The sequence below is a fragment of the Gelidibacter mesophilus DSM 14095 genome, assembly GCF_000423005.1.
Lineage (GTDB): Bacteria > Bacteroidota > Bacteroidia > Flavobacteriales > Flavobacteriaceae > Gelidibacter > Gelidibacter mesophilus.
Map to the genome: position 1 here is coordinate 1 of NZ_AUHD01000011.1, position 115343 is coordinate 115343.

The window sequence follows — 115343 nt, forward strand, 5'->3', positions numbered from 1 at the left end:
GAGGAATACAATATTGTAGCAATCAATACACACAAATACTCAAAAGAAAAAAGATAGATATTAGTATGACAGAAGAAAATCATTGTTACGAAAATGCAATGGCAGAACGTGTAAACGGTATCTTAAAAGATGAATTTTATCTAGACCAAACCTTTGATAACGTAGCGCACGCAAAGCGAGCTGCAAAAAATGCAATTAATTTATACAACGAAATAAGATTACACTTATCTTTAGACTATAAAACACCTAATATGGTATATAAATTATCAGCGTAAATTCAATTTTAACCTGTAGCCATATTTTAGGACGAGACATTCGCATAATATTAGTGCAATTAATAATAGGATGAATAGTAAAGAAAAATCATTTAATTGGAGAAAAAAGCAGGGAGAAGCTATTTTAAGAAATCAATCCAAACGTGCACCAATTATATGCTCAAATGGAATTAAGGTTAAAAGCTCTCAAGAAAAACGTATCGCTGATTATTTAATATTAAATAATATAGATTTTGAATACGAAAGAAAACTATCAATCGGTTATAAGACATATTATCCAGATTTTTATTTGATTAATCAAGATACATATATTGAGTTTTTTGGTTGGACACACATTCCTTCATATCAGAAGAAAACTGAAGAAAAAATTCAGATGTATGAAAACTATAATATCAGTTGTATCTATTTGTATTTAAAAGGAAGTAGGTACTTAGAAGATAAACTCGCGGAAGAAATACAGAATTTATAAAATTAAAAAACTGCTTACAACACAGTGTCCTATGAAAAGCTTTTATCCAGTTCTTCAAATATAATATTTAGTTTTTAATTGTCTCATATAGATGATAGTGTTGTAGGCTTGCATAATTGGGTCTGCGCGTAAGGCCTGCCATGATGCTACTGTCTAACAAAACTTAAAAAAGAATGGTTAATTCAAATATTAATCGTAATATTGCAATTAAACAATGAATATTTATAAAATATGTACACAGAACAACAAAAAGAAATCGCTTTATTCGCAAAAGTTTTCGGCCATCCTGCCCGAGTTGCTATTTTACAACAATTGTTTAAAATTGATGCTTGCTATTGCGGGGATCTATCCGAAGAAATTGGTCTGGCCCAGCCTACCATATCACAACATTTAAAAGAATTAAAAACCTTAGGACTTATTAAAGGAACAGTTGAAGGTGTCAAAGTCTGCTATTGTATAGACCGTGAAAACTGGACTAAAATGAAAACGGTAATGCATCAATTTTTAGATCAGGACATTCCTAAAGCAGATTGTTGCTAAATTTTTTTCATTCAATCCATCGTTAAATCGCAATAAACAAATGTAAGAAAATGAAGTTATCAGAAATTAAACACCAATTGAATACACTGGACAATATCGCGTTTCAATTACCCAATGACGAATTGGTTCCTAACCACTTTCACGTCACAGAAGTTGGAAAGATCACCAAACATTTTATCGATTGTGGCGGAACCGTGAGAAACGAGGAGATCGTTAATTTTCAACTTTGGAACGCCCAAGACTATGACCACAGATTGCATCCGGAAAAATTATTAAGCATCATTGAACTATCCCAACGCATTTTAGGGATTGACGATTTAGATATCGAGGTGGAATATCAAGGTAATACGATTGGGAAATTCGGACTTGACTTTGATGGTAAAAACTTTTTGTTGACCAATAAACAAACCGATTGTTTGGCAAAAGATCAATGTGGAATTCCTGAAGAAAAACCCAAAGTAAACCTATCTGATCTAAAAAACGAATCCTGCAGGGCTAGCAGTGGCTGTTGTTAAAATAAACATTGAATATTAAGAAAATGGCAATAACAAAACCAACTTTGTTTTCAGAAATTGAACACGTAATTCAGGGGTTAAGCTCTCAAACAATTTCAGTTGAACGTAAAGCAATTTTACAGCCGCTGGCGGAATTTATTCAGGCTAAAGTTTCAAGCCATCAAGAAATTAGAATCAACTTTATCTGTACCCACAATTCGAGAAGAAGTCATTTATCACAGGTATGGGCACAAACTCAATCTTACCATTTCAATATCAAAAATGTATGCTGTTATTCAGGTGGTACAGAAAGTACCGCACTTTTTCCAATGGTTGCCGAAACTTTGCAAAATTCTGGTTTTCAGATTAAAACGATTTCAAAAAACGAGAACCCAATTTATAACATTAAATATGCGTACAACGAACATCCAATAATCGGATTTTCAAAAAGATTGGATGACGATTTTAACCCCAAATCTGAATTTGCTGCAATTATGACTTGTGATTCAGCAAATGAAGCCTGTCCATTTGTTCCAGGTGCTGAAAAACGCATTCCGATAACTTTTGAAGACCCAAAAGTTTTTGACAATACACCACAACAAGCAGAAAAATATAATGAAAGAAGTGTGCAAATTGCAACCGAACTATTTTACGTTTTCTCTCAGATAAACCTTTATACATGGCAACAAAAAAATTAAGTTTTCTCAATAATTATTTAACGCTATGGATATTCATTGCTATGCTCTTGGGCGTGGGAATCGGCTATTTCTTCCCATTCTTTCCAAGCATTATTGATTCTATGAGTCGTGGCACCACTAACATTCCCATAGCCATAGGGTTAATCTTAATGATGTATCCGCCTTTGGCTAAAGTGAATTATGCGCTTTTGCCCAAAGTTTTTAGAAATACCAAAATTCTTTCCATTTCACTTTTTCTAAATTGGATAATTGCTCCCGTTTTAATGTTTGTTTTGGCAATTACTTTTTTACGTGATTATCCAGAATATATGGTAGGTGTTATTTTAATCGGATTGGCTCGCTGTATCGCCATGGTTTTGGTTTGGAACGACCTTGCTGAAGGAGATAGCGAGTATGGAGCAGGTTTGGTCGCTTTAAATAGTATTTTCCAAGTTTTTGCCTATAGTTTCTATGCTTGGATTTTTATAACGGTTCTTCCACCGTATTTTGGATTTGAAGGGGCTATTGTCGATATCTCAATTGGTACGGTGGCAGAAAGTGTAGCTATCTATTTGGGACTCCCCTTTTTAATGGGAATTTTAAGTAGAGTGATTTTGGTAAGGTTAAAAGGAGAAAAGTGGTACTCAGAAAAGTTTATTCCTGCCATTTCACCAATAACGCTAATTGCGTTATTATTTACCATTGTCATTATGTTCTCGCTCAAAGGAGAGTTAATTGTTGAAATTCCAATGGACGTTTTAATTATTGCAGTGCCTTTAATTATATATTTTAGTTTCATGTTCATCATCAGTTTTTTCTTTACTAAAGCAATGGGAGCTTCATATAAGGAAAATGCAGCCGTCTCATTTACAGCAGCAGGAAATAACTTTGAATTGGCGATTGCAGTTGCAATAGCCGTATTTGGACTAAATTCTGGACAAGCTTTTGCAGGAGTGGTGGGCCCTTTGGTTGAAGTTCCCGTTCTTATCTTTTTAGTTCGAGTTTCATTTTGGTTAAAGAAAAAATATTATCCCAATCAAAGTATATGAGGTTATCATACACAGAAAGAAAGACAGTGGGTAACATGGTGGGTAGGTTTAGCTTCTGAGACTTGAGGGAAAATACGTTGGTGCCGAAAATCAGGGGAACGGAATTTGGAGAGTATTTTATAGGGACGTATTTTTAGGTTACTTTAGCGAAAATAAAATAATGGATCAACAAGTATCAATTGGACGAAGTCAAAACCTTGTATAAAGCTTGTAATTTTCACTTTGTAAACTATGTGCCTTAACAAACAGGTAAGCCAACATTTTCAAAAAGCGAAGCAAACGTCTTGATTAAAAGCAGACTCACTACAACTCAACTGACCTATGAAAAGAAAAGAAATTTATTGGCTCATTGGAACAATAGCCTTCGTGCTGATTATGAATTTTGTTCTTTTCGGAACTGACGGATTTCAATCGGACACTACGCTTGATTTAAATATTCACGATACCTATTTTGTGATTGCCAATGTTCATTTTGTGTTTTTGTTTGCCGTTTTAATCTTTTTTGGCGTTTACCTATTCCGCACATTCAAACGGAGTTTTGAAAATTTAACGGCAAATCTAATCTTAATGATTTCTACCCTTCTGCTAATTTTAGTTTTAATAGGAATTCACTCACTAGTGGACGCTTTAATCCTACAAACTTCAACCTGGACAATTGATCCACCTCTGAGTGCTGGAGCCCCTCATCCTGAAATTGAACCGAAGGAAAGTGATTTTGAAATATTGGCAAATGCGCTGTTTTTAATTCAAATAGTATTACTGATTTTCCTAACTTTTTGTGGCTTTAAAACTGGACGTACTTATAAACAAAACGGATAGAAAACACTATGCACAACTCATATACATAAACGTGACCCATAACTCAAAAATGAAACATTTATATTTAAAAAAATTATTTTTACTAATTTCACTAGTCACTATAGTAAGTTGTCAGAAAAAAGATGATATCACAGAAGATTCAATAGTCTGGGAATACAATAAAGAAGGAGTATTTACTGATTCTCGTGATAATCAAGCTTATAAAGTAGTAAAGATTGGGAATCAAATTTTATTTGCTGAAAATTTAAAATATCAGATTCCAGGAAAAGAAATAACTGATAAAACAGAATGGAAAAGCAACTTTGATTATGATGGTTGGTCATTTTATTGGAATGATTTGAATACCGGAAATTCTTACGGTATATTATATCAGTGGGAAGCAGCAAAATCAGCTTGTCCAAATGGTTGGCATCTGATCACTAATAATGAATGGGATGAGTTAATAAACTATTTGGGAGATGAAAATAACACTATTACTGGAAATGAATATATAGCCTTAGGAAAGTTGAAAGAAACAGGTAAAGAACATTGGTATGGTACCAATGAAAAGGTAACTAATGAAAGTGGTTTTACAGCTTTAGGGGGAGGTTATCGTGATTCAGATGGTGATTTTAGAAGTGTCCTAATTGCTGGGCATTTTTGGACTTCGACGCCCTACACAACATCTAATGAGAATACAGAAGCATATTTAAGATCAATGGGATATACCGATGGCAATATTTTAAGTAATTATAGTGGTAAAATCAATGGATTATCTGTTCGTTGTATAAAAGATTAAATAGTGAACATACGTATATTTAATGTCAAAATTTATCGATACTTTTTCAAAAAAACCTCTTTGAGGAATTAAAATCTTATCTTTTGTGAATAATATCTTAAAAACCTAAAAAAATGATTGACAGCATACTTCATCCGAAACACATCAATTACGCTTCAAACTTGAACGATGCAAATTTAAAGCAAAAGATTGAAACCGTTTTTAATCAAGGTGCTTTAAACTTTGTTGGGAAGTTCACAAGTCAAAATGAGTTTTCAGCCTATGATAAATGGTCGGTGGTAACGTGGTATGTGCCTAATTTTAAAAGGAAGGCGGCGTACTTAACAGGTACAATTTTAAAATCAGAACACGGGTCCTTGCTAAAATTAAACATCAAACCAAACACCCTGCTGTCCGTAGTATCCTTGCTTTCTTTAGTAGTTGGCATCTTTATCATCATAGCTGCAGGATCAAATACGCGCTTCCTAATTATTGGATCCTTTATTGCTTTGGTTGGGATTCTCTATTATGCGATTGGCATCTTTTCCATAAAAAGACTGCGCAGCAGTTTTGAAACGGCTTTGGATTTACAAAAAGTTTAAAGATGCATCAAATCTTTAATGAGAAGTGTTATAACACACGCTACTGACCAACTTAAAAAACAAAACCCTCATAACGAGGGTTTTAAATTTAAAAAGCTAACGTTTATATTCTAATGCCTTAGAATGGTAATGGACGTTCTCCCAATTGCACGGTTACCCATTTTAATTGGGTCATGTCTTCAATGGAGTATTGTCCATTCTCCTTACCGTGGCCACTGCCTTTAAACCCACCAAAAGGGGCGTTAGGATCGTCATCAAAGGAGTTGTCATTAATATGAACGGACCCTGCTTCAATTCTGAGAGAGAAATCAAAGGCTTTCTGTAAATCGTTGGTAATGATGCCAGAGGACAGTCCATAAAAGGTGTCATTGGCCTTGGCTAGAGCATCTTCATAATCCTTAGCGCGATAAACAGACACAAGAGGGGCGAAGGTTTCATCGTCTGATACGAGCATGTTTGAAGTGACTTCAGAAAGCACGGATGGATTCCACATTTGATCGTTCAAATGGCCGCCAGTGTGTAATATGGCGCCTTTCTCTACGGCATCGTCAATATGCTTTTGAATGGTTTTCAGAGCATCTTTAGAAATAAGCGGTCCTACGGCGGTATCTTCAGCGTTGGGATCTCCAACCTTGATGGTCTTGACATGTTTTACAAAGGCTTCAATGAAGTCGTCATAAATAGGATCTTCAACAATAATTCTTGAATTGGCCATACAGACCTGGCTTTGGTTGAAAAATATTCCAAAGGCAGCTGAACGCACAGCATAGTCTAGATTGGCGTCCTTTAGGATGACCAATGGGCTTTTCCCACCAAGCTCCGGAACAAATCGTTTTTGGAATTTCCCGGCAAGCGCCTGAAGCTTGTTACCAACTTTAGCCGATCCGGTAAATGTGATCAACTTAGTGCGCGGATCTGAAAATAACGTATCCCCCAGATCTTCATCGGCCGTTGGAATCACACTTAAGACACCCTTAGGCAATCCGGCTTCATGGAAGATTTCAGCAAATAGGAGGGCAATTATTGGCGTGTAAGGCGAAGGCTTAAGAATAAAGCTGTTCCCCGCAGCAATAGCGGGCGCTAGTTTTTTACTATTTAAGAGAAGTGGAGCGTTAAAAGGCCCTATTCCCACAACCACACCCAAAGGCATGCGATAGGTAAATGAAATCCGATTTGGGTCTTCAGCAGGCATAGTTTCTCCACGGATCTGTCGTGTTTGGCCAGCGGCAATCCTAAAGGTGCTGACAATATAGTCCACTTCATACATGGCTTTCCCAAACACATTTCCACCTTCGTCAATCAATGCTTTGGCCAATTCAGATCGGCGACTTTCAGCAATGTCAGCTGCTTTGAGGAGGATGGCTTCCCGTTCCTTGGCCGTCGTTTTGGCCCAACTTTTTTGAGCTTTCTCTGCACTCTCCAACGCCGTCTGAATATTTTGTTTACTTGCTAAACGAACCTTAGCTAACACCTCATTTGTGTACGGATTAATGGAATCGATAGTTTTTTGATCGTCTGTCTCTAAATACTCACCATTGATATAAGGGGCATAGACTTTCTTATAGTTGAATTTTAATTTCATGTGATTTCTGTTTATTTAATTTGATGTTCTAATAACTCTCAACTTAATAGTTTTTATAGTCATACTAGAATTCTAGGTTCTAATATTCTGTTAATTAACAAATCGAGCGCTCAAAACCAAAAACCTTGTTAAAGCTGACTTATAAAAGTGCTGGCTAAGATCTAACGATTACAAACCTTTTGGAATGTCATGATCACGATTACAGTTTAAACTAAAATCTTGACCAAATGGATTGCCATCTACTTCTCGCGATTAGAATGCTCAGACACAAATATGCAAGTAGGTTAAGATGGGTTTCAAGAACTTTAGAGAGTTTATTTTTAATTGTTGGGTAAGCGTATATTAGGGTTGTTTATGGTTTTTATGCATCAATAGACTTTGCAAATCTTAAAATTATTCAACCTTTTAAAATGCGAAGCTTACAAGAAGTGTCGTACTTTTATTCTATTTTTAAGGGGATCAATCAATTTAAATCACTTTTATGAGAGCGATTTTAAACTCATTGCCATCGGTATTTTAGGAGGAGTCGTATTAATTCTTGTATTAAAACTGGTTTTACTAACCACCGGAAATACGGCCTATTACTTACTGTTTAATTTTGACTATATTCCAGTAATTCAAGATTTAAAGCCCGTGTGGCTGTTTGGCTATCTCTTTCATTTTGTAACCTGCATTGCCAGCGTGATTGGGCTTTTTTATATGGCAAACACGTATCAAAAAAACATCTTGCTTTACGTGCTTGTTTATGCCATTGGTGGGGGCGGGCTGTTTTTTCTGACAGCGCTCTCTGAACAACCTCCGGCAGCTAACGATTGGCAGGCCTGGATTTTCTGGACCATTGCCCACGCTATATTTGGGTATGTTGTAGGAGCCTTAGTCAAGAAATGGTTTTGAAGACTTCCTTTCCTGATTGATTTGTCATAATGATGTCATAACAAGTGGATCTTCTTGAGGTTGATGATCATCTTTGAAAGCTATTGAAAATTACATTTTTAAGGAGACGTGTTTATAAAAAAGCGCTTCAAATTTTAAGAAATATTGATCGTTGTTATTGTAGCGCCAGAAAGAATGCCATCCTCCCGATCTTTCTGGAGTGCCAGCGGGATTTAAAGGAAATTAAATAAATGAAAGCCATTACAGAAAACCTATATCAACACGTCGCGTTCTTGACCTCCATATATCCTTATCGGAATTATAAAAACAGCGAGAGCCTTCAAAAAGCAGCAGCCTATATTGAAGCAGAAATTAAGGAAATTGGTTTACTGACATCGCGACAGCAGTGGCAAGCCAAAGGGAATGACTACGAAAATATTATCGCTGCCTATCAACCCAAAAAAACCAAACGCTTTATCATCGGCGCACATTATGACGTGTATAAGGAAATCGCTGGAGCGGACGATAATGCCAGTAGCGTGGCCGGCTTATTGGAAATCATGCGAATGCTAACTGAAAACAACTTACAGTTGGATTACGGAATTGATTTTGTGTTTTTCTGTTTGGAGGAACCTCCGTTTTTTAAGACAGACAAAATGGGAAGCTATATTCACGCCAATTCCCTTGCCCATGACCTCAATAAGTATATAGGGATGATTGCCCTTGAAATGATTGGTTACTATCGCGAAGAAAAGAAGGCTGACAACGAGGTTTCCATCTACAAAAATCAATTAATCGTTTCGGGAATTAAAAGCTTTGATGCCTTCAATAGGACCATCTCCCTCCTTTTGAAAGCGAATGGCAGCATGGACTCTCGCTGGATCTCCTTTGCCGATAAGTATCCAAATAACGGACCTTCAGACCATCGTAATTATTGGCAATTCGCTATTCCTGCAGTTATGGTTATTGGCACTGGAGGCCATGGAAATCCAAATTATCATACCGCTACAGATACCATTGAAACCCTGGATTTTGAAATCATGACCAATGCGGTCAGTAGTATTGCCTATGCGTTATTTAACTTTACGGAATAAAATAAGAACAACAGAATAGGTTTTGGCTTTTCTTGTGCTTAAGACTAAGTTTATGGTTTGGTTTCAGATATTGACTACTGGCGCAAATGCGCCACTAATGCCAGGACAAAATGTTCTATTTGTTTTAAATTGTAGCAACCGCTCTTCCTCCAATGGTAATGTCTGTTTTATCTGAATAAAGCTATTAAACCCTTGTGTGCTGAAATTAGCTATCATAGTGATGCTGTCGCTTTGGTTTATAAAAATTCACTAATGAGAGAACTATTTTTATTTAAAAACCTCTTTAGGAATCGACATTGGTTAATAAGTACAAATTTTAATAAGAAAATAGGATGACGGATAAATTAAAAAACATCCAACGTTATATCATCAACAATCCATTGTAATAAAAACTGACAAATTTCATGATTAATCAAGAAAAAAAATGATTGAATGTTTCATCTTAACGAAAATAGGGAAAACTCTCAACGTCCCGCTAGTGCTTTCCACTGATTTCCTACATCTTTAATATTCCAGCAGACATTCTAATATCAATACTATCCCTATCTTGGTGTAATGCTCTTTTTTGATGCTATTTTGAAATATATTACCTTAGTGACACTCCATTCGCATTCCTACTTTTATAAAAAAGCGCAAAACGGCTTGTATCCACTGCTCATAATTGGATAGTTGCTTGTTTTGGGCTGGTATAAATGCCTTATACCTGATAAATACAAAACATTATGAGAACACTATTTTGTAAAATTAAATCGTTGTTATTTTCATTTTTTCTAATAGTTGCGGTTATAGGATGTAATACAAACACTAAGGATAAGGTACCTCCAAAAAAACAGACCTATTAGTTTCTCAAAACGTAATTTCCGCTGAAATTGATTCTATTAATTCGGATATAAATAACGGAGATTATGGATTCATTGACCGTTTTATGGTCATTCAAAATGACACGTTATTGGCAGATTTTAAATATGACCAAGACTATGAAACCGTAGTTAAACAATATGACACCACCAATCATCAATACAATTTCAATAGTACGGACTGGCATCCTTTCTACAAGGAAAGTGAATTGCATACACTTCAGTCTGTCACTAAAAGTATGACCTCAATCCTGTTTGGTATGGCGTTGGATTTGAATAAGGACTATAATGTGAATACCAAGGTAATGCCATTGTTAAGAGATTATCATATTGAATTTCAGGATAAACGAAGAGATAGTATCACCATTGGCGACTTGTTAACCATGCGAAGTGGTATAAAATGGAACGAGGAGACGGACCATAATGATACTACAAATGACTGTTTTAGGCTAGAATCAAGCGACAACTGGATAGCATATGTTTTGAGCAAGCCTATGGATACTTTACCAGGAACAAGTTTCGTTTATAATGGTGGTGGGACCGTATTATTAGGTAAAATCTTGAGAATTATTACAGGTAAACGCATTGACAAATGGGCTGAAGAAAAATTGTTTGAGCCCCTTGGAATCACAGATTACTATTGGAAAGAAACACCTGATGGAGAAATTGACACCGAAGGCGGATTATATCTTAAAGCAGAAGACTTGGCCAAAATTGGTGCTTTATTTCTAAATAACGGAAAGTGGAATGACCATCAAATTGTATCTGAAAGTTGGGTCAAGGAATCGACAAGTCCCATAATTGAGGATGTCAATCCCGACGGCAACGTCAGAAGAGGCTATGGTTATCAATGGTGGATCCCTCAACAATCTCATGGTAGAAGTGAGATATTTGCAGGAAATGCCTATGGCGGACAATATTTAATGATGGCACCAAAATATAATTTAATCATCGTATTTAATGGCTGGAATATTAATGAAAAGCCAAAAAAGTCAACTTGGAGGGTTTTGCAAGACAGAATAATTCCAGCGCTTAAGTATAAATAGATGAAAACGAAGAACGATTATAAAATATAGCTAATAGGGTGCATAATCAAAAAATTTGGGCACCTGTAATTTGTGGATTTAAAACTGGGTTACCATAGATGGACGTAAAATCGAGAACCTCGGGACTCGTGCGACAGGCACGGGCGGGTAAGCCTAAGAGCTAATTAGAAATTGACTTTTCGATCGAGGCAAACCTCGGGATATTAAAACCCACTGATGGGAATAAATCTTTAAAACAGAAAAAAGTTTGAAATTCATAGGTCAAAATAAGGAGTATATAGAGCTAGTTGAGATTAACAAATCGAACGCAAACCTACTTAACGATACCAAAGAAAGTGAGTTATCACTGATTTGGTTTAAAGCAGATCACAATAAAGTGACTATTGATGCGGTTGATTATGTTTTTAAGACGAATGATATCATCAGTTTGACTGAATTTCATACCATCAATGCAGAAAGTCTACAAGAGGCTACTTTCATTAAATGGAATAGGTCCTTTTACTGTGTGGTAGATCACGATAGTGAAGTAGGATGCAAAGGCATATTATATTATGGCGCTTCTACGGTTCCAATTATAAGTCTTGATGAAAAGCACGTTGATATTTTAACCACCTTATTTAAGATGCTATATATTGAAATGGAATCGAGAGATAACTTGCAATTGGAAATGCTTCAGATGATGCTCAAACGCCTTCTCATTTTATGTACACGTATTTATAAAGACCAAAACTTGGTGTCTAATCTGAGAACACAATGTATTGACACCATTAGGAAATATAATTACCTGGTAGAACAACATTTTAAGACAAAGCATACGGTAAAGGCCTATGCTGATCTGTTATTTAAATCTCCAAAAACACTGTCCAATCTATTTAAAAAATACGGTGATACAACACCGCAACAATTTATTCAAAATAGGCTGATGCTTGAAGCAAGACGGATGTTAACATATACCGAAAAGCCTATTTCTGAAATAGGTTTTGAACTGGGATTTTCAGACTTACAAAGCTTTAGTCCTTTTTTCAGCACACAAGAAGGCCATTCTCCACAAAAATTCCGAAACAGGGAAGTATTGCCAACAAAGTAGGTAGTATTGATTAGCTCCCAAACGCCCTTCCAAATTACTTTTGTACTGTAACAAATTAATAACTATTAAAACAGTATAAAATGAAAGATGTCACTAAGATTACCGTCCCAAGTAGAACAGATGTTAACGAAAAGAGTCAACAGATCTTTGATCAAATGGAGTTTCAATTAGGAATGGTTCCTAATTTATATGCCACCATTGGCTATTCCAGCAATGCCTTGGAAAACTTCTTATCCTTTTCAGGAACTGCAGGAAAAGGCAGTTTCACAAATAAAGAAATAGAAGCGATTAAGCTTGCTGTTTCTCAAGCTAATGGTGTGTTTATTGTCAATCGGCCCATTCGGCTATTGCTAAATCCCACGGATTTTCAGATGAAGAAACCGTCCAGTTAAGAAACGCCACCATTGCAGACCCTAAGTTAAAAGTGCTTACCACCATGGCAAAACAAGTGGCTGAGAAAGCAGGATATATTGATGCTGATGTGAGAGAAGCTTTTTTCGATCAAGGCTATGATGCAAAGGCACTGATGAACTTCCTTGCTGTGGTAACCGCCATTACTTTTACAAATTATGCCTATGCGCTTACTAAAGTTGATGTTGATTTCCCTTTGGTAGCCAACTAAAACCATAGGCCCTATAATAAATTGCATAAACACAAAACTTGAATTAACCTCCAGGATAAGTAGAATAACGGCTCGTGGTAGAAAAGAGCCGTTATTATTTTAAATGAGAAATAAATGTTAAACGCTTTTTTAGTTTTGCACTTTAATTAGAACCAATGGCAAGAAAAAAGGAATATAATGAAGAGGCGGTCGTCGAAAAAGCACCGGAGCTATTTTGGCGCAATGGTTATGAAAACACCTCCATGCAAATGCTCGAAAAGGAAATGGGCATCAATAAGTTTTCCATTTATTCGAGTTTTGGAAGTAAGAATGGCTTATTTCTGGAAAGTCTTAAATGCTATAAGCAAAGGCTATCAACTTTGATGAGCAAGTTGGAGAACTCCTCCAACGGACTACTAAGCATCAAACTCTACTTTTATGATTTTCTCGAGTTTTCGAAGGACAATGAACTTAGCAAAGGATGTTTGGTTACGAATGCAGCTAACGAATTGGGTGAAACTCCAGATATTGAAATTCAGGAAGCTTTAGTCCAGTTTGCCAATGGCGTTAAACTATTGTTTACCACTATCTTAAAACAAGATTCCGAGAAAAATGAATTCGTAGTCGAAGCACAAGCCAATTATTTACTTATTGCTATGTATGGACTATCATCAGCAAGTAGAGTATTCACTGCAATCCAATTAGAAAACTATATAGAACATACATTTAAGAATCTCTAATATTTTTTTATCCCAAAACTAAACGGGTGTTTAGTTATTTATTAACAAGTAAAAATTCACAATTATGTCAAGTTTAAAAATTCACAACATAGACACTGCTCCAACTGAAAGCAAAACATTATTAGAACACTCTCAAAAAGCAAACGGTATGATCCCAGGATTGCATGGCGTATTGGCTGGATCTCCAAGTATTCTTGAGGCCTACCAAACCTTACATAAATTGTTCACTGATTCTTCTTTCAACAATGAAGAATTGACGGTGGTATGGCAAACCATAAACGTAGAACATGCCTGTCACTATTGCGTACCGGCACATACAGGAATCGCGAAAATGATGAAGGTTGATGATGCTATTACGGATGCCTTACGGAATGGAACACCACTTAAAGATGCGAAATTAGAAGCACTACGAACCTTAACATTAACCATTGTTCGCAATAGGGGACATGTGACCCCAAAAGATTTAGAGGCGTTTTATGCTGTTGGTTATGGCGAAAGACAGGTCTTGGAAATCATATTAGGCTTGTCTTAAAAAATAATCAGTAACTATACCAACCATATTGCAAATACACCTGTAGATGCACCATTCCAAAAATATGCCTGGTCTAAGGACGATGTGGTTTCCAAATAATACTAACACTTGCTTTAAGTCTTCCGCTACGTTGTGGAAGGCTCAGCAATCAAATAATTAAAAAATGAAAGAGAAATTAAAAATAGATATCGTTTCTGATGTGGTTTGCCCTTGGTGCACCATTGGTTACAAACGTTTAGAAAAAGCCATTAACGAACTTGGCATTCAGAATCAAGTTGAGATAGAGTGGCAACCTTTTGAGTTAAATCCGAATATGCCTGCCGAGGGCCAAAATTTAAGGGAACATATTGCAGAAAAATATGGGTCTACTTTAGAGCAACAAAAGGCCTCACAACAAAACATGGCCAAAGCGGGAGCAGCGCTCGGTTTTACATTCGACTATTTTGATGACATGCGCATGGCGAATACTTTTGATGCCCATGTATTATTAGACTATGCCAAAGCTTTTGGTAAGCAAACCGAATTAAAAATGGCCCTCACAAAAGCCTTTTTTAGTGATCGGAAGGATGTGTCAAAAAGAGAGGTTCTTAAGGAAGTATTATTGGAGGTTGGTTTAAATGTTGAAGAAGCTTTCTCAAAAATAGACGATGTCAAGGTGCGGGACGAAGTCAAAAGCCAGGAAGCGTATTGGCAAAGTGTAGGAGTCAACTCTGTACCAACTATTGTGTTTAACAGAAAAAGTGCGATTACCGGTGCTCAACCTGTCGATGTGTTTAAGCAAGTGTTAACTGAGATTCTTGATTCTTCATCACAGGACAGTTAGTCTTTCGATTTTTAAATTGAATGTCAAGACAACAAAATGAAGAACAACAGAAGAAAATTTATTAAAAACTTGGGCATTTTGGGAACAACGGGACTTATGATGCCCAATATTATTCTCGGAAATACTCCAGAAAATCAAAACTATATGTTAGAAAAATCACGACCAAAAGTTTTATTCTTTGATGTGAATGAAACACTTTTAGACCTCACTGAAATGAAAACCGTAGTAGGTGAAGCATTAAACGGAAGGGAAGACTTGTTGTCCTTATGGTTTACGACGATGCTACAATACTCTTTAGTGACCACGGCGAGCGGAGAGTATGAACATTTTGGCAACATAGGCGCCGCGGCATTACAAATGGTTGCAGCAAATAACGGAATCACCCTTTCAGAAAAAGAAGCGCGCCAAACCATATTAAAGTCGCTCAGAGCCTTACCGGCACATCCGGAAGTTAAAGCCGCATTGACGTCGTTAAAAGAAGCAGGTTATAAATTGGTCTCTTTTACGAATTCTTCCAATGAAGGCGTTAAAAACCAGTTTGAGCATGCGGGATTGACTGAATACTTTGACGCCATGTTAAGTGTAGAAGATATTGGGAAATTCAAGCCGTTTTCTGATACCTACGCCTGGGCTGCTCGTAAAATGCAACTAAAGCCTGAAGAATGTATGCTTGTAGCCGCTCACGGATGGGACGTTGCAGGTGCATTATGGGCGGGATGGCGTGCTGCATTTATTGGCAGACCAGGACAGCAAGAATTTTCTCTGGCACCGAAATCAGAAATAGTAGAATCAGACTTAAAAAAGGTTGCAGATATCCTGTTAACTTATAAATAAAACCACTATTCATTAAATAAAAAACATCATGAAAATTTCATTATTAGCTACAATATTAAGTTTATCCTTACTGTCATGTGGTGAAAACAAAAAAACAGTTGAGACTAGCAACACAACGACATCACAAGAAGAAACCGTGCCAACGTTTCAAAATAAAGGCCATGAACTGGTCTATACCATGGCACATAAAGTAGGCGATTACAATGAACTTCTTGCCAAAAAAGATGTGGTTTACACCTATACCTATCAAACGCCAGATGATAAAAAGGATGTGGTTACTGAAAAATATCTATTTAGCGGAGAGTTGTCCTATGGCGCTTATAACATTCATGAAAGAACTTTTCCTCAACTTGAAGGCTTGGTTGAACAAGGCTACGACGGCCATGAGTTTTGGCTAAAGCACAATGGAGATGTCTTAAGCGATGACGCTCTTTTAAAAGGCGTGAAGTTCAATAGACCAACGAATTTCTATTGGTTTACCATGATGCCTAAACTGTTGGATGAGGGCTTGAAGTATGAGTATTTAGGTGAACGCTTAGTCAATAACAATGCCTACGATATTGTCAATGTCACTTTTGATGATTCAGAAAAGGAAGCTACTGATACCTATCAGCTATTCATCAATAAAAACACAGCCATGGTGGATCAATTTTTATTTACCGTAGCCGATTTTAATGTTTTGGAGCAACCTTATTTGATGGTTCTTGAATACGAAAATATTGATGGGATGTTGTTGCCATCAAAAAGAAAATATAAGAAATCCACTTGGGATGCTGAAGTGCTTGACGGTCCGTGGATAGAGGTGAATTGGTCAGATATCAAATTTGGTAATGGCTTGACGAAGGAGGATTTCAAAAAATAAAGTCTTTAAAAAAGCATAGAATGGTAGAAAGTAGATCTAAAAAACGCTCTAATCTAGTTTCGGGAATGTATTTCTAATTATCCATCGCGACATGGCGTTACAGATAGTAATTCCTTTTCAATTGCGGTCCTGATGATCCATCGTTTTTACTATAAGCTGAGCTTCCTTCCTTAAAATTTTAAAATGCTCTCATCATATTCATGGCTTTAGAACTGCTTAGGAAAACAATAGTCAGAAAAAAATCACGTATCTTTAGCATTCCTAATTTAAGCTAATATCCCATTAAATCTATGAAGTATTTCTTTTCCTGCCTTCTTGTTGTTCTACTCTTTGGTTGTAGTGAAATCGATTCTAAGGACGAAAAAGCGGTTCGTAAATTTGTAGAGCGATGGAACGAATCCCACACCCAACTGAAAGCGGCATACTTAGCGCGTGACTATATGGATATGGTCAATTATTACGGGAAACAGCGCAGCAGGGTTCAAGTGCAACAGGATAAAACCTTGTTATTTGAACAATTTCCAGATTATACTCAAAGTGTTTTAAAGGATGAACTTGCCATCACCAAAGAGGCTGGTAAATATTTAGTGACGTTTAATAAACACGTCAGTTATGATGGTATTGAAGCTAATTACGAATCGTTTCTTACAGTGACCATGAAAAATGGCGCTTTTAGAATTCTACGGGAAGGCGTTGCTGAAAACATTAAGGATCTTGATGCGCCTATTTTTCCTAAGGCTCGCGAAAACATCCGTATTCTTGCCAATACCAGACAATTGTTTGGCGATTTTGATGGTGATGGACTCTCAGATTATGCTACGGTAATTTCTCCTGAAATAAGTTCCAACGTTAACGGTGTCGTAGAATGTAATGGTGGATGCGACAGCGTTATTGTCTTTAATAGTAAGGCTATAGAAGACATCATGATTGAAGGAGCCTCCCAATCACAGCTAGAAAACCTTAAAGACCTCAATAGTGATGGCGCAGATGAAATTGGTTTTTGGGATATAAAACCCACATCCAAGAGCCTCTATGTTTTTGATGCCGCTAATTCTATTTTACTTACTGATCCTATTGTAATTAATACCACAGTTCATAAAAACCTCAAACTGATTGACGTTTTTAAAAAATCAGGTGCCAATAAAATTACGGTTACTCGTAGTGCTCAAGTTGACGGAAAATGGGTTTTACAGACTGAAGTGATTACATTGAATTAATTCAAATTCTTACGCAAAAGGTTTTTCAATCACGGATTGGACGAATTATCCAGAATTTATTTTAATCTAAAAAACGGATATCCGAGATGACCTCTAATCCACAGACCTGCCCATCATGCTGTTGGTGAATTAGGCTTTGGGTGCATAGTCAAAACCAAAATTTCGATTATGGACGTCTGCCTGATAAGCAAACGACCATCCCAATAAGAACATTCTTAGCTTTTAGCTTCCTGCTTGAATCCAATAAACACTGTGGTAGATACCAGTAGCAAGCCTAAATACCATGAATTGGCAATCAAATCAAAATAGGAAATCTGGCCCTGCGCAAAACTTAAGATCATCAAAACTTGCGCTCCATAAGGCAATAGTCCTTGGGTGATACAGGCGAAAATATCCAATATCGAAGCCGTTTGTTTATTGTCCAGGCCGTATTGGTCGTTGATATTTTTTGCAATAGATCCTGATATAATGATGGCTACCGTATTATTTGCAATGGCAACATTAATACTTGAGACCAAGGCGCCAATCCCGAATTGGGCGGTTTTCTTACTTCTGATCAAAGCTTTTATCTTTACCAAAATATAGTCAATCCCACCATTAAAAGCCACCAACGCGGCCAAACCTCCCGTCAATAGAGAGAGCAAAAATATCTCGGTCATGTCTGTGAAACCTACATAGACGAGTTGCGTGAACTCAATGAGTGAGAAATCGGCATAAAATAAGCCTAGTACGCCTGCTGTGACAATTCCTAAAACTAGGGTAACAAAAACATCTATTCCAATTACAGACAATATAATGACCATAAGATAAGGGGCTATTTTTATTACGGAATAACTATAATCTACCGTTTCTTCAATATGGGCGTCTAGGCCTATGCCCTCAAAAATAAGAATGGCACTGGTCACAAGTGCTGCTGGTAAGGCAATCTTGATGTTGGCTTTAAATTTGTCGCTCATTTTAACACCCAAAGATTGTGTGGCTGCAATGGTTGTATCTGAGATGATGGACAGGTTATCTCCAAACATGGCGCCACTTAATAGAGCGCCACAAAGAATAGCTAATGAAAAACTACCAGTATCCGCAAATCCAACCACAATAGGAGCTAAAGCAACGATCGATCCCACAGACGTTCCGGTTGAGACCGAAAGAAAAGCAGCAATAACAAAAACGCCTACATAAATGTATTGGTTATTGATGAGGTCCATTCCTAAATGCACGATGGTATCGACACTTCCAGTAGCATTGGTAACGGCCGCAAAGGCACCAGCCAGTAAGTAAATCAAACACATGGTAAGGATCTTTGGATCACCACAACCTTCTAACAGCGTTTTTATCTTAATATTTATGGGCTGTTTAAACAGCAAAAAGGCAACAAAAATGCCTGCAAGAACAGCGAGGGGAGCGGGAAGGGCATAAAAATCATCCTGAATAATGCCCACACTTAAAAAGATGCTGATAAATACCAAAAAGGGCAGTAAGGCTTTAAAGCTTGGCTTTGTAGTGGTCATAAGTCTAGTGTTGCAGAATAGCAATAAGCTTGTGACAGCAAAATAATTAGGAATGGTAACGTTTTTTCCAAAGTATTTGGCTTATCGCTTTAGCACCTTGCTCGTTAATGCAGGTTGCTACCTCTTAATTGAGATTCTTGATAATTAAGTGCAAAAATAGGCGATTAGGAGCGTTAAACCTAAAGTTTTTAGTGACAAATTTCATGGAATATGACGAATGCAATTGTTATTTATTTGAAACCCATTCATTCAAGAATGGGATTGGTTTAGAGGCGTTAGATTTCAACGCGCTCAATGATCAAGAACAGAAATTCTATAAATGATGAACCAAACTAAATTCTCCTCTTTTTTATGAGGAATGGCTTCTATTTCAGAAAAGAAGGAAAAGTTCCGCCCCTCCGTCGGGCAGGTGTGGTGGTTTTAAATGCGATGAAAATAGTGTTCAATCTCACATACAGTCTATCTCTTCAAAACTAATCTGATTCCCAGATACGTTTTTGAGCCGTTCCAAATGCGCCCAATTGATATATGCCAAGGGCGGTGGCCTTAAACTTCATAGCTTTAAAATTACCTTGTGCCAAACCATCCAATAAAGAGACCTTGGCAACCCCTAAGCTGATGTGTGGATTATAATTCTCATAACTATGGGCACTCACGAACTTGGGGACATAGGCCATGGTAAAATCGTCTATGGGAGTGCCATCGGCATTTGGTACATAGGAACCTTGGGAACCCTCAGTAAGGATATAAGGTTTTAAAAAGGTGATGGTCTTTTCATGGAGGGTCATGAGTGGTTGACTTCTTTCAATGCCAATGGAAGCGAAACTCTCGGTCTTTTCATTTTTATACTGAAGTTCGTCAGCCCACAGACTGTCATTTGCTATGGATTTATAGAGTCCGTTTAAGGCTTGCTCAATTTTAGGAAGTTCGCTTTCCTTAACATAACACTGCAATAAAGTGATGTGGGGAATATGCTGGTAGTTTAAAGTAATGTTGTCAGGATTATGGGCCAATATCGCACGATTTAATTCAATAGAATGGTCATAAACATCTTTTGGTAGGGTGAGCAATACCCCAATCGCTATGGTTTTTTCTTGCTTTTGAGCACATGAACTTATTAAAGTAATGACTAAAAAAGCTATCATTATGGAATATTTATTCATTTTTAAGGATATCATTGAGGTTCGAGATTAATAGGTTGGAAATTTAGCAATGAGTTAGTTTGTGTTCTTAATTCCAAAAATGGAAATTTAATGTTTTTCAGGTTAGCATGCGCTGGACGCAACAGCGCTATGATGTTTTTGTAATGAATGACCTTTCAAAAATACGATTTTGACGTTTTTTGAAACATTGCTACGCAACTAAATTTTCCTCCTTTTTTAGGAGGAGTGGTTTCTGCTCATTTAAAAATTATCCCTCCACAACCAAACGCTGTTGTTTTGCTGTTTTATTAACTTTGAAATGCAGCAACACTAACATCGCTGCAAAAGCCACAACGGTAATCAGTGACAACATTCCAATTTCCGATGCTATGGAGGCCAAATCGCCACCATAAAAAGCAATTCTTCTAAAACCACTCAAAAACTGAGTTACAGGAATGAATTGCGCCACACTTGTAATCCAATTAGGTATTGCTTCCGTTGGCCATGTAAATCCGCTTAATATAAAAGCAGGGGTGGAGATGACCATTAATAACTCCGTCGCTTTTAATTGACTAGGTATGGCAATGGAAAACAGCATGCCTATCATCATGGACGCTAAAGTCAATAAAACGGTCAATACCAGCATAGGCAAATTGAAAATATCTGCAGTGATCTTGAAATACGGAAAGTACATGGCCACCACGAACCAAATAAATGGCAACATGATCAAGAATGGCGTGGCTTTCAATAAAATCAAATATAATGCTGATTTCTTTTTTTCTACAAGACTGGCAAAATAACCATCTTCAAAATCCCTCGAAAATGCTAGGGCCATCGCTAAAAAGATGATTTGTTGCATAATGGCAGCCAAAATGCCTGGCAGCATAAAGTTGACGTAGTTTCCTGCGGAATTATAAAGTTTATTAAAGTTGATCTTAAAGGTTTCATAAGAAGCTTTAGCCTGATCGGGATGCATGCCCTGCTTTTTGAGCCCTTCAATTTCCATACCCGCATTTAAGGTCATCAATACCATATTGATATTATTACTTGCCGTGTTGGCGTTGAGGATGTTGGCCATATTGAGATCAACTCTAATTTCAGGGTGTCTTTTTTGCAGGACGTCACTTTCAAATCCAACAGGTAGAGTGATGACGGCAGCATATTGTTCAATGGGCATTTCATCAATGAGATTGCCCGGCGTTAGTCGCACATCTTTCACCAATAAGCCGTCATTGTCCACAAAAGCGTCAATAATCTTGTCTGTCGTTGGACTTTGGTCCTGATCCACAATAACAATTGGTAAATCGACAACTTTTGCCTGTTGATACACATAACCAAACAAAATACCGTAACCAATAGGCGCCCCAAAAAAGATGGCCATTAGGACGCCATTTGAAAAAATCCGCTTGAATTCTACTTTAAGTAAGTTCTTAAAAGTTTTCATGGGTTATTGTTTTATAAGAATGGTGGCGTTGGTATAAAACTTTTGATCGCCTGTGTCTGAAGTAGGCACCACTTTCAGTTCATAAATTGACTCTGAAAGCTCATAAAGAGGTGATGTGCTCGTAATATCTGCATATTGGGCCAACTGTTTGATGGCCACAATTTTGGCGCTTGTTTCTTGTTTGGTATAAGGATTGACCAAAGTCAACGCTTTCCCTACTTCAAAATCATAAATCCTTGATTCAGGGATGGTGAATCGAAAATACATGCCGTCTGTTTTATAACCGTTAAACAAAGCATAACCAGGAGTCAGCAGTTCGCCTTCCTCCAAACTAATGGTTTCAATTGACATGTCCGCAGGTGCAATTACGTATTGCTCATCAGAAGCTGATAACACTTCATTCTTAGCACCCAGTGCTCTATTTAATTGACCTTGGGCTTGTTCCAATTGTTCTGATCTGGCGCCTTTTCTTATTTCGTCACGCTTGGCTTCCAAACCTTCTACTTGAGCCTTTGCCATGCGCAGTTTCATCTTGACTTCATCAAATTGCTGTTGGCTCACCAAAGAGTCTTGATACATGTTTTGCAATCGGTTATAGGATTCTTGGGCAAATTCCATTTGTGCCTTTCCTGAATTTAACTGACCTTCAATTTGATTGAGCTGTTCCGTGGTAGCACCGTTAAATGCCAGATCCAACTGTCCTTGTGCAGCCTTAATGGCCCCTTCTGCTTGCATCAATTTAGCGCTGACTTCAGGAATGTTCACCAAGGCAAGAGTATCGCCTTTTTTGACCTGCTGTCCTTCCTCCACGTATATTTTATCAATTCGGCCTGCAATTTTGCTGCTAATTGAAATGGTTTCAAATTTTACTTTTCCTCTGTTGGGAGTAATCGCATCATTCTTACAGGAATTTAGAGTGAACAGGGCGATTACGCTCAAAACTATGTTTGTAATTGTTTTCATATTCTGATTATATATAGTAGGGTTAGTATGTTAGTACGCCTTTGGCATGAAGCATATTTGCCACGGCACGACGTTCTTTAAAGTAAGATTCCTGTAATTTGAAATTAGCCTTTTCAACATCATTCAGGGCATCCAGCACATCATTGATAGACGCAAGATTGTTACGGTACTGCTTATCGACCATTTCATAGGTGTCATCTGCCAATTCAATTTCTTTATGAACTATTTTAGTGTTTTGCAATGCCGACTCATAGGTCAATTGCGCTTTGGTGACACTTAATGCAATCATTTCTTCGGCATCTTCTATTTGGTCTCTATATTTCTGACTTTCTAAAACTGCTTTTTTACTTTTTAATCGGGATTGATTGCCATCAAACACATTCCATTTAACGCCGGCCCCAATAAACCATCGCGGATCTAATATCGATAAGTCATCCTCTAGAATTTCGTAATGCCCCTTGATGGCCACTTTCGGAATAAAATTGCTTTGGGCCATTTTGGCTTGATAAAGGGTAGCTTTTTCTGCTTCTTCCAAAGCTTTTACTTCGTTGCGTTTCTCTGTAGGAGCGGTATCAGTCATGGTAAATGACCCTAATTGTGGATCGAGCAATTCTAAATTTGCTTTTGATTCGCCTGTAAGCTGATGGAGCACTTCAATCAACAGGATATTATTATGTTCAAACTCCAATTGTTTGGCGGCTAATTGTTGTTGGGCAAGTTCCAGTTTTTTTCTACTGAGGGGCGTTGTCAACCCGTTCTCAATAGCTTTGGTAACATAAAATACTTGTTCATTTAAATATTTTTCTGAGGTAATGAGTACTTTTTTGGAAGCTTTTACAAGTGCTAATTTATCATAGGCTTCTATGATGTTCAATGCAATTTTATCTTTTTCTGCCAAGCCTACGTAATTCAATGAAGTTTCCTTATGCTGACTCGCCTTTAGGGCATTACTAGCTTCGAATCCACTAAATAACACCCAGTCGAGATCAACTGACGATTTTAGAATATTTTTGTTCTGAAGGTTTGGAATGTCCTGAAGTGGAATATTGTCAGGAAAGGGCGTGTTGAACGGTAAACCCACAGCTTCCTTGATCACCAGTTTTTGAGTGGCCATTAGCAAATCCTGAGTATCATCATCCAACGAAAGATCGTCATTCAATCTTACAAAACTCCCATTGACGGTAATTTTTGGTAAGAATACAGATTTGGCCAGCTGTTGGTCTACTTGAGCCTGTTCTGCATCGATCCGATAAGAGTTTAACTGATAGCTTTTGTTCAGGCCTTTTTGAATCAACTCTTGCAACACCGGATCCAATTGCTGCGCTTTAATACCCGATGAAACGGACAGAGCCATGACCATCAGAAATAGCTTTAAGACGACTTTATTTACGTTCATTATAAGTGGTTTTTTATAAATATAAGACAAAGTTGAGGATGTTTTGTTGGATTTCCTTTGACATAGGTCAAATAGTGTTAAGATAGGAGTGATGGATGAGGTTGGTTGAGGCATGAGGAATTTATTTGGTAAAATACGAAATTTGACCAAAGGTTGTGCAACGGGGAAGGGGGATGAGGTATTTAAATTAGGGATTAGTGGGATAGAATTGTTGCAATTAGTTCAGCGGTGAAAATCCGTCTCTATAAATCTAAAATCACCCTTTTCTGATTCTGCTCAAAGTTTCTTGACTCATTCCTAGATAAGAAGCAATATGGCCTAGAGGCACATGATAGGCAATATCTGGAAATTCCGTGAGCATATAGTCATAACGCTCTTTGGCCGTTTGAAATTGGATGGCATTGAGCTTATTGACCACACGAGTCAACATTTCAATTGTTACGAGTCGGCCCATTTTTTCCATTTTAGGATATTTGGCAAACAACTGATCGATGTCTTCTTTCGAAATACTATATAAAGTGGCGTCTTCCAAAACTTCTAAATAATACAAACTTGGACTTTGCTGAAAAAAGCTGTCCACGCTTGACATAAATTTGCCAATACCAAAAAACCATTGGGTAATTTCTTTTCCGTTTTCATTGAGGTAATAACTACGACCCATGCCCTTTTCTATAAAATATAAGGTTTTACAAATCTCACCTTGCCGTACGAGTGTATGATTTTTCGGAACCGATTCCTTCTTGAAATGTACGAGGATATCTTTTAACTCAGCCGCTGTAAACGGAACTATGGAGCTTAAAAAGTCGGAAATATTCATGTGCCTTTTAAATCTGATAGGATTTTTCACAATATAAGTAAATTACAAAACAGAAGAAGCGTTCTAATTGATGAATTTATAAGACTTATGATCGGCAGCAGAGAGTTTTTGTATTATTGCAAAAACTAAATTTAACATTTTTATAAAAGGGCCTACTCAACTGTATTATAAGCCCTGCTAATTCTCAGAATGCTCCAAAACATATGGAATTCTGCCATCTAATCTTTCTGGTTAAAACAACTTAGAGGCTTCCATAAAAGAAATGCTTCTCTTTATTCCAAATAAGACGCATGTTCTAAGTTCCTAAAATACGGTCAGTATCAGCTTTCTACTGATAACTAAAGTAGTTTTTGGAAATGACTGTTTTCTTTTTCATTCCCATTGAATTAGAAATCAAGAGCCTTAGCCTATGAAAACCCCCGAGAAGGAATAAACAATCCATTTCGTCACTCCTTCTGAAAACAAATGGCTAATTTTGCCGTCTTTTTGTTTGCATAATTCGTGATTAACGAGCTTATGTTTTCGGCTTAGCTGTTAAGTTTTAATAATGTAAAATTAAAAAGAATTTCGAATATATGAAGGCTCGCCAAAACGAGCAGGTCACATAAATGTCTCATATTTTAAAAATTATGGAAACAAAAGATCAAAACGGACTTAACAAAGCTTCACGAACGCTTTTGCTCGTTGGTGTCTTATTTGTGGCCATCAATCTCAGGCCCGCACTTTCCAGTATTGGGCCGTTAATCAATATGATCCGTCAAGATGTTGGGCTTTCAGATACCTTGTTGGGCTTGCTCACCACATTACCCTTAATAGCGTTTGGTGTTGTTTCAACAATTACACCGTTATTCACTAAACGGTTTGGAATCGGAAATACACTTTTAGGGGCGTTGATCTTATTAACCGCAGGAATCATCATCCGTTCCGTGGGCGGGATATTTGAATTGTATCTGGGTACCACTTTATTGGGAATTGCCATTGCTTTCGGAAATGTATTGATTCCTGCATTGATTAAAAGAAACTTTCCGCACAAAGCAGGATTTGTGACCAGTTTATATTCTGGAATCATGTCACTTGGTGCTGCTTTTGCCGCAGGATTAAGTGTGCCATTGGCCATCGAACTCAATTTGGGATGGCGCGGTTCATTGGCCGTCTGGGGAATGTTGGCAGTGTTGGCGTTAATTATTTGGATTCCTAATATAAAACGCATCAATCGGACCGCACCACGTCGAAGTTTTAAAGAAGCCATTAAGAAATTGAGTGGCTCCGTACTGGTATGGAAATTGGCGCTTTATATGGGGCTCCAATCTTTTGCTTTTTATGTGATTTTAGCTTGGCTACCCGCTATTCTCATAGACCGAGGATTTGATGCCGCGTACGCCGGTTGGATGCTTTCCTTATCACAGGCCACGGGAATTGTTGGAGCCATTATAATCCCGCTTTGGGCAGGTTCAAGAAAAGATCAACGTTTGGTCATTGTGTCGTTGATAATTGTTGAAGCCATTGCTTTGATTGGGTTGATGCTGCCGGGAATTGGAATGGTTGAACTCTGGGTTGGACTTGTTGGCATGGTGCTTGGCGGTACTTTCGGATTAGCGCTGTTGCTGATCGTTCTCAGGTCAAAGGATGCAGAAACCGCTGCGGAACTCTCAGGAATTGTGCAGTCCATTGGCTATTTTATTGCTGCAACGGGTCCGTTTATTGTAGGGGTCATTTATGATTTAACATCACAATGGAACTACGCTTTGATTTTGTTGATAATCGTTGCAATTATCAAACTTGTCATGGGTATTGATGTTGGAAAAGATAGAAAAGTCTAGTGTGTTTATAGTATCACCTTAAAATATTATTATTCTTAATTTTATAGATGGCTTAAATCAGGACGAAGTAGAATCATTCCACAATCAAAGGCTCCAAAGTTTCCCAAACCGTATGTGCCAAGATCTTATGACCTTCCACATTTGGGTGGATGCCATCGCCTTGGTTCAGAGAAGCAATCCCACCCACATCCTTCAAAATAAAAGGAATAAATTCCAAATTATTCTTTTCCGCCAAGTTGGCATAAAGTTGTCGGAACTCGGAGGTGTAGTCCTGTCCCATGTTTGGAGGCAGTTCCATCCCAGCAAGAATGATGGTGGTTTCCGGGCTTTTTTCCTTCACCATATCAATGATAGCTTGTAAATTGGCGCGCGTTTCAGATAATGCTACGCCGCGTAATCCATCATTAGCACCAAGTTCCAATAAAAACACATCTACTTTTTGTTTGATCACCCAATCAATTCGACTTTTACCTCCGGCGGTCGTTTCACCGCTGACACCAGAATTAATCACTGTATAATTCAAATTTAAAGAATCGATCTTTTGTTGCAACAACGCAGGGTAGGCCTCAGTACTATCATCCAGTCCGTAGCCAGCGGTAATACTATCTCCAAAACACAGAATAGTTTTAGAACTGTTCACTTGTGTTTCCGTCGCTTCGTTTTGTTTTGCAGTCTCCGTATTTTCGCTGGTTTTTTTAGTTTTGGCATCGTTACAGGAAAGAAGAAATAACGGGATGATAAAATAACAAAACTTTATGAGTTTGTAAGACGTTACGGTTGGTAGAATTGAATGCATTTGTTTATTTTGAGCCTTGGACATAAGTCGCTATTTAAATTAAAATTTATATGCCAAAGATATTAAAGATTACCGGGCTGGAAAAGACATATACCAGTGATAACAAACAATTAACGGTCTTACACGATATTTCTTTTGATGTCGAAAAAGGTCAGACCTTTTCAATTGTCGGTCCATCAGGAAGTGGGAAGACCACCTTACTCGGGTTATGCGCGGGCTTGGATGAACCAAATGCAGGCCGTGTTGAGTTATGTAGCGAGGACTTGAGCCGGTTAAATGAAGACCAACGCGCACAATTGAGAAATAAGGAAGTCGGCTTTATTTTTCAGAATTTTCAATTGTTGCCTACCTTAACTGCGCTCGAAAATGTGAGTGTCCCATTAGAATTGCAAGGCTCAAAAGAAGCAACTAAAAAGAGCATGACCTTATTGGAAAAGGTGGGTTTAGGCGATAGGGTCCATCATTACCCATCCCAACTCTCCGGTGGAGAGCAGCAGCGTGTGGCCTTGGCGCGTGCTTTTGCAAATGCACCGTCCATCTTATTTGCCGATGAACCTACGGGGAATTTGGATGCCGAAACCGGCGAAAAAGTAATCCAGTTATTGTTCGATCTCAATAAAGAAAATGGCACCACCTTGGTCATCATTACCCACGATTTAGAATTGGCGAATCGGACCCAACAAATCCTGCGACTTAAAGGCGGGAAAATAGTAACCAATGAACCGACTCCTATACTGTGAACGACGCTCCATTCAACACCAAACTACAGACATCTTGGCTTTTTAAAATGGCTTGGCGTGATGCCAAGGCAAGCAAAGTGCGGCTATTTTTATTTATGGCCTCAATTATCCTGGGGATTGGCGCTGTGGTGTCCATACAATTATTCAGTACAAATCTGAAGGACAATATCCAAAGCCAATCAAAAACCCTTATGGGTGCCGATTTTATAATCGATTCCAGACAGGTCCCGACCGAGCGTGCACAAGCAATAATCGACTCTCTCAAACCTGATGCTTCTGAAGTGAATTTCGTTTCGATGATTGCCTTTCCAAAAAATGGCGGCACCAAGTTGGTGCAAGTGCGCGGATTGGAAGGCAGCTTCCCGTTTTATGGTCAAATGGAAACGCAACCAACCTCTGCTGCAACTACTTATCAGAGTTCAGGTGGTGTATTGGTTGATGCCACACTGATGCTTCAGTTTAATGTCAAATCAGGAGATTCCATCAAAATAGGGGAACTCACCTTGCCCATTGCAGGAGCCTTAAACTCAATTCCGGGTAGCTCTGCTATCTCTGCTTCCGTGGCACCTCCGGTGATCATTCCAAATCGTTTTATTGAAGCTACAAATTTGTTGCAGTTTGGAAGCCGTAAAGAATACCAATATTTTTATAAGGCTTCAGATACTTTAGATCTTAACCTGCTTGAAACCAGATTGGAACCATTATTAGATTTAGAAAACGCCGATATAAAAACGCATATTGGCAGTACCCAGCGTTTAGGAAAACGCTATGACAATGTGGGTAAATTCCTGAATCTAGCCGCTTTTATTGCCTTACTTCTGGGCTGCATTGGCATTGCCAGTTCTGTCCATATTTATATCAAAGAAAAATTAAGGGCCATTGCCGTCCTGAAATGTATGGGAGCTTCACGATTGCAAAGCTTTTTGATTTTCGGGATTCAAATTGCAGCGATTGGAATTGTAGGTGGGCTCATTGGATCATTGATCGGCGTCGGACTACAAGGCTTGTTCCCATATCTGTTGAAAGACTTTTTGCCGTTTACGTTGGAGATTTCAATTTCTGCACAACCCATTATTATCGGAGTACTGCTCGGTTTGATGATGTCAGTACTCTTTGCACTTTTGCCACTGCTTCGTACTTGGTACGTGTCACCATTAGAAGTGTTGCGGGTAGATGAAAAGGCCACTCAAGAACCTCTAAAAATACGGATTCTAGTCTTTGGTGCCATTTTGGTCTTTCTCTTTTTATTTTCGTTCTGGTTGATTAAAAATGCGCTGTACGCTTTAGCTTTTGTAGGTGCAACTGTTGTCACCTTTGCTGTTTTAGCAGGCGTAGCACTATTATTTATTAAAACCATTCGGAATTATTTCCCTAAAAGTTGGGGGTTCACGGTGCGTCAAAGTCTGCTCAATCTCTTTCGTCCCAACAATCAAACTGTCGTTTTGGTCGTGGCTATTGGTTTGGGAACATTTTTAATTAGCACCTTGTATTTTACAAAGGATATTTTGTTGGACAAAACGGAAATAGGGCAGAGCACAGAAAATGCCAATATCATTGTTTTGGATGTCCAAACGGAGCAGCGCGATGCGGTGGCAGAAAGCATTTCCACAAAGGACTTGCCCGTACTCAATAACATTCCGTTGGTGACCATGCGGATGCACAGCATCAAAGGCCGATTGGTTAATGAACTCCGACAGGACACTGCGCGCCAAGTTCGTGGTTGGATCCTAAACCATGAATTCAGAACCACCTATCGGGATACTCTGACGGCTTCGGAAGAACTGGAAGCCGGCACATGGATCCCGCGATTAAAGCAAGGCGATCCGGTGGTGATTTCCATTTCAGATAACCTTGCCAGCGATGCAAAAGTTACGGTTGGTGATGTGATTGTATTTAATGTCCAGGGTGTTCTGATGGAAACTACTGTTGGCAGTATCCGAAAAGTAGATTGGGCACAGATGCAGCTCAATTTTACCATTGTATTTCCTGCGGGTGTGCTCGAGGATGCACCACAGTTTAATGTATTGACCACATCGGTAAAGGATGAAGCCAGTTCAGCCGCCTTGCAGCAGGATCTGGTTTCTAGATTCCCCAACCTCACCATCATTGATTTGCGACAGGTTTATAATTTAGTGGAAGATATTTTGGAAAAGGTCTCATGGGTCATTAATTTCATGGCGTTTTTCAGTATCCTTACGGGAATCATTGTGTTGATTGGCTCGGTCAGAACCAGCAAATACCAACGCATTAAAGAAAGCGTCTTACTGCGGACCCTTGGTGCAAAAAACAAACAGATTCTTCAGATTTCAGCCTTTGAATATGTTTTTTTAGGCCTTTTGGGAAGTCTTGTCGGTATTATACTGGCCTTGGTGAGCAGTTTGGCCTTGGCTTTGCTGGTGTTTAAAGAACCTTTTGTGCCATCCTGGATTCCTTTTCTGGTGTTCATACCGGGCATTACACTTTTGGTTTTAGGGATTGGGCTAAGTAATATTAGAACTGTTTTGAGAAGTTCACCTTTGGAGGTATTGCGTAGGGAAGGGTAAAGGATGCAATTTCCTTTTTAGAGACTCAAAGCAATCTCCATAATAGACCGCACTGCGTGCATTAAATTTGTAACTTGCATAAAACCCATACACCTAAAAATATGTTTAATATATTAGTTCCATTAGCGGTACAAACACCTACAGGTACACCTAATCCAAGCGACAGCAGTCCTATAGATTTTTCAAATCCCTTTGAAATCATTGTATTTGTTATTGCACCCATCTTACTAGTCATCTTCTATTTATACTATAGAAAAAAGAAAAAAAATGATCGTGAATAAAGGTGTGGAATACTATCTTAATACTTAATACTACTCAAACGTATGTCGTTTCTCCGCTGTAGATGACGCATTGAGCAGTTCATGAAACAGTTTGATATTATTAAAATCGCGCGTGATTGCTTCAGATACCGCAAGGCCAGAAATACCGGTAGCCAATACCTCTTTAACATCATCCGTAGTGATGCCGCCAACGGCAAGCACTGGGATTTCGGTTTTTAAGACGTCCATAATGGCCGTATAGCCGTTGAGACCCAAAACTGTGGGAATGTTCGCTTTGGTGTTTGTAAATCGGAAGGGTCCCAAACTGATATAATCAACGTCCTTATTGATTAAATTTTTACAATCCTGCAAGTTATGTGCCGAGCCGCCAATCATTTGCCAAGTGTACAAATACGTTCTGGCAACGGTAGGGCAGACGTCGGTACTTCCTAAATGCACCCCATCGGCTTTCACGGTTTTGGCTATTTTGTAGTCGTCGTTGATGATCAATCGGGTCTGGAAATGCGAGGTAATTTCCCGAGCCTCCTGAGCCCATTTCAAATGTTTCTTTTCTGAAATATTCTTTAATCGCAATTGTACCAATTCTGCACCAGAAGAACAGGCTTTTTGGATGTTTTCCAAATGTTCTTTGGGAGTGTTGCCTTGAGAGATATAATGTAATTTGGGAATGATCATTTTTCAAATATTTTTGATTGCGTATTTATTTATGGCAATATTAATGTTTTACATGGATAAACCCTGCCGTATGTTGGTTATAAAATATAAATTTTGACAAACCTATAATTCAATAACCTAAAAAGGAAGCGTATGAAAGTTCGTTAATTATTCTTATAATTATTGATATATTTACTTTCCCAAATCATTAGTATGCCAAAAATAGTTATTCGGTTTTTATTCTATTTAATACCTTGTTTTTTATATGCCCAATGTCCGGTTGGAGATGTTCATTTGAATAATCAAAATGATGTTAATGACTATATATCGAATTTTGGAACTTGTGAAGTAATTAATGGAACATTATCTATTAGAGGAGATACAGCAATTGATATCTCTGGAATCACAGCAATAAAGCGAATAGAAGGTTCTTTAATTATTGATTCCAAAATGACGAGTATTGCAAATTTCAGCAATTTAGAATTTGTTGGTGGTGATTTTGAAATTGACCATAATGATGTTTTGGAGACTATTGAAGGCATCAATAAATTACATACTGTTAACGGTAATTTTTTAATTACACAAAATTATACGAGTTTAAAAACCATTAAAGGATTTAATAGTTTAGAAAAAATTGGAGGTAACTTTCAAATATCTGAAAATCATTTTCTCGAAATGATAGCTGCCTTTGATAACCTGATAACTGTGGGTGGTTGGTTTCTGATAAGAAGGGCGGATAAAATGCAAAGATTAAATGGGTTTAATGCACTAACAACAATTGGAACCACTTACAATTCATCATCATTTAAGGGCAATCTCAGTATAGAGAGAAATGAAATCCTATCTGAAATAGATGGATTTAGGGCATTGATTGAAGTGGTAAGGGACATCGATATACTGAATAACAGAAATTTACTACGTGTGAAGGGGTTCACCAATCTTCAAAAAGTACGATCACTAACTTTCATGACAAACCGATTATTGGTTGAAATCCCATTATTTAACAGCCTGACGACCATTGCAGGGTCTTTGAGTATTTATGATTCGGTATTGGTTGACATTGATGGATTTAATTCTATTCAAACGCTTGGATGGTATTTGATAATTAGCCACAATTCTGAGCTTAACAAAATAACAGGTTTTGCAAATCTTAATAAAATAAATGGCGAATTTGCCATCACAGGCAACCCTGAATTAAAGAGCCTCATTGGGTTCAAGAACTTGGTTGAAACTTCAGGAATTAACATTGCGTACAATGTATCTATCGAAGATTTAAAAGGTTTAGAGAATTTATTTACCGTGGGCGTCATTGGGGGTAATGGTGTTTCAATAAGGGGCAATGATTCTTTGTCAGACTGTACTGCGATTTGCAATTTACTGTCCAACGGCACGGTATCTGGTGATATCTATATCGCTCATAACCCTTCAGGATGTAGTAGTGAAGTAGAGGTCAGGACAGAATGTTCTCCAGCCGGAGGAGACGGACGTTTAGCCATTTGTATGACTAGTAGTCCTGTTGATTTATTTGATAGTTTAACTGGAGCGCCAGATTTAGGAGGCGTATGGACACCCGTTTTATTGAGCGGTAATGGACTCTTCAATCCATTATTAGATCACGCTGGCGTTTATACATATACCATTACTACGGGAGTTGGTACTTCAGAATCTTCGGAGGTTACGGTTAAAATTGATAATGTGCCAAATGCAGGAGGAGACGAAAATTTAACTGTTTGTTCGAACATGACTTCGGTTGATTTGTTTGAGAGTTTATTGGGCACACCAGATAAAGGTGGCGTCTGGACACCAAATTTGACGGACGGCAATGGACTATTCGATCCCGCTTTTGATGCTGCAGGTACTTATACTTATACAGTTGCCAATTCATGTGGTACAGCTACCTCAAAAATAACTATTGCAGTTGATGTATTTCCAGATGCTGGAGAAAACGGAAGCCTGGATATTTGTATCGCTGACAACCCTGTGGACTTGTTTAATAGTCTAATGGGCACTCCAGATCCTGGAGGCATTTGGACACCCCAATTAGCAAGTGGAACAGGTGTGTTTGATCCATCTAAGGACACGGCAGGGATTTACTCTTATACTTTGTCGGGCGGAGTTTGTGGATCGGTCACTTCTGATGTTTCAGTGACCATAAATACGCTGCCAAGTGCTGGACAAAATGGACGACTTGACCTTTGTATGAATAGCAGTTCTGCGAATTTGTTTGATAGTTTAGGTGGTTCCCCTGACATAGGTGGCATTTGGTCTCCAACGCTTTCAAGTGGTACAAGTATATTTAATCCTTCAGTGGATGCTTCGGGAGTTTACCTCTACACGGTCACCAATGGCGTTTGTGGTACATCTACAGCTGAAGTTAATGTTCTGGTTGATACACTACCCAATGCGGGAGAAGAGGGGAGTTTAGAGATTTGTAGGAATAGTAATTCCGTAGATTTATTCGCTATTTTGTCTGGAACACCCGATACCAGTGGCGTGTGGAGTCCTTCATTATCAAGTAGAACAGGAGTTTTTAATCCTGAAATAGATAATGGAGGTGTGTACACTTACGCTGTGGTTAATGGTTGTGGCTTGGTATCATCAGAAGTTGTGGTTGACGTCATTAATTTCACTCCCATAAGTGATTATGACGTTAAGATTAAAGAATTTAGCGGGAATAATTCGCTGGAAATTATGGTAAATTCTAACGCGGACTATCAATATTCATTGGACGGTTTACAATATCAAGATAGCTCTATTTTTGATCATTTAAGTGGTGGCGATTACACCATATATGTTCGAGAAATTAATGGCTGTGGAATGGTGCAAGAAACAGTAACCATTTTGGATTTTCCGAAATTCTTCACGCCCAACAATGATGGTTTCCATGATGTTTGGACATTAATAGGAAGCACCACTAGAGTTTATGATCTTTATATCCATGATCGGTATGGTAAACTTTTAAAGCAGATAAGAGCTTCAGGAAAAGCTGCTTGGGATGGCACTTATAGAGGTAAAAATTTACCATCAGATGATTATTGGTTTAAAGTTGTTTTTGAGGATGGCTTTGTTAAGACCGGTCATTTTACTTTGAAAAGATGATCGATTGCCCTAAACACATTACATTCTAATGTATATTCATAGAGCTACGTCGTTAAAATCTATAGATACTCCCTGCGAAAAAACACCTCTATAACAAAACATCTCAAACCCTCCAAAGCATTCTCCCCGAAGGTTTAAACGAACATAGTGAGCGATTTATGAACTCTATTTAATTATTTTTATCTATCTTTAAAATTCAATTACCCGCATTGAGGTAATGAATTCTCCCCTAAAGAGTTTATGATAGTATAGCTTTGTACGCATGGCTTGAAGCCTTTTGTTGACCACATTTTTTAATAGATTGATTGCATTTCTCCCCACAGGCCTAAACCTATTTTCTTGCTGAAAACGGTAAGGTTACTATTAGGTTACGCAACCCATTCAAGTTTCAAACTTGGCGAAAGAAGTATTGAATTGAGATCTTCCCACGGTCTTTAAGTCTGAACATAAACTTTAATACATGCACTATGATCCTATCTCATATTTCCTTTTGCTCCTGAGTGTTTGCTTTCTAACGTCTTGCTATTCCGTTAGATTACGGAATGTCAATGGCACACCACAACCGGATCCATTTTCAGACCGAGACGATTACTACCGCGGAATGGCGGTCGTGGAGGTGGACACAACAATTGGTATCAACATGACCTCAAAAGATTTTACCTACCTCATTAAGGAAAAGGAAGCCTGTGAATCAGGAAAAATCAACATCATTGAGTATCGCAGTACATTTGGTGGACTTTTACTTAATGCCATCACGTTTGGTAAAAAGCGTAAAGTGAAAATCAAATATGTGTGTGAAAAACCTTAAACTAGAACATCATGGCAAATACAAAATCAAAGCTATTGACAGAATGGGATACCTTACATAACAACGGCCCTTTTCCTTTGAAGTTATTGTACCAGACGAAATTGGAAGGCGAACGGGAGATGCCGAAAAAGCTGGACCGTTATAATGATGTCGCCTTAGAAATTCAACGATTAATAAGAGAAAGTCACCATGCTGGCGAGGGTTTCCGTGCCTACGGTTCGGCCTGGTCCATGAATACGATTGCCAGTCATAAAGACCGCATGCATTTTAATGGCTTCATGAATCTTTCAATGCCTATCCGTGCCGCTGATTGCCATCCTAACAACACCTACGATCCTACAAATCTGTTTTTATTTGAATGTGGCAACACCATTAAAGAAGTTTCTGAAACCTTGGCTGAAAACGGCAAATCGCTCAAAACAACGGGCGCAAGCAGCGGACAGACTCTTGCAGGCTGTGTGTCGACCGGCGTCCATGGGTCTGCGCTTGATTCAGGATCAGTTCAGGATTATGTTGTCGGGCTTAATTTGATCATAGGTCCCAATCCCAATGACATTGTCTATCTCGAACCGAAATCCAAACCCGCCTTAAGTGATGCGTTTATTCAGACCTTAAACTCACGGGTAATACGATTCCAGGCGAAACCGATGCACAAGGAAAGGGCAATCGGCCTTATCATTATAAAGTATTTATCAATCCATACACTGATGAGCAGGATTGTGTGGTAGAAATCATGTACAAGAAACCCTTTAGAGAACCCTATCCAGATCCATTCCCGGTGATCAAGGAATCGCTGTATCGCGATTTAATCCATCTCTTTGTAAAGCTTGCCGAAAATTTGCCCAAAAGCATTCCGTGGTTGGTGAAGCGTTTACGGGATACCATTCTGCCTCCGGTAAATGAGGAAACTACGGGCATGCTCAAAGAGATCTTTTGGGATGCGCCATACCAAGGTCCAGCGTTTGCCTGTTCTTTTGGCATCCACCATAAAGATTCTGAAAAAGCCATGCAGCTTTTAGGGAAATTGACCCGCGATGAAGGGCCAATTCCAGGTATTTTTGCCATGCGCTTTGTAATTGACGGGGTGCTTTGGAAAAAAACGGCAAGAATTATAAGTTTAGAAGAGTATTCCCGAAGGATGATACAAGTCTTAAAAGCGAATAACATCCCATTTACGATGCATTGGGGAAAAAGTGCCGATTGGGAGTTTCCGGGATTGGTCAATCACATGTATAAAGGTGAAACAACCGAATGGATCGCGCAACGACAAAAATTATTAACACCACAAATGCAGGTGCTATTTTCGAATCGGTTTTTAAAAACGGTTGGATTGGACGCTTCGGTGTAAAACTCCTTTGATAGAACGCTTAGAATTGTGTATTTCAAAATATTTGGAGAATGATCCAGAATATTCAAACTCTGCTATTTTACAACAGATAGTTTATAAATCTGAAATTTACTTGAACATAATCACTAACGATCTAATACCATTAAGGTGTTGTTATATCTATGATGATGTCAAATAGCGCCGAAAAAGTGCTATTTCGTAAAATGCTAAAAAATGTTCTATAATTTATATTATGTAAAATAGAATATTGTCAAGTCAAGAATTCTCAAATTACTCCTTAACCTCTTCCAGTTTGCTTACACGTCCTGTATATTCAATAGAAGTCCGCGCCGAAGATTCTACTCTGATAGTACTTCTATTATTTGGATATAACGTGATCTGAACCTCGTAACGGTCACTGTGTCGGTATTCGTCTTCAATTTTAAATTTAATGTCCACTGTGTGTTTTTTGTCATTGTTGATGACTTCATATTCTTTAGGCACATCGTTGAATTCAATCCCGTTATGGTTGCCATTATAACCGCCACCAAAGTTTTGTTCCCCAAAAAACGGTAAAAATCCTTGGATGCTATCACCTTTAACTTTTAAATAATTCGCGTTTGTGGTGATATCTATATTATTGGCACTATTTCCTGGTCCCATGAGTCTGGAATTTGCAACTCTATTCATTGCTGCAGTTGCTGTTGGAATAGCGCGATTGGAAATAATTTCAAAGGTTTTAGCCGCTACTAAATCCTGTAAATTCCTATAATCTTGGTTGTCTTGTTCTGTGAATTCTTTAGTTCCGCCACAGCCCATCAACATTACAAAAAGTGTACTATATAAAAATAAATTTTTCATAGCCATAGTTTTATATAAAGTTATTAAAAAATAATTAAGCGATGGTAGAAACTGTTCATTTTTTTTGGATCATTGCAACCTGCAACAACCTATATCGATGTGCGTACAATGGCAGATACGAAAAAATTGTAAGAAAAATAAAGACCAAAAAAAACTAATTACCAATCCATATAACCCACTTAAACGTACGTGCTGAATTGTATCCAAAAAATCAGTGAACCTCTCGTAAAATCTACGTTCTCAGCGTTCAATAATCACATCAAACAACTCTTCTTATTTTGGATCAAGAATCAATTCAATCCGTTTTATAGCATCCTGATAATGGTATTTGGTCTCCGTATTTGAAACTGAATTCTTACGACTGTTCAATTGGGTTTTGAGGGTGTTCAATTCACCGCGCACCAAAGCCCTCACATCGGATTGGTTCACGTTATAAAACGTCCCATAACGGCTAGGTTTCAATTCTTCCGTCATCAAATACCCCATACGATCAATATAGGCGCGCTGTAAATTACGTCGGTACACATCCACCGTTTGGTTGCCGCTGAGTTCTTTCCAAATGCCTTTACGCGTGTCTTGTAACATTTCCAAAGCTGAATAGTTGTCTTTATTGATGGCCGTTCCGTCAATCAAACGCCCCAAGACATCAAAATCGAGCATGCTATTTAAATGTCTAGCCTGTGCATTTCTATAGGTTTCGGTATAGCCTGAATGATCTATATTACGCAAGATCTGGAAATTGACCATCCAGGTTGGGCTTGCAAAAGCATTTTCCTGAATCCAGGCCATCGCTTCCTTTTGATCCGATTTTGAGGCGGGCGTATAAATAACGCCGTCTTGGTTTGGTTTTTTAGTGTCTTCATAAACGCCACCAACATGGGTGGTGACGTGACCAATATATCGGTTCCAAACCCCAAGCAACTCCCCTTGCAATTCCTTTAAATCGTCGTAATCATTGGTTTGATCACTGGTCCATTCTGGAAGATGCTCTGCCACATACTTTAGGTTTTTAAGTCCGTAGGTACTGGCTTTCATCGAATTATTTCCAATGTCTTCCGTTTGTGCAGAAGGATCAAAGCGACTGCTCTGTTTCCCATATTTAAAGCGCGGATCATCCGCTTTTTCCATGACCCATTTGTCCAACGTAGGCGTCTCCCCTTCTGTAGTTGCTCCGGGAATCATGCGGTACCCCCAATTGGTGACATAATGGTCATAAGGCCCTATCTGACGGACAAATCTTATATTCTGGTCGCCTGGCTGTGCAATATAATTGTAACGGGCGTAATCCATGATACTCGCTGCGATACCATGTTCTTGGGTAAACGCACCGTTACGGTAGCTTTCCACATCATAGGCATGACTGGCCCCCATATTATGTGGAAAACCTAATGCGTGACCTACCTCATGAGCTATGACCATACGCATCATTTCTCCTATTTCATCATCACTGGTAGCCAAGGTTCGCGCGGACGGATTGCTAGCGCCAGTTTCCAACATATAACGATTTCTATAAGAACGCAAATGGTTATGGTACCAGATGATATCACTTTCAATGATTTCTCCCGTTCGCGGATCGGAGACGCTTGGCCCAACAGCATTTCGTGTGGTACTCGCCACATATCGCACTACCGAATATCGGATGTCCTCAGGACTGAATTCTGGATCTTCTTCATAAGTTGGTGGGTCTTTGGCGATAATCGCATTTTTGAATCCAGCAGTTTCAAAAGGTTTCTGCCATTCTTCAATCCCCTGTTTGATGTATTTACGCAATTTATCCGGTGTTGCAGGATCTAAATAATAGACTATCGGTTTTATTGGCTCTACCAACTCCCCTCTTTTATAAGCTTCAGGATCTTTAGGTTCCAAGCGCCAGCGGCGGATGAAGGTTTTTTGGTCCGATTTTAAGGCCTCACTACTATAGTCATAATGACTCACTGTAAAAAAGCCCACCCGAGGATCGGCAAGGCGTGGTTGCATTGGTGTGGACGGCAATAAAACCATAGACTGATTCATTTGCAAGCTAATTGTTTCCGTTTCGGGAAGCATTGGTGGTTTTGATGCATTATAAGTAAAGTCCTGTACGATTTCAATGTTCAATGGAAAGCTTTTTGCAGTGGTGATAAAACTTCGCGAATCATCCAAATTTTTGACTTTATAAGTCTCACGCAAACTGCTTGACAATCCGCTAATGGCTTTGACATCGCTGGTGTAGAATTTGGTAACGTCAATCACAACGGCAGATGAATCCTTGCTAAAGGCTGCAATATCAAACGCGTATAGAACAGGTTCGTAATTGTTGGCCTTCACTGAAATGTTGATGGGCAGACTGTCAATGGCCACCGCATTATAGGATTTCACTTTGATCAGGATCTTATCCTGAAAACGCTCCCAAGCGATCAATTGTTCATTGGCCTTGGAGCCAGCGTTAACATACCCACCACCCAAATTTGAGGGCAATTTTGACATTCGGCTCACGAGCAGCATGTCTTTATTCAACAAACTATCTTGGATTTCAAAATAGTATTTATCCTTTATTTTATGAATTTTAAACAGTCCTTCGTCGGTCACAGCTTCTTTGGTAATGACTTTATCGTAAGGTTTGATAGCTTCCTCTTTCTTCTTCTCCGGAACCGGAGCTTCGACTTTATTCTTTGCGTTTTTTTTGTTTTTTTTGGATTGTGCACTGGCATTCAAAGGATTGAGTAGCCCTCCAATAAGAAGTGCGAAGAGACATAATTTCTTCATAGAATTTATTCGTTAAGTTAAGAGTTATAAAGATAGAAATAAGTTTTGGAAAGCGAGGTGTTTTTCTCGCAGAGGCGCAGAGTAGAAAAGTTCCAATGAGAAAATTATATGTTCCATTAATCTTCTAATGGCGTCGAATGGCGGAAAAATAAAGGAGGGCTCTATCTCGCAGAGACGTAGGGACGCAGAGGGTTTGAGGGAATTTATCCATTTGTAGAACCTCCAGTGAGAAAATTCTAATGAACTAAAAATGATCTGTAGTGATCTGTGTTTAAAAATCAATGAGCATCAGCAAATATCTGAGCTCCATATTTAATGTGGAGATGCAAGACACCTGATAATTCCGGCGAATTTATCTCCAAAAATCACATTAAATCAGCGTGATCAGAAGTCAACAGAAATTAGTCTTCAGGCGGGTAGCCATGAATTTCTTCAAAAACGGTATCAAAGTTTTCTCTGATGTAGGCACGTAGTTTCATGCGATAATCATCGTGTAGCCATTTCACAAAGTTATAGGTACTTTTACTGATACATTGGGTATAGCGTTCCAATCGGTGATTGATATCATCTTCCAACAATTTCATCAAAGCCAAGGCATCATAAACGTCTTCACTATTTTCAACACAAATTTTAGTGTGATGGGCAATGGATTGTTCCAAAAGAACCTTTGAGGAATCGCCATTATTTACCGAATCAATATAAGCCTGTTTCATATCAAAATACACCTCTTTTGAATTGGCGAATTCCTTACGGATGGCATCGGGCATCTCATAACGAAAATTGGCTTCAAGATCATCATCGTTGATGATACTATCCAAATAATAATTTGGCGAACCAAATATTTTTTGCCAGTCAATGTCCGCGCCCCAAGGTCCAAAACGGTGCATATTGTTTCCTAAATCGATGATCTTAAACACTTCCTTGTTCTTGTAAATACGAGAGCCACGTCCGACCATTTGATAGTACAACGCCAAGGATTTAGTCGCTCTATTTAGAATAATCGTATCCACAGAAGGCTCATCAAATCCGGTCGTCAAGATACTCACTGAAGACAAAATAGCATTTGGAGTTTCCTTGAACCATTTCAGGATCGTTTTGCGTTCTTTTTTTGTAGCCGTATTATCGAGATGGGCAATGGTATAACCAGCGCGTTTGAAGGCATCATAGATATGCAACGACGTGTTGATTCCATTGTTAAAGATCAAGGTTTTCTTGTTGAGCGAATGCTGCTCATAGGCATACACCACTTTGCGGAGCATGTCTGAATTGGTATATAAATCTTCGGAAGATTTTACGGTATAATCGCCATTGGAACCCACCTCTAAAGAGGTCAGACCAACATTGTACTGATAGGTTTCTGCACGGGAAAGAAAATTATTATCAATGAGCGACTCAATAGTCTCACCAGTGATCAGCTCATTATAGTTGTCCTTCATTGGCAAATCCTTATTGGAACTTAGAGGCGTTGCCGTTACCCCAAGGATAAAGGAGTTTTCGAAATATTTAAAAAGTTTTGTGAATGAGTTGTAATGCGCTTCATCAATAATCACTAAACCCACATCAGAAATATCCAACATATTTTCCTGAAGTCGATTGTTTAAGGTTTCCACCATCGCCACGAAACAGCTGTAATCTGCTTGATCATCCAAATTGGCCTTACTATCCACCACTTTATTGGTCACGTTGAATTCTGTCAACATCCTGGAAGTCTGTTTTAACAACTCAATACGGTGGGTCAAGATCACAACTTTTTTGTCATGATTTTTAAGATATTGTCTTACAAATTCAGAGAAAATCACAGTTTTTCCACCACCAGTCGGCAATTGGTAAAGCAAGTGATAATCTTCAGGAGCCTCGTCAAATGCTTTAAAAACCTTGTCGATTGCCTTTTTCTGATAGTTGTATAAATCTTTTCCTGTTTGACGTTCTAGATTTTCTGAAAGGGTTTTTACAGACATTGGAGTATTGCGCTTAGGTGTTGGATGTATAAGAAGGTGCAAAGATATGAGTATTAGCACGGTCTTCCAATAAATAGTTAAAAAGATATTTGTACTTTGCCCAAGTAAATTATGGAAAAAGACACTCTGCAACAGAATTTTGAAGGGTATTTGAACACATCTATATTGTGGCATAAAGCTGATGTTTATAACATACAACAGTTTGATTTAGAGCCAAATTACACTCTTAAATTTGATGTAAAGGTTCAAGAACAGCTTCGTTTGGGTAAATTGGTGGAGCGTTTTGTGTTCCACGAATTGAATGCCAATGACGATTTTGATATTGTGGCTGAAAACATTCAGATCCGGGATGGTAAGCGCACTGTGGGCGAAATGGATGCGCTTTTAATGACGAAAAATGGTCCTTTACATTTGGAAATTATCTATAAGTTCTATCTGTTTGATCCTAGCGGAGGAGCTTGCGAGTTATCACATTGGATTGGTCCCAATAGAAAAGATAGTCTGGTTCAGAAATTGGATAAACTGAAAAAAAAGCAGTTGCCACTCCTCTATCATTCTAAAACTCAGATTGTGTTAAACAACTTAAAATTAAACCTCTCTGAAATCAAGCAGCAGGTCCTCTTTAAAGCGCAATTATTTTTACCTTTTGATTATAATGAGTTTCCTTTCGGCACTTTGAATCCGTCATGTCTGAAGGGTTTTTATTTGAAATTAGAGGAACTCCACCACATTGAACATGCTCAGTTTTACATCCCTCCCAAAGGTGATTGGCTAATGGATTGTAATGCCGATGTGGATTGGATGGATTTTTCAGATTTTCAAGTTGAAGTTAGCCATTGGACACACAAAAAACGATCGCCTTTGTGCTGGTTACACCAGAAGGGGAAGTTTTCAAAATTGTTCGTGGTTTGGTGGTAAATGCATCGGTCTCAAGTAAAATTGACACGCACTGTACGGACGTAACGGTCCGCCCCATGGAGTCGGTTTAATATACGTAGCACATCTCGTGTCTACAATTAAAAATTTTTGACACGTTACGATAGCTATTGGGGCCACACATTTTTTCTATAAATGTTATAAAAAAATAGGTTGCTATCAATGTCATGAATGCAATAAACTTTCCCTTTGTATTAAAAAAACCAATAAACTGTTCTGTTTACGAAATTGTTATTTGGATAGTCAATTTGAAACCAGTCCATTATATTTTGGATATTTATATCATAGAAATCAGTGGCTAAAAACCATTCTTGAGTTTTAATACAAACGTTAAGGGTTTCCTCCAAATTCTTGCAGTATCTCCTGAAAAGGTTTTACCTTGCAAAGGTTAAAATTAAAAATATAATCAATTTAATTTGAAATATGTGCTCTGTTGTTTACACTAAATAAACGCTGTAATAATACGCACAGCGTCCCTAATCATCAATAAAAATAACCAATACTAACTAACCCCAAATTTTGAAAGTCTGTATCGCCGAAAAGCCAAGTGTAGCACGCGAAATTGCTGCTATTTTAGGAGCCAATAGTAAACATGACGGATACTATGAAGGCAATGGTTATGCAGTAACCTATACATTTGGGCATCTCTGTACCCTAATGGAGCCCAACGATTATAAGCCGCATTGGAAAAGTTGGGATCTGAACAATTTACCTATGCTCCCTGAAAAGTTTAAAACTAAGGTGGTCAGCAATTCTGGAATTGAGAAACAATTTAAAATTGTAAAGAAGCTGTTTGATAGCGCTGATGTCGTTATTAATTGCGGGGATGCGGGACAAGAAGGAGAATTGATACAGCGTTGGGTTCTAGACCAGGCGAATTATAAGGGAAAAGTACAACGCTTATGGATTTCCTCGCTGACCTCGGAAGCCATAAAAGAAGGTTTTGAGAACTTGAAACCCTCAGAGCAGTACGATAATCTTTTTTATGCCGGATTTTCCAGAGCTATTGGCGATTGGCTTTTGGGGATGAATGCGACACGCCTCTACACCTTAAAGCATGGGGGTTATAAGCAGGTCTTATCTGTGGGCAGGGTGCAAACCCCAACCTTGGCCATGGTGGTCAACCGATTTAAAGAGATTGAAAACTTTGTGCCACAACCCTATTGGGAACTACAGACCCTTTACAGAAACACCTTGTTCAGCTATGAAGAAGGCCGCTTTACCAAGATGGAAGATGGTGAAATTCTGGCAAATAAAGTTAAGGAACACGAATTTGAAATTGTTTCAGTAGTCAAGAAAAAAGGCAAGGACTATGCGCCAAAGCTGTTTGATTTAACCGGACTTCAAGTATATTGTAATACCAAATTCGGATTTTCGGCGGATGAAACACTTAAAATTGTACAAAAACTTTACGAACAAAAAGTAGTGACCTATCCCCGAGTCGATACGACATTTTTGCCAAACGATATCTATCCTAAGGTTCCGGGAATCTTAAAGAATCTATCTAAATACACTCCGTTAACTAGCCCGTTATTAGGTAAAAAGATTAAGAAATCTTCCAAAGTTTTTAATGATAAGAAGGTTACAGATCACCATGCTATTATTCCGACTGGTGTGGAAAGCCATTTGCAATATAACCAACAGCAGGTCTATGACATTATCACCAGACGATTTATAGCTGTTTTTTATGAGGATTGTACCGTATCTAATACGACTGTGATTGGCAAGGCTTCCGACGTGAATTTTAAAGCCACAGGAAAAGAAATCTTGAGTAAAGGTTGGCGTGTTGTTTTAGAATCGGCAGACAAAGAACAAAAAGCCTCAGATACGCTCCCTTCCTTTGTTAAAGGTGAAAAGGGACCTCATGAACCTTCTTTCTTAGAAAAACAGACCAAGCCACCCAATCAATTTACGGAAGCTTCCCTCCTACGTGCCATGGAAACTGCAGGCAAGCAGGTAGATGACGATGAAATGCGCGAACTGATGAAGGAAAATGGCATTGGCCGTCCTTCTACCCGTGCGAATATTATCGAAACCTTATTTAAACGGAAATATATTGAACGTAACAAAAAACAAGTGTTACCAACATATATTGGCATTCAATTGATTGATACCATTCAAAATGAATTGCTCAAATCGGCAGAATTGACCGGGATGTGGGAAAAGCAATTGAAAGATATTGAAAAAGGAGCTTATAGTGCTGCCCAGTTTATCGCCAACATGAAAAAAATGGTGGATGCTTTGGTCTATGAAGTCCGAAGTGAAACCCAACGCGCAAATATTTCCCATGTAAAAGTGGCACAAAAATCCGAAGCTAAAAAAGAGGCACTTAAGAAAGCTGGAATCACCGCAGAAAAGTGTCCGAAATGTAAAAAAGGACATTTGATCAAAGGCAAATCGGCTTATGGGTGCAGTGCTTTTAAAGAGGGCTGTCGCTTTGTTTTACCATTTAAGTTTAAGGACAAAAAGATTTCAGAGAAACAATATGTCCGTTTGCTCCAAAAGGGATCAACGGTCAATTTAAAAGGTTTTAAAACAGAAATTGGAGAATTGGACGGTCTGGTAAGATTTGATGCGCAATTTCAATTGATTTTGGAGCCGAAGAAATCGATCAAAAAGACAACTCCAGATAGCGTAATGTGTCCCAAATGTAAGAAAGGAACGGTCATAAAAGGAAAAACAGCCTACGGGTGTAGCCATTACAAAGACGGCTGCAATTTCAGGTTTAGCTTTGAAGACGTTCGCCAAAAAGCTACAGGCAAAACAATGAGTAAAGAATTGGTTTATAATATTTTAAATGAAAACATCTAAACCAATACAACATGTCCATTTTATACTTCATAAACCTTTAGGCTATCTCAGCCAATTCATGAGCAATGCCAAACATGAACGCAATAAGAAGTTTTTGGGGGCGCTCTATGAGTTCCCGGAAGGACTCATGCCCATTGGACGTTTGGATAAAAATTCTGAAGGGTTATTATTACTGACCACTGATGGAGTATTAAGCCATATCATTTGTAGCACGCCAATTGAAAAGGAATATTATGTTCAAGTAGATGGTGCCATTACTGAAGCGGCAATTGCTGATTTACAAAAAGGGGTAACTATCGGTTTTAAGGGCGTTAAGTATGGTACTCTGCCCTGTAAAGTTAAAAAGTTGGAAAATTTACCCGATTTTGCCGAACGCTCTAAAAAGATAAGGGATGTGCGCCATGGCCCAACCTCATGGATATCAATTACTATAACCGAAGGAAAGTTCAGACAGGTCAGAAAAATGACCTCTGCGGTTGGATTTCCAACTTTAAGATTGGTGCGTACGCGAATAGGTCACATTTATTTAAACAAAATGCAACCTGGAGATGTTATTAAAATTGATGAATTAAATGTTGATTAAACGCGTTTTACTCTTACCGCGTTCATTCCTTTCATACCACGTTCCAATTCAAAACTGACTTTGTCGTTTTCAGCGATATCATCCAAGAGTCCGCTCACGTGACAAAAGTATTTTTCGTTGTTTTCTAAATCGATGATAAAACCGAAACCTTTAGAGCTGTCATAAAATGAAACTTTACCTTGTCTTACAGGATCTTCCTCTTCGCCCTCTTCTTTCTTGGGAACACCTAAAACGATGTCTTCAGCTTCTACCTTGATCTTGTCTGCCGGATCTGGTGGTGTATCTGTTAAATTGCCGTAAGCATCTACGTAAGCAAATTGGATACCATCGGTTCCACCTTCCGCTCTACGGGCTTCTTTTTTCTTCTTTTTTTCTTCACGTTTTTTAGCACGTGCTTTTTCTTTTTCAATTTTGTTAAAGGTCTGTTGCGACTTAGCCATTCTTTTTTTTAAATATGTTTTAAGGGTTAAATATGAAATTCCAGAGGAGACTTAGGATAGGTAATTCTTGAAATTATGTATGTCGAAAGCGTACTCCAGTGATTGCAATGTACATGAGAATTTAAGGAAACTGGCCACTAAATGTCTATATACCTTACAAATATAAGAGATAGATTTGAAATATTGGGCTTCAAACCGTTATTCTTTGCGCTTGTAAGGTCTAATTATTAATCCTAAAGGCTTGTCATAGGTTAAATAGTTGGCCATCCAATCATAAAAAGCCATAATCTTATTTCTAAAACCTACCAAAGACATGATATGGATAAACATCCATACCAACCAGGCAAAGGTCCCTTGAAACTTCCACTTTGGTAAATCCACGACAGCCTTCTTTCGGCCGATGGTTGCCATAACTCCCTTGTTTTTATATTTAAAAGGCTGCATGGGTTGCTGCGTGGTAAGCTTGACGATATTATTTGCAAGCAGTTTGCCCTGCTGTTGGGCTATGGGTGCCAACATAGGTAATCCTTTAGGATTCTCTGCCGTGACACAGCTTGCCACGTCACCAATGGCAAATATATTCTTGGTGTTTTTTACTTGATTATAACCGTCCACTAAAATCCGATTTCCTGCTAAAGCACCTTCAGGAAGCCCATTAATTGGCGCTGCTTTCACGCCGGCAGTCCAAATAACGGTATCTGTGGTAAAGTTAGTACCATCAGCAAGGGTCAGAATTTTTCCGTCGTATCCGTTCACTTTGGCGTTTAAGTGAACGTTGACGCCTAATTCCCGTAAATAGAGCAAGGTCTTAGTTGAAGAAGCTTCAGACATTGCCGACAGTAATTCCGGAGCAGCTTCGTAGAGGTTGATCTGCATCTTTGACATATCAAGATCTGGGAAATCCTTTGGTAAAACGAAATGCTTCATTTCCGCCAACGCCCCAGCTAACTCAATTCCCGCAGGTCCTCCGCCAACAATGGCTATATTCATGAGGTCGTCAATGGATTGGTCATTTTGGTGTGCGAGGGCTTTTTCTAAATTTTGGTAGATATAGCTGCGCATATTTAACGCATCTGGAATGGATTTTAAAGTCAGTAACTTATCCTTTACAGGTTCAAAATTGAAAAAGTTGTTAGTACTTCCAGTGGCAATAACTAAATAGTCATAGCTGATGGGACCAATTGAAGTTTGTAGGGTTTGTGTGTCAATAGAAACATTCTCAACCTTTGCCATTCTAAAACTAAAGTTCTTCTGGTTTCTGAAGATCCGTCGTACAGGATACGCAATACTATCGGGCTCCAATCCGCCTGTGGCAATTTGATACATGAGCGGTTGGAAATTATGATAATTATGTTGGTCGATCAATAGAACTTCAACAGGTTTGTTCTTGAAGGTTTTCGCAATGGTGATTCCGCCAAAACCTGCGCCAACAATAACAATTTTAGATGTGGCTTCTATATTCATTAAGTAGAAAGCTAGTGAATAAACAGCATCAAAAGTCATGATGTGTTTAGTTGTGCAAAGATAGGAATAGCAACGTCTTTCTCCCTATTTTATTTGGCATAATTTGGTTGGAATTGAATGTGTTTGCAAGCACTAGTAAAGTCTGTGGTTTCTGGCAATACTGAAGAATAAACTGTGCAAAAATCTTTAAATTAATAACTTAGCGATTATTGTTTGAAAAACCTTGGATTTATGCCGTTTCAATTAGGTGAAGTGTAATATATTATCTAAATTTATCTATAGAATCCAATTAAAACTACAGCATAAAAATGACGTTCATCAATGACAATATTATCCCAGGAAATCACGGCAAAACGTTTAGAACGAATATTGAAGACCCTTCCGACAAAGCAAAGCTAGAAGCGTTGATCCTGCAAATTGACGGTGTGACCAAAGTAATTTTTAAAGATGATTATCCTACAGAGTTTACGGTACACACTAACAAAGTAGTGACTGTGAATGAAATACAAGAGAAAGCGAGTCAGTTGGAATTTCACGCGATTGCAAAAGGGCCTTTCTTTCCTCTATTTTAAGAATTTATTCTTTTCCTATTTCACCAGAGTAATGCTAGCCGTCACTCCGGTCAATAGATTCCACTTTTTTGAAGATACTTGAACGCCATTGTCGTCGAATACTTGGAACTCTGCGGTGTTGGGACCGGACTCACCTTGGTTGAGTGCAACAAAGTCTATCTTGTTGACGCCTTCAACTAAGGGCACATCAAAACTCTTATAATTCCCGGTTAATGAAAGATCTGGGATAAAAACAGTGCCATTGACAAAAACCCTCACCCGGTCGCCATCTGGATATTCGTGGTCTCTACATCTTATATTGGCCTTTTTGCCAGTAATTGCGAAAGTACCCAAAAATTGATCCTCCATGGATTCCATCTTAAAGCCTTGTTCTACTGCCTTCTTATTCCATTTTTTATCAAAAATTTCTCCAGGATCGCGTAAGGTGCTGTTATCGAACATTGAAAATTCGGTTTCCTTTTTTTTGATGGTGATGGGATTTTCAACAGCCGGTTTTTCTTCCTTTTCAATCGGTTCAATCTTTACCGGTGTAGGTTCTGGTTCTTTCTTTTCTTCCTTTTTTTCAACTGCAGGAATAGGAATGTTCTTAATGGGAAATTCTTGAGCGGTCATCTGAAAGATCACTGCGAGAAAAAAAACGCCTAAAAGAGTATATTTACGAGATGCCATAAGATAAAAAAATAGTTTGGAGTTTAAAATCAAAAACCGTACCTCTCAGCGAAACTAACGATTAATTCTGACTCTAATTTTAAAGGAAACGTTAAAACTTACCGTTAAAACTCAACCTTAACTTTCTATTATATTCTTCCATCAGCCATTCTTTGTAATTTTTGGTACTGTTCATCATACAATACGAATACTGTTTTATTCTATAAGAAATGTCATCCTGCAAATATTTGATCAAATCGCGTGCGTCAAAAATAGTTTCGGCATTGGCGATGCACATTTGCGAGTGTTGCTCTATGGAGCGTTCAATAGTTGTGATGGATTTATTGCCTTCAGCAATGGCCTTTTCGTATTCTGCCTTAACATCAAACGCAATGGATTCAGATTCACGGAAACGTTCCCTTATAGAGTCTGGCATGATATACACAAAGTCGCGCTCAATATCTTCATCATTCCGAAGGTTTTCGAGATAAAAATCAGGATACTTAAAAATATGCTGCCAATCTACAGGCTGGTCCCATGGACCAAAACGAACGGCATTATTCCCAAGATCCAGAACCATAAAGGATTTCTTATCCTTCAAGACTCGAGATCCCCGGCCTATCATTTGAAAATAAAGAGTAAGAGAGCGCGTGGCACGATTAAGAATGACGGATTCAACAGTGGGCTCATCAAATCCTGTGGTCAAAATACTCACGGAACTAAGAATACCATCAGGGGTGTTCTTAAACCAATTTAAGATTTCCTTACGCTCCTGTTTGCTACAGGTATTATCTAAATGCCTAACGTTGTAACCCGCGCGCTTAAACGTATAATACACTTCTTTTGAAGTGTTGATGCCATTATTGAAAATCAACGTTTTTTTGCCCTTGGACATTTCTTCATAAGCAAACACCAGTTTGCTCAACATATAAGAATTAGTGTATAGAGATTCTGAAGATTTCACGGTATAATCACCGTTGATTCCAATCTTTAAAGTATTGAGTTCGACATCGAAATTGTACAGTTCAGCATTCGCTAAAAATCCATTTTTTATCAAGGTTGAAATATCGTCGCCAACAATCAACTTTTGATAATTGTCCTTCATAGGCAATTTGATATTAGAACTTAAAGGCGTGGCGGTGACTCCAAGAATAAAACAATTTTCAAAGAATTTAAACAACTTTCGGAAGGAATTGTAATGGGCTTCATCAATAATAACCAAGCCGATATCTTCCAATCGGAGCTTCTTATCATTGAGCCGGTTGTTTAAGGTTTCTACCATTGCCACAAAACATTTATATTGGTCTTGATCTGGAAGCTCCTTCACATTGCTGTTGATCACCTTGTTGTCAACGCCAAAATTAGTCAACATTTTTGAGGTCTGTTTGCAGAGCTCAATCCTATGGGTAAGGATCACTACTTTTTTATTATGTTTTTTAATATAGCGTCTGACGATCTCCGAAAAAATAACCGTCTTCCCTCCTCCTGTTGGCAGTTGGTACAACAAATTAAAATTGTCGGGAGCAGTTTCCATCACCTTAAAAATCTTATTGAGATCAGCAAGTTGATAATCATAAAGATCCTTTTTGGTTTCTACTACATTAAGTTGCTCTAAGGTTTCTGACATAAAAAAAGGCGTTCGAAAAAAATTTTCACAAAATTAAGGTTTTATAAGAGTTATTCTAGGCTATTGTTGAAAATAATTAACAAGTCTTGGGGTCATATGTAGTGGTTTTCTGATAGTTATACCAATTTCTCTTCCAATAAAATGAATCAAAAACAAAATTGGCAAAACTACAATTGAGATGAAAAATGAGAAAAATAACAATCTGTAACGACCAACAATCTTACAACTTCTAAAAGGAACAAAATTTATACCGAAAATCAGCATTAGCTCGAATTCGTTCTGGTCTGAAGCAAATCGAGTTTAGTCAAAAAAACAATCGTCTGAAACAGATGTTCAGACGACCATTTTTATCTGCGCTTGCACTCTATTAAACTTTTAAGCTATCACGAAACACAAATTAGAAACCAGAAAAAAGTCTAAAATATATGGAGGCGTTTAGTTCCGTCTCATTTTACCCGAAACCTCATCAATATTTATAATGAAGATCATTGGTAAATTCTCGTTGATCACCTTACTGGAAAACTCGCTGATAAAGCTCAATTCTTTCAATTCCTTTTCGGCAACCAATTCTTTAATTCCCAGTGAAAAAACGTGAAGGTAAGACTTGGCATCGCTACCAAAAAGTTGCTCAAATTTTCCATGGATCATTACTGATTTCCATTTGGTAAGGCCGTCTACATCAACAACATTTAATGCCACTTGATTGTTCTTCCGCATCGCATTCATCTTATGGCCTTCAGCCGAGTAACAGATGATCACATGTCTTTCAGCATCATAAAAATAAGTGATGGGCACCACAAAAGGCCTATTTTGGTAGATATAGGACAAGTGTCCTAAATAGTCGTTTTTAAGAATATATAAACAATCCTTTTCCTCTAAATTATCCATGATAGTGTTTGTTTTAAAAGTCCAAGATACCACTATCCCCTGTCGTTAACAATGATATATGTCAGTTTGAACTGTTTACTCACGATCAACAGAACATTGTTTTAATATAAACGCGCTAATTTGAGTTAATTACCCTGATAATTTCTTCTTTTTGTAACACTCCAGATTGTCGCCACACCTGCATGCCCTCTTTAAATAGTAACATGGTTGGCACGCCTTTTACTTGATAATTGGCCGCTAATAAAGGGTTTTTATCAACATCAATTTTTACTATTTTGATCTTATCTCCCAGGTCTGACTTCACCTGTTCTAAAATTGGCGCTAGACTTTTGCAAGGCCCGCACCACGTGGCATGAAAATCGACTAATACTGGAGTTTTTGAATCGATGATGGTTTTAAAATTACTTTTCATTGATATGCTGTTTAAATTTTACAATATTAGTTATCTTCATCTTTGGGCTTTCGAACCCCCTTAAGATTTTCCAATTTTTCATCTGTCCTGCTTTCTTCGTCGCGTTCATTAGGATCAGGGTCCCATTCCTTTTCTTTGGATGGCGCGTTATTTTTTGAATCAGGATTTCTTTTTTCGTCCTCCTGTCTGTTATTTTGCTTTTTAACTTTAGACTTTTCCATAATTGGTACTTTTTTTGGTGTCGTATTTTTTAGATTCTGAATACTGGAATCATTTCCAAATTCTCTCTAGTTCACAATTTAGTAATAAATAAAAAAATCTCATCATTCTTAATGATGCGCGATCGTATTTCATGAAATGGAATACAAAGGTAAGATTAGACTATGAAATAGAAAAGTTCCCAAACTTTGTATCATTTGGGAACTTTCATTAAATCAATTATGGCATTCTACCACTTATCGATTTCATTCTTTAAATCTTCCTTAGATTTGCCGTATTTCTCTTGTACTTTTCCGGCTAACTTATCGAAATCGCCTTCGGCTTCCGTATATTCATCATCGGTAATTTTGCCATATTTCTTTTTGAAATCACCTTTTATTTGTTTCCATTTACCTTCAAATTGATCTGAATTCATAATATTTAAATTTTAGAGTTAATATTTGTTTTGTTCTTCCATAAAATTAGATAAATCATTTTCGTTGGGATAACTCAAAAGCCGAAAACCTTGATGCTATACAAATTTGGGACTAATTTAACAATTGCGGAGTCTATTTAAACATGGAAAATAAAGTTAATAACCCTAAAATATATTTGCATTTAGTAGTGTTATAATAAATATCTTTGACCCCAAATTTTTTCTATGAAATATTTCTTTTTAATTGCACTTTTGATGCTTAGCTCAGCTCAATTTGCCCAGAACACCAGCATTGGAATTGGAGAAAAACTAGTTTTTACGGCGTCTTATAATATGTCTGGATTGATGACTGACATTGCCCAAGTTACCATGGAAACTGGTCAGGTAAAAACTTCAAAAGCAACACTTCTACATCTGAAATGTACCGCAGCCACCTATGCGAAGTGGGACAATTTTTTTAAAATCAGAGATCTTTATGAAAGTTATGTGAGTCCAACCAGCTTGACACCATACCTATATAAGCGCGACATCAGTGAAGGCAATTACTATAAATTTATGCAGTACACCTATAGCCATAAAACGAATTCAGTTAAAAGTTTAATGCGAAAAAAGAATAGCAAAGGTCAAACTTATGATAAAATCGCCACGGTCAAAATTAACGGTGGCACCAAAGATATTGTAGCAACTATTTACCATATTCGAAATTTGGACATCCATAAAGCTGCGCAAGGCGATACACAGAGTTTCAAGGTTATTTTTGATAATGAAGAAATGGTTATTAATGTGAAGTATGTGGGAAAAGAAACCATCACTACTGCACTGGGCAAAAAAGAATGCTACAAGCTTGCATTGTCCCTTAAAAACAAGAATGTTCTGAAAGGTGGGTCTAACGACAATTTATTATATCTTACGGCAGATGCCAATAAAGTTCCTGTTTATGCCAAGTTTAAAATTCCGGTGGGCAACGGCGAACTTAAAATTAAATCAGCAACCGGATTAAAAAATTAGATCATGAGACAACTCTTTATTGTTTTAGGAATCATAGCGGCAGTTTTAGCACTGGTTTTGGCTGTAACGCCTTTATCGCAAATAGCGTTTTTACCTGCACTTGCTGCATTGATTTTTGGAGGTATTGCTTTATATATCTCCAAACAAAAGCAATTACCAAAAAAATCTGTGCAATTGATATTTTTAATGACCTTAATTTCATTGGTTTTAACCACGTACAAAGCTGTTTTTAACTCTGCAGAAATGGGCAACACCGAAGAATTAGAATTAAAAGAAGAAGCATCCGTAGAAGATTCCAAACATATTTTAGAAGAATTGGAAATAGAAGATATGGATATTGAATTTGATGAATCCAATCTCGATACCACAACTACTGAAGAACTTCCCGACTTAGAAGGTTTATTAGATAAATAAGTCTATTTTCTGAAGAAATCAAAATACGGCTCAAAATTGACGTATGGCTTCTTGTATTCCCTTTGTTTAGTTACTAAATTAATCCCTATTAAATGAAAGTCCTTTTCATTGCCTCTGCCCTATCTCTCGTTGGTTCCTGTGCGAATATTAGGCACAGTCAAAAAATTGAAATCTTAAAAGACAATATTGTTTTTGAGGATCCTCAAACTGTTATAAAATACAGTCATACGATTACGCCTGATGAATTAAGTGTCCATGTTTTTACTTTAGCATCACAGAATTTTGAAGGTCGTGAAACGGGGAAAGCAGGATTTCAAAAAGCATCAAAATTTCTCAAGGATTTCTATATGGATAATGGAATCTCATCACCTTTGGGAACGGATAATTATTACCAAAGAATCCCAAAATCACATTTTTCAAAAGATAGTCCCAGCACACAAAATATTGTGGCCTTTATTGAAGGTTCAGAATTCCCTGAAGAAGTCATTATTATTTCCGGACATTTAGATCATTTGGGTGTTACTGAAGATGGCATCTTTTATGGCGCGGATGATAATGCTTCAGGTTCTGCCGCTCTTATGGAAATTGCCCAAGCTTTTTCGCTCGCTAAAGAGGCAGGTCATGGCCCCAAGCGAAGTCTGCTCTTTTTGCATTTAACGGCTGAAGAATCTGGATTGTTGGGGTCAAGTTATTACGTTAAAAATCCTATTTATGCTTTAGAAAATACCGTAGCAAATTTAAACATTGACATGATTGGGCGGATAGATAAAATTCATGAAGAAAAGCAAATCGACGATTACATTTACATTATTGGCGCTGATAGAATAAGTACAGAACTTCACTATATCTCCGAAGCAGCGAATTCACAATTCACACATTTAAAGCTGGATTATAGATATAACGAAGAAAATGAATCCAACCGTTTTTATTACCGTTCTGACCATTATAATTTTGCCTCGCGGAATATTCCCATTATCTTCTATTTTAATGGAGAGCATGAAGATTACCATCAGCCTACGGATACTGCCGAAAAAATCAATTTTCCGTTATTGCAGAAACGAACCCAACTCATTTTTTCCACCGCTTGGTATCTTGCCAATTCCAAAGAGCGACTTAAAGTTGATAAAATTTGAGACGTTATGCATCAGGACCATGCAGGATACTTAAAGTAACAATCGAGAAGTTAAGACATCTATTCTTCTCACCACCGACGCCAAAACGGCCATGAAATTTGTTTCTTTCCAATATTATGATGTCAATGTAGTCAGCATCCACTTTGGTGCCATTAACAATAAACCTTAAAACACTTTGGTTTTCTTTAAAGGCAGGACAGCCACTTGTAGTTCGTCTCGGCTTTTAGCTTTTTATAGAGCATGTTCACCAAACTATAAAAGACCGCCTAAGATTAATGGTCTTTGAGAGATCCTGAAGGTTCGCAAACTTATATATTTGAATCCTAATAATTAATAAATCATTAAGATTGGTGTTTAAGTTCTGCAAATTAAAAAACATTTGCTTTGTTAAAGTTTGTTAAATGAATTCAGGTTTAAAAGTAAAATTCTTGTGATTTTCGTATTATCGCATTTCATCTCTAATTAATTTAAATCTTAATGAAAAAGTCTCTTATTATTGCATGTATCGCAATGGGCATTCTTAGTTGTGGTTCAAGCCAACAAACTGTGCCGATTACAGAAAAAATAGTTGAAATTGATCCAACAGTATATGGTAACACCATAACTGCTGATGAATTAAAAACAATGTTATATACTTTTGCTTCAGACGAATTTGAAGGGCGTGACACCGGCAGTAAAGGTCAGAAAATGGCGGTTGAATACCTAAAGCAACATTATGTCGCACTTGGTATTCCTTCTCCAATTTCAGAAGGTGATTATTTTCAAGAAGTACCTTTGCTAAATCAGAAGTCGCCAGAAACTTCCATTACAGTCAATGGTGCGGCATTTGAAAATTATACTGATCTTGTAACTTCTGGATCAGCGGCAACACAAACCATCAACGCATCTGATATTGTTTACGCAGGCTACGGAATTGAAGATGACAACTATTCCAGTTACATAGGTGTAGATGTGAAAGATAAAATTGTTTTGATAAAAGTTGGAGAACCTAAAAATGCCGATGGTACATATGTCACTTCTGGAACTAAAGAAGATACTAAATGGTCCGTTGGAAGACAGGCCCTTGGTTCTAAAAGAGAAGTTGCGAAGCAAAAAGGAGTGAAAGCTGTTTTATATATGGACGATGCCTATTTAAAAATGGCTTCCAATTATATGCAGGCTGCAGCTAAATCAGGTCGTGACAGTCGAATTGGTTTGAAGGACAAGCAGGATGTAATGGTGCAAGTTTTAATTAGCAACAAATTAGGGAAAGCACTTTTAGCGGATATTGAAACGAATGATATCTCTAAAAATCTAAAGGCGAATGTCGAAATTAAAATCACCAGCAATTCTGAAGATGTAAATTCTGAAAATGTGGTGGCATTCATAAAAGGTTCAGAAAAACCAGATGAAGTTTTGGTTATTTCAGCTCATTTAGATCACGAAGGGATCAAAGATGGCGAAATTTATAATGGTGCTGACGATGACGGTTCTGGTTCTGTGGCTATTTTGGAAATCGCAGAAGCATTTAGAATCGCACAGAAAGCAGGCCATGGTCCAAAACGTTCTATCTTGTTTTTACACGTTACTGGTGAAGAAAAAGGTTTGTTGGGTTCAAGTTATTATACTGATGTAGATCCGATTTTTCCTTTGGAAAACACGATTGCCAACTTGAACATTGACATGATAGGAAGAATCGATCCCAAACGCAAGGGAGACAGGAACTATGTCTATTTAATTGGCTCGGACAAATTAAGTCAGGAACTTCATAATGTTTCAGAAGAGGTGAACAAAAAATATGCTAACGTCACTTTAGACTATACGTTTAATGCCGATAACGATCCAAATCGTTTTTATTACCGATCAGATCATTATAATTTTGCAAAAAATAATGTGCCAGTCATTTTCTATTTTAACGGAACGCATGATGACTACCACAAAGCGTCTGATACTCCTGATAAAATTGAATATGATTTATTGGAAAACAGAACGCGACTTGTATTTTATACCGCTTGGGAATTAGCAAATAGAGATGAACGTGTTGCACTTGACAAACCAATTGAATAACACAACAGATCTTTAAAATTAACAAAGGCAAACCAAACGGTTTGCCTTTTTCTGTTTACGGCTTTTGAAGTCCTTTTAATATTATAATTCCTATTCTTGAAATAATAAATACAAAACATCCAAATAGCGTAGTCAAAAAAGAAACTTTTAATCCTCCAGCAATCATCAATGAATTTACTGAATCATTAAATCCCTCAATGGCATCAAAAGCTTCAATCATTCCCAAGATTGACCCTAGAAAGCCCAACACCAAACCTAACAGACTCACGTCAGCAATTAATCGGGTCATTTTTTTCGATGTCATTGGCTTTTTTTTCAAATTTATGAATCCAATGCTCATAAAAACTATGGACAAGATAAGCGCTATTAAAATAAGCGTCATAATAAAAGGACCACCCTCATTAAACCGATCCGCAAATGGGTTATTCATGACGGCTGGAGTTTGAGAAATTAATTTTAGAAACATCATACATCAATTTTAAATTAAACATACTACAAACTTAAACCACATTTCCTAATAGGTTTTTATAATGCGACCGATGACCGATCGAGCGCCTTAAATGACGGTTCGGTTGAAACGGGTGCTAATTCTGTCGTTCATCTCCAATTTTCAAATTCGCATTAAAATTATAGTATTATTGTATATAAAAATTAACCGTGCGGCACAAATCACCTATCTTAAACACATTGATCCAAGCACTCATGCATCTTCTTTTTTGGTGCGGTGTTCTTGTTTTTTTTATGTACTTCTTTGGTTTTGACAGCAGCGATATGAACTATATACTTTCGTTTTCATTGTTTTTAATGCCAATTACAATGGCGACCACATACATTTCCATCTATAAATTAATCCCACAGTACCTTGTTAAAAAGAAATATCTGCTGTTTGGTCTTTACAGTCTATATACGCTCATCGTATCGGGATATTTGATCATAGTTTCTATCTTTTATGGCCTGATATACCTTTCCCATTTTAAGTATGAACAGATGGCACCTATCAGCAGAAATCTGTTTTTTGTCATGATTGCCGTATATCTGGTCGTGTTGGTGGTAAGTGCCTTTAAATTGTTGAAACTTAATATAAGGCAATTGGAACAGAAAAAGAAATTGGAAACCAAAATTCTGACCACCCAATTAAAACTAAAAGAACAGCAACTCAACTATCTTAAAATGCAAATTCATCCCCATTTCCTGTTCAACACTTTAAACACCATTTACGGCTTTTCTTTGAAGAAAGCGGACGAAACACCTGAAATGATTTTAAAACTCTCTAACCTTCTCGATTATCTGCTCTATCAGTCAGATAAGCCGTTTGTTCTATTGACCAATGAGATTCAACATATAAAAGACTATATAGCTCTTGAAAACATGCGTTTTAACAATACGCTCAACGTGAACTTTAATCTTCATAACATTTCAACGTCTTATAAAATTGCACCTATGCTGTTACTTCCGTTTGTTGAAAATAGTTTTAAACATGGTAGTTTAGTCAATGGCGTATTGCAGATATCAATTGACCTCATTTGTACACCAGATCAAATCATCTTTAGGATTGAAAATACGAACACTACAAAAAACACTGAATTAAAAGGTATAGGCTTGCAGAACATCAAAAAACGTTTGGATCTGTTATATGAAAATAACTACGATTTAAATATTCTACAGCAGGAGAAAATGTTCAAGGTCTGTCTAAAATTAAAACACAGTTAATGGGAAAAACAAAAAACATATCCTGTATAATTGTTGATGACGAAATCATTGCTCGAGAAATTATAGCAACCCATCTGTCAAAAATTAATAACATAACTATTGTTGCGAGTTGCAATAAAGCCGTAGAGGCGTTTAAGGTTATCAATAACCATAAGATAGATCTAATATTTTTAGACATCAATATGCCTGAAATCTCAGGAATTTCGTTTGCCAAATCCATAAATAGTGAAATCAAGATTATTTTTACGACGGCCTATCGGGATTATGCTGTTGAAGGTTTTGAGTTACAAGCCGTAGATTATCTACTAAAACCTATCTCTTTTGAGCGTCTTCTAAAAGCTGTAACTACCTATTTTGAAGTGCATTCAAAATCACAAGCTCCTGCCCCATCTCGTTCAAATATCACGACGTTTATGTTTGTTCGCTCTGATCGGCGTATGGTAAAAATTGATTTTGTGGATATTTTATACATAGAAAGCTATAGTGATTATTTAAAGATCCATCTCGATAATGAGGTCGTGGTTACAAGAGAAACCATAACAGCCATAGAAGCCAAGCTACCAAGTAATCAGTTTCTCAGGATCCATAGGTCTTTTATAGTCTCAACCGCTCATATCAGTTCTTTTACCAATGAGCATGTCGTGGTTAAGAACACAGCTTTAACGATCAGTAGAAGTTATAAAAAAGAGGTTTTAGGTCAGCTTGAGCAGTTCTAATTGGCTTATAAATTCATTTCAACTAAAAAAGCGTCACAACATCGTTCAAATAGTGTCAATAAGAATTTAACTTGTATTTTTAATAGGAATTGAAACAGAGTTGTTTAACAGAATAAGTCTTAACCTATTAAATTTTTTCAAATTGAGAAATTTTCTATACAATATCGTCCCAAAACTAGAGCCCTTTGATTATTTATTGCATCATGATAAACAGTTTATCAATCAAGAATGGGTGTTGATCAATGGTATTGAGGATACCCATGCGATGTATGTGTTTAAACCTAACAATGAGTTGGTCATTTCAGAAAACGACAAAGTAACAACTACACGATGGAGTTTTATAAATTCTAATTTCATTTCTATTACTACTGCTGATGGCATTGTGCTTATAAAAGCATTCTATAAGGATAATGACATGCTTGTGCTCAACCAGAAGTCATCTGAAGAATATTCGTTTTTTATTAATTCAACGGAATATTTAGATGTCATCAACTCTAAAGAAGATGTCCAAAAATTTTTAAAGCAAAAATATCTGAAAAAGGCGTCCAAGATTATTTCTGAACATGAGTTCTTCTATATTCAACGCTCTAAAGAATATGGACCTTACACGATGAAAGAACTATTTAATAAGGTAAAAGATAGAGCCGTCAATGCCTATTGCTTGGTTAGGGACGTGAATGAGTCTGATTATACCAGTAAGCTACGAATAAAAGATTTACTTCAAGAACTTTAAATAGAAAAAGCGAACACTCATGTGCTCGCTTTTTTGTTTTTTAATAGTTAGATACTATTATTTTAGATATGTAAAGCTCTATCTTCGGTGGCAGCTAATGCCGCTTCCTTAAGGGCTTCCGTATAGGTTGGATGCGCATGGGACATACGCGAGATATCTTCTGCTGATGCTCTAAATTCCATGGCAACAACAGCTTCGGCAATCATATCTGCAGCACGAGCGCCAATCATGTGGACCCCAAGAATTTCATCTGTTTCTTTATCTGCAAGTACTTTTACAAATCCGTCCAAATCCATGCTGGCTCTACTTCTACCTAGTGCACGCATTGGAAATTGACCTGTTTTATAAGCTACGCCTGCTTCTTTCAGCTGTTCCTCTGTTTGTCCAACAGACGCCACTTCTGGCCAGGTATAAACCACACCAGGAATTAAATTATAATTAATATGAGGTTTTTGTCCCGCTAAGGTTTCTGCAACAAAAACACCTTCCTCCTCAGCTTTATGGGCCAACATTGCTCCTTTTACCACATCGCCAATGGCGTATATGTTTTTGACGTTGGTTTGCAAATGCTCATTGACTTCAACTTGGCCTTTATCGGTCAGTTTTACTCCAGCAGCCTCGGCGTTTAGACCATCTGTATAAGGTCGACGGCCTACAGAAACCAAGCAATAATCGCCTTTAAATTCAACTTCTTCACCTTTTTTATTGTCTGCTTTCACAATCACTTCATCACCTTTTCGCTCAACAGATTTTACCTTATGCGATACATTTACATTGAACTTGGCCTTCTTCAAGACTTTATTCAATTCTTTGGATAATCCGGAATCCATGGTTGGGATAATACGATCCAAATATTCAATAACCGTTACTTCGGCACCAAGTCTTCTGTAAACCTGTCCTAGTTCCAAACCGATTACTCCGCCCCCAATAACGATCATGTGCTTTGGAATTTCCTTAAGCTTTAAAGCTTCCGTTGAAGTGATGACTCGCTCTTTGTCCAATTCAATAAACGGCAGGTTTGAAGGCTTACTTCCTGTGGCGATAATGGTGTTCTTGGCTTCAATCTCTAGGTCTTCTTCTCCTTTAATAGTAATATGCGTAGCGTCCTTAAAAGATCCTAAGCCTTGATAGACATCAATCTTGTTTTTTTTCATTAAGAAATCGATACCCCCTGTCGTTTGATCAACAACAGATTGTTTACGGGCTATCATTTGTTTTAGATTCACTTTGATATCCCCAGGAATGTCAATACCATGTTCTTCAAAATGTTTAACGGCGTCTTCATAGTGATGAGAAGAATCCAAAAGTGCTTTACTTGGAATACAACCCACATTGAGACAGGTGCCCCCAAGTGTTGCATATTTTTCAATAATTGCAGTTTTCATGCCTAATTGTGCGCAACGGATGGCTGCTACATATCCTCCAGGACCAGAGCCTATAATGGCTACATCATATGAATTCATAAAGTTGTTTTTTGATATTACTTAAAATCAACTACAAAAATACAATTTTGATTTACGTTTTACGAATTACGACCTACCATTTTTAAAATCTATAATTTTAAATTGTGGACTTCAGTATTTATTCTGGAAATCCTAGCATATGCCCCATGCCAACGGTAAAGAGCCACCACCCATAAATGGCATGCTCAATAGAAACCAATAAGGTGGATTTAGTTTTCTCATAAGTCAATGCGAAAAGAATACCACCCAAAAAGGTCATCACTATAACCAAAGGGTTTCGGTAGAAAATATGCGCCATGGAAAAGACAATGGCATTTATAAAAATAAAGAGCGTCCTGCTTTTAAAAAGCGAACTGTAACGTTGAAAATATAAGGTACGGTAAATAAGTTCTTGTGGGTAAACTGAAAACATGGCATAGGCGAACAATATAACCACCCAAAGTTTTGGTTTTTTGTACAACACATGGAACAATTCTGATTCAGCAGTCAGAAACATGTATCCAATAGTTAAAAATGCAATGACCAACAACTTAATGAAAACATGTTTCCAAAACGACTTCCATTTTAAGTTTGGTGCCATTTTAAATTTATTGTCCTCAACTTTCAGCAACACGAAAATTACATATCCAAAGCCAGAAATAGCAAGAAACGCTTTAATTACAAAAGGATAATCCAACGCAAAACTTACCGGCAAGATTATAAAAATCAAGAAAAATTCAGTGAGTTTGTATCTGACTGACTGCATTGATCTACATGTTTATAGCAGTGGTATGTTTGACTTCGTTAATAACAAACATGCTATGGGTACTGCCAATATGGTCGATAGAAGTTAATTTATTGACCATGAATTCCCTAAAAGCTTCCATGTCTGACACAATAACTTTTAAGAGATAATCATAATCACCACTAATATGGTAACATTCCATCACTTCTGCAAGATTAGTGACTTCTTTTTCAAACTTAACCACATAATCCTGTGTGTGTTGTATGAGTTTAATATGACAGAACGCCACAAAGCTTTTATTCGCTTTTTCCTTTTGAACCAAAGCGACATATTTTGAGATAACACCTGCTTTCTCGAGCTTTCTTATCCGCTCATAAACTGCTGTGACAGAAAGGTTGAGATGTATGGAGAGCTCCTTATTAGTTTGTTTACTATTGGTTTGAAGAAGTCCCAGTAGTTTTTTATCGATGGCATCAAAAGTCATAAATGAAAAATTTTCAGTTGAAATTGAACAAATGTAGAAAATGATTATTTAAAATCTATATAATTTCAGTTTATTAGATTATAAATCTAAATAGTGTTATATCTATTGATAAATAATCTGAATTACTGCATATTCGCATCACAATTAACTTAAATAATACAATAGTCATGGCATTTAAACCAGCAAATAATATACAAGATTTACAATACTTTGGAGAATTTGGAGGCGTTAACCCTTCTATTTCTGATTCGTCAACCTACACCTTCCTCTCTGCAAAAACCATGTTTGATACTTTTGAGGGCAATGCCGATGGATGTTATTTATATTCACGCCATTCCACCCCTTCCAATCTCTATTTAGGAAAAGCGCTTGCCGCCATGGAAGGTACGGAAACCGCAACTGTTACCGCTTCCGGAATGGGAGCCATTACGCCAGTCTTGATGCAACTTTGCGGTGCCGGGGATCATATTGTGTCAAGCCGAACAATCTACGGCGGAACCTATGCATTTTTGAAAAATTTTACACCACGACTTAACATTAAGACATCATTTGTTGACATCACTAAATTAGATGTGGTTGAAGCCGCTATAACCTCAAATACAAAAGTTATTTACTGCGAGTCCGTGAGCAATCCATTATTGGAAGTTGCAGATATCTCAAGTTTGGCAAATTTGGCCAAAAAGCACGGTCTAAAACTTATCGTGGACAATACGTTTTCGCCTTTATCCATTTCTCCAGCACAATTGGGGGCTGATGTTGTGATTCATAGTCTAACCAAGTTTATCAATGGCTCCAGTGATACCGTTGGTGGGGTTATTTGTGGAACTCAAGAGTTTATCGACGATTTGAGGAATGTCAATGATGGTGCTTGTATGCTATTAGGTGCCACCATGGATAGTTTAAGAGCTGCTTCAATTTTAAAAAACTTGAGAACTTTGCATATTAGGATGCAACAACATAGTCTGAATGGCATGTATTTGGCCGAACAGTTTGAAAAAGATGGCTTAAAAACGGTATATCCTGGATTAAAATCGCACGCATCTCACGATTTGTTTAAATCTATGATGAATGAAAAGTATGGATTTGGAGGGATGTTGACGGTTGATGTGGGGTCATTGGACAAAGCGAATGCCTTAATGGAATTGATGCAAAAGGAAAACTTAGGGTATCTTGCCGTCAGTCTTGGATTCTACAAAACACTATTCTCAGCTCCTGGTAGCTCGACATCTTCAGAAATTCCTGAGGACGAGCAAAAAGAAATGGGCTTGAGTGATGGGTTGATCCGTTTCTCAATTGGTTTGGATGCGGATATTGAAAGGACATATGAGATGATGAAGGACTGCATGAAAGAGTTGGATATTTTGTAATTAAAGACACAAGTGCTCCATGATATTTTCAGCATAACCATCTCTAGCCAGAAATAGAATCCAAAGATTTTTTATCACATCTGAGTAGCTAAATTCCGTTTGTAAAGCTCTCATTATCGAGGGAATCTCAAGGCCGTTAAAAATTTCGCATATAAAATGAAATCTTACGAATGGATGTACTTGTGTTTTCTATAGTTGTTAAATTTTTACCGGTCAAGGTTTTCACTCGAGTTGGCGAAAATTATTGAAATGGAAAAGCCTTGTAGCTATTGCTTTTACAAGACTTTCCATTTCTTTTTGTTGAACCCGTATTTAAGTTATTTACTTATTTTGCGCTATATTTTCTAAAATCCATTCTAGTTCTGGATCCACATTATTTAATCGGTCTTTGTAAGTAGGTAGAATCTCAACATCTGGTTTTACACCATAACCATCGCTCATAGTCTTGATAGTAGCGTCTATATACATAAGACCAAATTTAGCTTGCACTTTAGAATTAGGCAATTCGTAGTATTCACTAAACCCAGCAACTGTTCCATTGTATGCGCCTCCCGTTTCTTCACCTACAAAAGTTGCGCGTTCTTCTCCATGCAGTTTTGCCGATAATACAGCTGATGCCGAAAATGAATTCCCATTGATTAACACATAAATTTCACCTTTAAAATTTAATGGTTTTGGCACCTGCTCTTTAGACGGTTTAAGCTTATAATAAAGAACACCCTCTTTTTTTTCTGTTTTCAAGACCTCGATAGCTGCAAATATTGGTGCACCCAAAACAAAGACACCCTTGACCAAATTAGGTGTTGTATTACTACTCATCGTACTTTTTAAAAGCGGTGTTCTAGAATGTACTTCACTTGGATTGATCATGGTGAAATTTTTATCTGTAAGATAGGAATACAAATAAGCGATATCATTTAAACTTCCTCCAAAATTATTTCGTAAATCAATTATTAAAGTTTCTGTCTTTAGGGAATCCATGATTTTAAAATTCTCATCATAAAAAGCTTCATAATTTCCGTTTGAGAACCCTCGAATTTTTAATAAGGCCACGGTACTATCCTTGCCTACAAAGTTTAGATTTCGTGTATATTCATTTCTTGAAACTATATAACCGTATTTTTGATTATGCTTTTTTTTAGCTTTAGATTCTATCTTTTTCGCCTTACGTTCTGCTTTAGTGAGCTTAACTTTTTTCTGGTCTATGGATTTTAACGCATCTGATTTAAGAGCGTCATTTTTGGAAGCCGTAGAATCATTTTTTAACACACGATTATACACTTTGACAAACGTAGAGTCAGTGTTTCTCAAGGTGAGCGTAATACTATCAAAAAGGCCTTTATCATTTGTATAATACCTCATAAAACGGGTACCTACTATTCTATTATGAAAAGTGGTATTATAACCATCAGAAGCTATAATTTTTTTATAATTACTAATTAAATCCTGAGGCTTTTCATCTTCAATTTTTAAAACTTCGGCGTTGATTAATACAGAATCATTTCCTCTAGCATTAACAATAAACAACTTCTCATCTAAATATTCAAAATCTAAATTATCGATATCAAATTTGGTTTTATTGAAGGCTTTACGCTCTTTTTTTGTTAATTTAATACTTGGTGGAGAAAGCGACAAATGACCTTGACCTACATATTTAGTAACTACAGATAACTCCTTATAAAACGCCCAACTATCCATTGGTTTATCAATGGCTTTTTTTAAGCTATCGAACTTAAAATCTAAAACTTCTTTAGAGGTAAACTGATATAAATGTGGGTGATCTCGTTGTAGTTTTTCGTAAACTTTATCTATATCTTCATGTAAGCTTTCAACAGAATGCTGTTTTGTGACGTTCAGGATGTGCTTTTCAACACTAGCACAAGAGGTTATAACTAATGCAATAAATAGTTGTACTAGAGTCGTACGCGATTTTAAAAGTTTTTTGATTTATAATGCCATGACAATATTTGTTTTTCGTTTCTATTAATACAGACGCAAAACAATTAAGAAAGGTTGCCTAGGCTTGGAACTATTTTTTTATAAGTACCCAATGTACAGGGATTAAAGCGTGTTGAATAATTTGATTTGCATAGGTTTGTCGAAAATCGTAACATTACGTACTAGAACCTAACGCAAATTAAATAATCTCTTCTTAATGGAAAGCCAAGATATTAAACCAAGAGTACCTCAGGATGAACATATCGTTGAAAATAAAGAATTGAACATTTGGGAGGCTCTAATTCCTGTTTTTGCTCTAGTGGGGATGTTAGCATATAACGTCTATATTTATGGAGGTGATGCGTTAGGTGGATCCAATCAGTTTGTTCTATTATTGGGCGGTGGTGTGGCAGCGATTGTTGGCGTTTTTAACAAAGTCACTTTTTCACAAATGATTGAGGAAGTTTCCGAGAATATAAAATCAACGGGAAGTGCCATCATCATTCTTCTCATGGTTGGCGCGCTTGCTGGCACATGGCTCATAAGCGGTATTATTCCTACCATGATCTATTACGGACTTCAAGTTTTGAATCCTACGATATTCCTAGCGGCCTGTGTTATTATTTGCGCCATCATATCTGTGGCCACGGGCAGTAGTTGGACAACATCGGCAACCGTCGGTATAGCGCTCATTGGGATTGCACAAGCTTTGGGTGTTCACCTAGGAATGACTGCGGGAGCCATTCTTTCAGGGGCTTATTTTGGTGATAAAATTTCTCCGATGAGCGATACTACAAACTTGGCTCCGGCCATGGCGGGAACGGATTTGTTCACTCACATTAGATATATGCTTTATACCACAGTCCCCACATTAACGGTTACTTTAGTTGTTTTTGTGGTTATTGGCTTAAATATTGACACCACAGGCTCTGCTAATACTCAGGATATTTTAACCGCCTTGGATACATCAATCAATGTCAGCCCATGGCTCTTTGTCGTTCCAGTATTGGTTATTGTGCTGATTGTAAAAAAGACACCGCCCTTAGTTGCACTTATGGCTGGTACCTTACTGGGTGGCTTGGCGGCTCTTCTCTTTCAACCAAATATTGTGGCCTCCATTGGTGGCGGAAGTTCCTTAAATTTTGAAACGGGCTATAAAGGTCTTATGGATGCGATTACGGTAGATACGGCAATTCCTACAGATAATGAAGCATTAAAAGGATTGTTCTCTTCAGGAGGCATGTCGAGCATGTTGGGCACCGTTTGGCTAATTCTTTGTGCAATGGTATTTGGCGGAATTATGGATGCCATTGGAGCATTAGCTGCCATAAGTAAATCACTTTTAAAATTATTCCATACCACTTTCGGACTCTTTGCAAGCACCGTCGCCAGTTGTCTAGCCCTGAACCTTACTGCAAGCGATCAGTATTTAGCAATTGTAGTACCAGGAAAAATGTATGCGCAAGCCTATAAAGACAAAGGATTGGCGCCCGAAAATCTTTCAAGAACGCTTGAGGATAGCGGAACGGTTACCTCCGTATTAGTACCATGGAATACGTGTGGCGCCTATCATAGTGGGGTTCTTGGCGTGGACACAATGCATTATGCTGGTTATGCAATCTTTAATTGGTTAAGTCCTTTTATGACGCTTATATTTGCGGCTTTTAGAATAAAAATCAGACAGCTTGTCGCTCATAAATAACCTTTCCTTTTTATCAACTATTTTCAGTACCTAATTAAGCAACTGTTTAGAACTGAAACAACTAATGTTGATATTGAATTAACTATTCATAAAATTTATAACAATATAATTTTATATAATCATTATCTATGGTGAATATGCCTATTTATGGATAGTTTTGCTGTAGAAATAATATTAATCATAAAATTATATAATATGGCTTTCGTAGGAAAAAAATTTCCAGATTTAAAAGTAAACGCAATGAATGAAATGGGTGATACATTCACCATTAATGTTCTTGAAGAAGCAAAAAAGAATAACAAAAAAGTACTGTTATTTTGGTATCCAAAGGATTTTACTTTTGTATGCCCAACAGAATTACATGCTTTTCAAGCTGATTTAGCAGAATTTGAAAAACGCAATACGATTGTGATTGGCGCATCTTGCGATACTCCTGAAGTTCACTTTGCATGGTTAAGCACATCTAAAGATAATGGTGGTATTGAAGGTGTTACCTATCCAATTTTAGCCGATTCCAACAGAAACTTAGCATCCACTCTAGGTATCTTGGATATCACAAATGAAACCTATAATGAAGAAACTGGTATTGTAACCGTTGAAGGTGACAATGTCACGTATAGAGCAACGTATATTATTGATGAAGAAGGTACTGTTGTTCATGAAAGTATCAACCATATGCCATTGGGTAGAAACGTTAAGGAATATCTTCGTTTAATTGATGCTTATACGCATGTTCAAGAAAAAGGAGAAGTTTGTCCTGCAAACTGGGAAGAAGGTAAAGATGCCATGCAAGCAAATGCAAAAGGTACTGCAGAGTATCTAAAAGCACATTTAAACTAGGCATTTAAAGAGTTGGAACAAATATCCCTGCCTTTTGGCAGGGACTTTTATTAATTATAAATTTATAGTTATGGTCAAAGAATTAGAACAAGATAATTTAGGACAATTAGTGTCAGATAATGAGACTGTAATTGTTCAATATTCAGCAAGTTGGTGTGGTAATTGTAGAATTATGAAACCAAAATTTAAGAAACTTGCAACAGAAAATGAAAACATGACCTTTGTTATGGCTGATGCTGAAAAGTTTCCGGAATCTAGAAAACTAGCAACTGTAGATAACTTACCTACATTTGCCATCTTCAAGAATGGTGCTTTTGTAGATCAGGTTCAGACTAACAAATTTGAAATTTTAAAAGATTTAGTCAATGAAGTTACCAGTAATTAAACATCTCACCCAATTTATTGAGGATAATGATGAGGATTTTGTGATCGAAACCATTGAAACATTGGAAAACCTTACCGAGGTATCTTCCTTAAAAGACGAAGAGCTTGACGTTATTGGAGAATTAATCTCTAATATGTACGGTGCGTTGGAAGTACAGAAATTGGTTAAAGAAGGGGCGCCTAAAAAAGAAGCGCTAAATACTTTTATGTCCCGTGTATTGGGTTCTATAGATAAATAATATTAGTCTATCAAAAAAACCATTTCAAATAAATGGATCTTTATACCTAATTTTTAAGTAAAACCCGTTAAATACGTAATTTAACGGGTTTATTTTTAGAATAGAACTACTATTCTATTTGGCCATTCCAGGTAAGAGTACGGCATCAATAACGTGAATTACGCCATTAGATTGGTTCACATCTGCAATAGTTATTTTTGCTGAATTTCCGTTCTCGTCAGTGATATAGACCTGCTTTCCTTTGGCCCAAGCGGTTAATGTACCACCAGCCACTGTTTCAATTTTTGCTTTGCCATCAGCTTCCTTAATTAATTTAGCGATATCCTTGGCGTTCCATTTTCCTGCAACAACGTGATATTTTAAAATTGATTGCAATTTCGCTTTATTTTCAGGCATTAGTAAGGTTTCAACAGTGCCTTTTGGTAAAGCTTTAAAAGCAGCATTGGTAGGAGCAAATACTATAAATGGGCCTTCACTGGAGAGCACTTCTACTAAATCGGCAGCTTTAACTGCAGCGACCAGAGTCGTATGATCTTTAGAATTTACGGCATTTTCTACAATGTTTTTTGTTGGATACATTTCAGCACCACCTACCATTTTTGTTTCCTGCTTCATCAATTTCTCCTGAGCAATGACAGATTGGCCAATAAAAATTGAACCTAATACTAATGCGATACTGAATAATTTTGTCGTTTTCATAATGTTGATTTTTTAAATTGAATAGTTATATTTTTCATTCAGCTTATCTACGTTGTTTTATGAAAGTCGGTTTTATTAATTTTATTTTTGGACCAATTGATTCAAATTTTCCATTTTAAATAGATAGCTTTATAAAGCTATTTTTTGTATCTTAATTAGTCATATTTGAAATTATGTTAGACACTGATTATGTAAAAGTTTTTTCAGGAAGTTTCATTATTGTTCAATTGGTGGTGGATCGGTTGGAAAGTGTAGGCATAAATGCCATTATTAAAGATGAGTCTGAATTAGGAAGATTGGCAGGATTTGCATCTTCAATACAAGGACTGCAAGAACTTTATGTATCTAAGGAAGAGCTCGATCACGCTATTCCAATTATAGCAGCGGTAAAATCTGAATTGGAAGCATAAAAAAACCCTGAATCTCTTCAGGGCTTTACTATGGTTTTAAGAATAAAATTATGCAGTTACGGCATACATTTTTTCTCTGTGTTCTTGGATCTTCTTATCGTCCATATACTCATCAAACGTCATATAACGGTCAATCACTCCATTTGGAGTCAGTTCGATGATTCGGTTTCCAACAGTTTGTGCAAACTCATGATCATGCGTCGTAAATAATATAGTCCCTTTAAAGTTCGATAGGGAATTATTAAACGCCGTAATGCTTTCAAGATCTAAATGGTTGGTAGGTTCATCCAACATTAGAACGTTAGCTCTCATCATCATCATTCTACTCAGCATACAACGTACTTTTTCACCTCCGGACAATACATTTGATGTCTTCAGTGCTTCTTCGCCACTAAAAATCATTTTCCCCAAAAACCCTCTGATATGTACTTCTTCACGCTCTTCTTCAGTAGTTGCCCATTGGCGCAACCAATCGACAAGCGTTAATTTATTTTCAAAAAAGGAACTGTTATCCAAGGGTAAATAAGATTGTGCTGTCGTTATTCCCCACTGATATTCTCCTTTATCTGCTTTCAAATTACCATTGAGAATTTCATAGAATGCCGTCGTAGCACGAGAATCCTTGGAGTAAATCACTACCTTATCTCCTTTGGTCAAATTAATGTCTACATTCTTAAATAATATGTCGCCATCCAATGAAGCTTCTAGCCCGTTGATGTTTAAAATTTGATCGCCAGCCTCTCTATCACGTTCAAAAATAATCGCTGGATAACGGCGGCTGGAAGGTTTGATGTCTGAAATGTTCAATTTCTCAATCATCTTTTTTCTACTTGTGGCCTGCTTTGATTTTGCTACGTTAGCAGAGAAACGACGAATGAACTCTTCAAGTTCCTTCTTTTTATCCTCCGCTTTTTTGTTTTGTTGCGAACGCTGTCTTGCCGCTAACTGTGAAGATTCATACCAAAATGAATAGTTTCCTGAATAATGGTTGATCTTTCCGAAATCAATATCAGAGATGTGGGTACAAACAGAATCCAAAAAATGTCTATCGTGAGAAACTACAATCACACAGTTCTCGTAATTCGCTAGAAAATTCTCCAACCATGAGATGGTTTCGTAATCCAGATCGTTGGTAGGCTCATCCATGATCAATACATCCGGATTTCCAAATAAAGCTTGTGCCAAGAGGACCCGTACTTTTTGCTTGCCATCCAAATCCTTCATTAAAGTATAATGAAACTCTTCTTTAATGCCCAAATTCGATAACATTGCGGCAGCATTACTATCTGCATTCCAGCCGTTCATTTCTTCAAATTGTACTTGAAGTTCCCCTATTTTATCGGCGTTTTCATCAGTATAGTCGGCATAAAGCGCATCAATTTGCGATTTCAGATTATATAATGGCTTGTTCCCCATAATGATGGTTTCCAATACAGTGTGATCGTCATAAAGATTATGGTCCTGTTCTAAAACCGACATACGCTTTCCTGGTTCCAAATGGACATGCCCTGATGTTGGGTCCATTTTACCTGCCAGAATTTTCAAAAAAGTAGACTTTCCTGCACCATTGGCACCAATAATACCGTAGCAATTACCTTGATTGAAGCTGGTACTTACTTCATCAAAAAGGACACGTTTGCCAAACTGAACAGAAAGATTAGAAACTGATAACATTTTATAGGTATTTAATTTGCTGCAAAAGTAGAAAAAACCTAGCATTTTATGAAACTTAAAGCACTCTATTTAAACACTCTTATTGCTGAACCAATTTAATTGAAATATCAGTCTTTATCGATGATATAAGGATTTCATCTTGTTGCGGAAGGAAACATTTAACAGCGCCTTAACAGCTTGATGCACAAACTATATTTATTTTTGTTTATAATCCAACCAGCTCCAATAACCCTTATGTTTATGAGAATCTACATTATATCATTAATGCTTTTGTCAACGCTTTTCAGTTGCAAAAAAAATGCTAATGAAGTTGATAGATTTGCTTATTTTGGAGGCGAAATTATTAATCCCACTAATGATTACGTTTTATTGTTCTCGCCTAATTCACAGGCAGAAAACTCTGACACTCTTTTCCTCAATCACAACAATCGTTTTTTTACCAAATTAGATCCTTTAAAATCAGGGTTGTTTACTTTTATTCATGGGGGACAGTATCAAATGGTTCTTTTAGAGCCAAAGGACAGTGTCATGTTAAGATTGAATACTATTGATTTTGATGAGTCTCTCGTTTTTACCGGAGAAGGTGCAAGAAAGAATAATTTTTTGATAAAGATTTTTCTTGAAAATGAGGCTGATCAAGCAAATTTCATCAATATCTCCCAATTCGAGCCAGAAAAATTTGAACATTATATTGATTCGTCAAGAGCTGAACGTTTAAATGGACTTGCTGAGTTTTCTAACCAAAGGCAACTTTCAGATATTTTCGATAAAGTAGCAGAAACCAGTATTAATTACAGTTACTATAGCTCCAAAGAGATGTATCCTTTTGCCTATTATGGGTATCGCAATTTAAAAGACTATAAGAATCTACCTCCCCAATTTTATGATTATAGAAAGGACATTGATTATAACATTGGTTCGTTAGGTGATTTTTTTATTTATAATCGCTTTCTCTATTCTCACTTTAACAATATGGCATTGAAAGAATTCTATGTAAATTCTCCCGAAGATGCTGTTTTCAATAGACATTCTGTGGTCTATAATTTAGAAAAATTAAGGTTAATGAATGAGCGTATCTCAAATGACACCATAAAAAATAAATTATTAAAAAATACCACTCGCGATTTCATATCGATGTGTGAAGATTCTACTGCCATAAAAGAAGTTATTGCCTCCTATCTTGAAATGAGCAGTAGTACGGAAGATAAAAATTACATTGAAGGTCTTTATAGCGCTATAAAAAAACTTAAACCAGGTGAACTACTTCCTGATCTGGATTTGGTTAATTATAACAATGAGCAGCATAGTTTCAGTGATTTGATCTCAAAGCCAACAGTTATATATTTTTGGTCGTCAAACTTAAAAATCCATTATAAAAACAGTCATTATAAAATAAGGGATCTAAAGAAAAAATATCCAAATATTGATTTTATTGCAATCAATATCAATGACAATGACAAGAAATATTGGAAAAGAACTTTAGGCGAATTCAAATTCCCAATTGACAGCGAATATCAATTTAAAGATCCTGTTAGTGCCAAACAGACCCTAGTGCTTAATACGGTTTACAAAATAATTGTGGTTGACAAGGAGATGCGTATTGAAGATTCCTACTACAATATGTTCCACAATAAATTTGAGGACAAATTGCAAGAATTGAACCAGTAATTCTGTAAGGATTCAGTTTCCGAGATCAACGAAGCAAACTTTAGGCGCTTCGCTTTTGGGTTTTGGCTTTCGATCCTGCCCAAGAGACGGACTTAGTCGAACCAACAAAATACAATGTGTTTCGGTAGTACCTTTCACTCATAGAAAAAGGCTTCATTATTGAAGCCTTTTTTATGAACTAGGTTGCACAGCATTAGTTTCCTTTTTTGAAGTCTGCTAAAAACTTCTCTAATCCGATATCCGTTAACGGATGGTTTAATAATCCGGTAATGGAGCTTAAAGGACCAGTCATGACATCTGCGCCTAATTTAGCACAGTCAATGACGTGCATGGTGTGACGTACAGATGCTGCTAAAATTTCTGTTTCAAATTCATAGTTATCATAGATCATTCTAATTTCGGCAATCAGGTTTAATCCATCTGTAGAGATATCATCCAAACGTCCAATGAAAGGAGATACATAAGTTGCTCCTGCTTTTGCAGCCAATAGAGCTTGTCCGGCAGAAAAGACTAAAGTCATATTCGTTTTAACACCTTTATCACTAAAATATTTACAAGCCTTGATGCCATCTTTTATCATCGGCAATTTGACCACAATTTGGTCGTGAAGTTCAGCCAATGCTTCTCCTTCCCTAACCATACCATCAAAATCTGTAGCAATCACTTCAGCACTTACATCACCGTCCACCAATTTGCAGATATTGACATAATGCTTCATAATATTGTCAGTTCCAGTAATGCCTTCCTTAGCCATTAATGATGGATTAGTGGTGACACCATCTAAAATCCCCATGTCTTGGGCTTCCTTAATTTGCTCTAAATTAGCAGTATCAATAAAAAATTTCATAAATAAAAGTATGTATATAAGTTGTGTTTAACGTAGCGCAAAGTTACAATTAATAACAAAGATGTTGTAGGAAATTTAATGAAAACATTTCAACACCCTACAGCTGTTTATGTTCTTATAATTTATAGTGCTTCATCAACATTTTTTCATAGACTTTATCAGGCAAGATACGTTTTAAAACAATAGAAAATTTCTGCATAAATTCCCCTACTTTATAATGAATCTTTGGTTTTGGAGTATTTATGATTTTGAAGATGGATTCTGCCATGATATGAGGGTCTTTACCCGCAGTCACATGCGCATTCATTAAATGTAAGGTATCGCCGTAGGTCTTCTTGTACGGTGAATTTTCTAGAATTGGTGCATGATAACGACCCGCAGCAATATTGGTGGCAAAATCACCTGGAGCAACATTGGTCATATGAATATTGAAGCCTTTTATTTCCATTCTGAAGGCTTCAGTGATCAATTCCAGAGCCCCTTTACTAGCGCTATAAACTCCCCTATATGGTAGACCCATATATCCTGCAATGGAAGTTATGTTGATAATGAGGCCCGAGTTTTGAACTCTCATTTGCGGTAAAACGGCTTTGATAACTCGTATAGGTCCGAAGAAGTTAGTTTCAAAGTTTCGTTGGATTTCAAGGTCAGGCGTTTCTTCAATAGGTCCGGTAATACCGGCGCCCGCATTGTTGATCAACACGTCCAGTCGCCCCTTTTCCTTTATGACGGTTGTAATGGCCGCTTTTATGGATTCAGTATCAGAAACATCAAGTTTTACTAAATTGAATTGACTGCCGGTATACCGTTCGGGATTTCTACTTGTTCCGTAAACCGTGAATCCTTTATGCGTTAAAAATTCGCCAACAGATTTACCTATTCCTGAAGAACCTCCTGTGATCAATACAACTTTAGACATTTGGAAATATAAATTATCAATGAAAAAACTAGAAATGAATACTCCTTCAAAAATACAATATAAAGTTAAAAGGAGATTAAAAATTGAAACTGGAGTGGATGACGGGAATTCAAGAAAATATACTCTGAGATTTCTGCTTTTGCAAAAACAAAAAAAGGCAAGTTACCTACATCACACCGCTACGACCACTTACCTTTGCTGCGTTCCCGCCCTGGAGGATTCAGCAGGAGCTGGTTGTGTAGGACTTGCCAGCTGCAAAGATACAATCTTTTCGTACTTTTGCAATGATTTTTCAAACTGAATTTAATTAAATACCTTGCCTAAAAATATATCATGTCTATGTCTTCTTTTAAACTTTTTATAATCACTGTTTTAAGTCTTTTATTATGGACTTGTGGTGACAATCCGAATGGTAAAAAAAGTAATTTTTCCATCACAACGGATGCTAAAAACAACACAATTGCACTCGGGGAAACAATTAAATTATCTATTGAGAACCCAAAAAATAAAACTATCAACAGTATTAGCTACAAAATTAATAAGTCAGAGATAGACGAAAATTTTAACGCCAAAGATATGCCGCTAGGTGTGCATACTATTACGGCAACCGTTACGTATGATGAAACTACGGAAGAAGCGCACACAAATTTGACCATCCTAAACAATGTCGCTCCCAAAATTTATAGTTATAAAATCTTGAATGAATATCCGCATGATATTACCTCCTATACTCAAGGTTTGGAGTTTTATGACGGATTTTTATATGAAAGTACTGGACAATACGGAGAATCAAAACTTAGAAAAGTAGATTATAAAACTGGCGAGGTTCTCAAAAACACCAATTTGGGCAACCAATACTTTGGTGAAGGCTTGACCATTCTGAATAATAATATTTACCAACTCACTTGGAAAGAAAACATCGGTTTTGTATATAGTGTGGATACCTTCGAGAAAACCGGCAGTTTTAATTATGGAAAAAGCAAAGAAGGTTGGGGTTTGTGTAATGATGGAAAATCTATCTTCAAAACGGATGGTACCAATAAAATATGGAAACTCAACCCAGACACATTAGTAGAGGAAGACTATATCCAAATTTATACTAACACTGGTAAGATTGACCGCTTAAATGAAATGGAATTTATTGACGGAAAAATTTACGCCAACATTTACCAACGGAATGGCGTTTTGATCATCAATCCTGAAAATGGTGCTGTTGAAGGCGTTATTGACTTCTCCCCGCTTCAAAAATTGGTCAAGCAGCATCCTGAATTGGATGTCTTAAATGGCATTGCCTATAATCCTGAAACCAAGACCATATTTGTTACCGGAAAAGATTGGGACAAGTTGTTTGAAGTAGAGGTATTTGTGAAATAGAATCCTCATTTTGAGAGCTAGGGAAAATCCCTGAAATTTTCCAATAATAATTTAAATGTAACCTATGCAAACCTTCGAAATACACATCATTGTTGCCCAAGACGATCTGGATAATCTCAACCATGTTAATAATGTGCGCTATGTACAATGGGTACAGGATGTTGCAGAACAGCATTGGCATACAAAAGCAACAGATGACATGCTTTCAGAATATTTTTGGATTCTTTTAAAACATACTATTGAATATAAAAATCCGGCAGTATTAGGAGATGTGCTTAAACTTAAAACCTTTATTATCGAATCTGGTGGCGTGAAATGCGTTCGTAAAGTTGAGATTTATAATAAAAATACAGAGAAACTTTTAGCGTCCTCAGAAACAAAATGGTGCCTCGTATCACAGCAAACCATGAAACCAGCGCGGATTACGGAAGAAATTAAAACCTTGTTTAGTTAAATTTAGATTAAAACCATTGTTAAAGTCTCTTAAGAAGACACTTTTAAAAATTTAGATTGTCTTAATTGATGATAATCAATCTTCAAGCTTAGTGACTAAAATTACCATCCTCTGCTGTTTCTGTTTGTTTTCATCAATTACGGTTTCTCAAAACCTCACAGGCATACTTTATGACTCCGAAGCTCCTGTTGCTGGGGCTCGCATAATGAATATCACCTCAAAAAGTCTGACCTCTTCAGATGCTAGTGGGAATTTTGAAATCTATGCTAAAATTGACGACACCCTCATCTTTAGCTCACTGTTTCATCATACAAAAGAACTCGTTATGACGCCATCACATTTTGAAGGAACACAGGTTTTTGAACTCACCAAATCAGTGAATGCATTAGACGAAGTTGAGCTTCATGGTGCCATTTCTTCCAAAGAGATGGATGCGGAAGAAGAGACCCAAAGAGTCAACAAACAATTTAAAACCGATATCGAAAAAAATCCGCATTTATACAGAAGGCCTAATACCAATAGTGGCCCGATTGACTTTATTGAAATTGGTAGACGGGTTGCAAAACTCTTTAAAAGTAAAACTGCCAAAGAGACGCAAATAGTGGAGACTACTATTAAATCAGCAGATCTTGACACGCTGTTTAAAAGAGATGATTTTTTTAATGACAAATTTTTAGTGTTGAATTTGAGCATTACCAAAGATTACAAACACCTCTTTTTTGCTTATTGTGAAACGAAGAACATGTCATCGTTTCTTCTTCATCCGGACAAAAAAATCTACCTTATCGATAAATTTCTGGAGTATGCTGAGGAGTTTCGAGACATTCTACAGGAAAGCCAAAAGCAGTAAATCAAGAACCTCGGGGGATATACCAGCATTGGCGGGCGAGCATACGAGGGGTACAGATTCCAAAAGAAGTGAAATTCTAAATTTCAAAAAAAATAAAAAAAGAGATTCGAGACGTTAAACTTGAAAAAGGATAAAAGCCTATTGATAGGAATTAAATAAGGGCTTCATACTAATTCATAATCTCAAAAGTCATATTTTTGAAACTCAATATGAATAGATTGCACTAATGAAAAGAAGTCTTTATTTTATTATTACTATTTCTACATTGATCTTATGGAGTTCCTGCCGGAAAGATTTTGATTTTCAGCCTAATGTAGGAGATTTGACTTTTTCAAAAGATACGGTGTATTTAGATACTGTTTTTACAAATATTGGCTCAAGCACCTATAATTTGAAAGTGTATAACCGCAGTAATGATGACATCTCCATCCCTACCCTACGCTTAAGCCAAGGAGAAGCGTCCCTTTACCGACTCAATGTAGATGGAATGTCCGGTAAAGAATTTCAGAACGTGGAACTTTTGGCAAAAGACAGCATGTACATCTTTATTGAAACTACTTTTGATATCCAGAGTGTTGTTACGGCAAACAATCAATTTTTATATACCGATGCCATCGAATTTGACAGTGGTGCCAATCTGCAAAAAGTAGATGTGGTAACCTTAGTCAAGGACGCGGTTTTTATCTATCCCAATCGAGATACTGAAGGGATTGTAGAGACCTTGACATTTGATGTGGATGGGGATGGTGTAGCTGATGAAACCAATGTAAAAGGTCGGTTTTTGAAAAATAATGAATTGACATTTACAAATGAAAAACCTTATGTTATTTACGGTTATGCGGCAGTTGGAGAGAATAAAACTTTGACGATAAATGCTGGCGCTCGTGTGCATTTCCATTCAAATTCGGGAATATTGGTGACTAAGAATGCATCTTTGAAAGTGAATGGTCAATTCAGTACTGATCAAACCACCATGGCAAACGAGGTCATATTTGAAAGTGATCGATTAGAACCGTTGTTCGATAATATTCCGGGGCAATGGGGTACCATTTGGTTATTTCAAGGCAGTAAGCAAAATAGCATCAATTTTGCCACGATAAAAAATGCCACAATTGGTGTTTTAGCGGAAAATAATCCAAATACCACCATCCCAAAATTGACCATTAAAAATTCTAAAATTTATAATTCCAGCAATTTCGGAATCCTTGGACGTGCCACCTCCATCACTGCCGAGAATGTCGTGTTTAATAGCGCCGGACAAGCTGCCTTTGCTGGAACTTATGGGGGCGCTTATAACCTTACGCACTGCACCATTGCCAATTACTGGAACAATAGTTTTAGGCAATTCCCGGCGTTATATGTCAACAATTTTCTTGTTTTGGAAGATGAATCGGTTGTAACCAATGCCTTGACCGAAGCCAATTTTAACAATTGTATTATTTACGGAAATGATAATCCGGAATTTCTTGTAGAGCAAGAAGAAGGTGAAGCCTTCAACTTTAAATTCACCAATTGTTTGATCAGATTTCAGGACACCAATAATCGATTTGCCAACGATCCGAATTATGATTTTAATAATTTGGCTTTATATGAAAATGTCGTATTCAATCAGGAACCCGATTTTATGGATCCAGCTAAAAACAAGATGGTCATCGGACAAGAATCTGCAGCTATTAATGTGATTGGAAACAATCCGTTTTCCAATGGCGTTCCTTTTGATATTTTGAATGTGCCTCGGACTGCATTACCAGATTTGGGTGCCTATCAGCATGTTGTTTTTGAGGAATAACAAAATGAAAAGAATAAAATTAAAGAATGCGATTAGTGTAATAATTCTAATGATTTCCCTAGTTTTAATTAACTTCGGATATTTCGAAGTATTAGGAGATAACTAAAATTAATAGGATTTTTTGAATATTAGGATTCCTATTACTTGTGATTTATTTGCTCAAACTAATTTGGATAAATAATAAACGCAATGAAATTCAATAGAGATTATTATTCGTTCACAATCATAGGGATACTTAGAAAAAGAAGTTGATTACTGGTGAACATTCTGTAACTATAAATCCAACTAAGGCAGTCCTTTTTTCAATATAGTTCTCCGTTTGATATTTAAATGTTTTACGACTAGCCTTACCTATCTTAGGTGTTTATCAGCAGGCAATTTGTGAAGGGTATTGCTTTTTATTATTTGTTGTCATTCAGAAGTCTTGAGGAATCAAATAAAGTGAATTGATACCTATAATTTCCTCTTAGGTTGGAAAGATATGATTTTAACCAAAGTCGAAATGACAGAAAAAAAAATCTGACAAGTTTTTAAAACCTGTCAGATTTTATAAGTAATAGTTTCTATTATTTACGAAAACAAAGGCTTCCCTTTCATCATCGCATTCACTTTTTCAGAGATCGCCTTCATTTTGGTCTCATCTTCATGATTGCTTAAAACTCCATCAATTAAATTAACGATGGTTTCCATATCAGCTTCTTTTAGGCCTCTGGTTGTAACTGCTGCAGTTCCTATTCGGATTCCCGAGGTTACAAACGGCGATTTATCATCAAATGGCACCATGTTTTTATTCACCGTAATATCCGCTTTCGTCAGCGCTTCTTCGGCAATTTTTCCGGTTAAGTTTTTGTTTCTCAAATCAATCAACATCATGTGGTTATCCGTGCCACCAGAGATGATATGGTAATCTTTGGCAACAAAAGCCTTTGCCATAGCAGCAGCATTGTTTTTAACCTGCAACATATAATGCATGAAATCATCGGTTAACGCCTCTCCAAACGCAATGGCTTTAGCAGCAATAATATGTTCCAATGGTCCGCCTTGGTTTCCAGGGAACACTCCTGAGTCCAATAATGAGGACATCATTCTTAAGCTGCCTTTTGGTGACTTCATTCCAAATGGGTTTTCAAAGTCTTCTCCCATCAAGATCATCCCTCCTCTCGGGCCTCTTAATGTTTTATGGGTTGTCGTGGTCACAATATGGCAGTGTGGCATGGGATCATTCAAAATGCCTTTGGCAATTAATCCTGCAGGATGTGAGATGTCTGCCATCAACACGGCCCCAACTTGGTCGGCCACTTGTCTAAAAGCTTTAAAGTCCATATCCCGAGAATAAGCCGATGCACCAGCAATGATCATCTTTGGTTTGGTCTTTTTGGCGGTATCTTCTAAATGGTTATAATCAATCAATCCCGTAGCTTTGTCCACACCATAAAAGGAAGGGTCATAAAGTTTTCCCGAAAAATTTACCGGAGAACCATGAGTCAAATGGCCACCATGCGACAGATCAAAGCCAAGGATTTTATCTCCAGGTTTCAAACACATGGAATATACGGCGGTATTGGCTTGACTTCCAGAATGTGGTTGCACGTTAGCATATTCTGCTCCAAATAAGGCTTTAGCGCGGTCAATGGCAATTTGTTCAACTTCATCTACGACTTCACATCCCCCATAATAGCGCTTTCCAGGATACCCTTCGGCGTATTTATTGGTTAACACTGATCCGGCGGCTTCCATGACTTGATTGCTTACAAAATTCTCTGAAGCAATAAGTTCTAAACCGTGAAATTGTCTTTGTTTCTCAGCTTCTATAAGCTCAAAAATTTGTTGGTCGCGTTGCATAAATTGTGTTTTTTATTATTCCCTATAATAAGGAATTGAATGAATATTATATTTCCCCAAAAATACTAAATACAATAGTTAATTAAGTTAAAAATTGAAAATTTCGTCTTGAGTTTGAGGTTTGTCGGATTCACCAAAAACAACATAACTTTAAGTCTTTTTTTGTTTTTAAATTAAAAAAAATATGTAGGTTTGAATAGATTTAACAAAAAACTAATTAATTGCAACTCTATGTCCTTATCAGCAAATAATCCCGATAGAACGTCGTGGCTTCATGTGGGAAAGAACTCTGATTTTCCTATACAAAATATCCCTTTTGGCGTATTTTTAACACGAGATGACATCATTACCATTGGCACAAGAATTGGCGATACCGCTATTGACTTGGGAGCCCTCCATCAATTAGGTTATTTTGATGGTATCCCGCTGACGGATGATATTTTTCTTCAGGATACCTTGAATGATTTTATTGCAGATGGACGTAAAACTTGGAGTTTGGTGAGAGATAGAATTGCTGCAATTTTTGATAGTAAAAACACCACCTTAAAGAATAATATCAAACATAAGGAGATTGTCTGTTTTCGATTGGATGAAATTGAAATGCAGTTACCGGTTCAAGTTGGTGATTATACCGACTTTTATTCGAGCATAGAGCATGCTACCAATGTGGGAACCATGTTCAGGGATCCTGAAAATGCGCTGATGCCAAACTGGTTGCACATTCCGGTAGGTTACCATGGACGTAGTTCTTCTATTATTCCATCAGGAATACCTATCCACAGACCTCAAGGACAAACGCTACCTGACGGGGCCACCGAACCAGTTTTCGGGCCTTCTAAGTTGATTGATTTTGAATTGGAAATGGCGTTCATTACCACAGATGCGAACGATTTAGGAGAATCAATTCCAGTCAATGAAGCTGAAGAATATATTTTTGGATTGGTACTTTTTAACGACTGGTCTGCACGTGATATCCAAAAATGGGAATATGTACCCTTAGGTCCCTTCTTAGCAAAAAGCTTTGCGTCATCCATGTCGCCATGGATAGTTACCCTTGATGCTTTAGAACCTTTCAAAGTAGAAAGTCCGAAGCCTATTAAACCTGTTCTACCTTATTTAAAATCGAAAGGGAAACGTGGATACGATATCAATTTAGAAGTGGCAATTCGTCCCAAGGATGCCAAGGAAACCATAGTGAGCAAATCCAATTTTAAATACATGTATTGGAATATGTCTCAGCAATTGGCACACCATACCGTTAATGGCTGTCCCGTAAATTCTGGAGATATGATGGGAAGTGGCACAATTTCTGGCCCCACAGAAGATTCTTATGGTTCTATGTTGGAATTGACCTGGAGAGGCGAAAAACCTATAAAAATGAAAGATGGGACTGAGCGTAAATTTATCAATGACTATGATACGGTGGTGATGAGAGGCCATTGTGAAAAAGATGGTACCAGAATTGGATTTGGCGAAGTTTCTACACAATTATTGCCGATTTATAATCCAATGAAGAAAAAATAGCGAGCTTGAAGCTTGAAGTTGGAAGCACGAAGATTAGTAAGTACTAGTTTTCGTGCTTTATTCGTTTTATTAGTAAGACCTAAAACTTAATAGCGGAGCGCGCTTTACGTTTTGATGCTTGAACTAAACCCGCTTTTAGGCGGGATCTGAGGTTTAAAACCTCGAAGCTTGCTTCGGAGTGTAAAAAAGGTTTTCCGTTGTATACCTCGTGGGCTTGCCCCGAGAATATTTATTTGACATTTTCTACCTTTCATTTTTAAATTAGAACTCCCAGCTTCACGCTTACCAACGTCCCACTTTTAAATTTTGGCACGTCATTTGGAATTCTTTAACTTTAAAACATAAATTTCTAGCATTATGAAAGTAAAACTACTTTTTAAAGTATTCATTTTATTACTTGTTTCTTGTAGCAGTAAAAAGCAGATCGAGAAATCTCTTCATTCTGGAAATTATGATCAGGCGATTGAGAATGCCTTAAGAAAACTCGAAAACAACAAAAACAAAGAACGTAAGCAAGATTTTGTAATTATGCTTAGAGATGCCTATGAAAAAGCAGTGGAACGGGACTTAAATACGATTTCTCATCTTAAAAAAGATGGCAATCCTGAACATTACAAAACCATCTACGAAAGCTATGTACAAATGAATGAGCGCCAGGAAGCCATCAAACCAATATTGCCTTTACAAATTGGTAATAAAACCCTGCGCTTAGACTTTAAGGACTATTCCAATAATATTATCGAATCGCGCAACGCCGTTTCTGCATACCTGTATGAAACTGGAGTGTCACTAATAGATTCTAACAATAAACACGATATCAAAGAGGCTTATAGCACGTTTCAGTATATCGATCAAATCAATCCGAAATATAAAGACACACGCAGTTTGATGCAAGAGGCACATAATTTAGGGTCTGATTATGTTCTAGTTACCATTGAAAACCAAACCGATCAAATCATTCCTAAGCGTTTGGAAGACGATCTTTTAAATTTTGATACTTACGGCTTAAACCAGTTTTGGACGGTTTATCATGCCATTGCTGATGCAGATATTGTTTATGATTATGCCATGTCTTTACAATTGAAACGCATTAATATTTCACCAGAAAAGATAAATGAAAAACACCTGCTAAGAGAAAAGGAAATTGTAGACGGTTGGAAATATCAAAAAGACAGAAATGGTAACGTGTCAAAAGACAGTTTAGGAAATGATATCAAGATTGATAATATTATCATTGTTAAAGCAAGATATAATGAATACCGTCAATTTAAATCCACACAAGTTTTAGCTGATGTCGTTTATACCGATTTAATAAATAATCAAACTTTGGATGTGTTCCCAATCAGCAGCGAATTTATATTTGAAAATATTTATGCGACAATTAAAGGTGATGAGCGCGCTTTAGGCCCTGAAGAGCGTGAGTTATTGCGCCATAGACGCATCCGCTTCCCTTGTAATGCTGATATGGTATATGGTACAGGTGAAGATTTAAAACTAAAGCTCAAACAGATTATTGGTTCTTATAAAATGCCAAAATAGTCCTAAGCCATATCGTTGCTATGTTTGACAACAAATTTAAATCATAAAAAGAATATAAAACACTATTATTTAATGGCTATTAAACAATTCATAATTAAAATCTATGGGTTGTGATCATACTTTCTTTTGCAATAATTTTAAGGTTTCCTTACGTTGAATTTTGCCTGTAGCAGTTTCTTTAAACTTAGGTAGTGTATAGATTTCTTTAGGAACTTCTAATTTTCCCAAACTTTTAAATGTTGAGGCATTCAAGTTATTATTTTCGCTTTCCAAAATAAGGATCAATTTTTCACCTAAATCGGAATCTGGTTCAGAAGCGATAAAAAATCGTTTATTTATAATATTGGAAAGCTTAGCTTCAATTTGTTCTGGAAATAATTTCACACCGCCAGAATTGACCATATTATCAATCCGACCAATTATTTCAAATTCAGTTGGGGAATGAAGTTTTACCACATCATTGGTCACCAAACGTTCAGAAGTCAGTTTTGGCGCTTCGATGACTAAACATCCTCTTTCATCTTGAGAAATTGTAACCTTTGGAATAACTTTAAAATATCCCATTTTCTTACTGCCATTCATGGTTTTAACCGCTATATGGGATACTGTTTCAGTCATTCCGTAAGTGGCATAAATTTTAGTTTTTAAATTTTGGATGGCCGCTTCCAATGATTTTGAAATAGCGGCTCCGCCGATAATTAAAGTTTTGATATTATTGATGTCGCCTAGTTTGTTTTGCAATTGCAGTGGCACCATCGCGCAAAAATCATATTGTCGATCATAATCAAAAACAGGCTGAGAGGTAGGATCAACAAAATCGAGTTCCAACCCCAAGATCATGGCTCTCACCAACATCATCTTACCTGCAATATAGTGGGTTGGAAGACACAGCAAAGCTTTTTGACCAGGTTCCATCTTAAAATAATTGCCGGTGGCTATGGACGAATTGACCATCGCCTGCTTGCTCACTTTCATTAGTTTTGGTTTCCCGGTAGAGCCTGAAGTTCTGACATTGATATAGTCCTTCGCATCTAACCAATCCATCAAAAAGTCACCCATAATCTTTTCATAATCCTCACCTTCTTTGACCAAACTGTAAGCGACTTCCTTAAGTTCTTCAGTGTTATATGAGTTTCGGTTTAATTTAAATTTTGAATGAATTTTATCAAATGTTGGCGTCATTTTTATGATTTTATATTGTAATAATGGTTTAGTGGAATTGGTGACTAAGGTATCGTTTTCATCTGAAATCTAAGTGCTGATGTAGATAAAAGAAGAACTTATTCCGTTCCGATATCTTGAATCTCATCTAACACTAAATAATCTTCTTTTGGTGGTGAAGTCACATTACCGAATAGTTTGCCTTTCCAATCGCTCCATTTATATAGTTTTGAAAGTATCAGTAAGACAATAGGAAATATAATAAATACTGGCATAAAAACATCCATAAACTCAGCGGCCTGCGGATCTGATATATCCTTAAAAACAGAATGGGTCTGGAATACAGTCCAATCTGCCGTCACCAATAAAGCGGTGAATAAATTGTTGGCCGCATGAAATCCCAACGACAACTCAAGACCTTCGTCCATCAAGGTCATTATGCCCAAAAATAATCCCGTCCCAATATAATAGACCATGATGATTGGTCCTAACTTATCAACCTCAGGATTTGCAATATGTAATAACCCGAAGACGACGGAGGTAATAATTAAAGGTGTAAAATTTGTTCTTAATGCAGAATGGACTTTTTTATAAGCATGGTTATCAGTCAATTTGAATGCAATTTTAGAATTCAAAAAGAGTATAACTAATCCGGAATACCCACCAAAATATAAGAATGATTGCCAGAATGCAACATCATAAAACTGTAACCATACAATATATCCGAAAATCCCTATCAAGGATAAAATGAATACATAAGGAAAATATTTATGCACAGTTGATACGCCAAGTCCTTGCATCAAATAGCCTCTGAATAAATATTCCTCAAAACTCGTCTGTAAGGGTACTAAAAGTATGGCAATGACAGCCAAAATTAAAAAAGGTTGTAACTTAAAATTAAAAACATAGTCCTCCGGTGACATATAATAATCTATTATTATCAAGCTAGAAGATAAGGTGCCCCAAAATAAAAAGATGACCCAAAACCGTTTCCAATCAATTTTTGGCCGAACGGTTGTCAACGATGTTAGCGACTGTTTGTGTATCCATTTGACTGCAGCAAATAAAAACAGCAAGCCTCCAGCAAAAGGAAGTAAGATGAACACTAAATTAACATTAGAATCAAATAACCCCATAAGATATGCAGGATCACTCATTTTAGAGGGATCTAGCGCATCGTTTTGAATCGTTTTTAAAGTAATTCCGATGCCATGAGGTATAGAGAAAATAGTGACACCAATAATTGCGATAATAACACCTACCACATAACGCCACCATTCATGCAATCCTTTATACGCTTGAGTTATATACATATTAACTTATAAATTAAAATTCCAATCTTCATTTTTATTGTACTGCAATGTACCGTTTTTAACCTGCAACGGACTATCAAAATTATTGGTAAATAAACCGCCAGTTCCAAGTCCTTGAGGTCTATTATTCTGTAAAGTGTAGGTCCATTGTGCAATGGCATTCAGGCCTACATTACTTTCTAAGGCGCTCGTAATCCAATAGCCGACTTCAGCATCTTTAGCAGCTGAAATCCAAGTATTACTACCAGAAAAACCACCCACAAGAGTTGGTTTTAAAATAACATATTGCGGTTGTATGGTTTGTAGCAAATTAGCCTTTTCCGTTACATCAAAAACGCCAATCAATTCTTCATCCAAGGCAATAGCAAGCGGTGTTGTTTCACATAGCTTGGCCATTTCCTCCACTTGACCTTGTTTGATGGGCTGTTCTATAGAATGCAAATTATAATCCGATAAGCGTTTTAATTTTTCTAAGGCATTATCAGGAGTAAAAGCGCCGTTGGCATCCACGCGTAATTCGATATCTTTTGCAGAAAAATGATTTCTAATGGATTTTAAAAGATCCAATTCCGTTTGAAAGTCAATGGCTCCAATTTTTAGTTTAATACAAGAAAAACCTTCATCAATTTTAGAAGTAATCTGTTCTCTCATAAAAGTTTCCGATCCCATCCAAATCAATCCATTTATGGGAATCGCAGCATCACCATTCGTGAATTTTGAAGGGAATAATTCAAAGGCGGTCTCACTTTCTAAATCCAAAAACGCCATTTCCAATCCAAATTGAATACTCGGCAGTTCGACAAGCTCACTGACCAGTTTATCTAAACCAAGATGAATGTTTTGGCAAGCCCATTTTAATTTGCGTTCAAAATCTGGTCGGTCATCTATGGATAAGCCTCGGAACATACCACATTCGCCAATACCTTTTTTGTCTTCTGAAACGATGGTGACGAACCAAGTGTCTTTGGTTTTTAGGACGCCTCTGGAGGTGCCGCTAGGCTGTTTAAAGTTGAGCGTGTGTTTTTGGTAGGTAGCTATCATATTATGCTCAAAAATAGTCAAATATTTTTGTATTTTTAAGAAATGTAAGCGGACTTGTTTGCAGATTGGATTCGTTTCTTAACGAAGCGGCTCATTTGCAAAATATTCTAAAAATTTTAAATTTTAGTAATTCCTAAAAAATGCCTGAATTTCCAAATATTATTCTTTACGCCATTCCGTTTTTCATCATTTCGATGGCATTGGAACTTTATGTCAGCATTAAAGAAAACAAGAAAACTTATGAAACCAAAGATGCCATCACTTCTATTGCCATGGGATTGGGTAATGTGTTTTTAGGGTTTCTCAGTAAAGCCTTAGTGCTATTGGCTTTTATGGTAATTTATGAGAATTTCCGACTATTCACCATCCCTTTTACGTGGTGGAGTTTTGTGCTATTACTCTTTGCTGATGATTTTTCATATTATTGGTTTCATCGCATTTCTCATGAAAACCGATTGTTCTGGGCTTCCCACGTGGTACACCATTCGTCTGAACATTACAATCTGAGCACCGCTTTACGTCAAACTTGGTCGGGAGGTTTTTATTCCTTTATATTTTGGCTATGGCTGCCTCTGATTGGTTTTCATCCAGGAATGATTTTATTGCAGATGTCTGTTAGTTTATTATATCAGTTCTGGATCCACACTGAAGCCATCGATAAAATGCCAAAATGGTTTGAAGCGGTAATGAATACGCCCTCACATCATCGTGTGCACCATGGTAGCAATCCGTTATATTTAGACCGAAATCACGCCGGAATTTTTATTGTTTGGGATAAACTGTTTGGCACCTTCCAACCGGAACTCAAAGACGAGAAAGTAATTTATGGTTTGGTAAGCAACATCAAATCTTATAATCCTCTTATCGTAGCGTTTCATGAATGGATGGCTATGTCAAAAGATGTGTTTTCTGGAAAGAAATCGGTGTTGGATCGTGCCAGATATATCGTCAAACCACCGGGATGGAAACATGATGGTAGCGGAAAATCAAGTAATGATTTACGAAAGGAATGGCAGGAGGCAGTTGGCAGTCGACAGTCGGCCGAAAACAGTGCAAAGTCAGCAACCGAAGCAAGCAAAGTCGAGCTATAAAAATCACCTTCGAATGGATGCAAAATAGGTAGTAACCGATGAAAGGACAGAGGTATTCAATTTCGATTTTATCTGGTCATATTGAGCGTAAGGGATATATAAATTTTATCTGATATGAATTTCAACCACAGAAAAAATTGCAATTCAGACATTTGATTTATCGAATTATGAGCAGATGAATCAGATTGTTCCTGAAGCTTTACAAATTTTCGAGCCCATTGATAGTCTCATCAATAATGGTGGCATCAGTCAACGGGCTTTGGTTATTGATACGGAGATTAGTGTTTATAAGAAATTAATCGCTATTGATTATTTGGGAACGGTAGCGCTTACAAAAGCACTGCTTCCCAATTTTGTTGCGCATCAGGCAGGTCATTTTGTAACGGTGTCAACTGTGATGGAGAAATTTAGTAGTCCACTTCGATCAGGATATTGTGGTGCCAAGCATGCCCTGCACAGCTTTTTTGATACTTTAGGATTGGAACATGACAAAGACAATATAAAAGTAACCCTCATCTGTCCAGGCTTTTTTAATACCGATGTGGCCAGAAACGCCCTAATTGGCGATGGCAAACAGCCAAACACCAAGGTGAATCCATTGGGTGTGGATGATTTTTCAATACGCATGCTCAGGCCTATTGAAAAATAGAAATTGAAATTTATATGGGGAAAAAGGAAGTTTTAGAGGTTTATTTAAAACGGTTTTTACCGAGGTTTTTACATTGGTATTTGCTGAGGAATAAAGTAAAAATTACAACTCAATCCCTTCCCCAATCTCCAACAGCATCAAATCCTTATTTTTATCAAAAAATTTACGTTTGGCCTCTTCATGATCAATTTCAATATACCCAAACGTATCATAATGGTAGCCCATAATTTTATCACATTGAATGAAATCGCTGGCAATTATGGCATCATCTACGCCCATTGTAAAGTTGTCACCTATTGGCAAAATTGCTAAATCGAGCTTAAGGCGCATCGGAATAAGTTTCATATCCATGGTCAACGCCGTATCACCAGCGATATAAATATTTTTTCGCTCGCCTTCAATAACAAAACCTCCTGGTTGTCCGCCATATGTTCCATCGGGAAATGACGAGGTATGGATAGCATTGACATATTTAACCGTTCCAAATTCAAAATCCCACGAGCCGCCATGGTTCATAGGATGAACTTCAAATCCCATGGCTTCAAAATGGTTCGCAATCTCAAAATTAGAAACAATCATCGCGTTGGTGCGCTTCGCAATGGCTTCTACATCTAAAATATGATCTTGATGGGCGTGGGTTAAAAGGATATAATCGGCTTTTAGGGTCCCAATGTCAATATGAGATGCATTTTTATTGGCTGAAATAAACGGATCTACTAGAATATTGACGTCGTTAACTTCGATACCTAAACTAGCGTGACCGTAAAATGTGATTTTCATGGTTTTGGAAATTTTATGCGTTAATTTTTGAGCGACTTAAATATATTCAAAATATTTCTGAAGTTTTCCATTTCGGGATTTTAAAAAGTAAGAATTTAATAGAATAAGGTTGAAAAGATTGATTTACAAGATATAGCCTACTCCCAGTAACACTGAAAATAAAAATGTGGATAAGGCCAAGATTTTAAGTTGGGAGTCAAAATCGTCAGAACTGCGCGCATTCAAGATTTTTTTAATGTGAATCAAAAGCGGGATATAGGAGAATAAAAAGAGAAAATTCCAAAAAGAGGTGTAGTATAAAATTCCAAAAACGATTCCTATAACCATGGCACTGATAATCAACAAGAGATGGTATTTTCTTGATTTTGCCTTCCCTAGTTTTACGGCTAAGGTTATTTTGTTGGAAACTTTATCTGTTTCAATATCTCTCATATTATTCAGATTGAGTACGCCCACACTCAAAAGTCCAACGGCCATAGATGGAAGTATTAAGATATGGTCCAGTTGTTTGGCAAAAAGGAAATAACTTCCAACCACACTTACAAATCCAAAGAAAATAAGCACAAAAACATCTCCTAAACCTCGATACCCATACGCAGATTCTCCCATTGTATATTTTAATGCTGCAAAGACAGATACTGCTCCCAAAGCAAAAAAGAACATGGAATATAAGAAATAACCATGTCCAAAAGCATTGTAAATCAGCAGCACGGTTAATAATATAACGATTAGAATATTGATCTTCAGCCCTTCAAACATCTGATCTGGTGTAATCTTTCCACTTTGTATGGCACGCATCGGTCCTACCCTAGTGTCATTATCGGTACCTTTAATTCCGTCGCCATAATCGTTGGCTAAATTGGAAAGAATCTGTAAAGCTACAGTCACCAAAAGCGCCAAAATTAAAATAATAGCATCAAAAAAACCGTTGTAGGCAGCAAAACAACTTCCAACAACGATTCCTGAAATAGATAGCGGCAGCGTCCGTAACCTGAACGCTGATAACCACAGCTTTATTCTGTCCATTTTAATGTTTTGGGTCGGTTATGGAATCCATTTTTTCTCGAAGTTGGGCTTACGTTTTTCCAAAAATGCGTTTCGTCCTTCAGTGGCTTCTTCGGTCATATACGCCAATCGGGTTGCTTCTCCTGCAAACACTTGCTGTCCAACCATGCCATCATCGGTCAAATTCATGGCAAATTTCAACATTTTTATGGACGTTGGTGATTTTCCCAATATTTCCTGTGCCCACTCATAGGCGGTAGTTTCCAACGCGTCATGTGGAATCACCGCATTGACCATGCCCATATCAAAGGCTTCTTGAGCAGAATAATTCCGTCCTAAGAAAAATATTTCACGTGCTCTTTTTTGACCCACCATTTTGGCGAGATAAGCTGAACCGTAGCCACCATCAAAACTGGTAACGTCGGCATCTGTTTGTTTGAAAATAGCGTGTTCTTTACTGGCCAAAGTCAAATCGCAAACCACATGTAAACTGTGTCCGCCGCCAACTGCCCATCCGGGTACAACAGCAATGACAGCTTTTGGCATGAACCTGATCAAGCGTTGAACTTCCAATATATTTAATCTATGGTAGCCATCTTCGCCAACATAGCCTTGATGTCCTCTAGCTTTTTGATCGCCTCCACTGCAAAAGGAATACACCCCATCTTTAGACGATGGACCTTCCGCGGACAATAAAACCACCCCTATATTTACATCCTCATTGGCATTATAAAACGCATCATATAGTTCGCTCGTCGTTTTTGGTCTAAAAGCATTTCTAACGTCAGGTCGATTAAATGCAATTCTGGCGACGCCGTTACATTTTTTATAAGTGATATCTTGATACTCCTTTACAGTTTCCCATTTGATTTGACTCATACATTCTTGTTTTTAAAGTAAATTAAATAAGATAGATACCATCTTCCTTAATTTCAATTAGTCGTTGTTTATACAAAGTTCCAATGGCCTTCTTAAAGGTTTTTTTACTCATTTGTAAGACGGCTTTAATATCTTCTGGATCAGATTTATCGGTTAAATTGAGGTAGCCACTGTTGTCTTCCAACTCATACATAATCGCATCAGCGTTGGGCTCAATTTTTCTATAGCCAATCTTTTCTAAGGTGATGTCCAATTTATTATCAGGTCTAATTTTCTTGACAACACCTTTCATACGGTCACCCACACTCAATTCCTTATAAATATCATCTTGAAAAATCAATCCTGCATGTTTATTGTTGACAATAACGTTCATGCCAATTTCAGAAGGATGGGAAATGATGACATCAACCTCTTCAAATTGTGTCACGGTCAATTCTTTATTGTCCAAGAAATGGTTTGTTTTGCTGGAGGCAGCCAATCTTCCTGTTTTTTCATCCAAATAACAATGGACCAAATACCATCCGCCCGCTTTCATTTTAAAAGCTTGCTCTTTGAAAGGACAAAACAACTCCTTGACCATGCCCCAATCTAAAAAAGCACCATGGTTGGTAATTTGATTGCATCGCAACATAGCGAATTCACCACGAGTGATATAGGGCCTATCGGTAACGGCCACAAGCCGCTCCTCATTGTCCAAATACACAAAGACTTCAATTTTCTCCCAAATCTTATAGGATTCTGGAACATATCTATTAGGCAACAGCACTTCATTACCTTCTGTGTCGGCAATATAGACGCCTTGTTCAGCTTCTCGAAGTATTTCTAGGGTATTGTATTCTCCAATATGTATCATGGTGCAAAGGTAAGAATATTAGTGTTTATCCCATAAAAAAAAGCGCTACAGTTCTGTATGCTCAGAAGTAACGCTTTTAAATTTTAAAAGATCATATTTTAGTTATATACAGCTTCTTTTTTGAAGTGTTTTGTCAGTAAATAATAGACTACTGCGCGATACTTGTTTCTGTTGGATTTACCATAGGTTTCAATAACCGAATCAATGCCTTTATCTAAATCTGGCCCATCTTTCAATCCTAATTTTTTGATCAGAAAATTATTTTTTACAGTGGCAATTTCAGCAGCATCGGTACCAGATACCGTTGCGGCATCAGCATTATAAATTGATGGACCACAACCAATAGTGACCTTGGTCAACAAATCCATATCAGCATTAACGCCGCATTTTTCTTTTAAATCTGCCGCATACTTTGTAATTAATTCATCTCTTTTGCTCATTTCTAAAATTTTATAGTGTGTTAATTATGAGTATTCAATATAGTAAAAATTAATTTAGACAAAAAATACTAGGCACAGATTTGCTGATTATTTAAGATACTTGAAGTAATCTAGTAATATTTCGTCATTCTTTTGATCACTAGTATTTATTTCAAGAATTGCAGGTCGTTTACTTTCTTTGAAAAATAAATTGAGCGCATTGGTCAATTCATTTTGAGAGGATACCTTTTTATATTTAAAATTATACATTTCGGCCAAGTGTTGCGCTGTCAACTTATGTTTAGTTTCAAAATAGGTATCAAAATTTGCCGTGTTTTTGTGCCCGGGCAGAATTCTGAAAATGCCGCCTCCGCCATTATTGATGACAATTATCCTGAACGAATCTGGAATATAATTGTTCCAAAGAGCATTACTATCGTAGAAAAAACTCAAATCACCAGTTATAAAAGTGGTCGGTCTTTTATTGGCCACGGCACATCCTATGGCAGTTGATGTACTTCCATCAATGCCACTGGTTCCCCTATTACAAAAAACTTCAATAGATCTATGGATATCGAACAACTGTGCATATCGGATGGCAGAACTATTACCAACTTGCAAAATTGAATCATTGGGCATAGATTTAAAAAGGGTATCAAAAACTTTAAAATCAGAAAATGGGAGGTTTTCTGTGTAATTAAAGTGCTTTTTGGCCCGCTCTAATTTCATTGCCATCCAATAATTTTTATAGGAACTTTTAACATGTTTTGCTTTTGGTAAAAATTCACTAAAAAAATAGTTAGGGGTTTCTTTTATATGTTGGGTTAAGCAGAAAAAGGTATCATAGGCCCTGGTTTCACTAATATGCCAGTGTTCTTTGGGTTGGTATTCCCTTAAAAATGCCTTGATTTTTTTAGAAACCAACATCCCTCCAAATGTGATCAGAATTTCCGGTTGAAGTTTTATAAAATCTTCTTTTTGTAAGGGAGCAATGAGTTTGTCAATACTTTGGATAAAAGACCCATGGTCAATATTTGAAGTGGTTTCTGTAAGAACGATAAGGCTTTCATCCTTAGCCAGCATATTTAGCCATTTTTGTTCGATTTTATTAGGTGTGTACTCCCCTATTAGAATCATTTTGCGTTTGGATTTTCGCCAAGCATTCAAACATTGCTCTAGAATATAGGAATCCATTTTGGGAGCTTCCAGTTCAATGGGAATACTTTTGGGAGCTACCGAAAGGGTATCTACCATGTCATATAAAGGCTCATCAAACGGCACATTAATGTGTACAGGGCCTTTTTTTAGAACCGCCTTATTTATGGCATCGTTCAGTTCCTTTTCATTATGTTTTTGAATATCCTTTTGAAGACCTAAGAAGCGCTCCAATTTATCTTCAATATTCTTAAAAATAGGAATATCTTCAGTTACAGGGATGTTGAGCTCATCCTTTAAATCCAACTTTAAATTGGCAGAATGAAGAATGTGGTTTTCAAAAACATTTTTCTGATTGATGGTTTGTCCGTCGCCAATATTTTGAAGGTGTTTAGGTCGGTCTGCGGACAGAACAATCAACGGAATTTCACTATAAAATGCTTCAGCAACGGCTGGATAATAATTGAGCAGTGCACTACCGGAAGTACAAGCGACCAAGACAGGTGCTTCTATTTGTTGGGCAATGCCAAGCGCAAAAAAAGCAGCACAGCGCTCATCGACTATGCTATAACATTTGAAATATGGATCATTGGAAAACCCAATAGTCAAAGGCGCATTTCTGCTGCCTGGAGAGATGACAATATGTTTAATGGTTTTTGCTTTGCAAAGCTGAATAACGGTCTGGGCAAGGGGAATTTTAGGATATTTCATTCATGGATAATCTTGGTACAAAAATACACAATTAGAGGAGCCAAAAGAAGGGTTTTCAACTGAAAACTACAAAATTTTAAAGGTCAAATCTTTAAAGCACGCTTTTAATAACTTGCGATTTATGAACAGTTTCGACCCATTCGGCTTCCGCATTGGAATCTTTAGTAATTCCTCCTCCTACATAGATAAAAATGTTCAGATCTTTGAGCTGCATACAACGTAAGTTCACATAAAGATTGGATACCTTTTTTTGAATACTATAGGCATTGTTTTCTACATTACGTCTATTATTGTTTCTGCTGATGGTTTCGTTTAGATTGAGTTCGCCTAAAAAACCGGAATAAAATTCTCGAGGATAACCTTCGTTTTCAATTATAAACGCTTTTGCTTTTTCTTTTGGAAAACCACAAACTGCCGGTGTTGGATGCAAGGCTTCCAATATTGGTTTTAGGGTTTTTGTTTCCGGTTTCAGTCGCATGGAAATTTCTGTACATAGATGCAAGAGATTTCCAGCTTTTACCGTATTTGGTCCTGAAACTTTTAGGTCTTTAAGATGACCTGAAGATTCGTTTGAAGATGTTTTCTGATTAGTATCAACTGCATTAAGAAGGCTTTCAACAATAAAATCTGTAACAATTTGCTGCTCTTCCTTTTCTTTTTCTTTCCAAATAACGTCAGTCATTCCCTCAAACGCCTGTGTACCCGCCAATGACATTGTTTTTAATTGGTTACCTCTGACGCTAATTAAGGTTTCTGGTGTTGCCCCTAACCATAATCCGACCTTTGGATGGAACCAGCAATACACAAATGCCGTTGGGTAGCGTTGCAATAAGCGTTTGAAAATTTCGATGGGATCAGTTGCTTTCAACGCAATGGATTCCCGTCTGGAGAGCACTACTTTTGAAAAAACACCGGTTTTTATAGCATCAATGCCATGTTCCACCTGTTTTATATGCGCCGACTTATCCGTTTCATTAGGAGTAACAACATTTTCAGATTCTCTTTGCGAACTGAATTTGACCTCCGAAATATCATTTTCATCAATCTTCACTGAAATTTCATGAGCATTTGATGTAGGAATTAAAAAAGCATCTTGATTACTATCAAAAGGCGCAAACACAAATCCACTTTCAGTAAAATTGTTTGTTAAATAGCGCTGGCTATCCTTTTGAAGTATAGCTTTTAACAGGGTGTCATTCGGTTTTCTATAGGCGACAAAGGGTAATTCGTCTTGATAGTGTTTGCTGACAAATTCAAAAAAATCATCCAATGTCATTCTATTTGGTTTTTGGTAAGGTAATAGTAGATAATCTGCAAATGGAAACAAGGTTGTCATTCTCGTCCGTAATCCTTATGTCCAAAAGTTGTGTGGTTCTCCCTTTATGAAGAAAGGTAGCTTTAGCATAGACGAAGCCCTCCTTGACAGATTTTAAATGGTTGGCAGTAATTTCGAGTCCACGCACAAACAAATGTTCTGAGTCCAGGAAAATATGGGAGGCAAAACTACCCACACTTTCGGCTAATGCTGCGGTTGCTCCGCCGTGGAGGACGCCATCGGGTTGATATACTCGCGAATTGACTGGCATACGGGCAACCAAAAAATCAGGACCGTAGTCAATCATCTCAATATTTAGGGTTTCCATTAGGGTGTTTTTACTAGCACTATTGGCTTTTGCCAGAAGTTCTTCTTTTGATAAATGCATATAAAATTAGGGTTTTTAACATCAAATGTAAAGATACAAAACAAACGTCCAAGTTGAAGTTATTTGGTTTCTCGTTTCTAGCATTGAATGGAAATTCATATTTGCGCCCGTTGCCATTCACTTTGCGTTTCTTGCGGTTAACTTTGTGTTCCTCGTGGTTAGATTTTAACGCAAAGATCAAAATCAATAGTGGCTTAGATCTTTTGTAATTAATTTTGCTCGCCTTACAGTTTATAACCTTTCAGCATTATTAAACTGAAAACTCCCATCACTTAATTTATGATTGTATCTTTATAGTTTAACAATTCTCAAAAAATGAAACCAACCGAAAAAGAAATCACCTATCAAACCTCCAACTCCTACTCTACTTTAAATAACCTCACTGAAAACACTAAAAACGTGTGGTTTGTATGCCATGGAATGGGTTATTTGAGCCGGTATTTTTTAAAATATTTTGGAGATTTGGATCCTGAAGAAAATTATCTGATTGCACCGCAAGCGCCAAGTAAATATTATGTAACCTCCAGGTTGAGGCATGTTGGCGCAAGTTGGTTGACCAAGGAAAATACAATTAATGAAACCCAAAATGTTTTGCGTTACTTTGATGCTGTTTTTGAAGCAGAACAGATTACTGAATCCAACAATCTAATAGTTTTAGGATATTCCCAGGGTGTTTCGGTGGCGTTACGATATATTGCGAAAAGACAGCTAAATTGTGCACAAATTGTAATGATGTCTGGAGGCATTCCTAAAGAATTGAACGCAGCAGATTTTGAGTTTTTATCCTCATCAACTCGCGTGTCCTTGATTTATGGAATTGAGGACAAATATCTGGATGAAGATCGCATTTCCTTAGAAAAAAATAGAGCTTTTGAATTATTTGGGCATTGTAATCTACAAATTCTACCATTTGACGGCAAGCATGAAGTCAACATTAAAATGATCAAGCAACTTCTCTGATTTTACCTTCCAAACTTAAAGTATTCAGAGAGTTCATGAGTTTTTCCTTTGAGCATTGCTGAAACCATGTGCATTCCTATAGCCGAGAAGGTGATCCCGTTCCCCCCAAAACCCAAAACGAAATAAGCATTTTTAAAATCAGCATGTTTTCCTATATATGGTAACCCGTCCTTGGTTTCTCCAAAAGTTCCAGCCCATCCAAAATCAACTCGAAAATGATATTTTGGGAAGATTTTAGCCATCGTTTTTTTAAGCTTGTCAGCCTTCTTCTTAAGTAAGGCATCTCTTTTATCAGCATCCACAAAGTCTTCATCTTCACCACCAATCAGGAAACGGTTATCCTCTGTTGTTCTCATGTAATTATAAGGGTCCGACGTATTCCAAAATAAGGTATTTTCCAAATGAGAATGAGAATCTTCGTTTTGTTCACCCACAACAGCATAGGTGGATAAGAGATCCACAATTTTTTCAGGGATGATATCAGTGCTTTCAAAACCATTGCAAAAAATTACTTTTTTGGCTTTTATCGATTTTTGGAATTCCGTATGGATTAGAACATCGTAAGGGCGATATTCAACAGAAATGATATCGGTTTTATCGAAAATTTGTAAACCTTTTTTATAGTTGTAATATAAGAGGTCGTGCGCCAATTGGAAGGCATCGATGCTCCCACCCTGATCTGAAAGAATCCCGCCATACGATTTTTCAAGTTGATAGTCTTTTTCTATGGTTTCAGCTTCCAACCATTTTACAGGAAATCCATGTGACTTCCGTGATTCAAATTCTTTTTGTAACCAAGACACATCTTTCTTTCTTGATGCGAAATACAAAGATTTCTTTTTTTGAAATCCGCAGGTGGATTTTATGCTTTTGGAAATTTGCTGAAGTTGGTCAATAGAATCGAAGCAAGCTTTATAACTCAAAACCGCTGCTTTTTCACCAATCATATCAATAAGTTCATAAAGAGGCTTATCAATCTCATATTGCAACATGGATGTTGTGGCCGAGGTACTGCCATGGCACACCTCACGTTTGTCAACAATTACTGTTTTAAATCCGTCAGCAATACATTGATGGGCAATTAAACTTCCTGTGATGCCCGCGCCCACAATGACAATATCGGTCTCAATATTTTCACTTATAGAGGGGTAGGAATTAATAATCCCGTTTTTAACAAGCCAAAATGGTTCAGAAGACGTTAAGCGCATAGATTCTTATTTAATCTATGCTAAAATTAGTCTATTTTGAACACTCAATTACAAAAAAGAGTAGTCCATTCCCATATTTTAAGTGGTCAAGTTTTGGATGACTTTTTTCACCGGAAGAATTTCTTTAGTATGCTCAATACTAGGTCCCGCTACCCACACGGTTTTATAAGTGGCTTCTTTTGCCGCTTTTTCAGTAGCTTTCATGCCTATGGAAAAACGCACCATCTTTACCCATTTTTTGAGGGTCTTGTTTTTATTTAAAACCGATTCTAACCATGATTCTTTGGTTCCTATTTTTTGTACATACGGGGTGTTGATAACCGTACATGGTGTGCCAGAAATACGTTGCGTCATCACAATGTCTTTAGCGCCATAATCCACGCAGGCATGTTTATAGTCGTCTGTCACCCCTGCTTCTGTAGAAGCAATAAACGGGCTGCCTATAGAAACGCCATCGGCACCATACCCTAACATAGCATCAAAATCTTCTTTTGTTCCAACGCCCCCAGCTGAAATTACGGGTATTGAGCAGTGTTTTTTTAAAAGTTCAATCAACGTTTTTGGGGAAATATCCCCACGATGACCCCCTGCTTCATTATTGACCGCAATAATGGCATCTGCACCTAAAGCTTCTACTTTTTGGGCAAATTTTAAATCGGTAACATCACAAAACACTTTAATGCCCACTTTATGGGATTGAATAATAGTTTCCTCAGGACTTCCCAAAGACGTGATTATAAAGTCACAGCCTTCTTCACATAATACGCGCAATTGTTCTTTGTATTTGATATTGGATTTGTTGACAATCAAATTGAACCCAAAAGATCCACCGGCAACTTTAGCAGCTTTCAATTCATGAATGGCCGCCTTGAGCTCGGGCAAGGTTCTATAATTCAGAGCAGGAATGCATCCTGCAATGCCACCTTTCATTGCCTCTATGACCATGGCGGTATTAGAAACCAAAAACATAGGTGCTTGTATAATTGGATATTTTATATTAAGTAGCTGGCTGAGTTGTGCTGACATTTGATTTATTTAAAGACCTCCTGGATTTGAATCCTTAAAGTCTGATTGATTCAGGCAAATATATGAAAATATGTTATGCGTGCATAATAAATTTGGAGATTGGGTGAATGTGAAAATTTCTTATCAAGGATCATTTTATATTTAAAAAAGAAAAAGACCTCACAGGTTTTAAAAAACCTGTCAGGTCTTGCTGAATGCTTTTCGCTTTGAGCTTTTGTCAGCCTGTCGACAGACAAGATTTTCATCCCGCTCAAAAGCGGACTTGGTTCAACCATCATATTCCAATGTACCTTCGGCTTTTGAAATATGGTTTAACTAAAAAAACGCAACCATATAAAATGATTGCGTTTTTACTTCTAGCTTCAAGCTTCGTGCTTCAAACTTATTATTTCACTTCTTCAAAATCGACGTCCTCAACATCGCTGCCTTCATTAGACTGTCCATTTTGATCTGCACTTCCGGCATCAGGTCCTGGTTGTGCACCACCCTGAGCATCACCTTGAGCTTTGTACATTTCTTCACTAGCTACTTTCCAAGCTTCATTGATTTTTTCAAGGGCTGGATCGATCACTGCGATATCTTTCGATTCAAAAGCTGTCTTCAATTCTTCAAGTGCTTCTTCGATTGGTTTTTTCTTATCGTCGGATAATTTATCACCAAATTCTTTCAATTGACTTTCGGTTTGGAAAATCATCGCGTCAGCGGCATTCAATTTTTCAGCTTTTTCTTTCGCTTGCTTATCTGCTTCAGCATTAGCTTCAGCGTCAGCTTTCATTTTTTTGATTTCTTCTTCAGTCAATCCAGAAGATGCCTCAATACGAATATCTTGCGTTTTTCCTGTAGCTTTATCTCCTGCAGTCACATGGATAATACCATTTGCATCAATATCAAAAGTCACTTCAATTTGAGGAGTTCCGCGTTTTGCTGGTGGAATACCATCTAAATGGAAACGTCCAATTGTTTTGTTATCGGCTGCCATAGCACGTTCACCTTGTAACACGTGGATTTCCACAGAAGGCTGATTGTCCGCAGCTGTTGAGAACACTTGTGATTTTTTTGTAGGAATTGTCGTGTTAGCTTCAATCAATTTGGTCATCACATTACCCATGGTTTCAATACCTAAAGATAACGGCGTTACATCAAGAAGCAATACATCTTTCACATCTCCTGTCAATACACCACCTTGGATAGCAGCACCTACGGCCACAACTTCATCAGCATTTACACCTTTGCTAGGTGCTTTTCCGAAGAATTTTTCAACAGCAGCTTGTACTGCAGGGATACGTGTTGATCCACCAACTAAGATCACTTCATCAATATCATCTTTTGAGAGTCCTGCCGCTTTCATGGCATTTTGACAAGGCTCAATGGTACGTTTTACCAAATCGTCAATTAATTGTTCAAATTTTGAACGTGACAAAGTTCTTACCAAGTGCTTTGGTCCGCTTGCAGTGGCCGTAACATAAGGCAAGTTAATCTCTGTTTGGCTAGATGAAGATAATTCAATTTTAGCTTTCTCAGCAGCTTCTTTCAAACGTTGAAGCGCCATAGGGTCTTTACGCAAATCAATATCTTCTTCAGCTTTAAATTCGTCAGCCAACCAATCAATTACTTTCTCATCTACATCATCACCCCCTAAATGGGTATCTCCTTCTGTCGATAATACTTCAAAAACACCATCACCCAATTCAAGGATGGATACGTCATGGGTACCACCACCAAAGTCAAAAACCACAATTTTTTGGTCTTTTCCTTTTTTATCCAATCCATAAGCCAATGCTGCAGCAGTTGGTTCGTTGATAATACGACGAACTTTCAAACCTGCAATTTCACCAGCCTCTTTTGTAGCTTGACGCTGTGAGTCATTAAAATAAGCTGGCACTGTAATTACAGCTTCACTTACTGTTTGACCTAAATAATCTTCAGCAGTTTTTTTCATTTTTTGAAGAATCATTGCTGATAATTCCTGTGGAGTGTATAAACGCCCGTCAATATCTACTCTTGGCGTGTCATTTTCACCTTTTACCACTTTATATGGTACACGTTCTGCTTCTTTTTTAGATTCAGAATATTTGTTTCCCATAAAACGTTTAATTGAAGAAACCGTTTTTGTCGGGTTCGTCACTGCTTGACGTTTTGCTGGGTCACCAACTTTAATTTCACCGCCTTCTACGAAAGCAATAACAGATGGTGTGGTTCTTTTACCTTCTGCATTAGGAATTACAACTGGCTCGTTACCTTCCATTACCGAAACGCAAGAGTTGGTTGTACCTAAATCGATTCCAATTATCTTACTCATAATATATGTTTTGTGTTGAATTATTAATTTTTTATTTCTCTTTGTATATGTCAATGACTGTGCCATGACAGAAAATATGACAAGCTGTCATTTTTTTAAGAAAACTTATGCCTGCTTATTACCGTCTATAAAGAAAATGATTTGTAATTTTACATATAACCCAAAAAAAAGATTCACATGAAAAAAATTGCAACCTTATTATTTGTAGTCGCTATTGTACTAACGGGCTGTACAGGAGATCAAGGCCCAATGGGACCACCAGGACCTCCAGGAAATACAGGAACTCCAGGTGAAGATGGTGGTATCATCGTTTCTTCAGCTTTTGAAATTATAATTGATTTCAACGCTGACAATAAATTTTCCTATACTGAAAATTATGGTTCTGACATTGAAGTTTTACCTTCAGACATTACACTGGTCTATAGATTATGGGAAACTAGAGATGGAAAAGACGTTTGGCGATTAATGCCTCAAGAATTGAATTTTGAAAATGGCAACCTAGTTTACAATTTCGATTTTACTCAAACCTATGTCCGTATCTTTCTTAATGGCAGTACCAATTTTGAAACTCTAGGTCAGGAATGGACGCAAGATCAAGTTTTTAGAGTAGTTGTCGTGCCTGCAGACAACGTTGATGGCATAGACCTTTTCAACCTTGATGAAGTCATGCAGTCTTATAACATTGAAAATTTTGAGATGAAATAAGCTTGGTGCCAATCTTTCTTAACAAGGGCGCCAATAATCACTTTGTTATCTCTTATCATTTTGAATTTGTCTCACCTTACGTGGGCAGGTTCAAAATGATTTTTTTTCATTCATTTAGCACATGAATAATTAATCTTCTGATTTTTAAGATATTTAAAAAAATGGTTCAGAATTCCTGATACATGGCATCAAATACTGACATGCATCTCTTTAAAAAAAATGGAAGTACTAAGTATCAAGACGCTACATGTAGAGTATTTGTCAGTCATAATCGTGTCTCATAACTCATGATTCCCGAACTGTGTTTTCACATAAAAAGAACCTATATTTGTCAGTCTAAATCGTTATCGTAAATGGAGTGTATTTCTGTATTTGACATGTTGAAAATTGGGATCGGTCCTTCGAGTTCCCATACTTTAGGACCTTGGCGAGCGGCGGAACGCTGGATTAAGGAATTAAAGCAAAGCAAGAAATTTGACAAGGTAGAACACATTACTGTGGATCTTTACGGCTCATTATCCTTGACAGGTAAAGGACATGCCACAGACTACGCCGTGATTTTAGGTTTATTTGGTGCAGATCCAGAAACTATCCCAATAGATAGCATAGAATCGATTATTTCCTCTGTAAAAGACACAAATACCTTGCTGCTCAACAATGAGCTTGCAGTTCCTTTCGATGCCAAGAAAGACATTGTTTTCAATAGGAAATTTTTACCATTCCATGCAAATGGCATTACATTTACGGCAACCATCAACGGTAGAAGATCCAGCTCTACCTTTTACTCTATTGGTGGCGGATTTGTGGTGAAAGAAGAACGAACGGTTTCAAAGAAACAAGATGCAATTTTTGAAAACACATTTCCATATCCCATTCGTTTAGGCACTGAACTGTTAGCGTATTGCAAGGAATTAGACATGCCCATATCCAGTGTTGTTTTAGAAAACGAGAAATCGATTAGAGATATGGATACTATTGATTTTGAATTGAAACGGGTTTGGGAAACCATGTTGGAATGCATGTACATTGGCTGCCATACCGAAGGCCATTTACCTGGTGGATTGAATGTAAGACGGCGAGCGTTTGACATGCATAAATCCTTAAAATGTGACTTACCGTATGAAACCCCGCAAGAATGGTTGGAAACCATTAGAAAAACCGAGGTTAAATTTAGACAGATCCTGACTTGGGTCAGTTGTTTTGCGCTCAGTGTCAATGAAGTTAATGCGGCATTGGGGCGGGTTGTTACTGCTCCTACCAATGGTAGTGCGGGTGTGATTCCTGCCGTGTTAATGTATTATATGGTGATTGAAAATCACGAAGCCGATTTTGAACACATTAAAAAATTCCTTTTGGGAGCTGGTGAGATTGGCAGTATTTTTAAGAAAGGTGCCACAATTTCGGCGGCTATGGGCGGGTGTCAGGCAGAAATTGGCGTGTCGTCTTCAATGGCAGCAGCTGCTCTATGTGAGTTGTTGGGCGGTTCTCCAGAACAAGTCTTGATTGCGGCAGAAATTGCAATGGAGCACCATCTTGGAATGACTTGCGACCCCATTGGTGGCTTGGTTCAAATTCCGTGCATTGAACGGAACGCAATGGGGGCCATCAAAGCCATTAATGCGGCAGAATTGGCATTGGGTACAGATCCTCAAAACGTAAAAGTGCCTTTGGATAAGGTGGTCAACACGATGTGGGAAACTGCGAAAGACATGAATACCAAATATAAGGAAACCTCAGAAGGTGGTTTGGCCATTGGTGTCCATCTTTCAGATTGTTAAAATTTATTTGTTCTCTATATCTTTTAGATGATTTTGTTGCTATATTTCAACTCTTAAAAAATGATTTTCCCATAATTACTTCATGAGGTATTCACCTTTTAAAATACTACTCTATATTATTGCCACCCTTTTGGTAATGCTTGGAGTGACTTATTTAAGTTCTTCCAAAACGGTTGGGGAGCGCAAATCTCAGGAAGGTTTTTTTATTGGTGATATGAACATTAAATATCCTACAAACGAAAGTTTTCTGCAGGACCAAGGCAAGGATCGCTCTAAAATTAGAAGTTTAGATAGTATTGTCGAGAATATAGAAGGCTTGGTCAAAGACCTCGATAAAGAGGAATTGACTCCTGAAATAATTCCGAAAATTCCTGATTTTAAAAAAATAGACACTTCCAAAGTACAACGCCTTACTTATCCTGAAGATAAGTATGCTTTTATTCAACAATTGCGGCAAAATTTAGAAAGCGACAACTGCCGTATTATTCATTATGGTGATTCACAATTGGAAGGTGACCGAATTTCTGCTTATTTAAGAAACAGATTGCAAGGTCTATATGGTGGAACTGGACCAGGATTTGTGCCCATTGTTCAAGTTTACGAACAAATTAGTGCTAATGTCACCCATTCTGACAATTGGACACGACACGCCTATTTTGATCCCACCCAAAAGAAATTCCCTCATAAAAAATATGGTGCTTATTCGTCATTTTCAAGGTTTACGAAGGCTTATGAATCTGTGGACAGTCTACTCCTAGACTCGTTAAAATTACAAAAGGCAATTATTAATATTGGCGTATCTACCAAATCCTATTCTCTATTAAGAACCTTTAGCAAGATTGGCTTACATTATGGAAATACCGTGTCGCCCACTTCTATAAAAGTGTTTAACGATGATGTATTGATGAGCTCCGAAAATTTGATTGTAGATAGTACGTATCACAAATTTGTGATCAACCTCCCCACGACTCCATCCAATTTAAAAATCGAATTGGAAGGTAAGATAAGTCCCGATTTTTATGGTCTTACCTTAGATGGAAGAAATGGGATATCGTTAGATAATGTGGCCATGAGAGGCGCTTCGGGGACCATTTTTGCCAACACCGATAGTGGTAATTTCCAAAAAATGTATCAACAGTTAAAACCCAAAGTTCTCATCTTCCAATATGGCGGAAATTCGGTACCTTATATTAAAGATTCCTTAGAAGTAAGAGAATATGCAAGTTATTTAAAAAACCACATTAATTGGGTCAAAAGAAAAAGTGCCAATGCCAGCGTCATTTTTATTGGTCCATCAGACATGACCACCAATGATAAAGGCCAAATGATGACTTATTCCTTATTGCCTTATCTCAATAAAATGCTTCAAAATATGTGCAAGGAAAATGGCATTGCCTATTGGAGCATGTTTGATGCCATGGGAGGAAAAAATGCCATGCAACATTGGGTGGATCAAGGCTTGGCCGCAACGGACTATACTCATTTTTCACCTTCGGGAACCAAGATTATTTCAGAATTATTTTTTCTGGCCTTGTATTTAGATTTAACCAAAATAAAATGAAATACAGTTTAGTACTACTTTTTATAGGATTTACCACCGCGTTTTTTGGGCAAAATTTTATTTTGGACAGCTTAAAACCACAGTATGGCCATCTGATTAATTTTGAAGAGAATACCTTCAAAATGGCCAGTGAATCTCCTGCATTCAATCAATTTTTTGCTAAAATTGATTCCATTTACAGTGGCAAAAAACAAAAGCTTCATATTTTCCATATTGGCGGGTCACATATTCAAGCGGATATATATTCTAATAAAATCAGGACGTATCTTCAAAACACCAACACCGTGTCCCAAGGTCAACGTGGGTTTGTATTTCCTTTTCACCTAGCACATACTAATAACCCCACGAACTATCGCATTGAAGCGTCAAAGTCAAAATGGCAGGGCTACCGTTCTTCTGTAAAAAAGGACAGTATTGCTTGGGGATTGGCAGGAGTGACTGCTGCTTTTCGAGAAAAATCAGACACGATCGTCGTTAAATCCAACTACCGAAATTACACGAAGCAGCCTTATGAATTCAACAAGCTGCGAGTGTTTTACAACACTTGGAAATCAGATTACAATCTGACAATTACTCATCCAGAACTCGTAATATCCGATACCTTGAATTTAAATAAAATGTATCGGGAGTTTCAATTCAATAAATTGGTGGATGAAGTATCCATTTCTCTGGAATTAAAATCTGACACCATAACGCATCCAGAATTCGCCCTGATGGGCATGGATTTCCGAAATGATGATGACGGGATTGAATACACGAGTATTGGCGTTAATGGCGGCAGTTTTGCCTATTATAACCGTTCGGCTTATTTCGAAAAACAATTAGAGCTCTATAAACCCGACTTATTTATTATTGCCGTTGGCACCAACGATGGGTATATGCCGAAAAGTGAATTTGATGCGGAGGAATTCAGAGCATATTATGAGGCCTTTATTGGAATGATCCAACGCATCAATCCAGATTGTGCCATCTTATTAATGGTTCCCAATGACGATTATTATAAACGAAAAATCCCGAATCCAAATACGGCAATCCAACAAAAGGTAATCATGGAACTGTCTAGAAAGTATTATATGGCCGTTTGGGACCTTTATGAGATTATGGGCGGTTTCGGGTCTTCCAATAAATGGTATCAAAATAAATTAATGCCTCGAGATCGCATCCATTTTACCCAATTGGGCTACAGCCTTAAAGCCGATTTATTTATGGAAGCTTTGATAGATGCTTGGGCACAATCCACACATAGAAATAAAGAAGAACTCTTGAAGCACTATAAAACATTGAATGAATAGGCTATACGATATTTTTACGTTTTCGGAAGATTTTCCGCTGATTTTTACCCAAGCCAATTTTTGGATATTTTTTGCCGTTGCCTATTTTTTGTTCGCCTTGGTGCATAAAAAAATCAAACTTCGGAATTCTTATCTTTTCCTTATTTCACTGTTTTTTTATTATAAAACGAGCGGGTTCTTTATTGGCATTCTAATATTCAGTACGCTGGTCGATTTTTTTATTGGACGAAGTATTTATAAGAGTGAACAACAGACCAAACGTTATATCTTAGTGACTTTGAGTATCATCATAAATTTGACGGTACTATGTTATTTTAAATACGCTTACTTTTTTACAGACTCCTTTAATATGCTGTTCCATACCAATTTTGAAGTAGTCAATTGGTTGGCGCATTGGGGAAACAGCTTTAGTGATCAGAATTATTTCACGGTAGATAAAATCATTTTACCCGCTGGAATTTCATTTTATACCTTTCAAACCATCAGCTACAGCGTTGATATTTTTAGAAAAAAATTAGTGCCCTTAAAATCCATTCTCGATTTCGGATTTTATGTCAGTTTCTTTCCGCAATTGGTTGCTGGCCCTATTGTGAGGGCGGAAAATTTTGTACCTCAGATATCCAAGCCTACGGTTATTACAAAATCGGATTTTGATAGAGGAACTTTTATGATTTTAAAGGGCTTGATCAAGAAAATGATTTTTGCCGATTTTATTGCCATGCATTTCTTAGATCGTGTTTTTGATACGCCAGAAATGTTTTCAGGTTTTGCCAATGTGATGGCCATGATTGGATATTCGCTCCAAATTTATGGTGACTTTTCGGGCTACACGGATATTGCCATAGGATTGGCTTTATTGATGGGGTTCAAACTGCCGATTAACTTTAATTCGCCCTACAAAGCCACGAACGCTGGCGATTTCTGGAAGCGTTGGCACATTTCACTCTCTACTTGGCTGCGTGATTATCTCTACATCCCTTTGGGCGGGAACCGTAAGGGAACCTTGGCTTCCTATATTATTTTTGGTGTCATTTTATGTGGTACGCTGTATGCATTTCAGAATATGTTGGTCGTTTCCATTGTGTTGAGCTCGGCACTTCTTATTTACATCCTCTCACTTTTTAATACCAACGTAAAAAATCAAATCAATACCAATATCAATCTCATGTTAACCATGCTGATTGGTGGTTTATGGCACGGTGCTTCCTGGAAGTTTGTGATTTGGGGTGGATTGAATGGCTTGGGGATTGTGGTGTATAAATTCTGGCGAAAAGTCAGCCCTTATGAGACCAATAATGAATGGTATGCACGATGGTGGAAGATATTAGTAACCCTTACTTTTATCACCTTTACTCGAATTTATTTTAGAGGCGAAAGTATGGACCATATTTCACGTTGCTACAATCAAGTGGCCTATCACATGGACTGGCACTACGCTTGGGATATTTTGGTACATTACCAAATGGTGTTTTGGGTAATGCTAATAGGATATATCACACATTGGTTGCCTGAATCTACAAAAAATAAAATTGAAGCTATATATGCGATGAGTCCCGGATTTGCCAAAGTAATGATTGCAGCAAGTGTAGGTATTATCTGTTATCAAGCTTTTTCTACAGATTTTCAACCGTTCATTTATTTTCAGTTTTAAGAGCATTGAAATTAGATTTAAGTATCAAGTATTAAGAAACTATCTCATTATGGTCTCATCTTCAAACAGTACTTTAATTACATTTGTGAATCACAAAAAAGTCATTTTATATACTTGGTCTAAAATCTTAGTTGTGTTTGGTTCGATATAGTATTTGAGAACAGAAAAGCTATCATAAAAAGTCATAAAGCCTGCGTCATCCTGTCCTATGTCTAAATCTATCCGCTTTGTTCTGAGTTTTTACCACTTAATTCTTATTTTTACATCTTTAAAACATAAAAATTATGTCTGTAGCAAAAAGAGACTATAAAAGAATTACTGTAAAAACCTTGGTCGATATGAAAGCCAATGGTGAAAAAATATCCATGCTTACCGCCTATGATTATACCATGGCAAAAATTGTTGATGGCGCGGGCGTGGATGTCATTCTAGTCGGAGATTCTGCAAGTAATGTCATGGCCGGCCATGAAACCACCTTGCCTATTACTTTAGATCAAATGATTTATCATGCTGCAGGTGTAGTGCGCGCAATTGAACGCTCCTTGGTGGTGGTCGATCTGCCCTTTGGAAGCTATCAGAGTGATCCTAAGGAAGCGTTGCGCTCAGCGATCCGAATTATGAAGGAAAGTGGCGGCCACGCTGTAAAACTGGAAGGTGGAAAAGAAGTCAAGGAATCCATTAAACGGATTTTGAATGCAGGAATCCCTGTGATGGGCCATTTAGGACTAACGCCGCAATCCATCTATAAGTTTGGAACATATACGGTAAGAGCCAAGGAAGATGAAGAAGCCGATAAACTCAAGGAAGATGCCATGATGCTTGAACGAATTGGATGCTTTGCCATTGTTTTAGAAAAGATTCCAGCAAAATTGGCCCAAGAAGTCGCTGAAAGTATTTCCATCCCGGTTATTGGTATTGGCGCTGGTAGCGGAGTGGACGGACAGGTGCTTGTGCTGCACGATATGCTTGGAATGACCCATGAGTTCCATCCACGTTTTTTACGTCGTTATATGAATCTCTTTGAAGATATGACCAGCTCCATTTCACAATATGTGAAAGATGTGAAAGCAATCGATTTTCCTAATGATGAGGAACAGTATTAAAAGTTGTGAGTTATGGAACATAAAAACATTCAAGTTACCCATTCGTAAGGATTAATTATTTATACAGATAAAAACGGCTTTCAATTAAGACAATTCGTGACAAAACATCAAGAAAAAATTCTTTCAAACAAAGATAATCTTCAAGTTCTCTACGAAGACAATCACATCATCATTGTAAATAAGCGTGCCGGTGATATTGTTCAAGGTGACAAAACTGGTGATAAGCCTTTGAGCGAGGTCGTAAAATCTTATATTAAGGAAAAATACAACAAACCTGGAAATGTCTATCTTGGTGTTGCACACCGTTTGGACCGACCAACTACAGGGGTGATCGTATTTTCAAAAACGAGCAAAGCCTTACCACGTCTCAATAAATTATTTGCAGAAAAGGATGCAAAAAAGACTTATTGGGCGTTGGTAAAACAAATGCCTCCAAAACCAAAAGATACGTTGATCCACTGGTTAAAAAAGAATCCGAAAAACAATAAATCCACGGCTCATAGTAAAGAAATAGCTGATGGAAAAAAAGCCATTCTCCATTATAAAGTTTTAAAGAACCTAGACCATTACTATTTACTTGAAATACAGTTGGAGACCGGGCGGCACCATCAAATCCGTTCGCAGTTATCAAGTATTGGGTGCCCAATAAAAGGGGATTTAAAATATGGGTTTGACCGAAGCAATCCTGATGCGAGCATCTGTTTACATGCTAGAGGTCTCTCATTTGTGCATCCTGTTTCAAATGAGCAGATCCATGTAGAAGCTCCATTGCCAAATGATCCGCTTTGGGATGCTTGTTTATAAGTAATTGGTTGAGATTCTAAATGCTGATCTGAAAAATCCTGATTGATCTTGACCCTTAAAAATGACATTTTAATTAATTGATATGTCAAGTGATCGTTTTTTAACTACTTTTATATATCTCAGGTTGAATAGCATAGTGCATCATAAACTCCAGTCAGATTAATGAATTGTAATATTTATTTCTTTTAAAGAACGGTTGGCCATTGGGTAGTCTATAACGAGTAGCGTTCCCTCATTTGGCGCAGATTTCAAATGGAATGTGGAATCCGTAAGCTCTGCCCTATTTTTCATATTCAATAATCCGGAGCTGTCCTTAACATCCTTCACCACAAACCCCTTACCATTGTCTTCTACTCTAATTAGCAAACAATCCTTTTTATAATCTAACGAAATTTTTAGAGTTGTAGCTTTTGAATGCTTTACGGTATTTGAAATAAATTCCTGTATAATTCGGAACAAGATAATCTCATCTTTCGTATTGGAAAACGGTAGTGTTTCACCACTGATAATAAGGTCTGAACTTATTAAATTCATACGGTTGAGGCGTTCAATTTCAGCGGTTACTGATTTTTCAAAACCTCTATTTTGAATAACCTCGGTATTTAGAGATTTGGATAAGGCTCTGACCTCGCCCAAACTTTGTTTGATGATTTTTTGAGTTTCAATATAGGAATCTTTGATGTCCTCACCTATTTTAATTCCCAACATTCCCATTTGCATACTGGCGAGTGCTAACAACTGACCGATATTATCATGAAGTTCTTGACCAATATACTTAAGGGTCTGCTCTTGGATTTCGGCACTGGTTTTGGCAACAATGTCTTCAAATTCTTTCTGCTGCTTTATACGTTCTAACAGTAATTTATTCTTTCGCTTTTGGAAAGCAATAAAAAAAACAATGACCATGGTCGCTAATAATCCCACCACTAAGGTCATATAGCCTATCAATGCAATTTCTTCCTTTCTTATGGTTTCCTCTTGGATAGCGGATATAAGAATGCAAAAGTAAAACCGGAGTAAGTACATATATTAATTATTAATAAAAGTAATATTCTAAATCTACCAAATTCTGAGTTTATGGATTTGAAATAACCATCAAAAATGAATAAAGGAATGACGCAAAGATACCAAAGTAACAAACAGATGCTTATATAAAAAGACGGCAGCTTATAAAAATCAAGGATTCGATCACTCTTGATTAGTTGTAGAAAATATAATAACACATATAAACAAATTATGGCTAGACCGATAGAAAAGTGATATGGCAATGTCATGGTAAAAAAAGCATCAGTCAATGTATAATAAAGAATTGCGAATGAGCTAAAGATTGCAAACGTAGACAATACCGTGATTTTAGCTTTAAAACCCGTTATTAAATTATAGTAAAAAATACTTATAAAACCAATGGCCAAGTAAGCGTAGATATTATACAGCCATATATTGCGACAAAACACACTGTTCTTAAGCGCTATAAACCATTCGTGGTCATAGTTGTTTAGCATTAAATAGCTATACCCTCCAATTATTTCAACAACCACCGTCAACCATAAATAATGAACAAAAATCCGCAACTTAGGATCTTTGACTTTCCAGAAATAATAACTTCCAGAGACCGCTGCCAAAAGTTCAAAAAATATGGTAATTATAGCACGATAAGTAATTATAAATTCTAAAAACACAGCGTTTATTGAGGGTAATTAGCTCCTGGAGGATCACCTTGATTCCCATGATCTAGTCCACCACCACCAGGAATATCGCTCATTTCTGTCTGCATGGAGAAATTAAACATTGATGCATTCGCTTTATTAGGTTTGCCTGTTGGGATAAAAAACATGGTGGTATAGCCAGCCTCCCCGTTTTGATCAGGATGGGCTCCTAAATAAATTCTAACGCCGTTCATTGTATAGCCTAATTCTTTAGCTTCATTTTCAGCATAATCAAGGTAGTTTCTAACTTGAT

General features: G+C 37.3%; 108 protein-coding genes, 1 other RNA gene, 2 pseudogenes and 1 riboswitch (1 of these 112 running past the window's edge). Of the genes and pseudogenes, 64 read left to right on the plus strand and 47 right to left on the minus strand.

The annotated features are described in order from the left end of the window. The 9 genes from G525_RS0112920 to G525_RS0112960 form a co-directional block, all read left to right on the plus strand. Positions 1-275, plus strand: a 275-nt coding sequence (locus G525_RS0112920) for an integrase core domain-containing protein (RefSeq protein WP_027126540.1), incomplete at its 5' end; no start/stop codon positions are given. A 70-nt stretch (positions 276-345) separates the two neighbouring features. Then, positions 346-744, plus strand: coding sequence for a PDDEXK family nuclease (locus G525_RS0112925; RefSeq protein WP_027126541.1), 399 nt, complete (start codon positions 346-348; stop codon positions 742-744). A gap of 231 nt (positions 745-975) precedes the next feature. Continuing rightward, a complete protein-coding gene (locus G525_RS0112930; protein ID WP_027126542.1) occupies positions 976-1284 on the plus strand; it encodes an ArsR/SmtB family transcription factor in 309 nt (102 codons plus the stop codon). A 50-nt stretch (positions 1285-1334) separates the two neighbouring features. Continuing rightward, positions 1335-1799, plus strand: coding sequence for a DUF6428 family protein (locus G525_RS0112935; RefSeq protein ID WP_027126543.1), 465 nt, complete (start codon positions 1335-1337; stop codon positions 1797-1799). 23 nt (positions 1800-1822) lie between these two features. After that, on the plus strand, positions 1823-2476 hold the full coding sequence (locus G525_RS0112940; protein WP_027126544.1) for an arsenate-mycothiol transferase ArsC: 654 nt from the start codon (positions 1823-1825) through the stop codon (positions 2474-2476). Beyond that, complete coding sequence (gene arsB, locus G525_RS0112945) at positions 2458-3504, plus strand: ACR3 family arsenite efflux transporter (RefSeq protein ID WP_027126545.1); 1047 nt, start codon at positions 2458-2460, stop codon at positions 3502-3504. The genes G525_RS0112940 and arsB overlap by 19 nt, the downstream gene beginning before the upstream one ends. Positions 3505-3825: 321 nt before the next feature. Next, complete coding sequence (locus tag G525_RS0112950) at positions 3826-4323, plus strand: hypothetical protein (RefSeq protein ID WP_027126546.1); 498 nt, start codon at positions 3826-3828, stop codon at positions 4321-4323. A 49-nt stretch (positions 4324-4372) separates the two neighbouring features. Further along, positions 4373-5101 carry an FISUMP domain-containing protein gene (locus tag G525_RS21790; RefSeq protein WP_157491940.1) on the plus strand — a complete coding sequence of 243 codons (729 nt, stop codon included), beginning with the start codon at positions 4373-4375 and terminating at the stop codon, positions 5099-5101. A gap of 113 nt (positions 5102-5214) precedes the next feature. After that, complete coding sequence (locus G525_RS0112960; RefSeq protein WP_027126547.1) at positions 5215-5682, plus strand: hypothetical protein; 468 nt, start codon at positions 5215-5217, stop codon at positions 5680-5682. A 118-nt stretch (positions 5683-5800) separates the two neighbouring features. On the opposite strand, the gene G525_RS0112965 is transcribed toward G525_RS0112960, so the two are convergent. Continuing rightward, positions 5801-7264, minus strand: coding sequence for an aldehyde dehydrogenase family protein (locus tag G525_RS0112965; protein ID WP_035479672.1), 1464 nt, complete (start codon positions 7262-7264; stop codon positions 5801-5803). Between the two features lie 378 nt (positions 7265-7642). Here G525_RS0112965 and G525_RS0112970 point away from each other — a divergent pair, with 378 nt between their 5' ends. The 12 genes and pseudogenes from G525_RS0112970 (at position 7643) to G525_RS21805 (ending at position 17830) form a co-directional block, all read left to right on the plus strand. Further along, a complete protein-coding gene (locus G525_RS0112970; RefSeq protein WP_211222932.1) occupies positions 7643-8158 on the plus strand; it encodes a hypothetical protein in 516 nt (171 codons plus the stop codon). Positions 8159-8388: 230 nt separating this feature from the next. Beyond that, positions 8389-9231, plus strand: a complete 843-nt coding sequence (locus G525_RS20985) for a M28 family peptidase (RefSeq protein ID WP_051209932.1) — start codon at positions 8389-8391, stop codon at positions 9229-9231. Positions 9232-10180: 949 nt separating this feature from the next. Beyond that, positions 10181-11134: a serine hydrolase domain-containing protein gene (locus G525_RS20990; RefSeq protein ID WP_169514445.1), complete on the plus strand. Its 954-nt coding sequence runs from the start codon at positions 10181-10183 to the stop codon at positions 11132-11134. Positions 11135-11381: 247 nt separating this feature from the next. Then, a complete protein-coding gene (locus tag G525_RS0112990; protein ID WP_027126550.1) occupies positions 11382-12221 on the plus strand; it encodes a helix-turn-helix domain-containing protein in 840 nt (279 codons plus the stop codon). Between the two features lie 80 nt (positions 12222-12301). Next, positions 12302-12613: a carboxymuconolactone decarboxylase family protein gene (locus G525_RS21795; protein WP_051209934.1), complete on the plus strand. Its 312-nt coding sequence runs from the start codon at positions 12302-12304 to the stop codon at positions 12611-12613. 44 nt (positions 12614-12657) lie between these two features. Continuing rightward, positions 12658-12843 carry a carboxymuconolactone decarboxylase family protein gene (locus tag G525_RS21800; protein WP_051209935.1) on the plus strand — a complete coding sequence of 62 codons (186 nt, stop codon included), beginning with the start codon at positions 12658-12660 and terminating at the stop codon, positions 12841-12843. 155 nt (positions 12844-12998) lie between these two features. Continuing rightward, positions 12999-13562, plus strand: a complete 564-nt coding sequence (locus G525_RS0113000; protein WP_027126551.1) for a TetR/AcrR family transcriptional regulator — start codon at positions 12999-13001, stop codon at positions 13560-13562. Positions 13563-13626: 64 nt separating this feature from the next. Continuing rightward, positions 13627-14193, plus strand: a pseudogene (locus G525_RS21000) (carboxymuconolactone decarboxylase family protein). Between the two features lie 64 nt (positions 14194-14257). After that, positions 14258-14917 (plus strand): DsbA family oxidoreductase, encoded by a 660-nt coding sequence (locus tag G525_RS0113010; RefSeq protein WP_027126552.1) that lies wholly within the window; start codon positions 14258-14260, stop codon positions 14915-14917. Between the two features lie 36 nt (positions 14918-14953). Then, a complete protein-coding gene (locus G525_RS0113015) occupies positions 14954-15751 on the plus strand; it encodes a haloacid dehalogenase type II (protein ID WP_035479674.1) in 798 nt (265 codons plus the stop codon). A 28-nt stretch (positions 15752-15779) separates the two neighbouring features. Beyond that, positions 15780-16613 (plus strand): DUF6503 family protein, encoded by an 834-nt coding sequence (locus G525_RS0113020; RefSeq protein ID WP_027126554.1) that lies wholly within the window; start codon positions 15780-15782, stop codon positions 16611-16613. Positions 16614-16903: 290 nt separating this feature from the next. Further along, the gene (locus G525_RS21805) at positions 16904-17830 is read left to right on the plus strand and encodes a hypothetical protein (RefSeq protein ID WP_051209936.1); all 927 of its coding nucleotides are present in this window, start codon (positions 16904-16906) and stop codon (positions 17828-17830) included. A gap of 215 nt (positions 17831-18045) precedes the next feature. Here the strand turns inward: G525_RS21805 and G525_RS0113030 are convergent, their stop codons facing one another. The 6 genes from G525_RS0113030 to G525_RS0113060 form a co-directional block, all read right to left on the minus strand. Beyond that, positions 18046-19338, minus strand: a complete 1293-nt coding sequence (locus G525_RS0113030; RefSeq protein ID WP_027126555.1) for a Na+/H+ antiporter NhaC family protein — start codon at positions 19336-19338, stop codon at positions 18046-18048. A 51-nt stretch (positions 19339-19389) separates the two neighbouring features. Next, positions 19390-19487: riboswitch (SAM-I-IV-variant riboswitch) on the minus strand. A 324-nt stretch (positions 19488-19811) separates the two neighbouring features. Further along, positions 19812-20483 carry a hypothetical protein gene (locus G525_RS0113040; RefSeq protein WP_157491941.1) on the minus strand — a complete coding sequence of 224 codons (672 nt, stop codon included), beginning with the start codon at positions 20481-20483 and terminating at the stop codon, positions 19812-19814. A gap of 265 nt (positions 20484-20748) precedes the next feature. After that, on the minus strand, positions 20749-21924 hold the full coding sequence (locus G525_RS0113045) for an ABC transporter permease (protein ID WP_027126557.1): 1176 nt from the start codon (positions 21922-21924) through the stop codon (positions 20749-20751). Between the two features lie 3 nt (positions 21925-21927). Then, positions 21928-22887, minus strand: a complete 960-nt coding sequence (locus G525_RS0113050; protein WP_027126558.1) for an HlyD family secretion protein — start codon at positions 22885-22887, stop codon at positions 21928-21930. 22 nt (positions 22888-22909) lie between these two features. Next, positions 22910-24283 carry a TolC family protein gene (locus G525_RS0113055; protein ID WP_027126559.1) on the minus strand — a complete coding sequence of 458 codons (1374 nt, stop codon included), beginning with the start codon at positions 24281-24283 and terminating at the stop codon, positions 22910-22912. Positions 24284-24539: 256 nt separating this feature from the next. After that, positions 24540-25100 (minus strand): Crp/Fnr family transcriptional regulator, encoded by a 561-nt coding sequence (locus G525_RS0113060; RefSeq protein WP_027126560.1) that lies wholly within the window; start codon positions 25098-25100, stop codon positions 24540-24542. 629 nt (positions 25101-25729) lie between these two features. On the opposite strand from G525_RS0113060, the gene G525_RS0113065 reads away from it, so the two are divergent. Continuing rightward, a complete protein-coding gene (locus tag G525_RS0113065; protein WP_027126561.1) occupies positions 25730-26920 on the plus strand; it encodes a CynX/NimT family MFS transporter in 1191 nt (396 codons plus the stop codon). Positions 26921-26993: 73 nt separating this feature from the next. On the opposite strand, the gene G525_RS0113070 is transcribed toward G525_RS0113065, so the two are convergent. Next, entirely contained in the window at positions 26994-27740 is a 747-nt protein-coding gene (locus tag G525_RS0113070; protein WP_027126562.1) for an arylesterase, read from the minus strand. Positions 27741-27766: 26 nt separating this feature from the next. Between G525_RS0113070 and G525_RS0113075 the strand changes: the two genes are divergently transcribed. The 4 genes and pseudogenes from G525_RS0113075 (at position 27767) to G525_RS0113085 (ending at position 31280) form a co-directional block, all read left to right on the plus strand. Beyond that, positions 27767-28456, plus strand: coding sequence for an ABC transporter ATP-binding protein (locus G525_RS0113075; protein WP_027126563.1), 690 nt, complete (start codon positions 27767-27769; stop codon positions 28454-28456). Between the two features lie 95 nt (positions 28457-28551). Next, positions 28552-29142, plus strand: a pseudogene (locus G525_RS22900) (ABC transporter permease); the annotation flags it as partial. Between the two features lie 165 nt (positions 29143-29307). Next, positions 29308-30999: an ABC transporter permease gene (locus G525_RS0113080; RefSeq protein ID WP_425402522.1), complete on the plus strand. Its 1692-nt coding sequence runs from the start codon at positions 29308-29310 to the stop codon at positions 30997-30999. 101 nt (positions 31000-31100) lie between these two features. After that, on the plus strand, positions 31101-31280 hold the full coding sequence (locus G525_RS0113085) for a hypothetical protein (RefSeq protein WP_027126565.1): 180 nt from the start codon (positions 31101-31103) through the stop codon (positions 31278-31280). Between the two features lie 30 nt (positions 31281-31310). Here G525_RS0113085 and thiE read toward each other — a convergent pair whose 3' ends face one another. Continuing rightward, on the minus strand, positions 31311-31955 hold the full coding sequence (gene thiE / locus G525_RS0113090) for a thiamine phosphate synthase (RefSeq protein ID WP_035479676.1): 645 nt from the start codon (positions 31953-31955) through the stop codon (positions 31311-31313). Positions 31956-32147: 192 nt separating this feature from the next. Here thiE and G525_RS0113095 point away from each other — a divergent pair, with 192 nt between their 5' ends. The 4 genes from G525_RS0113095 to G525_RS22525 all read left to right on the plus strand — a co-directional run bounded on the left by G525_RS0113095 (position 32148) and on the right by G525_RS22525 (position 37189). Next, on the plus strand, positions 32148-35033 hold the full coding sequence (locus G525_RS0113095; protein WP_027126567.1) for a T9SS type B sorting domain-containing protein: 2886 nt from the start codon (positions 32148-32150) through the stop codon (positions 35031-35033). A 460-nt stretch (positions 35034-35493) separates the two neighbouring features. Then, on the plus strand, positions 35494-35841 hold the full coding sequence (locus G525_RS22285; RefSeq protein ID WP_157491942.1) for a hypothetical protein: 348 nt from the start codon (positions 35494-35496) through the stop codon (positions 35839-35841). Between the two features lie 11 nt (positions 35842-35852). Continuing rightward, the gene (locus G525_RS22520) at positions 35853-36569 is read left to right on the plus strand and encodes an FAD-binding protein (protein ID WP_051209937.1); all 717 of its coding nucleotides are present in this window, start codon (positions 35853-35855) and stop codon (positions 36567-36569) included. Positions 36570-36574: 5 nt separating this feature from the next. After that, positions 36575-37189: a hypothetical protein gene (locus tag G525_RS22525; protein WP_051209938.1), complete on the plus strand. Its 615-nt coding sequence runs from the start codon at positions 36575-36577 to the stop codon at positions 37187-37189. Between the two features lie 270 nt (positions 37190-37459). Here G525_RS22525 and G525_RS0113110 read toward each other — a convergent pair whose 3' ends face one another. The 3 genes from G525_RS0113110 to G525_RS0113120 form a co-directional block, all read right to left on the minus strand. Beyond that, entirely contained in the window at positions 37460-38029 is a 570-nt protein-coding gene (locus G525_RS0113110; RefSeq protein WP_169514446.1) for a DUF4251 domain-containing protein, read from the minus strand. 273 nt (positions 38030-38302) lie between these two features. Next, positions 38303-40774, minus strand: coding sequence for a zinc-dependent metalloprotease (locus G525_RS0113115; RefSeq protein ID WP_027126570.1), 2472 nt, complete (start codon positions 40772-40774; stop codon positions 38303-38305). Between the two features lie 401 nt (positions 40775-41175). Then, positions 41176-42732 (minus strand): DEAD/DEAH box helicase, encoded by a 1557-nt coding sequence (locus tag G525_RS0113120; RefSeq protein ID WP_027126571.1) that lies wholly within the window; start codon positions 42730-42732, stop codon positions 41176-41178. Between the two features lie 111 nt (positions 42733-42843). Here G525_RS0113120 and G525_RS0113125 point away from each other — a divergent pair, with 111 nt between their 5' ends. The 3 genes from G525_RS0113125 to G525_RS0113140 all read left to right on the plus strand — a co-directional run bounded on the left by G525_RS0113125 (position 42844) and on the right by G525_RS0113140 (position 47062). After that, on the plus strand, positions 42844-43650 hold the full coding sequence (locus tag G525_RS0113125; protein ID WP_027126572.1) for a DUF1853 family protein: 807 nt from the start codon (positions 42844-42846) through the stop codon (positions 43648-43650). Between the two features lie 537 nt (positions 43651-44187). After that, entirely contained in the window at positions 44188-46479 is a 2292-nt protein-coding gene (locus G525_RS0113135) for a type IA DNA topoisomerase (protein WP_027126573.1), read from the plus strand. After that, positions 46466-47062, plus strand: a complete 597-nt coding sequence (locus G525_RS0113140; RefSeq protein ID WP_027126574.1) for a pseudouridine synthase — start codon at positions 46466-46468, stop codon at positions 47060-47062. The genes G525_RS0113135 and G525_RS0113140 overlap by 14 nt, the downstream gene beginning before the upstream one ends. Here G525_RS0113140 and G525_RS0113145 read toward each other — a convergent pair. Together G525_RS0113145 and G525_RS0113150 are read right to left on the minus strand one after the other, a co-directional pair. Beyond that, on the minus strand, positions 47059-47502 hold the full coding sequence (locus G525_RS0113145; protein ID WP_027126575.1) for a cold-shock protein: 444 nt from the start codon (positions 47500-47502) through the stop codon (positions 47059-47061). The genes G525_RS0113140 and G525_RS0113145 overlap by 4 nt on opposite strands. Positions 47503-47700: 198 nt before the next feature. Next, positions 47701-48966, minus strand: a complete 1266-nt coding sequence (locus G525_RS0113150; RefSeq protein ID WP_035479709.1) for an NAD(P)/FAD-dependent oxidoreductase — start codon at positions 48964-48966, stop codon at positions 47701-47703. A 308-nt stretch (positions 48967-49274) separates the two neighbouring features. Here G525_RS0113150 and G525_RS0113155 point away from each other — a divergent pair, with 308 nt between their 5' ends. Next, positions 49275-49538 carry a hypothetical protein gene (locus tag G525_RS0113155; protein WP_027126577.1) on the plus strand — a complete coding sequence of 88 codons (264 nt, stop codon included), beginning with the start codon at positions 49275-49277 and terminating at the stop codon, positions 49536-49538. Positions 49539-49553: 15 nt separating this feature from the next. Here G525_RS0113155 and G525_RS21820 read toward each other — a convergent pair whose 3' ends face one another. From G525_RS21820 to G525_RS0113185, 6 genes are all read right to left on the minus strand, one after another. Beyond that, positions 49554-50207 carry a carbohydrate-binding protein gene (locus G525_RS21820; RefSeq protein ID WP_027126578.1) on the minus strand — a complete coding sequence of 218 codons (654 nt, stop codon included), beginning with the start codon at positions 50205-50207 and terminating at the stop codon, positions 49554-49556. 91 nt (positions 50208-50298) lie between these two features. Continuing rightward, positions 50299-51813 carry a DEAD/DEAH box helicase gene (locus tag G525_RS0113165; protein ID WP_027126579.1) on the minus strand — a complete coding sequence of 505 codons (1515 nt, stop codon included), beginning with the start codon at positions 51811-51813 and terminating at the stop codon, positions 50299-50301. Between the two features lie 435 nt (positions 51814-52248). Continuing rightward, entirely contained in the window at positions 52249-52701 is a 453-nt protein-coding gene (locus tag G525_RS0113170) for a pyridoxamine 5'-phosphate oxidase family protein (RefSeq protein WP_035479678.1), read from the minus strand. Positions 52702-52816: 115 nt separating this feature from the next. Next, entirely contained in the window at positions 52817-53113 is a 297-nt protein-coding gene (gene trxA, locus G525_RS0113175) for a thioredoxin (RefSeq protein ID WP_027126581.1), read from the minus strand. Between the two features lie 26 nt (positions 53114-53139). Next, on the minus strand, positions 53140-53334 hold the full coding sequence (locus tag G525_RS0113180) for a hypothetical protein (RefSeq protein WP_027126582.1): 195 nt from the start codon (positions 53332-53334) through the stop codon (positions 53140-53142). Between the two features lie 227 nt (positions 53335-53561). Next, a complete protein-coding gene (locus G525_RS0113185; RefSeq protein ID WP_027126583.1) occupies positions 53562-53747 on the minus strand; it encodes a CsbD family protein in 186 nt (61 codons plus the stop codon). Between the two features lie 225 nt (positions 53748-53972). On the opposite strand from G525_RS0113185, the gene G525_RS0113190 reads away from it, so the two are divergent. The 4 genes from G525_RS0113190 (at position 53973) to G525_RS0113205 (ending at position 58348) form a co-directional block, all read left to right on the plus strand. Beyond that, complete coding sequence (locus G525_RS0113190) at positions 53973-54755, plus strand: DUF3108 domain-containing protein (RefSeq protein ID WP_027126584.1); 783 nt, start codon at positions 53973-53975, stop codon at positions 54753-54755. Positions 54756-54758: 3 nt separating this feature from the next. Continuing rightward, positions 54759-55169 carry a hypothetical protein gene (locus tag G525_RS0113195; protein ID WP_027126585.1) on the plus strand — a complete coding sequence of 137 codons (411 nt, stop codon included), beginning with the start codon at positions 54759-54761 and terminating at the stop codon, positions 55167-55169. 92 nt (positions 55170-55261) lie between these two features. Next, entirely contained in the window at positions 55262-56302 is a 1041-nt protein-coding gene (locus G525_RS0113200) for a M28 family metallopeptidase (RefSeq protein ID WP_027126586.1), read from the plus strand. Between the two features lie 477 nt (positions 56303-56779). After that, positions 56780-58348: a M28 family metallopeptidase gene (locus G525_RS0113205; protein WP_027126587.1), complete on the plus strand. Its 1569-nt coding sequence runs from the start codon at positions 56780-56782 to the stop codon at positions 58346-58348. A gap of 55 nt (positions 58349-58403) precedes the next feature. On the opposite strand, the gene G525_RS0113210 is transcribed toward G525_RS0113205, so the two are convergent. After that, positions 58404-58817, minus strand: coding sequence for a MotA/TolQ/ExbB proton channel family protein (locus G525_RS0113210; protein ID WP_245577797.1), 414 nt, complete (start codon positions 58815-58817; stop codon positions 58404-58406). A 302-nt stretch (positions 58818-59119) separates the two neighbouring features. Here G525_RS0113210 and G525_RS0113215 point away from each other — a divergent pair, with 302 nt between their 5' ends. The 3 genes from G525_RS0113215 to G525_RS0113225 all read left to right on the plus strand — a co-directional run bounded on the left by G525_RS0113215 (position 59120) and on the right by G525_RS0113225 (position 61507). Then, a complete protein-coding gene (locus G525_RS0113215; RefSeq protein WP_245577798.1) occupies positions 59120-60058 on the plus strand; it encodes a sensor histidine kinase in 939 nt (312 codons plus the stop codon). After that, complete coding sequence (locus G525_RS0113220; protein WP_027126590.1) at positions 60058-60774, plus strand: LytR/AlgR family response regulator transcription factor; 717 nt, start codon at positions 60058-60060, stop codon at positions 60772-60774. Before G525_RS0113215 ends, G525_RS0113220 begins: the two co-directional genes overlap by 1 nt. A gap of 142 nt (positions 60775-60916) precedes the next feature. Continuing rightward, positions 60917-61507: a hypothetical protein gene (locus G525_RS0113225; protein WP_027126591.1), complete on the plus strand. Its 591-nt coding sequence runs from the start codon at positions 60917-60919 to the stop codon at positions 61505-61507. Positions 61508-61569: 62 nt separating this feature from the next. On the opposite strand, the gene lpdA is transcribed toward G525_RS0113225, so the two are convergent. The 3 genes from lpdA to G525_RS0113240 all read right to left on the minus strand — a co-directional run bounded on the left by lpdA (position 61570) and on the right by G525_RS0113240 (position 64178). Continuing rightward, positions 61570-62970, minus strand: coding sequence for a dihydrolipoyl dehydrogenase (gene lpdA / locus G525_RS0113230; protein ID WP_027126592.1), 1401 nt, complete (start codon positions 62968-62970; stop codon positions 61570-61572). Between the two features lie 118 nt (positions 62971-63088). After that, positions 63089-63715 (minus strand): CPBP family intramembrane glutamic endopeptidase, encoded by a 627-nt coding sequence (locus tag G525_RS0113235; protein WP_027126593.1) that lies wholly within the window; start codon positions 63713-63715, stop codon positions 63089-63091. Positions 63716-63719: 4 nt separating this feature from the next. Then, positions 63720-64178, minus strand: coding sequence for an Lrp/AsnC family transcriptional regulator (locus G525_RS0113240; RefSeq protein ID WP_027126594.1), 459 nt, complete (start codon positions 64176-64178; stop codon positions 63720-63722). Between the two features lie 167 nt (positions 64179-64345). Between G525_RS0113240 and G525_RS0113245 the strand changes: the two genes are divergently transcribed. After that, positions 64346-65545, plus strand: a complete 1200-nt coding sequence (locus G525_RS0113245) for an aminotransferase class I/II-fold pyridoxal phosphate-dependent enzyme (protein WP_027126595.1) — start codon at positions 64346-64348, stop codon at positions 65543-65545. 321 nt (positions 65546-65866) lie between these two features. Here G525_RS0113245 and G525_RS0113255 read toward each other — a convergent pair whose 3' ends face one another. After that, positions 65867-67243: a S41 family peptidase gene (locus G525_RS0113255; protein WP_245577799.1), complete on the minus strand. Its 1377-nt coding sequence runs from the start codon at positions 67241-67243 to the stop codon at positions 65867-65869. A 457-nt stretch (positions 67244-67700) separates the two neighbouring features. Between G525_RS0113255 and nhaC the strand changes: the two genes are divergently transcribed. From nhaC to G525_RS0113275, 4 genes are all read left to right on the plus strand, one after another. Continuing rightward, a complete protein-coding gene (gene nhaC, locus G525_RS0113260) occupies positions 67701-69185 on the plus strand; it encodes a Na+/H+ antiporter NhaC (protein WP_027126597.1) in 1485 nt (494 codons plus the stop codon). A 195-nt stretch (positions 69186-69380) separates the two neighbouring features. Next, entirely contained in the window at positions 69381-70025 is a 645-nt protein-coding gene (locus G525_RS0113265) for a peroxiredoxin (RefSeq protein WP_027126598.1), read from the plus strand. A gap of 70 nt (positions 70026-70095) precedes the next feature. After that, positions 70096-70410, plus strand: coding sequence for a thioredoxin family protein (locus G525_RS0113270; RefSeq protein WP_027126599.1), 315 nt, complete (start codon positions 70096-70098; stop codon positions 70408-70410). Further along, positions 70391-70648: a DUF6952 family protein gene (locus G525_RS0113275; protein WP_027126600.1), complete on the plus strand. Its 258-nt coding sequence runs from the start codon at positions 70391-70393 to the stop codon at positions 70646-70648. The genes G525_RS0113270 and G525_RS0113275 overlap by 20 nt, the downstream gene beginning before the upstream one ends. A gap of 114 nt (positions 70649-70762) precedes the next feature. On the opposite strand, the gene G525_RS0113280 is transcribed toward G525_RS0113275, so the two are convergent. Further along, positions 70763-71347 carry a fasciclin domain-containing protein gene (locus G525_RS0113280; RefSeq protein ID WP_027126601.1) on the minus strand — a complete coding sequence of 195 codons (585 nt, stop codon included), beginning with the start codon at positions 71345-71347 and terminating at the stop codon, positions 70763-70765. Positions 71348-71520: 173 nt separating this feature from the next. Between G525_RS0113280 and G525_RS0113285 the strand changes: the two genes are divergently transcribed. Next, positions 71521-71757: a putative signal transducing protein gene (locus tag G525_RS0113285; protein WP_027126602.1), complete on the plus strand. Its 237-nt coding sequence runs from the start codon at positions 71521-71523 to the stop codon at positions 71755-71757. A 48-nt stretch (positions 71758-71805) separates the two neighbouring features. On the opposite strand, the gene G525_RS0113290 is transcribed toward G525_RS0113285, so the two are convergent. After that, positions 71806-73431, minus strand: a complete 1626-nt coding sequence (locus G525_RS0113290; protein WP_027126603.1) for an ABC-F family ATP-binding cassette domain-containing protein — start codon at positions 73429-73431, stop codon at positions 71806-71808. A gap of 240 nt (positions 73432-73671) precedes the next feature. On the opposite strand from G525_RS0113290, the gene G525_RS0113295 reads away from it, so the two are divergent. Then, the gene (locus G525_RS0113295) at positions 73672-75099 is read left to right on the plus strand and encodes a TlpA family protein disulfide reductase (RefSeq protein ID WP_027126604.1); all 1428 of its coding nucleotides are present in this window, start codon (positions 73672-73674) and stop codon (positions 75097-75099) included. Between the two features lie 193 nt (positions 75100-75292). On the opposite strand, the gene fsa is transcribed toward G525_RS0113295, so the two are convergent. The 3 genes from fsa to ffs all read right to left on the minus strand — a co-directional run bounded on the left by fsa (position 75293) and on the right by ffs (position 77116). Beyond that, the gene (gene fsa, locus G525_RS0113300; RefSeq protein ID WP_027126605.1) at positions 75293-75946 is read right to left on the minus strand and encodes a fructose-6-phosphate aldolase; all 654 of its coding nucleotides are present in this window, start codon (positions 75944-75946) and stop codon (positions 75293-75295) included. Between the two features lie 115 nt (positions 75947-76061). Further along, on the minus strand, positions 76062-76865 hold the full coding sequence (locus G525_RS0113305) for an SDR family oxidoreductase (RefSeq protein ID WP_027126606.1): 804 nt from the start codon (positions 76863-76865) through the stop codon (positions 76062-76064). 152 nt (positions 76866-77017) lie between these two features. Continuing rightward, positions 77018-77116, minus strand: an RNA gene (gene ffs, locus G525_RS22105) — signal recognition particle sRNA small type. Between the two features lie 88 nt (positions 77117-77204). Between ffs and G525_RS0113315 the strand changes: the two genes are divergently transcribed. From G525_RS0113315 to G525_RS0113330, 4 genes are all read left to right on the plus strand, one after another. Then, positions 77205-78239 carry a glutaminyl-peptide cyclotransferase gene (locus tag G525_RS0113315; RefSeq protein ID WP_027126607.1) on the plus strand — a complete coding sequence of 345 codons (1035 nt, stop codon included), beginning with the start codon at positions 77205-77207 and terminating at the stop codon, positions 78237-78239. A gap of 64 nt (positions 78240-78303) precedes the next feature. Further along, positions 78304-78693 carry an acyl-CoA thioesterase gene (locus G525_RS0113320; RefSeq protein ID WP_027126608.1) on the plus strand — a complete coding sequence of 130 codons (390 nt, stop codon included), beginning with the start codon at positions 78304-78306 and terminating at the stop codon, positions 78691-78693. A 91-nt stretch (positions 78694-78784) separates the two neighbouring features. After that, the gene (locus G525_RS0113325) at positions 78785-79543 is read left to right on the plus strand and encodes a hypothetical protein (RefSeq protein WP_157491943.1); all 759 of its coding nucleotides are present in this window, start codon (positions 78785-78787) and stop codon (positions 79541-79543) included. A gap of 226 nt (positions 79544-79769) precedes the next feature. Beyond that, positions 79770-81332: a right-handed parallel beta-helix repeat-containing protein gene (locus G525_RS0113330; protein WP_027126610.1), complete on the plus strand. Its 1563-nt coding sequence runs from the start codon at positions 79770-79772 to the stop codon at positions 81330-81332. 570 nt (positions 81333-81902) lie between these two features. Here the strand turns inward: G525_RS0113330 and G525_RS0113335 are convergent. Continuing rightward, entirely contained in the window at positions 81903-83174 is a 1272-nt protein-coding gene (locus G525_RS0113335; protein ID WP_027126611.1) for a serine hydroxymethyltransferase, read from the minus strand. A gap of 231 nt (positions 83175-83405) precedes the next feature. On the opposite strand from G525_RS0113335, the gene fahA reads away from it, so the two are divergent. Both fahA and G525_RS0113345 read left to right on the plus strand, forming a co-directional pair. Then, on the plus strand, positions 83406-84698 hold the full coding sequence (fahA, locus tag G525_RS0113340) for a fumarylacetoacetase (RefSeq protein WP_027126612.1): 1293 nt from the start codon (positions 83406-83408) through the stop codon (positions 84696-84698). 357 nt (positions 84699-85055) lie between these two features. Continuing rightward, positions 85056-86237 carry a hypothetical protein gene (locus G525_RS0113345; protein ID WP_035479691.1) on the plus strand — a complete coding sequence of 394 codons (1182 nt, stop codon included), beginning with the start codon at positions 85056-85058 and terminating at the stop codon, positions 86235-86237. Between the two features lie 114 nt (positions 86238-86351). Here the strand turns inward: G525_RS0113345 and G525_RS0113350 are convergent, their stop codons facing one another. The 3 genes from G525_RS0113350 to G525_RS0113360 all read right to left on the minus strand — a co-directional run bounded on the left by G525_RS0113350 (position 86352) and on the right by G525_RS0113360 (position 89752). After that, positions 86352-87419 carry an AMP-binding protein gene (locus G525_RS0113350; protein WP_027126614.1) on the minus strand — a complete coding sequence of 356 codons (1068 nt, stop codon included), beginning with the start codon at positions 87417-87419 and terminating at the stop codon, positions 86352-86354. 98 nt (positions 87420-87517) lie between these two features. Further along, positions 87518-88711, minus strand: coding sequence for a CPBP family intramembrane glutamic endopeptidase (locus G525_RS0113355; RefSeq protein ID WP_027126615.1), 1194 nt, complete (start codon positions 88709-88711; stop codon positions 87518-87520). 6 nt (positions 88712-88717) lie between these two features. Further along, on the minus strand, positions 88718-89752 hold the full coding sequence (locus tag G525_RS0113360; protein WP_027126616.1) for an o-succinylbenzoate synthase: 1035 nt from the start codon (positions 89750-89752) through the stop codon (positions 88718-88720). 140 nt (positions 89753-89892) lie between these two features. Between G525_RS0113360 and G525_RS21025 the strand changes: the two genes are divergently transcribed. Together G525_RS21025 and G525_RS21030 are read left to right on the plus strand one after the other, a co-directional pair. After that, the gene (locus tag G525_RS21025; RefSeq protein WP_035479694.1) at positions 89893-90843 is read left to right on the plus strand and encodes a sterol desaturase family protein; all 951 of its coding nucleotides are present in this window, start codon (positions 89893-89895) and stop codon (positions 90841-90843) included. A gap of 175 nt (positions 90844-91018) precedes the next feature. Next, positions 91019-91492 carry an SDR family NAD(P)-dependent oxidoreductase gene (locus G525_RS21030; RefSeq protein ID WP_051209942.1) on the plus strand — a complete coding sequence of 158 codons (474 nt, stop codon included), beginning with the start codon at positions 91019-91021 and terminating at the stop codon, positions 91490-91492. A 102-nt stretch (positions 91493-91594) separates the two neighbouring features. Here G525_RS21030 and G525_RS0113375 read toward each other — a convergent pair whose 3' ends face one another. From G525_RS0113375 to G525_RS0113410, 8 genes are all read right to left on the minus strand, one after another. Continuing rightward, positions 91595-92272, minus strand: coding sequence for a metal-dependent hydrolase (locus G525_RS0113375; RefSeq protein ID WP_027126617.1), 678 nt, complete (start codon positions 92270-92272; stop codon positions 91595-91597). A 123-nt stretch (positions 92273-92395) separates the two neighbouring features. Beyond that, positions 92396-93298, minus strand: a complete 903-nt coding sequence (gene menA / locus G525_RS0113380; RefSeq protein ID WP_027126618.1) for a 1,4-dihydroxy-2-naphthoate octaprenyltransferase — start codon at positions 93296-93298, stop codon at positions 92396-92398. A gap of 18 nt (positions 93299-93316) precedes the next feature. Further along, complete coding sequence (locus tag G525_RS0113385) at positions 93317-94156, minus strand: 1,4-dihydroxy-2-naphthoyl-CoA synthase (protein WP_027126619.1); 840 nt, start codon at positions 94154-94156, stop codon at positions 93317-93319. 22 nt (positions 94157-94178) lie between these two features. After that, on the minus strand, positions 94179-95009 hold the full coding sequence (locus G525_RS0113390; protein WP_027126620.1) for a CvfB family protein: 831 nt from the start codon (positions 95007-95009) through the stop codon (positions 94179-94181). A gap of 98 nt (positions 95010-95107) precedes the next feature. Then, positions 95108-95449: a DUF2853 family protein gene (locus G525_RS0113395; protein WP_027126621.1), complete on the minus strand. Its 342-nt coding sequence runs from the start codon at positions 95447-95449 to the stop codon at positions 95108-95110. 87 nt (positions 95450-95536) lie between these two features. After that, entirely contained in the window at positions 95537-97294 is a 1758-nt protein-coding gene (gene menD, locus G525_RS0113400) for a 2-succinyl-5-enolpyruvyl-6-hydroxy-3-cyclohexene-1-carboxylate synthase (RefSeq protein ID WP_027126622.1), read from the minus strand. Positions 97295-97385: 91 nt separating this feature from the next. Continuing rightward, positions 97386-98570, minus strand: coding sequence for a chorismate-binding protein (locus tag G525_RS0113405; RefSeq protein ID WP_027126623.1), 1185 nt, complete (start codon positions 98568-98570; stop codon positions 97386-97388). Between the two features lies 1 nt (position 98571). Further along, entirely contained in the window at positions 98572-98997 is a 426-nt protein-coding gene (locus G525_RS0113410) for a PaaI family thioesterase (RefSeq protein ID WP_027126624.1), read from the minus strand. Between the two features lie 315 nt (positions 98998-99312). On the opposite strand from G525_RS0113410, the gene G525_RS0113415 reads away from it, so the two are divergent. Continuing rightward, a complete protein-coding gene (locus tag G525_RS0113415; protein WP_027126625.1) occupies positions 99313-99957 on the plus strand; it encodes an alpha/beta hydrolase in 645 nt (214 codons plus the stop codon). Positions 99958-99959: 2 nt separating this feature from the next. On the opposite strand, the gene G525_RS0113420 is transcribed toward G525_RS0113415, so the two are convergent. The 3 genes from G525_RS0113420 to dnaK form a co-directional block, all read right to left on the minus strand. Beyond that, positions 99960-101165, minus strand: coding sequence for an NAD(P)/FAD-dependent oxidoreductase (locus G525_RS0113420; protein WP_027126626.1), 1206 nt, complete (start codon positions 101163-101165; stop codon positions 99960-99962). Positions 101166-101243: 78 nt separating this feature from the next. After that, positions 101244-102191, minus strand: coding sequence for an NAD(P)H-dependent flavin oxidoreductase (locus tag G525_RS0113425; RefSeq protein WP_027126627.1), 948 nt, complete (start codon positions 102189-102191; stop codon positions 101244-101246). Between the two features lie 385 nt (positions 102192-102576). After that, a complete protein-coding gene (gene dnaK, locus G525_RS0113435; RefSeq protein WP_027126629.1) occupies positions 102577-104490 on the minus strand; it encodes a molecular chaperone DnaK in 1914 nt (637 codons plus the stop codon). Positions 104491-104667: 177 nt separating this feature from the next. On the opposite strand from dnaK, the gene G525_RS0113440 reads away from it, so the two are divergent. From G525_RS0113440 to G525_RS0113470, 7 genes are all read left to right on the plus strand, one after another. Then, positions 104668-105195 carry a hypothetical protein gene (locus G525_RS0113440; protein WP_027126630.1) on the plus strand — a complete coding sequence of 176 codons (528 nt, stop codon included), beginning with the start codon at positions 104668-104670 and terminating at the stop codon, positions 105193-105195. Positions 105196-105548: 353 nt separating this feature from the next. Further along, a complete protein-coding gene (locus G525_RS0113445) occupies positions 105549-106973 on the plus strand; it encodes an L-serine ammonia-lyase (RefSeq protein WP_027126631.1) in 1425 nt (474 codons plus the stop codon). 82 nt (positions 106974-107055) lie between these two features. After that, complete coding sequence (locus G525_RS0113450; RefSeq protein ID WP_027126632.1) at positions 107056-108534, plus strand: GDSL-type esterase/lipase family protein; 1479 nt, start codon at positions 107056-107058, stop codon at positions 108532-108534. After that, the gene (locus tag G525_RS0113455; protein ID WP_027126633.1) at positions 108531-109826 is read left to right on the plus strand and encodes a GDSL-type esterase/lipase family protein; all 1296 of its coding nucleotides are present in this window, start codon (positions 108531-108533) and stop codon (positions 109824-109826) included. Before G525_RS0113450 ends, G525_RS0113455 begins: the two co-directional genes overlap by 4 nt. Further along, positions 109819-111477, plus strand: coding sequence for an MBOAT family O-acyltransferase (locus G525_RS0113460; protein ID WP_027126634.1), 1659 nt, complete (start codon positions 109819-109821; stop codon positions 111475-111477). Before G525_RS0113455 ends, G525_RS0113460 begins: the two co-directional genes overlap by 8 nt. A gap of 284 nt (positions 111478-111761) precedes the next feature. Beyond that, positions 111762-112580 (plus strand): 3-methyl-2-oxobutanoate hydroxymethyltransferase, encoded by an 819-nt coding sequence (gene panB, locus G525_RS0113465; protein ID WP_027126635.1) that lies wholly within the window; start codon positions 111762-111764, stop codon positions 112578-112580. Between the two features lie 96 nt (positions 112581-112676). Next, positions 112677-113384, plus strand: coding sequence for an RluA family pseudouridine synthase (locus G525_RS0113470; protein WP_027126636.1), 708 nt, complete (start codon positions 112677-112679; stop codon positions 113382-113384). 159 nt (positions 113385-113543) lie between these two features. On the opposite strand, the gene G525_RS0113475 is transcribed toward G525_RS0113470, so the two are convergent. Together G525_RS0113475 and G525_RS0113480 are read right to left on the minus strand one after the other, a co-directional pair. Next, positions 113544-114410, minus strand: a complete 867-nt coding sequence (locus G525_RS0113475; protein ID WP_245577800.1) for a sensor histidine kinase — start codon at positions 114408-114410, stop codon at positions 113544-113546. A 658-nt stretch (positions 114411-115068) separates the two neighbouring features. Beyond that, positions 115069-115343, minus strand: the 3' portion of a protein-coding gene (locus tag G525_RS0113480) for a hypothetical protein (protein WP_027126638.1). Its footprint extends 235 nt past the window's final position; the window shows 275 of its 510 coding nt (coding positions 236-510); its start codon lies off the right edge, out of view; the stop codon is at positions 115069-115071.

What these genes read in the sequence shown, in the direction of transcription:
- G525_RS0112925 (WP_027126541.1), top strand. Translation starts at nt 346, where the DNA reads ATGAATAGTAAAGAAAAATCATTTAATTGGAGAAAAAAGCAGGGAGAA.
- G525_RS0112930 (WP_027126542.1), top strand. Translation starts at nt 976, where the DNA reads ATGTACACAGAACAACAAAAAGAAATCGCTTTATTCGCAAAAGTTTTC.
- G525_RS0112935 (WP_027126543.1), top strand. Translation starts at nt 1,335, where the DNA reads ATGAAGTTATCAGAAATTAAACACCAATTGAATACACTGGACAATATC.
- G525_RS0112940 (WP_027126544.1), top strand. Translation starts at nt 1,823, where the DNA reads ATGGCAATAACAAAACCAACTTTGTTTTCAGAAATTGAACACGTAATT.
- arsB (WP_027126545.1), top strand. Translation starts at nt 2,458, where the DNA reads ATGGCAACAAAAAAATTAAGTTTTCTCAATAATTATTTAACGCTATGG.
- G525_RS0112950 (WP_027126546.1), top strand. Translation starts at nt 3,826, where the DNA reads ATGAAAAGAAAAGAAATTTATTGGCTCATTGGAACAATAGCCTTCGTG.
- G525_RS21790 (WP_157491940.1), top strand. Translation starts at nt 4,373, where the DNA reads ATGAAACATTTATATTTAAAAAAATTATTTTTACTAATTTCACTAGTC.
- G525_RS0112960 (WP_027126547.1), top strand. Translation starts at nt 5,215, where the DNA reads ATGATTGACAGCATACTTCATCCGAAACACATCAATTACGCTTCAAAC.
- G525_RS0112965 (WP_035479672.1), bottom strand. Translation starts at nt 7,264, where the DNA reads ATGAAATTAAAATTCAACTATAAGAAAGTCTATGCCCCTTATATCAAT.
- G525_RS20985 (WP_051209932.1), top strand. Translation starts at nt 8,389, where the DNA reads ATGAAAGCCATTACAGAAAACCTATATCAACACGTCGCGTTCTTGACC.
- G525_RS21795 (WP_051209934.1), top strand. Translation starts at nt 12,302, where the DNA reads ATGAAAGATGTCACTAAGATTACCGTCCCAAGTAGAACAGATGTTAAC.
- G525_RS21800 (WP_051209935.1), top strand. Translation starts at nt 12,658, where the DNA reads ATGGCAAAACAAGTGGCTGAGAAAGCAGGATATATTGATGCTGATGTG.
- G525_RS0113000 (WP_027126551.1), top strand. Translation starts at nt 12,999, where the DNA reads ATGGCAAGAAAAAAGGAATATAATGAAGAGGCGGTCGTCGAAAAAGCA.
- G525_RS0113010 (WP_027126552.1), top strand. Translation starts at nt 14,258, where the DNA reads ATGAAAGAGAAATTAAAAATAGATATCGTTTCTGATGTGGTTTGCCCT.
- G525_RS0113015 (WP_035479674.1), top strand. Translation starts at nt 14,954, where the DNA reads ATGAAGAACAACAGAAGAAAATTTATTAAAAACTTGGGCATTTTGGGA.
- G525_RS0113020 (WP_027126554.1), top strand. Translation starts at nt 15,780, where the DNA reads ATGAAAATTTCATTATTAGCTACAATATTAAGTTTATCCTTACTGTCA.
- G525_RS21805 (WP_051209936.1), top strand. Translation starts at nt 16,904, where the DNA reads ATGAAGTATTTCTTTTCCTGCCTTCTTGTTGTTCTACTCTTTGGTTGT.
- G525_RS0113030 (WP_027126555.1), bottom strand. Translation starts at nt 19,338, where the DNA reads ATGACCACTACAAAGCCAAGCTTTAAAGCCTTACTGCCCTTTTTGGTA.
- G525_RS0113040 (WP_157491941.1), bottom strand. Translation starts at nt 20,483, where the DNA reads ATGATAGCTTTTTTAGTCATTACTTTAATAAGTTCATGTGCTCAAAAG.
- G525_RS0113045 (WP_027126557.1), bottom strand. Translation starts at nt 21,924, where the DNA reads ATGAAAACTTTTAAGAACTTACTTAAAGTAGAATTCAAGCGGATTTTT.
- G525_RS0113050 (WP_027126558.1), bottom strand. Translation starts at nt 22,887, where the DNA reads ATGAAAACAATTACAAACATAGTTTTGAGCGTAATCGCCCTGTTCACT.
- G525_RS0113055 (WP_027126559.1), bottom strand. Translation starts at nt 24,283, where the DNA reads ATGAACGTAAATAAAGTCGTCTTAAAGCTATTTCTGATGGTCATGGCT.
- G525_RS0113060 (WP_027126560.1), bottom strand. Translation starts at nt 25,100, where the DNA reads ATGAATATTTCCGACTTTTTAAGCTCCATAGTTCCGTTTACAGCGGCT.
- G525_RS0113065 (WP_027126561.1), top strand. Translation starts at nt 25,730, where the DNA reads ATGGAAACAAAAGATCAAAACGGACTTAACAAAGCTTCACGAACGCTT.
- G525_RS0113070 (WP_027126562.1), bottom strand. Translation starts at nt 27,740, where the DNA reads ATGTCCAAGGCTCAAAATAAACAAATGCATTCAATTCTACCAACCGTA.
- G525_RS0113075 (WP_027126563.1), top strand. Translation starts at nt 27,767, where the DNA reads ATGCCAAAGATATTAAAGATTACCGGGCTGGAAAAGACATATACCAGT.
- G525_RS0113085 (WP_027126565.1), top strand. Translation starts at nt 31,101, where the DNA reads ATGTTTAATATATTAGTTCCATTAGCGGTACAAACACCTACAGGTACA.
- thiE (WP_035479676.1), bottom strand. Translation starts at nt 31,955, where the DNA reads ATGATCATTCCCAAATTACATTATATCTCTCAAGGCAACACTCCCAAA.
- G525_RS0113095 (WP_027126567.1), top strand. Translation starts at nt 32,148, where the DNA reads ATGCCAAAAATAGTTATTCGGTTTTTATTCTATTTAATACCTTGTTTT.
- G525_RS22285 (WP_157491942.1), top strand. Translation starts at nt 35,494, where the DNA reads ATGCACTATGATCCTATCTCATATTTCCTTTTGCTCCTGAGTGTTTGC.
- G525_RS22520 (WP_051209937.1), top strand. Translation starts at nt 35,853, where the DNA reads ATGGCAAATACAAAATCAAAGCTATTGACAGAATGGGATACCTTACAT.
- G525_RS22525 (WP_051209938.1), top strand. Translation starts at nt 36,575, where the DNA reads ATGTACAAGAAACCCTTTAGAGAACCCTATCCAGATCCATTCCCGGTG.
- G525_RS0113110 (WP_169514446.1), bottom strand. Translation starts at nt 38,029, where the DNA reads ATGAAAAATTTATTTTTATATAGTACACTTTTTGTAATGTTGATGGGC.
- G525_RS0113115 (WP_027126570.1), bottom strand. Translation starts at nt 40,774, where the DNA reads ATGAAGAAATTATGTCTCTTCGCACTTCTTATTGGAGGGCTACTCAAT.
- G525_RS0113120 (WP_027126571.1), bottom strand. Translation starts at nt 42,732, where the DNA reads ATGTCTGTAAAAACCCTTTCAGAAAATCTAGAACGTCAAACAGGAAAA.
- G525_RS0113125 (WP_027126572.1), top strand. Translation starts at nt 42,844, where the DNA reads ATGGAAAAAGACACTCTGCAACAGAATTTTGAAGGGTATTTGAACACA.
- G525_RS0113140 (WP_027126574.1), top strand. Translation starts at nt 46,466, where the DNA reads ATGAAAACATCTAAACCAATACAACATGTCCATTTTATACTTCATAAA.
- G525_RS0113145 (WP_027126575.1), bottom strand. Translation starts at nt 47,502, where the DNA reads ATGGCTAAGTCGCAACAGACCTTTAACAAAATTGAAAAAGAAAAAGCA.
- G525_RS0113150 (WP_035479709.1), bottom strand. Translation starts at nt 48,966, where the DNA reads ATGAATATAGAAGCCACATCTAAAATTGTTATTGTTGGCGCAGGTTTT.
- G525_RS0113155 (WP_027126577.1), top strand. Translation starts at nt 49,275, where the DNA reads ATGACGTTCATCAATGACAATATTATCCCAGGAAATCACGGCAAAACG.
- G525_RS21820 (WP_027126578.1), bottom strand. Translation starts at nt 50,207, where the DNA reads ATGGCATCTCGTAAATATACTCTTTTAGGCGTTTTTTTTCTCGCAGTG.
- G525_RS0113165 (WP_027126579.1), bottom strand. Translation starts at nt 51,813, where the DNA reads ATGTCAGAAACCTTAGAGCAACTTAATGTAGTAGAAACCAAAAAGGAT.
- G525_RS0113170 (WP_035479678.1), bottom strand. Translation starts at nt 52,701, where the DNA reads ATGGATAATTTAGAGGAAAAGGATTGTTTATATATTCTTAAAAACGAC.
- trxA (WP_027126581.1), bottom strand. Translation starts at nt 53,113, where the DNA reads ATGAAAAGTAATTTTAAAACCATCATCGATTCAAAAACTCCAGTATTA.
- G525_RS0113180 (WP_027126582.1), bottom strand. Translation starts at nt 53,334, where the DNA reads ATGGAAAAGTCTAAAGTTAAAAAGCAAAATAACAGACAGGAGGACGAA.
- G525_RS0113185 (WP_027126583.1), bottom strand. Translation starts at nt 53,747, where the DNA reads ATGAATTCAGATCAATTTGAAGGTAAATGGAAACAAATAAAAGGTGAT.
- G525_RS0113190 (WP_027126584.1), top strand. Translation starts at nt 53,973, where the DNA reads ATGAAATATTTCTTTTTAATTGCACTTTTGATGCTTAGCTCAGCTCAA.
- G525_RS0113195 (WP_027126585.1), top strand. Translation starts at nt 54,759, where the DNA reads ATGAGACAACTCTTTATTGTTTTAGGAATCATAGCGGCAGTTTTAGCA.
- G525_RS0113200 (WP_027126586.1), top strand. Translation starts at nt 55,262, where the DNA reads ATGAAAGTCCTTTTCATTGCCTCTGCCCTATCTCTCGTTGGTTCCTGT.
- G525_RS0113205 (WP_027126587.1), top strand. Translation starts at nt 56,780, where the DNA reads ATGAAAAAGTCTCTTATTATTGCATGTATCGCAATGGGCATTCTTAGT.
- G525_RS0113210 (WP_245577797.1), bottom strand. Translation starts at nt 58,817, where the DNA reads ATGATGTTTCTAAAATTAATTTCTCAAACTCCAGCCGTCATGAATAAC.
- G525_RS0113215 (WP_245577798.1), top strand. Translation starts at nt 59,120, where the DNA reads ATGAACTATATACTTTCGTTTTCATTGTTTTTAATGCCAATTACAATG.
- G525_RS0113220 (WP_027126590.1), top strand. Translation starts at nt 60,058, where the DNA reads ATGGGAAAAACAAAAAACATATCCTGTATAATTGTTGATGACGAAATC.
- lpdA (WP_027126592.1), bottom strand. Translation starts at nt 62,970, where the DNA reads ATGAATTCATATGATGTAGCCATTATAGGCTCTGGTCCTGGAGGATAT.
- G525_RS0113235 (WP_027126593.1), bottom strand. Translation starts at nt 63,715, where the DNA reads ATGCAGTCAGTCAGATACAAACTCACTGAATTTTTCTTGATTTTTATA.
- G525_RS0113240 (WP_027126594.1), bottom strand. Translation starts at nt 64,178, where the DNA reads ATGACTTTTGATGCCATCGATAAAAAACTACTGGGACTTCTTCAAACC.
- G525_RS0113245 (WP_027126595.1), top strand. Translation starts at nt 64,346, where the DNA reads ATGGCATTTAAACCAGCAAATAATATACAAGATTTACAATACTTTGGA.
- G525_RS0113255 (WP_245577799.1), bottom strand. Translation starts at nt 67,243, where the DNA reads ATGGATAGTTGGGCGTTTTATAAGGAGTTATCTGTAGTTACTAAATAT.
- nhaC (WP_027126597.1), top strand. Translation starts at nt 67,701, where the DNA reads ATGGAAAGCCAAGATATTAAACCAAGAGTACCTCAGGATGAACATATC.
- G525_RS0113265 (WP_027126598.1), top strand. Translation starts at nt 69,381, where the DNA reads ATGGCTTTCGTAGGAAAAAAATTTCCAGATTTAAAAGTAAACGCAATG.
- G525_RS0113270 (WP_027126599.1), top strand. Translation starts at nt 70,096, where the DNA reads ATGGTCAAAGAATTAGAACAAGATAATTTAGGACAATTAGTGTCAGAT.
- G525_RS0113275 (WP_027126600.1), top strand. Translation starts at nt 70,391, where the DNA reads ATGAAGTTACCAGTAATTAAACATCTCACCCAATTTATTGAGGATAAT.
- G525_RS0113280 (WP_027126601.1), bottom strand. Translation starts at nt 71,347, where the DNA reads ATGAAAACGACAAAATTATTCAGTATCGCATTAGTATTAGGTTCAATT.
- G525_RS0113285 (WP_027126602.1), top strand. Translation starts at nt 71,521, where the DNA reads ATGTTAGACACTGATTATGTAAAAGTTTTTTCAGGAAGTTTCATTATT.
- G525_RS0113290 (WP_027126603.1), bottom strand. Translation starts at nt 73,431, where the DNA reads ATGTTATCAGTTTCTAATCTTTCTGTTCAGTTTGGCAAACGTGTCCTT.
- G525_RS0113295 (WP_027126604.1), top strand. Translation starts at nt 73,672, where the DNA reads ATGAGAATCTACATTATATCATTAATGCTTTTGTCAACGCTTTTCAGT.
- fsa (WP_027126605.1), bottom strand. Translation starts at nt 75,946, where the DNA reads ATGAAATTTTTTATTGATACTGCTAATTTAGAGCAAATTAAGGAAGCC.
- G525_RS0113305 (WP_027126606.1), bottom strand. Translation starts at nt 76,865, where the DNA reads ATGTCTAAAGTTGTATTGATCACAGGAGGTTCTTCAGGAATAGGTAAA.
- G525_RS0113315 (WP_027126607.1), top strand. Translation starts at nt 77,205, where the DNA reads ATGTCTTCTTTTAAACTTTTTATAATCACTGTTTTAAGTCTTTTATTA.
- G525_RS0113320 (WP_027126608.1), top strand. Translation starts at nt 78,304, where the DNA reads ATGCAAACCTTCGAAATACACATCATTGTTGCCCAAGACGATCTGGAT.
- G525_RS0113330 (WP_027126610.1), top strand. Translation starts at nt 79,770, where the DNA reads ATGAAAAGAAGTCTTTATTTTATTATTACTATTTCTACATTGATCTTA.
- G525_RS0113335 (WP_027126611.1), bottom strand. Translation starts at nt 83,174, where the DNA reads ATGCAACGCGACCAACAAATTTTTGAGCTTATAGAAGCTGAGAAACAA.
- fahA (WP_027126612.1), top strand. Translation starts at nt 83,406, where the DNA reads ATGTCCTTATCAGCAAATAATCCCGATAGAACGTCGTGGCTTCATGTG.
- G525_RS0113345 (WP_035479691.1), top strand. Translation starts at nt 85,056, where the DNA reads ATGAAAGTAAAACTACTTTTTAAAGTATTCATTTTATTACTTGTTTCT.
- G525_RS0113350 (WP_027126614.1), bottom strand. Translation starts at nt 87,419, where the DNA reads ATGACGCCAACATTTGATAAAATTCATTCAAAATTTAAATTAAACCGA.
- G525_RS0113355 (WP_027126615.1), bottom strand. Translation starts at nt 88,711, where the DNA reads ATGTATATAACTCAAGCGTATAAAGGATTGCATGAATGGTGGCGTTAT.
- G525_RS0113360 (WP_027126616.1), bottom strand. Translation starts at nt 89,752, where the DNA reads ATGATAGCTACCTACCAAAAACACACGCTCAACTTTAAACAGCCTAGC.
- G525_RS21025 (WP_035479694.1), top strand. Translation starts at nt 89,893, where the DNA reads ATGCCTGAATTTCCAAATATTATTCTTTACGCCATTCCGTTTTTCATC.
- G525_RS21030 (WP_051209942.1), top strand. Translation starts at nt 91,019, where the DNA reads ATGAATCAGATTGTTCCTGAAGCTTTACAAATTTTCGAGCCCATTGAT.
- G525_RS0113375 (WP_027126617.1), bottom strand. Translation starts at nt 92,272, where the DNA reads ATGAAAATCACATTTTACGGTCACGCTAGTTTAGGTATCGAAGTTAAC.
- menA (WP_027126618.1), bottom strand. Translation starts at nt 93,298, where the DNA reads ATGGACAGAATAAAGCTGTGGTTATCAGCGTTCAGGTTACGGACGCTG.
- G525_RS0113385 (WP_027126619.1), bottom strand. Translation starts at nt 94,156, where the DNA reads ATGAGTCAAATCAAATGGGAAACTGTAAAGGAGTATCAAGATATCACT.
- G525_RS0113390 (WP_027126620.1), bottom strand. Translation starts at nt 95,009, where the DNA reads ATGATACATATTGGAGAATACAATACCCTAGAAATACTTCGAGAAGCT.
- G525_RS0113395 (WP_027126621.1), bottom strand. Translation starts at nt 95,449, where the DNA reads ATGAGCAAAAGAGATGAATTAATTACAAAGTATGCGGCAGATTTAAAA.
- menD (WP_027126622.1), bottom strand. Translation starts at nt 97,294, where the DNA reads ATGAAATATCCTAAAATTCCCCTTGCCCAGACCGTTATTCAGCTTTGC.
- G525_RS0113405 (WP_027126623.1), bottom strand. Translation starts at nt 98,570, where the DNA reads ATGACATTGGATGATTTTTTTGAATTTGTCAGCAAACACTATCAAGAC.
- G525_RS0113410 (WP_027126624.1), bottom strand. Translation starts at nt 98,997, where the DNA reads ATGCATTTATCAAAAGAAGAACTTCTGGCAAAAGCCAATAGTGCTAGT.
- G525_RS0113415 (WP_027126625.1), top strand. Translation starts at nt 99,313, where the DNA reads ATGAAACCAACCGAAAAAGAAATCACCTATCAAACCTCCAACTCCTAC.
- G525_RS0113420 (WP_027126626.1), bottom strand. Translation starts at nt 101,165, where the DNA reads ATGCGCTTAACGTCTTCTGAACCATTTTGGCTTGTTAAAAACGGGATT.
- G525_RS0113425 (WP_027126627.1), bottom strand. Translation starts at nt 102,191, where the DNA reads ATGTCAGCACAACTCAGCCAGCTACTTAATATAAAATATCCAATTATA.
- dnaK (WP_027126629.1), bottom strand. Translation starts at nt 104,490, where the DNA reads ATGAGTAAGATAATTGGAATCGATTTAGGTACAACCAACTCTTGCGTT.
- G525_RS0113440 (WP_027126630.1), top strand. Translation starts at nt 104,668, where the DNA reads ATGAAAAAAATTGCAACCTTATTATTTGTAGTCGCTATTGTACTAACG.
- G525_RS0113445 (WP_027126631.1), top strand. Translation starts at nt 105,549, where the DNA reads ATGGAGTGTATTTCTGTATTTGACATGTTGAAAATTGGGATCGGTCCT.
- G525_RS0113450 (WP_027126632.1), top strand. Translation starts at nt 107,056, where the DNA reads ATGAGGTATTCACCTTTTAAAATACTACTCTATATTATTGCCACCCTT.
- G525_RS0113455 (WP_027126633.1), top strand. Translation starts at nt 108,531, where the DNA reads ATGAAATACAGTTTAGTACTACTTTTTATAGGATTTACCACCGCGTTT.
- G525_RS0113460 (WP_027126634.1), top strand. Translation starts at nt 109,819, where the DNA reads ATGAATAGGCTATACGATATTTTTACGTTTTCGGAAGATTTTCCGCTG.
- panB (WP_027126635.1), top strand. Translation starts at nt 111,762, where the DNA reads ATGTCTGTAGCAAAAAGAGACTATAAAAGAATTACTGTAAAAACCTTG.
- G525_RS0113475 (WP_245577800.1), bottom strand. Translation starts at nt 114,410, where the DNA reads ATGTACTTACTCCGGTTTTACTTTTGCATTCTTATATCCGCTATCCAA.